The following is a 115,343-nucleotide window of genomic DNA, read 5'->3' on the forward strand; positions in this document are numbered from 1 at the left end:
ACAAAAATTTTGTTGTCTACATTAATGTCCCCGCCGCTGGCGCGCTCCTCATCAGTAAGCGTAGCTCCCAGCGGAATTTTTGCAATTACAGCATTAGCATTACTTTTCATCAGCGTCATGTCGGCCACTAGATACGTCAGGTTCAACCTGTTCGGATTTAAATTACTCATAAATATTAATGGTTTAATGGTTAATTGTTGGTGGTTGATTGTTAATGGTTAATGGTTGATGGTTGATGGTTGGTGGTTGATGGCTCTTGTTTCTTGTCTCCTGATTCATGCCTCCTTCTTATTGCCTACTGCCTATTGCCTACTGCCTATTGCCTCCTTCCTACTTCCTACTGCTTACTGCCTCCTGCTTACTGCTTACTGCCTCCTGCTTATTGCCTACTGCCTACTGCCTACTGCCTACTGCCTACTGCCTTTCAAACTCAATCAATCAAATCAACTTTCACAGTCAGCTCTGACGTTTCCAGTAATTGAGCGGCATCTGGAGGCCAGCTCAGGATGCTCGAAAACCCTGGAGGCACAACGGCAGTAAATTCATAAGTTCCTGCAGGCACAGCCTTGGCAACACTCTTGTTCAAAGAAAACTTTACATCGCCGCTTTCTCCAGGCTGCAGCCCGCCGCCGGGTACAACTAAACTTATCAGTCCCACATTATTAGATTCAAGATCCGGGATTTTGTTTTTGTACGTCGTGGCAAATGCAGTCAGTGGGTGATTTCCCTGATTGGTATACTTCACTATAGTTTCAAAAAAATCGCCGGTCTTTTTTACATTCGGAATTTCTACCGTTGTATTTTCAAATTTGATTGGGTTTTTAACATCTACAATCACCGAGTAAAACTGAATTTTGCCACCTGAATCGCTTTCTGCCTGAAGGCTGAACGTTTTGGGATATTTAAAATCGGTATCCTTTCCAGCTGCAGGATACTCCTCTTTTCCTGTGCCTATAAAGCGATACAGTTTTTCTCCCTTAAAAGTAATGGTTGGAGTAAGATGACTGAAATCAGTCCCAACAGGGACAAAAATAAATATCTGTTTTTTTTCATTATCAATTTTTGCAGCCGCTATATCTTGAGACAGCGCGCTGTTTTTGCTTTTCTCAAATTTAAAAGCACTTATTTCGGGCGTTTCAGATGTATGCGGTGTATCCAGTTCTACTAACACTTTGTAGTGAATCGACTGGGCAGGATTTTTAATAGACGTAATCGTATAAACTACCGGCTGTGTCGAGGAGAAGGTTTTTTTTGTCCCTATTTCCGGCGAGATCTTAAACTTCGTCTGATCAAAGCTCACTTGTTTTAAACTCAGTTCCAATGTCGATCCGCTGGGAATTTTTATAATTATTTCACCGTGCTGAGTCTCTGCATTGTTCTCGATTTTGGGAGGCGTGATGGCTGCCGAAACAGATGCTGCTTCCGTAAAAACGAAATCAGTCAGTAAAGCTTCCTTAATATCAACTGTCTCGGTTTTGGTTTCAGTGCCTTTTGAGTCGTCGCTGCAGCTCAATAAACCAAAAAATAAAATCATGCTAAGGCTGATAGTTTTAATAGAAAAATTCATAATGGCTTTTTTAAAATTGTAGTTTTATTTTTTACAGTTTTCAAAAATAAGAAAATTAGTATTTTATATGAAGTTATTTTTCTTATAATTTTTTGTTAAGTTTTTGTACGAAATTGATTTGCATGAAGTTAAAACCAATTTAAAATCATTGCAGCCTGAGTTGTATTATTTTTTGGAGCAGAAACATTAGGCATTTTTTGGAAAGATGGTTCCCGCTCTGCGCTGCAATCTTTGCGGGCTGAACCCCAGCCCACAAAGGATTTCCACTTCGATCGGGGCTAAAGAGAGACATTTGTTTTTTTTAGTGATTAAACTTCACCCAAGTCTTAATGCTCAATTACATAATCGAGTCCAGTTTGCAATCAGCGGCTATAAAATCATACAATAAAAAAAAGGCTTACTAGCTGTAAAACTAGAAGCCTCTTATGTATTTTGTGCTAAGCAGCATTTAGCAGAAAACCAAAACCATATTAGTTTTTAGCCCTTAATCTGCTTTAGTGAAGTTTTGATTCCTTTGATTAATGATGAACTGAAACCGTGAAGTTCCATTTCGTTCAATCCCGCAATAGTACATCCCTGCGGTGTAGTAACACGGTCAATTAACTGTTCCGGATGTCCTTTTTCCTCAAGAAGCATTTCGGCGGCACCTTTTACCGTCTGCGCCGATATTTCTAAGGCAGTCTTCCAGTCAAACCCAATCTCGATTCCCGCCTGCATAGAAGCACGAATATATCGAAGGGCAAATGCAGTTCCGCTGGCAGCAAGAACAGTCGCTGCGTCCATCAGTTTTTCGTCAATGATCGGAGCTGTTCCTAAACCTTGAAAAAGAGCAACAGTCTGCTGGGCTTTGTCTTTGTTTTTTTCGTTAAATGCAATACACGTAGCCGATGCGCCAAACTGTGCCGCAATATTTGGCATAATACGCACCGCCGTATGGCTCTCCCCTATCTTGTTTTGTAAATTTTCTATAGAAAGCCCGCTTACTGCAGAAGCGATTACTTTGTTTGAAATAGCAGGCAGTATTTCGGCCAGAACAGTATCTACCTGATAAGGTTTTATAGTCAGGATTATAACATCTGCTTCCTGAATATTGCTGGTATTATCAGTAGTGACAGTAATTCCTAATTCTTTCAAATGAGAAATAGGCGCCAGGTTGCGTCTGGTTACCGTTACCTGATTGTCTTTAGTAAATTTTGCTATTCCTATTGCGACAGAAGCGCCAAGGTTTCCTCCGCCTATGATGTGTACTTTCATTCTGATTGGTTTAATGGTGTATGTATATCCTGAAAAAATGGAACCACAAAGTACACGAATTATCCCGAATTTATTATTTTAAAATCTAAATAAATTCGGGATAATTGTTATATTCTAATATAACTCCGTAACTAATACTAAACAAATCTAAATAGCCACAGATTTTCTAAAAAAAAGAATAAAATCTGTGGAAATCTGTGTAATCTGTGGCAAAAAATATACCTGATATTCTTTGCGGACAGTAATATATTTAAAGTATGAGAGCCTTAATATCCTAGTATCAGTCTGGCTATTCCAAAATAAATCATGATACCAAAAACATCATTCGTAGTAGTAATAAAAGGACCTGTTGCTATAGCAGGATCAATTTTTCTTCTATATAAAAACAAGGGTACTAATACTCCTAACGTAGCTGCAAATACTATCACTACAAGCATAGAAATAGAGATGGCAAATCCAACTAAATACTGCTGATACATTAACGAATGGTACAAAAATAAAAACAATGATATGATGGTTCCCGAAATCATCGCAACCGAAAGTTCTTTAGACAAGTATTGTCTGCTGTATTGTTTTAAAGTACCGTTAGCCAAGCCCTGCACCACAATCGCCGATGCCTGAACGCCAATATTTCCCGCTGTCGCCGAAAGCAAGGGTACAAAAATCATTAAAGTAAAATACTGCTGCCCCGTAGTCTGATTCCCTTCCAGAACCTTTGAAGCTATAATTTCAATTACCATTCCTATCAGCAGCCACGGCAGTCTCGCTTTCATTAACTCCAGAACGGTATCACTTGATTCTACGTCATTGGTAATACCCGCTGCCAGCTGGTAATCTTTCTCTGCTTCGTCCTTGATTACGTCTACAATGTCATCGATGGTGATTCGGCCTACTAAACGTCCCAATTCATCTACCACCGGAATGGCTTCCAAATCGTATTTCTGCATGATTCTGGCCACCTCAACATCTTCGGTATCTACATTTACCGAATTCAGTTTTCGGATATACACATCGCTGATATTTGTTCTGGTTGAAGTCGTAAGCAGGTCTTTAAGCGACAATCGGCCTTTTAATCTGTCTTCATCATCAACCACATAAATAGAATGGACTCTGGAAATATTTTCGGCCTGAATACGCATTTCTTTCACACAGGTAAGCACGTTCCAGTTTTCATTAACTTTTACAAGCTCCTTGTGCATGATTCCACCCGCAGTATCTTCCTTATAGCGCAAAAGCTCAACAATATCCTTGGCATGCTCAACATCCTGAAGCTCTGATATTACTTCGGCTTTTTTCTCTTTTGAAAGTTCCCCGATAATATCGGCCGCGTCATTCGTTTCTAATTCGTCAAGCTCCTCGGCAATCTCTTTTGGCGAAAGCCTGCTTAATATATTCTCACGTAAATCGTCTTCTAATTCTAAAAGGATTTCGGCAGTTTTCTCACTATCTAAAACTTTAAAGATATAAGTCGCCTGATCAAAGTCCAGCTCATCTAAAATTTCGGCAATATCAGCATGGTGCATGTCATTCAGTAAAACTTCCAGCTGCTGGTCGTTTTTACTCTGAATGAATTCACCCAATTGCAGTATTAATTCTTTGCTGATTTTAAATTCCTCCATCGGCTTCAATTTTTTGGGTCAATGCAATAAACTCTTTGTAATCTAATTGTTCCGGCCGAAGATTAAAAACGGTATCTTCTCTCAGACTATCGGACAAATTTAAGGTTTTTAAACTGTTTCGCAACGTCTTTCTGCGCTGCTGAAAAGCCGTTTTCACAACAGTAAAAAACAATTTTTCGCCACAAGGAAGGCTATAATCTTCTTTCCTGCGCATACGCATCACCCCCGACTTTACTTTTGGTGGCGGATTGAATACATTTTCGTCTACGGTAAACAAATATTCCGTATCATAGAAAGCCTGTGCCAAAACCGACAGGATTCCGTAAGCTTTTGATCCTTTTTTCTCGCAGATGCGTTCTGCTACTTCTTTCTGGAACATTCCCGCAAATTCAGGAATCTGATTGCGGTATTCCAATGTTTTGAAAACAATCTGCGTCGAAATATTATACGGGAAATTTCCAATTATTGCGAACTGCTTTCCCCCGAAAACTTCATTGATGTCATATTTCAGGAAATCCTTAGAAATGATTCTATCTTTCAGCTTATCATAATGAACGCCCAAATATTCAACTGATTCGGTATCAATTTCGATCACGTAAGTATTGATTGGTTTTTCCAATAAATACTTGGTCAGCACTCCCATTCCAGGACCTATTTCCAGTACATCTTCGTATCCTTCTAAATTCAAGGTATCGGCGATGTCTTTTGCTACGCTTTCATCTTTTAAGAAATGCTGTCCGAGGTGTTTTTTGGCTGTTACTTTTTCCATTTTTTTTCTTTTAGATTTTTCGAATATTAGATTGTTAGACTTTTCGAGTTATCGAACCATCTAAAAATCGAATAATCCATTAATGCTCTGAAATCACTTCTTATTTGATAAAATCATTTACTCAAGATTTGAGTCTTTCAATCCCAATGCTATCAAGTGTTTTTCTATCGAATTCATATCGCAGACACGCCAATTTTCGTTTAAGGCATAATCTCCGCCTGCAAAAGTAACTATAAAATTATTTTTAGTTTTCAAATCCGCAATAGATTCGGTGTTGCCTCTGCTAATTTTTGGATTATTAGATAATTTTATCTCAAAGACAGCCACAATTTCATTGCCCTTTACGATACACAAATCTATTTCTGACCCGCTTTGCGTTCTATAAAAGAAAGGAACACATTGATTATTGAGGCTCGAAATAATTTGTTCTACTACAAATCCTTCCCACGAATTTCCAGCAACTGCATTTGAAATAAGAGCGTCGTAACTGTTTATCTGCAGTAAAGAGTGCAAAATCCCGCTATCCCGAATATAGATTTTAGGGCTCTTGACCATTCGTTTTCCAATATTTACAAAATAAGGTTCCAACCTTCGGATTATAAACGAATGCTCTAAAAAGTCTATGTATTTTTTTACCGAATTACTCGAGATTCCTAACGCATTCCCTAACATTGAATAATTGACTACCGAGCCTTGAATAGAAGCTATCATCCGCAACAATTTACCAATTAAAACAGGCGATGCCGATAAACCGAGCATTCTTAAATCAGTTTCGATATAAGTTTTGATATAAGCCTGCTGCCATTCCTGCCAAAAAAAATCATTAGGAGCCAGTAATGCCTTAGGATAACCTCCTCTAAACCAAAGTACTTCTAGTTTTATTTGAGTGGCTTCGTCAAATCGTATTGGAGTTAATTCTTTATAAACTATTCTTCCTGCTAATGTCTCTGAACTTTGAGATAACAATTCTGGTGATGCTGAACCCAATAATATAAATTGACCAGCCTTATCCTGTTTATCTATTAATGAACGTAGTAAAGGGAAAAGTTTTAAATCTCTTTGCACTTCATCGATAACGATGAGTTTGTCGGCATTTTGAGAAAGAAACCATTGTGCATTAGTATTCAATATCTCAAAATCATCTGTATTTTCTAAATCCAAATACAGTATGGGTTTGTCTATTAAAGGCTGTAAGTTTTTAACGAATGTAGTTTTCCCAACTTGTCTAGAGCCAATTAATCCCACAGATGGAAAAAATTCGAGTAATTTAGGGATTACTGTATTGAGTCTTCTATCTATCATCTCGCGAAATATTATTTTCAAATATACGCGATTAATTTTTAAAAAAGCTAATTAACCTTGTAAATTTGAAATTAAAATTAAAATTTACAAGGTTAATTTATTTTAATGATCTGAAATCACTTGCAATTCGGTTCTAAAAGTCAGCATTTTGTCTCCAAACAATTTTTCGCCTTCTTCTCTTAATTTTGGAGCGTCTTCCAAGTAATATCGATCTAATGTGTCTTTACTGTCTGTTGTGTATTGAACGGAGTAAGTAACTCCTCCCATTTCTTCTTCTACCAAAACACGGACCAAACGAGCCGAAATAAATTTTCCGCAAGCTAGCATTTCTGGAATGTGTTTGTGCTGCATCCAGATCATCCATTTATCGTGAACACTTTCGTGTATGTTTGTGGTAACGTTGTATATTATCATTTTTATTGTTGATTTGTTGATTTGTTAAACTGTTTAATTGGTGATTCGTTTAATCGTTAAATTCTATCAGACAAATAAACAATTAAACGATTGGAACCATTAACAGATTGAATATTAATTTCGTTAACGGTTGTTTTTCGATTAAACAAATAAACGATTAACCGATTAAACCCTCTTATAAATTCGTATCTCCCCGCAATTCCCTAAATTTCCTTCTGGCATCGACAAAATAAATACTGTCCTGATGGCTGAAAATAATTTTCTCATACAAAGCTTTTGCTTTATCAGGCTGCTGTAATTGTTTATTGTAAATCTCTGCCGAGAAATACAAAGCTTCGTCAACATAAATTCCGTCGCTGTGATGCTCTATTATGTCTTGATATTGTGCCAAAGCCAAAGCAGTATCACCCAATTTTTCATACAATCTCCCCAATCGCAATAAAGTAACAGACTCAATTTCCTGCCCTTTAAAACTTTTCAAAATCTGCTGAAACTGAACTACAGCTTCCTGATTTCTATTTTGGTACAAAAGATAATCTCCTTTTGCAAATTGCTTCAAAGCGGTTTGGGTCGAATCGGCAACTGTATTATCATTAATCAGCAGAAAATATTCCAAAGCATCATTGGCAATTAACTGTGTACTCGCCGATTTCAGCTCCTTGAACTGTTTCAAAGCCCATTCAAAATCTGTTTTAAAATAACTTGTTTTGGCCGATTTCAAACTTGCTTCATGCGAAAGAACATTGTTCTGCAAATTTTCCTGAATCTGTGAATAATAAAGCAATGCCTGATTGAACTTTTCTTCCGAAAGCAGAATATCTGCCAATTCCATTTTACACTGAGCCTGATCAAACTGATTCAGCTGCATTTCCATAGCACGTTTTACAATAGCTTTTCCCTCTATGGGGTTTTTCATTATAAAACTCGCAAAATGGGCTTGTTTCAGCTGCAAAGATAAGGTAACCGGAGTTATTCCATATTGCTTTAACAGTGCATTAAACTGCGCATCGATTGCAGCAAAATCTTTTTCCTGCGCTTTTTCCATTCGCATCTGCAGTAAATAACTTTGAGCCCTGACAATCAAATCGACATCAGTAGTGTTTTCTAAAACATAATTCATCACCTCTGTCGCAACTTCCTGATTCCCTTCTTCGATCGCCATCTGCCCTAAACTGAGAATATTCATCAGCGATTCTGGATTGCGTTTGTAAATCGCTTTTTCCTGAATAAAAGCTTTTCCGAATTCCTTCTGCTGCATATAAAACCAGCTCAGAAACTGATTCCAAAAAACATCCTGATTCTTTTGAACTCTAACAATTAAAGATTTTCGAAGGCTCTCATTAAATTTTGAATCTCCGTCTTTAGACATATACCGTGTTAATTGATTTTGAATCATCAATACCGACTGCTGGTTTTCGAATGCTTCTTCTAGAAAATTAGCAATCATTTGGTCTGTATTTCCTAATTGTCCGTACAGCAGTGCCGTTTGATATTTAAAGTCAAGAGTTGGTACCATTTCGCTCGCGGTCACATAGGATTTTAAAGCATATTCGAGCAGTACCTTTTTTTCAAAAGTATTAGCAACACCATACACCTCATTTGGATTTTTCCGAATCCGCTCGATTGCTTCATCATAATATTTTTTGGCCTTAGCATCATTTTTCTGTAACTGAAAATTGTACCCTAATTCGACCAAAAGCGTAGACTGTTTGGACCTTGCCATCCTTTCCTGAATTTCCTTTTCGGCCGGATCAAACTGAAGCAGCTGCTGCATACAGTCAATTTTTCGCTGAAAATAAAAAGGATTCGAAGGCAGACTGTTTGATAAATCCTGATAACTGACTAAGGCTTTCTCAAAATCTCCTTTATCATAATAATATTGCGCCAATTGCTCGTTTTGGGAAAAACAAGCCAATGAAAAAAACAGAGTGATATATAGAAAGATTTTTTTCATTGCATCTTATTCAATTTCAAAATTTAATTAAACCTATAACTTTTACGAAAAAGACAGTCCTTTTTTAGAATTTAACTTCCATATTATTAAAACTATGCCTGCCATAATAAAAGGAATACTCAATAATTGTCCCATATTAATAGGCATTTGATTTTCAAAAGACTCTTGATTTTCTTTAAAATATTCAATACAAAATCTAGCCGTAAACAATAAAATCAGAAAAGCTCCAAAAATCAAACCATTCCCTTTTTGATAGATTTTAGATTGGTATAAAAAATAAACAATCCCAAAAATAAGCAAATAGGAAAACGCTTCATATAATTGTGTTGGATGCCTCGGAATCAGATCATCTTTTTGAAAAATCACTCCCCAGCTTCCATCTGTAGGTTTTCCATAAATTTCAGAATTCATAAAATTTCCAAATCGAATAAAAGCAGCTGCAACTGGTACTGCAATTGCGATTCTGTCCAATTGCCACAATAAATTCACTTTGTACTTTTTACAATACATAATTACAGCAATAAGCACTCCAATTGTTCCGCCGTGACTTGCCAAACCTCGAAATCCGACAAAACTATAGCTGTCACCGATTTTTTTTATTGGTAAAAGAATTTCTATTGGATTTTTAAAAAAATAATCTGGCTCATAGAATAAACAATGTCCCAATCGAGCTCCAAGAACAGTTCCTACTATAATATAAATCAATATTTTATCCAGATTTTCAACTGGAATATTCTCTTTATCATAGATTTTTTTTACGATCTGGTATCCTAAAATTAGCCCCGTAACAAAAAGCAATCCATAATATTTGAGAGGAAAACTATCCGTTATCCAAAAAATTACAGAATCAACATTCCAATTAATTATTCCATTTGCCATAATTCTTCATTTGAAATTATACTCAAAAATCTTTAATAAATACAACTTAAACAAATTAAAACCATTAAGAAATTAAGTCTATAAAGCTTAAAATGCTCCTAAATTTCTTAATGGTTTAAAAAGATTTTATTTATTGAAACTAAAATTAATCTATAATATCAAACCCGCAGTATGGACGCAAAACCTCAGGTATTACGATTCCTTCCGGAGTTTGGTAATTTTCTAAAATTCCGGCCAAAACCCTTGGCAAAGCCAATGAACTTCCATTAAGCGTATGAGCCAATTGGTTTTTACCATCTTTGTCTTTGAAACGCAATTTCAAACGATTCGCCTGAAAAGTTTCAAAATTAGAAACAGAAGATATTTCCAACCAGCGTTCCTGCGCTGTAGAATACACTTCAAAATCATATGTCAAAGCCGATGTGAAACCCATATCTCCTCCGCAAAGGCGCAAAATTCGGAAAGGCAGTTTCAATTCCTGCAGAATATTTTTTACATGTTCTACCATTCCGTCCAAAGCTTCATATGATTTATCTGGGTGTTCTATGCGAACAATTTCTACTTTATCAAATTGATGCAGACGGTTCAAACCGCGAACGTGCGCTCCGTAAGAACCCGCTTCACGACGGAAACAAGGCGTATAGGCCGTTCTCAATATAGGAAACTCATTTTCGCTTACGATTACATCTCTAAAAATATTAGTTACAGGAACCTCAGCCGTTGGAATCAAATATAAATTATCAGCCGCGTCATGATACATCTGCCCTTCTTTGTCTGGTAATTGTCCCGTTCCATAAGCCGAAGCTTCATTCACAAAATGCGGTACCTGTACTTCCTGATAGCCTGCAGCCGTATTTTTATCCAAGAAATAATTGATTAAGGCACGCTGTAAACGAGCACCTTTTCCTTTATAAACTGGAAATCCAGCACCAGTAATTTTATTTCCAAGTTCAAAATCAATGATATCGTATTGTTTTACCAATTCCCAATGTGGCTGCGCAGCTTCATGCAAAACAGGAATATCACCTTCTTCATAAACATTTAAATTATCCTCAGGTGTTTTTCCAACAGGAACAATGTCTGCAGGAAGATTGGGTAATGTATATAATTTCTCTGTCAATTCATTTGCCAAAGCATCTGCGCTTTCTGCCAATGCTTTGCTTTTTTCTTTTAACAGAACTGTTTTTTCTTTAAGAATTCCGGCTTTAGATTTCTCTCCGGCTTTCATCAATTCGCCTATATCTTTGGATAATTTATTAGATTCGGATAAAGTGTTGTCTAACTCTACTTGCGCAGCGCGGCGTTTTTCATCCAGTTGTACCACTTCTTCAACAACGGCTCTGGCATCCATATTTCTTTTGGCCAAAGCGCTGATTACTTTCTCTTGATTCTCTCTAATAAATGCAATTTGTAACATAGTTTGATTTTTATAACTAAATAATGGAAGCAAATTTAAGGAAATGTTTGCTAACAACGAGACAAAGTTTCCCTTGCGCATTTATTTTAATTTTTAATGCTGCATTTTAAAATAAACCCCATTTTTGATGTCCAAGATATAATTCTCGCAAAGGCGCTAAGACGCAAAGGAATCCGATTTTAACTTTACGCCTCAGCGTCTTTGCAAGAGTGAAATAAAACTTAAATTAATAACTTGTGTACGCAATTTGTGGCAATTGATTTTAAAAAGTAAAAAAGTAAACACACTAAAAGTCCATAGTTTTGAACAAATTTTGAAACCGATAAAAGACCATTTTATCAATAGAATGATACTAAATTGAAGCTGTATGCTGGAATTTTAGTATAAAAAAAGACCGTTAAAATATTTTTTTTCTAATTTTACTAAAAACTAGAAATCATGTTATTAAAAAATATCGAAACCGCATTAAATAAACAAATCCGTATAGAGGCCGAATCTTCTCAAATCTATTTATCAATGGCCTGCTGGGCTGAAGTGAATGGCTTGGAAGGAATCGCTCAGTTTATGTACGCTCAATCAGATGAGGAGCGTCTGCACATGCTAAAGCTGATCAAGTATGTAAACGAACGCGGCGGTCATGCTCAAATTACCGATTTGAAAGCTCCAAAAACATCTTACGAAACTTTCAAAGGGATGTTTGAAGAATTATACAAACACGAAGTTTTTGTATCCGACTCGATTAATGAGTTAGTTCATATTACTTTTCAAGAGAAAGATTATGCCACTCATAACTTCCTGCAATGGTATGTAGCCGAGCAGATTGAAGAAGAAGCAACTGCCAAATCAATTTTGGATAAAATCAACCTTATCGGCGACGACAAAGGCGGATTATATCTTTTTGACCGTGACATCCAGCAGGTAGCTGCTGCTAGTGCTGCCACAAATGGAGGCGCTGCTGCCAAATAGTTAAGATACCTCTTAATAAATACTATCCCCAAAATGTACGAACAGCATTTTGGGGATTTTTTTTGCTCTAAAAGTGTTAAATTTTATTTAGAATAGATAAAAACAACATACATTTGCATTGGTTTTAAATTCTTTATACCAAAATTTCAAACAGATTCATAACTATAATTCGCAGTTACCTTGAGCAAGAAAGAAAAAGAAAAGGAGAAAAAGGACAAGAAGAAAAAGGATAAAAAAGAAATCCTCAAAAAACTGAAAGCTCTTGAAGGCTGTAAGTCGACTTGTATGTCAAGCTGTAAAGTACCGTCAAACTGCAAATCCAGCTGTTGTGAAAAATACAAGAAGAGCGAAAAGAAACGCTGTAGCCGCTGTCCAATGTTTGATTTATTAAAAAAATCAGCTTAATATTTAAGTTTGCAGTTTATATAAGCCTAAAAGTTTACTATTAGTATTTCAAAACATCTTTTTCAAAGAACCGTCGTAATAGTTAATTTATAAATAATGCAAAAGAGTTCCGAAGCTTCGGAACTCTTTTTTTATGGATAAAATTCAAACAACTACTAAACTCTGCTAATCCTAAAATATAGCCCAGCATACAATTTGCTTCAATGATATACCGTTTGTAAACCGAAACATATTTCGCTATATTTGAGATAAATCAGAATGTTATGCAGACCAAAATCAAAAAAGTAGAGTTAAGAAATCTTAAAATTGAGGATTACAAAGAATTGAAAAAATCAATGATACAGGCTTATCCCGAAATGGAAAATCCATATTGGAAACAGCCCGACATCGAAAATTTACTTCAATTATTTTCTGAAGGGCAAATAGTGATTTTGGCCGACGGAAAAGTCGTGGGAGCAGCTTTATCCCTGATCGTTGATGAAATTTTGGTAGATAAAAATCCTAATTATGCAAAAATAACAGGGAATTATACATTCTCTACCCACAATCCGCTGGGAGAAATATTGTATGGAATTGACGTTTTTATCCATCCTGACTACAGAGGCCTGCGCCTGGGAAGACGATTGTACGATGCACGAAAAGAGCTATGTGAAAAATTAAATCTAAAAGCAATTGTTTTTGCAGGACGAATTCCGAATTATAAAAAACATGCCGACAAATTAACGCCGAAGAAATACATCGAGAAAGTCAGAAAAAAAGAGCTGCACGACCCTGTTTTAAATTTTCAGCTGAGTAATGATTTTCACGTAATGCGCATCATGAAAAATTATCTCGAAGGAGATACAGATTCCAAAGACTTTGCGGTATTATTGGAATGGAATAATGTCTATTATGACGAAAGCCCCCAATTAATAAACACAACAAAAAGTGTCATACGTCTTGGATTGATTCAATGGCAGATGCGTCCATTAGGGAATTTGGATGCTTTATTTGAGCAGGCCGAATTTTTTATAGATGCCGTTTCGGGTTATAAAAGCGACTTTGCATTGTTTCCCGAATTGTTCATAGCACCACTTATGGCCGATTACAATCATTTATCGGAACCGGAAGCCATTAGAGAACTCGCAAAATACGCAGACCCAATCCGCAAAAAATTTCAGGAATTTGCTATATCGTATAATATCAATATTATTTCGGGAAGCATGCCGTATATTGAAAACGGCAATTTATACAACGTTGGTTTTCTCTGCAAAAGAGATGGAACTTCGGAGATGTATTATAAAATTCATATAACGCCAAACGAAGTACTGCATTGGGGAATGAAAGGCGGTTCGCAATTTAAAACCTTTGATACCGATTGCGGAAAAATTGGAATTATGATTTGCTACGATGTAGAATTCCCCGAACTTTCGAGGCTTTTGGCCGATGAAGAAATGAATATTCTGTTTGTTCCTTTTCTAACCGATACCCAAAGCGGTTATACTCGAGTAAAACATTGTTCGCAAGCGCGTGCCATTGAAAATGAATGTTATGTTGCCATTGCTGGCTGTGTCGGGAATCTTCCGAAAGTAAATAATATGGATATTCAATTTGCGCAAACAGCTGTTTTTACTCCTTCGGATTTTGCTTTTCCAAGCACTGGAATAAAAGCCGAAGCTACTCCAAATACCGAAATGATCCTGATTGTAGATGTGGATTTAAATTTACTAAAAGAACTGCACGAACACGGAAGCGCCCGAATATTAAAAGACCGAAGAACTGATTTGTACGAGATTACAAGACTTGGGAAGAATTAAACAGGTGGCAGTTTTGAGTATTTAGATTTCAGTTTTTTTGTGATTTGTATTCAGGCACTTAGCCATAAATTGTAATAAAAAAAGTGTTCGCAATGCGAACACTTTTTTTATGGACAAAATCAATCAGTATTTTGAACACTGAAACCTACTTCCCCAGCAGCATAATTTCGCTGGCAACCACTTCGGTGATATAGCGTTTCTCACCATTTTTGTCTTCGTAGCTTCTGTGGGTTAGTTTTCCTTCTATTCCAATTTGTTTGCCTTTGCATGTTTACTTCAATTCTAGTCGTTTTTAACTATGAATAAGTAGAGGATTTTGTACAAATTTAAGACTTAGCAGGACACTTTAAAAAACGAAAAAGGAAAAATGAATTTGGCAAATCCGAATATTGGACTTAATTTAGTCCCAAACCAGCTGTAGCGCCAGATAGTAAAACAAACACACAGAAAGACAAATTAAACAGAATAATATTTTAACAAAAAAATTATGCAGGAAGAAGTAAAAAAACATACTCAAAAAATCTACAAAAGTGTGAAAAATTCAGAACACACATTGGGAGAAAAAGTAAAAGAAATCATCGTAGAAATATTCATAATTGTTTTTGCAGTAACACTTTCAATATGGCTGCACAGTTGGAGCGAACATAAACACCAACAAGAAGAAGTAACCGTGTTTCTTAGTAATTTAAAGAATGATTTAAAGAATGACATAAAAAATATCGACATTGAAAAGGAAGCATATCACGATTCAAACATAGGTTATGAAAAAATTTTAGCACTAACTACTCTCCAGCTTGACAGTATTTATAAGTCAAAAAACAAGGTTAATTTTCCAATTTATTCACATGGACAAATAATGAATATTGGTAATTATGAAGGTTTTAAGTCAAGCGGCAAAATTGGCTACATTGAAGACGAAAAATTAAAACAGAAAATTTTAAATTATTACCAAATATACGTACCAGCTGTTAGCGAAGTAGATAAAATGTATAATGGTTTTCTGTTTAAGTGTTTTGACAAAATGATAGAAAATGCAGATAAATCAGAAGAAAAATTATATTCAGACCCAAAATTTAAAAAAACAATCGAACTTCTTGTCAAACTAGGTAAAAATAATATTAGAGTTTATAACGAAAACACAAAACCGCTCGCAATTGAGCTTATTAAAGCAATTGATAAAGAACTTGAAAAATAAAAACGTCATATAACCGCCGTTTGGCAGTATGACGGCATTAGTCTTAATTTAAAGTTTGTACTTTTATAAGAGAATAAAATTCATCCAAGATTTGTGCAGGAATTGGGATTTTTGCCTGCCAATAAAAATAGCTTAGCATATAAAAAAAGTGTTCGCAATTACGAACACTTTTTTATTGCAAAATTCCAAACTGTTTTCTGAAATTTATCAACTACTAATTGACTCCTATCAGCTACTTCCCCAGCAGCATAATTTCGCTGGCAACCACTTCGGTGATATAGCGTTTCTCACCGTTTTTGTCTTCATAGCTTCTGTGGGTTAATTTTCCTTCTATACCAATCTGTTTGCCTTTGGTTACGAATTTCTCGATAATCTCGGCGGTTTTTCCCCAGGCTACTACGGGATGCCATTCAGTTTGTTCTACTCTTTCACCCTTGTCGTTTTTGTAAAAGTCTTTTGTAGCGATCGACAAGTTGGCAACTTTTTTCCCGCTGTCCAATGTTTTGATTATTGGATCATTCCCTGTGTTTCCGATTAACTGTACTCTGTTTTGCATGGCGTGTAAAATTTAAATGTTAGCGTATATAATTTTATTGATATTGTCATTGAAATTTGACATTGCTATTGCATTGTTTCATTTCGACATTGCAAAGATGTGATGACTTGCAAAAGTTATTCGGTTGCTAACTGTTTACTTTCGGTTGTAATTGTTTGTAACCGTTTGTAAATGACTTTTTAGCTGCTAATTCCAAAAAAAAAATCGTTAGTATTTATCATGTTTCTTCAAATGAATAAAATCATGACTTACTAATTAATGTAGTTTGAATTTCTTAACTTTGTAAAATGAAAGACAATAAAACACGAATAGTTTCCGAGTTTAATGATCAGCTAAAACTGAAAGGTTTTAAAGCGTTTCAGATTGAAGATGACAGTGAAGCCACGCGAAACTACAGCAGAAAAGACTTCTTTAAAATCTGCCTGACCACCGGCAAAAGCAGAATTCATTATTCGGACAAAACTTTTGAGCAGGACGGCACTATATTATTCTTTGGCAATCCGCACATTCCCTATTCATGGGAAACGCTGACTACTGAATACATTGGTTATACCTGCCTGTTTTCAGAAGATTTTTTAAAACAGATTGACCGTTCGGAAAGTCTGCACCAATCTGCTTTTTTTAAAATTGACGGAACGCCGGTATTAAAAATTTCCGAAGAACAGCGTTTGTTCCTCAATACCATTTTCCAAAAAATGATAGATGAACAAAAAAGCGACTATGCGTTTAAGGACGAACTAATTCGCAACTACATCAACTTGATCATACACGAAGCGTTGAAGTTACAGCCCTCGGAAAATTACAACCAAAACAAAAATGCATCTTCCAGAATTACTGCTGTTTTCCTCGAATTATTGGAAAGACAATTTCCTGTCGAAACCAGCGAAAACCCGTTACAGTTAAAAACAGCCCAGGACTATGCACAAAATCTGAATGTGCATGTCAACTACTTGAACCGCGTGGTTAAAGAAGTTACCGGAAAGTCCACCACGACCCATATCACTGAAAGGATTGCAGCAGAAGCAAAAGCTTTACTACTGCATACCGATTGGAATATCGCAGAGATAGCCTATGCCCTCGGCTTTGAATACCCTACTTACTTCAATAATTTCTTCAAAAAAATAACAGGCACCAACCCAAAATCAATTCGGGAAGCTATGGTTTGATTTTCTTAATTTTTGGTTTGATAATCTTTAGCCCGGCCGTAATTTCCCGTCATACCTTTGCTTTAGATTATCAAATACAATTATGATGTCAGATACAAACACAACAACAACCTTCAGCGAAAGTGAAAAAGACATTTTCGCAAGAGACCAATCAGGCGAAATTATTTCGCTGAACGACCCCGAATATCCTCAGCTTTTCAAGGTTATTCAAAAAGCCATTCGCACCACAGCTAGACTCAATACATTGGTAACCGATGACCAGCAGGAAATCAACACCGTTTTCAGTGAACTCATCGGCAGGAAAGTCGATGATACTTTTTTCATCATTCCGCCCTTTTACACTGATTTTGGAGAGAACATAACCATTGGCAAAAACGTATTTGTCAATCACGCCTGTACTTTCATGGACCGGGGCGGGATCACCATCGAAGATAACGTACTCATTGGCCCGAAAGTCAATCTTATTACGACCAATCATCCCATCCACCCGTCCGAAAGAAGAGCCACAATATCGCATCCTATCCTCATAAAAAAAGGAGCTTGGATTGGTGTCGGAGCCACGATTCTGCCTGGCGTTACCGTTGGCGAGAACTCAATTGTGGCCGCCGGAGCCGTAGTTTCCAAAGACGTTCCCAACAATGTGATCGTCGGCGGAATTCCTGCCAAAATCATAAAAGAAATTCAACTGGATTATTAATTTTTTGGAGCAGAAATATTTGGCCTTTTCAGCAGGCATTGGTCCCGCTTTTCGCTACAATCTTGCGGGCTGAACCCCAGCCCACAAGGATTTCTACTTCAAACGAAGTTCACTGAACTCCTATGAAAATAAAAGTATAGTGAAGTAATCGGGACTAAAAGACAACATTCTGCTTTTTTGGAAATTATTTAAAAAAATGAAACATAAAATAAAGGCCTTAACAATTGTGCTGTTCACAATCGGAAGCATTGTATTTACAGCCTGTAACACTAAAAATCAAGAAAAAATGAAAACAGAAAATAACGAATCTATTTTTCCAAAAGGAGAAAAATTACCCAGCGACTGGTTCACCGGAAATGCCTTTTTATCGCCATTGGTAAGTCAGGACAAAAACAACAATTTTTCTGCCGGAGCAGTGACTTTTGAACCCAACGCAAGAACAGTTTGGCATACGCACCCAAAAGGTCAGGTCTTGCTTGTCATTGAAGGCGCCGGATTGTATCAGGAAAAAGGAAAAACGGCACAATTTATCAAAAAAGGTGATGTCGTAAACATTCCCGAAAACACCGAACATTGGCACGGAGCAACAGCAGCGACGAAAATGGTGCACATCGCCATCACCAATTTTAAAGATGAAAGACAAGTAACCTGGCTTCAGCCCGTATCGGATGAAGATTTTGCAGAAGCAAACAAAACAGCATCTGAATAATAAAAATCATCAAAACTTACAATCAATGAAAAAGACATTCTTAATTGCAATAATGTTCCTGATGATGATCGGACAATCATTTGCACAAAACAAAAAAACAAAAATAAATTCCAAAGCAATGAATACAACAGAACACTATACTTTTCAGTTAAGCGACAAAGTAACACGAACAGCAGTAACGTTTAAAACCCGCTACGGGATTACACTTTCAGGCGATTTATACCTGCCCAAAAATTCAGAAAACAAACAGTTGCCGGCATTGGCAATAAGCGGTCCTTTTGGTGCGGTAAAAGAACAGTCATCTGGTTTATATGCAAATCAAATGGCTGAAAGAGGTTTTGCTGTAGTAGCATTCGATCCTTCCTATACAGGCGAAAGCGGCGGTGAACCCCGCAATATTTCCTCACCCGATATTAACACCGAAGATTTTAGCGCAGCTGTTGATTTTTTGGGACTTCAAAAAAATGTGGACAGAAATAAAATTGGTATCATCGGAATTTGTGGTTTCGCTGGTTTCGCGTTAAATGCTACCATCGTTGATAAGCGTATCAAAGCAGTTGCCACTACCAGTATGTACGATATGTCGAGAGTACTCGCCAAAGGATATTACGACAAAATGACCGCAGAAGAACGTACAAAAGCGTTCGAAAAAATGAGCCAGCAGCGCTGGATTGATGCCGAAAATGGAACGCCAGCTTTTCCTGAAACGCATTTGCCTGCAAAATTAAACGGTGATGAACCTCAATTTGTAAAAGAGTATTTTGATTATTACAAAACGCCGAGAGGTTACCACGAACGTTCATTAAATTCGAACAAAGGGTGGACAATTACCAATGCAATGTCTTTCATGAACATGCCACTGCTGACATACATCAAAGAAATTTCGCCGCGTCCTATGCTTTTAATTGCAGGTGAAAATGCACACTCCCGTTATTTCAGTGAAGACATCTATAAAATGGCATCCGAGCCAAAGGAACTGATGATAATTCCTAATGCGGTTCACGTAGATTTGTATGATAAAGTTGCCGTGATTCCTTTTGATAAATTAGAAGATTTTTTCAAAAAGAATTTATAAGTATTTGTACAAATAGAATGTTTTAAAAAATTGATTTTTACATACATTACAGAAAAAAAATAAATTAAAATCACAAAAAGCATGGCCTCTTTCAAATTTCTTTGAAAGAGGCCTTTTTTATTTTTTTATCGATTAACATTTTCAGCAAAAAGAATTTCATTGTAGGTAAAATGCAATAGATTTAATCCTTAAGTTTATCCTGCAAAGATTTTTTATTCAAAAACGAAACTAATCTTTCGCTTCAAAAAATAAACTAATTTTGAATATTAAAGCTGAGAAAAATATGAAAAACTGCCTTGAATGCGGCGATCCGATTGTAGGCCGCGAGGACAAGAAATTCTGCAGTGACGGGTGCCGAAATGCGTATAATAATAAAATAAATAAGGACAGCACGAATTATATGCGCAATATCAATAACAAATTGCGCAAAAATTACCGAATTTTGTCAGAGCTAAATGTGGAAGGAAAATCCAAAACAACCCGAGCCAAGCTGATGAGCAAAGGTTTTGATTTTGAATTTTTTACCAACATTTTGAATACCAAGTCGGGAAATACCTACTATTTCCTATATGACCAAGGCTATATGGTTTTGGAAAATGATTACTATATGCTGGTTAAAAAAGATATTTAATACCCCTCAAATAATGAAAAAAAATTACTCTTCGCTTATTGCTGTTGCTCTCATCATTGGGATTTTAGCCTTTTTGTTTGCTTTTTTGACGCCCTCTTGGTCAGAAAATGAAGAAGAAAAAGTAACGGAGTTTTCGACAAGCCGCGCTTTGGAACATATTACTGCAATGACCAAAGAACCTCATTATGTAGGTACTCAAAACCACGAAGTGGTGGCAAATTATATCACCAAAGAGCTGCAAAAACTTGGTCTGGAAACTACGGTTCAGGAAGGTTTTACACTGAGTGACTGGGGAAACTTGGTAAAATCCAAAAATATTATGTGCCGCATTGAGGGAAGTGCAAACAATAGCAAAGCTTTACTGCTGTTATCACATTATGACAGCGCTCCGCATTCCTTTTCGCATGGTGCCAGCGATGATGCATCAGGTGTGGCGACGATTCTGGAAGGAGTCCGCGCTTTTTTGAATGCCAAAACCAAAAATACAAACGACATTATCATTTTATTTACCGATGCTGAGGAATTGGGATTAAATGGCGCAGCACTTTTTGTTACGCAGCATAAATGGGCAAAAGAAGTGGGATTGGTTATCAATTTTGAAGCCCGCGGTTCGGGAGGTCCGAGTTATATGCTGATGGAAACCAACAAAGGAAATGCTGGTTTAGTCAATGAATTTGCCAAAGCAGGTGCAGTATATCCAGTTTCGAATTCGTTGATGTACAGTATTTACAAAATGCTTCCGAATGATACTGACTTAACAGTTTTTAGAGAGCAGGGAAATATACAGGGGTTTAATTTTGCTTTTATAGACGGACATTATAACTATCATACACAGCAGGATGATGTGGAGCATTTGGACAAAAATTCTTTGAAACATCAGGGTTCGTACTTAATGCCTCTGCTAAATCATTTTGCTAATGCTAATCTAAACAATACGATTGCTGCCAAAGATTACGTTTATTTTACGATTCCGTTCACGTTTATCAGTTATCCTTTTGATTGGGTACTGCCAATGACATTTATCGCTGCTGGCTTGCTTATATTATTTGTGTTTATCGGAAAAGTGAAACGTATATTGAAGCTGAAAGATATCATGAAAGGTTTCTTCCCGTTTTTGGGTGCTTTGATAATTACAGGATTAATTACGTATTATGGCTGGCAGGGATTGCTTTTATTGAATCCGCAATACAATGATCTTCTTAATGGATTTACTTATAATGGACAGGATTATATTACTGCCTTTGTATTGCTTAGCATTTCTATCTGTTTTTTCTTTTATCAGATAGCATCTGCTCGAAAAGTCACAATGAATCATTATGTGATTCCGCTTATTTTCTGGATTGTGCTCAATGGTTTCCTAGCCAATAGTCTGCCTGGCGCAGGATTCCTAATTATTCCAGTATTTTTTGGTTTGCTTGCTTTTGCTATTTTTATATTTAGCCAAAGATCAAACTGGATTATAAATCTTATCTGCGGCATTCCAGCATTGCTGATTATTGTTCCATTTATTGAAATGTTTCCAATTGGTTTGGGATTAAAAGTATTATTTGGCAGTGCTATTTTGACTGTTCTGACTTTTGCAATTCTGCTGCCGCTTTTCGGAGATTTCCGTAAAAAAGGAAGCTGGTCATTACTGTTCTTTTTGGCTGCCGTGCTATTTTTTGCGAAAGCGCAATACCAATCTGGATATGAGTCAGGAAAAGCAAAATCGAACAGCTTGATCTATCTTTATAATGCCGATAAAAACAGGGCATACTGGACTACGTATGATACAAATCTGGATTCTTGGACAAAAGGTTATTTGGGTGAAAACCCGAAAAGTGCAAGAACTCTCAATAATCTAAAGCTGTATAGCAAATACAATTCTGAGTTTACTTATGCTGCCGAAACATCTGTAAAAGCAATTGCCAAGCCGACAATCAGTTTTTTAACAGATAGCGTTATAGGTTTCAAACGGTATTTGAAAATAAAAATCACTCCCAACCGCAAAGTACACCGCTATGATATTTTTGCTGCTGAAATTATGAGATTTTTTAATTTCAAAGCTAATGGAGCTACTGCTTTAGGCCAAAAAGGAACGGAACTGGAAAGAAACGGCAAAAAAATCCTTAGCTATTATGTTGTCAATAACGAACCTCTGGTACTGCAGTTTACAATCAACAGAGCTACTGTTCTGGATATGGACGTAATGGAAAGTTCCTTTGATTTAATGACGAATCCATTGTTTGATATGTCTCCAAGACAAGATTGGATGATGCCGACACCTTTTGTCCTGAATGATGCGGTGGTGATTACTCAAAAAATAAAACGAAGCCGAAAAATTGTTGCTCCTGTTGTAAAACCTGTCATAGCAAAACCGGCAGTTGCGGATAGTCTGGCTGTTGCCAAAGACACTCTGCGAATGAAACAAAAGAGTTTTTAACAAACGTCAATAATAATTTATGTCAGATTTTAATTTACAGCCTGAAACATTAGAAGATAATCTAATAAAATTGATACCGCTCCAAGAAAGTGATCTTGAAATGTTGTACAAAGTAGCATCTGACCCAGAAATATGGGAGAATCACCCATCAAAAAACCGGTATAAAAGGGAAGAGTTTCAGTTTTTTTTGGATAGTGCGCTAACATCCAAAAGTGCATTTATAGTTTATGATGTGGAAACAAATGAGTTAATAGGAAGTACTCGTTTTTATGATTTCGATTCCGAAAATTCTAAAATCGCCATTGGTTATACTTTTTTAGCCAAAAAATATTGGGGTAGTGGCCATAACAAAGCGATGAAAAAACTGCTTATTGATTATGCGTTTCAATACGTTAATACAATACTTTTTCATATTGGTGAAACAAATATTATATCTCAAAAAGCTATTGCAAAAATTGGAGCAGCCAAAATAGGTATTGTAGATTTTAACAATAGCGAAGTTCCTTATTTTGAGTATCAAATTCGAAAAGAGGATTGGGTATGAGATGCTTTCTTAGACAGAATATGAACGTTCATTAGAATAACATTTTATTTTCCGAATATAAAAAACTACTTTTGATAATATCAAATGATAGTATCAATGAAGCCTTCTTATGAAATAACCCCGCGAATTCTAAAATTAATAAGTTCCATTTCGGAAAAAATTGGGGAGGTAAATGCTAATTATCTAAGCAAGCAATCCCCACAGCTTCGTAAACAGAATAGGATTAAAACAATCCATTCCTCGCTGCAAATTGAAGGTAACACTCTAACTGAGGAACAAATCACTGCACTGATTGAAAACAAAAGAGTAATTGGCCCAGAAAAAGATGTATTAGAGGTTTTAAATGCAATTAAAGTTTATGAAAAACTAAATGTATATAAATTTTCATCTGAAAAAAGTTTTTTAAAAGCGCATTTAGAATTAATGAATGGCCTGCTTGAAAATGCTGGAAAATACCGAAAACAAAGTGTTGGCATAGTTAAAGGAACAAAAGTAGAACACATTGCTCCTCCGCATGAAAATGTTCCGTATCTAATGAATGATTTGTTTGAGTATCTCAAAGATTCTGATGAATTGGCATTAATTAAAAGTTGTGTGTTTCATTATGAAATGGAATTTATTCACCCCTTTTTAGACGGTAATGGAAGAATGGGAAGATTGTGGCAAACTTTGATTCTAATGGATAAATATCAAGTCTTCGAGTTTTTGCCATTCGAAACATTAATCAGCCAAACTCAAGATGAATATTATAAATCATTAGCATTAAGTGATAAATCTGGAAAATCGACACATTTCATTGAATATATGCTTGGTGTAATTGAGAAATCGTTAGATGGTTTGCTTAACTACAATAATCGAATTTTGAAAGATGTTGATCGATTGGATTACTTTTTAAAACTTGGCAAAAAGGAATTCACAAGAAAAGATTACATGAACATTTTCAAAGATTTGTCTTCAGCAACTGCCAGCAGAGATCTAAAAAAAGGGCTTGAATTGAATTTGTTTGAGAGCATTGGCAATCTTAACAAAACCATATACATCATAAAGTAACTCCATCAACAAGCACACTCAATTTTCAATCCTGTGTTATTTCCTTTAGTTCCTTCGGTTGCGTAGCCGTCAAATTTCCACCATTCGATGCCACCTATTAATTCTTTTACTTTGAAACCCAATTTGGTCATATTCAAAGCGCCTTTGGTCGAAGCATTACAGCCTATTCCATCACAATAAGTTACATACAATATTTCTTTATCTAAATGAGCGGTTGTTTCTGCATTCATTTCGCGGTGTGGAATATTAATCGCGTTTGGAATATGTTCAGCTTCAAATCCAAAAGCTTTTCTGGCATCGAGAGCGATTACTTTTTCACCATTATTTAAGGCGTCAAACAAATCGGATGGATCCATTTCAAATGCCAGTTTGTTTTCGTAGTGTTGTATTTGTGCATTCATTTTTTATATTTTTTGGTTTTTAGTAATACAAAAATAGTTCAAGCGCTATTATGATAAAAACGAAAAGATTTCATGTACTTGATGAATTCTTTTCATGTAAATCCATTTATAAATTTTGTTCCTTTGTTAAAATAATTTCAAAAATGGAAATCAGACATTTAAGATTGATTAAAGCAATCGTCGAAGAAGGGAGTATCACAAAGGCAATAGACAAACTTCATCTGACGCAGTCGGCGCTGAGTCATCAGCTCAAAGAAGCCGAATATCAATTGGGCACCAAAATATTTTTGAGAGCCAATAAAAAAATGGTTCTGACCAAAGCCGGTGAGAAATTATATGAAATTGCCAATGAAATTATCGATAAACTCTCGGAGACAGAACTGCAGATCAAGCAGATGGTTTTTGGCGAAATTGGCGAAATACGAATCAGCACCGAATGTTTTTCCAGTTACCATTGGCTGCCTTCCGTAATTAAGCAGTTTCATGATCTGTATCCAAATATCGAATTAAAAATAGTAACCGAGGCTACCCATTATCCGTTGCAGAAACTATTAGATAATGTAATTGATATTGGGATTGTAAGCGACCAAATCAAAGATGACAAAATAAAATACCTGGAGCTTTTTCAGGATGAAGTCGTAATGGCTGTTTCCGAAGAACATGCTTGGGCCAGCAAAAAATATGTAGTTGCCGAAGATTTTGTCGATGAGCATTTAATCATTCATTCGCTGCCTCTGGAAACTGTTACAATACATCAAATGGTTTTGGCTCCAGCCAGAATAAGCCCGAAAAAAATAACACCTCTGCCACTCACCGAAGCTTCTATCGAAATGGTCAAGGCCAATATGGGCGTCATGTCTATGGCGAAATGGGCACTGCAGCCTTATTTAAAAAACAGTCCGCTTAAAGCAGTGAAAATTGGCAAAAACGGTCTAAAAAGAAAACATTTTATAGCAATTAGAAACGAAAAAGAATATCCGGATTATTTCAACCATTTTATAGGCTTTTTGCAAACCGAAATTAATCTGCAATGGAATATTTAATACGTGATTGTGAACCGAATGATATTTCGGTTTTAATAGATTTGTGCCAAAAACATGCTGCTTATGAACGAGCTTCTTTCAGCCCCATTGGAAAAGAAGAGAAACTTCAAGAAGCTTTGTTTGGCGACCATCCTCAATTATTTTGTTTAGTTGTGGAAGTAAATGAAACAATAGTTGGTTACGCGAGCTTTACTTTTGATTTTTCAACTTGGGACGCAGCAACTTTTATATATATGGATTGTCTGTACCTCGAAGAAGACGCAAGAGGTTTTGGAATTGGAGAAGCTTTAATCGATAAACTAAAACAGATTGCCAAAGATAAAAACTGCATCAATATTCAATGGCAGACTCCTGAATTTAATACAAGAGCTATTAAATTTTACCGACGCATTGGCGGAATTGGAAAAGATAAAGTGCGGTTTTTTCTGAATTTGTAATAATACCTAACAGGTTTTTAAAAACGAGTGTTCGGAAGATATGAATTGGTCTAATTCACTAGGTTTTACGCACAGTTTGTCATTCCGAGGAACGAGGAATCTCCATTAGAAGCTCGACAAAGATTGGGGATTTTGATAGCGGAATTACTTGCGGAGATTCCTCGTTCCTCGGAATGACAAACTTTGTGGTTAATATGATAATCCTTGATTTAAATAAGTAAACATAAAAAAAACAAAATGAAACAAATAAGCATATTAGGCTGTGGCTGGCTGGGTTTGCCTTTGGCGAAAGCCTTGCTACTAAATGGATTTTCGGCAAAAGGTTCAACGACCTCCGAAAGCAAACTTTCCACATTAAAGACATTGGGAATAGATCCTTTTTTGATTTCGCTCGACAGCAAAAATACAAATGGTAAAGTTGATGATTTTCTCTATGGAAGCGAAACTTTAGTGATTGATATTCCGCCCCAATTGAATAGAAAAAATAATGATTCTTCGATTGAAAAAATATTTGTCGAGAAAATAAAAAACCTGATTCCTCATATAGAAAAATCAGATGTGAAAAATGTACTTTTTGTAAGTTCGACTTCTGTTTATGGCGAAGCTAATGGAATAATCACGGAAGAAACTCTTCCAAGACCCGATACTGAAAGCGGCAAACAATTACTTGAAGCTGAAAAGTTACTGCAAAACAACAGCCACTTCAAAACTACTATTCTCCGTTTTGGCGGACTTATCGGCGAGGACCGGAATCCTATAAAATTTTTGGCTGGAAAACAAAATCTGGAAAACCCCGAAACCCCAATCAATTTTATTCATCAGAAGGATTGTATTGGCATTATTCTTAAAATTATTGCGGATGATTCATGGAACGAAATTTACAACGGCGTTTGCCATTTTCATCCCTCAAGAGAAAAATATTATACTCAAAAAGCAGCCGAATTAAAATTACCTTTGCCAGAGTTTGACCATTCCAAAACTTCTACGAAAAAACTCATTTTGAGTGACAAAGTAGTAAACATTTTGGGCTATTCCTTTGTGAAAACCAATTTATAAATTGAAAACGAAAATAAGGTTAGCATATGAAATAACTAATTCATTTTTTGACATTTACCGAAGTAGTCCTGGATTAGTCTTGACAATTCTTCTTTTTTAATTGGTTTCGAAATATGTCCATTGCATCCAGCTTCTATTGTTTTTTCTTTATCGCCTTCAAGTGCAAAAGCTGTTTGGGCTAAAATGATTACGTCTTCGTTGAATTTTCTTATTTTGTTTGTCGCTTCATATCCATTCATCTGAGGCATTTGCATGTCGATCAAAATCAAATCAATATCTGGATTTTTTCGGCAAAGCTGTACGGCTTCTAATCCCGTTTTTGCAATTAGTATTTCTCTACTGAATGAACTTAAAACCTTCATTATTAATATTCTTGATATTTTGTCGTCCTCAGCAATCAGTATTTTTAGTTTTTCTACCTGATAATTTTCTTGCTTTACAGCTGTATTGACTGCAGTAGTATTGTCTTCTTCCAAATGCATTCTGCAGGGAATTGTAAAATAAAATATCGAACCTTTTTCTGGTTCGCTTTCTAACCAAATTTTACCGCCAAGCAATTCCACATAGGCTTTTGCTATAGACAAACCCAGACCAGCGCCCTGCCTTGCCATTTTATCATTAAAATCAGCTTGAATGAAACGTTCAAATATAGCTTGTTGTCTGTCTTTTGAAATTCCTATTCCTGTATCTTTCACAAAGAACTCAATATAATCATCCTTTTTTACGTAACCAAATTCTATAATTCCTTTAAAAGTATACTTGATGGCATTTTTAACAAGATTGATGAGAATAGCGTAAAGTTTTTCCCGGTCTGTCTGAATTATAGTTTCATCCTCATTTAAAGTTTTTTTCAGAAGAAGGAGTATTCCCTTATCCTGAGTTTCAGGCTTAAAAAAAGTCTGAATGTACTGTAGCTGCTCATCAATATTTGTTCCCGAAAAAGCAACATTCATCTGTCCTGCCTCGATTTTTGAGATATCAACAATATCATTGATAATATTGAGCAGACGAGTACCGCTTTTTTCAATAATTTCAATATAATCTTTCTGCTCCTCACTGCTAAGATTGGCTTCTTTCAGCAATTCAGCAAAGCCCATTATTCCATTCATTGGAGTTCTGATTTCATGGCTCATATTCGCCAGAAACGCAGATTTTAATTGGTCGCTTTCTTCTGCTTTTACTTTGGCTTTCTGTAATTCTTTGTTTATCTCTTTTAATTTTTCTTTAGATGAGATTAATTTTTTATAGTGCTTTTTAAGAGAATTATTTATCCGTTCATATTCCTGATTTTTAATTGACAAGTCTAGGCTTAATCGTCCAGCAATACTTTTTGCCCACTGTTTGGTAATGAGTAACGAGTAGGATAATGCAAATAACAGCAGACTTATTATCATTCCGCCTATTGCTATAATTAGTGTTTCGGCCGAAAAGAAGAATGGACTTCTCAATGGCTGCGTGAATACCAAAGTCCATTTTTTATTATTGAACAAAACTGGAAGTGTGCGTGTTCTAATCCTTGTATCGCTGCTGCTTATTCTGTTTTTATGACTATCAAATAATAAACTGTTTTGCGAAATAACAGCATTGTCATAAACCCTCAAACGGATATTTTCATCTCTGTTTAAATTCCAGCTTCCTAAAATACTTTTCATTAAATCATCCATAAGGAAAGGGCTAAAAACCCACCCCAAAATAGCCGACCGCCGTTCTGCAATTGTATTTAATCTTTCACCTTTGTACACAGGGACATAAATTAATGTTCCCGCCTGAACATCCTTTTGAGTCTGCCGCTCCAGTACTACTTTGCCTGATAAAACCGGCATCTTATAATCACGTGCCTGTTCCATCGCTTTGCGTCTAACTGCTTCAGTAAACATATCGAAACCAAGAACACGTGCATTGCCTTCATTAAAAGGCTCAAGATAAATTATAGAAGTGTAAAATGGCCTGTCTCCACTGGGATAAACAGTGTATGTGGAAAACCCTTCGTTTCTAACATCTTGAATATGTTTCTTTAATTGCTGTTTTTTAACAATAGCGGCAAACCCAAAACCCTGAACACCTGTAAAATTTTCATTTATTGTGGAAAATTTATTGAATTGTTCCCACTCTTTTCGAGTAACAAATTCAGAAGCTTCAAAAAAGGAAGAAGCATTAATCAAAAACTGTATATGTAAATTGATCCTGAGGGAAATTTTTGTTTTAGCTTCATTACAAACTGCAACAAACTCTTTTTGGGACTGCAATTCTTCCTCCTGACTAACATAATTTGAAATACCAAAAGTTATTACAAATCCCGTAAATAGAATTCCAAGAGACTTCCAAAAAGGTTTGTATTTTTTTATAGGTAATAAATTTGGCATCTTCATTATTTATTCTGCGATTAAAGTAATTCATGGAAAGGCCTGTTTTTTTTGCCTTTAACTGACTAATTTAAGTTGAAAATTTTCAAAATAAACCATGCCTAAGATTTCAAATAGTCATACAAATTAAGAAAAAAAAAGCAACACCAAAAAATATGTTAAAAATTTATTAATTTAGAAATATAAAAATGCATTTGCTGTAACTCTATAATTTTAAAATCACTGCTTATCATTACGGTAAAGCAGCTGACAGGTAAACATTTATGATCATGATAAACACCTTCCACCTCTCAGCTCTATATAATCTGATATCAAAATAATTTTTACTGAAAAAGATATTTACAAGCACTAATATTGCGTCTAAAAGCATTAATAATCTTACCTTTGCCAGAATTTGATATTCCTATTATTTATACGGAAAAACTCAATTTGAGCGATAAAACTGCAATCATTATGGGCTATTCTTGTATTAAAATCAATTCATAAATTGACATCAAAAATAAAAACAGCAATTAAGGCGAAAGCCAATTTTATTGGATTACCTATTTTGGCTTTATGCTGGGTAAGCTTTTTTTGGGGCACCACTTGGCTGGCTTCCAAAGAAGGTGTTAAGCACATGCCGGGATTACAGCTGGCAGGTATCAGGCAATTTATTGCAGGTTCTCTTTATTTGTGTTATTTCCTGTTTAAGAAAACACCTTGGCCAAAAGGAAAACAATGGAAAAGCATTCTCATCCTCAGCCTTCTCAACTTTGTGTTAAGCAACGGGCTCAGCACTTGGGGCGTAAAATACATCAGCAGCGGATTGGGTGCTATCATTGGTGCGATGGTTCCGGTGTGGATTGTGTTTATCAGTATTTTTAAAGGAGAAAAAATTACCAGATTGACAATTTTGGGAATTTTAATCTGTTTTGGCGGCGTCTGCGTAGTCTTTTATGAACATCTGCTGGATTTTTTACAGCCCGATTTTCAAATTGGCATATTTCTTTCGATAACGGCAACAATTACTTGGGCATTTGGAACTTTATATACCAAGAAAAAAGCCAATAGTTTTAACCCGTATTTTAGTTTAGGACTTCAGATGTTTATTTCCAGCGTTTCACTTTTTGCTTTTATCGGAGCAACAGGAGCAGGCATTCCGCTTTCTGAAATTCCTGCCAATTCATGGTGGTCAATCGCCTATTTGGTTCTTTTTGGGTCGATTCTAACTTTCATTGCATTTATTTATGCATTACAAAAACTCCCAACCGAATTAAGCAGCCTGTACGCATATGTAAACCCGATCGTCGCTGTCGTTTTGGGATCTTTAATTTTCGAAGAACCACTGACGACAGCCGTTATCTTTGGCGGAAGCGTTACTTTAATCGGATTGTATTTGATAAACCACGCTATGCGAAAAAAGAAAAACAGCACTGAACCGATTACCGAAATAAATTAGTTCCTGTTTATGATGAAATAAAACTAGATTATAAACCATGAAAAAATCCCATTAAGTTTTAGTAACCTAATGGGATTTTTTGATATTTAGAATTATTTCTACCAGATCTTAACCCTTTTCGAAGGGTCAACATACATGGTGTCACCAGCCTTAATCGAAAATGCATCATAAAAAGCATCAATGTTTTGTAAAGGCACGTAACCTCTATACATTCCAGGAGAATGCGGGTCTGTTTTTACACGGTTTTTGATAGCTTCATCACGCATTTTGATACGCCAAACGGTTGCCCACGAAATAAAGAAACGTTCTTCTGGTGTGAATCCATCAATTAATTCCGGTCTTCCGTTTTCTTTCAGATACAATTGCAATCCATCATAAGCAGCATTTACTCCGCCTAAATCACCAATGTTTTCACCTAAAGTAAATTTACCGTCGACATGTATTCCCGGTAAAGGCTCTAATGCGCTGTACTGATCAGCAAGAGCGGTTCCTAATGCACTAAATTGTTTTAAATCTTCGGCAGTCCACCAGTCAACAAGATTTCCGTCAGCATTGTAGCGCGCTCCTGAATCGTCAAATCCATGGGATATTTCATGTCCGATAACCGCTCCAATTCCTCCATAATTTACAGCTTCATCAGCTTGATAATTATAAAATGGTGCCTGTAAAATGGCTGCAGGGAAAACAATTTCGTTATATGATGGGTTATAATAAGCATTTACAGTTTGGGGAGACATGTGCCACTCTGTTTTATCAACTGGTTTTGAAAGTTCCTCAACAGCTTTTTGATGATTCCAAAACGAAACATTTTTTGAATTCTCAAAGTAACTGCCTCCTTCAGAAGGAGCTTTTATTACTAGTTTTGAATAATCTTTCCATTTATCCGGATACCCGACTTTTATAGAGATTTTATTTAATTTTTCAATTGCTTTTACTTTTGTTTCCGCAGACATCCAAGTCAAATTGTTAATTCGAACTTCATAAGCCCTGATGATGTTTTTAATCATCTTCTCCGCTTTTGCTTTCGCTTCTGCAGGAAATAATTTTTCAACATATAATTTCCCTAAAGCTTCTCCAATATTTCTATTCACAATCAGCAAAGCTCTTTCTTCAAGAGGTCTTTGTGTAATGGCACCTGTTAATGTTTTTTCATAAAAATCAAAATCAGCAGCATCTATATTCATTGATAATTTGTTGGCTGAATTGTTCAACAGAGTCCATTTCATAAATTCTTTCCAGTCATCCACTTTATTCTCGGTAAAAATAGTCTGCAGCGCTTTCATGTAACGAGGCTGATCTACATTGACAGTACTTAATTTTGAAAATCCAACTCCCGAAAAATAATTTTCCCAATTGATTGCCGGTACCATTTTTTGCAAATCGGCTATGGTCGTGGGATTGTACTGCAGTCTGGAATCTCTTCTTTCAACCCTATCCAATCTAGGTTTTGACATAGAAGTTTCCAAAGCCAAAATTTTTGCAGCGCTCTCACTGGCCTGTTTTGGATTTTCACCTATAAACTGAAGCATTCTGGCAACATGCAGCAGGTATTTTTCTCTTTTTTCTTTAGAATCTTTATCATCAGAAACATAATAATCCCTATCAGGCAAGCCCAGTCTTCCTAAACCAAGACTAACCGTATTTTTATTGCTGTCTTTCTCATCCGCTCCTACTCCTACTCCAAAAAAACCAATGCCGCCAATCGGTTCCATTTCAATCAGTATTTTTTGCAGATCCTCGATATTTTTTATCTTATCGATTTTTGCCAAATATGGTTTCAATGGATTAATTCCCTGCTTATTTCTGGCCACTGTATCAAGGAATGACTTATAAAGATTAATAGCTTTTCCCTGATCAGTATTTGACTTATACTTTGGATTTTTTGAAGATTCTTTCAAAATATCCAGAGCATCTTTATCTGTTTTCTTAACCAGTTCGCTAGAAGATCCCCAAGTTGTTCTATCATTTGGAATTTGGGTTTTTTCTAACCAAGTTCCATTTACAAATTGGTAAAAATTATCATTTGGTTTTACATTTTTGTCCATAAATGTGACATTGATTCCTGGTTCGGCCACTTTTGCAGCTGATTGCGCTTGACTTTGAGATGCCCAAATCAATGCAGGGATCGCAAATAAAACCCTTTTGGTCAATACATTTTTCATTAATAAATTGTTTAGAAGTTGTTACAAACATATTAATAATTTCTCGTTTTGTTATATTTTTAAAAAAATACATAAAATTAAATAATCTGAAAAAGAAACTACTTTTTGTATTTTTGCATCAAATCACAATTATGTCTCCTTTCTTCAAAAAATATAGAACCTATATAGGTATTGTTTTCATTTTTTCTGTCGTTACGTTGTACTTGTTTTATTCGGCGTTAAAGCCAACTAAAACATTACCTATTTTCAATCCGGCCGATGTAAACCCAGAATTAGTAGACTCAACCGTTCAATACGTCAGCAAATACCACACAATCGCTGATTTTTCCTTTACTAATCAAAACGGAAAAACCATTACCCAAAAAGATTATGAAGGAAAAATATATGTAGCCGATTTTTTCTTTACAACCTGTGGTTCAATCTGTCCAAAAATGACAACCAACCTGGTCGATGTGCAAAAAGCAATCAGGAACAATCCAAAAGTTAAGCTGCTTTCACTTTCTGTTTTTCCAGAAACTGATACTGTGCCTGCATTAAAAGAGTATGCAAAAAAATACGGCGTGATTGATGCTAAATGGAATCTAGTTACGGGCGACAAAAAAGAAATCTACACAATGGCTCGAAAATCTTATTTAGCAGTAAAAATGGGCAGACCAGACCAATTATACGATATGGTGCATACAGAAAATTTTGTTTTGGTTGATCAAAAAAAACGCGTCCGCGGATTTTATGACGGCACTAAGAAAGAGGAAATTCAAAGGCTAATTGAAGATATTGATTGGCTTTGCGCCAATGAAAAAAATGAGTAAAACTGATAATAATCAAGTATAGTTATAAATAAAAATGTATTTTTGCAATCTAAATTCAATCTAAATAAGCTTTGCAGACAACGATACATTCTCTCAAAAAAGGCCAAAAAGCCACTATCCTGGATTTTGATATCGATTTAATCCCATTAAAACTTCTGGAAATGGGCTGTTTGCCAGGCAATGACGTTGAATTGCTTCAGGTCGCTCCATTTGGAGATCCTCTGTATTTAGATATAAATGGCTCACATCTTGCCATTCGTATTGAAACTGCCAAACTTATTGAAGTAGAACTCATTAATACTTCAGAAAAATGAGTTTAAAAAACATCAACGTTGCATTAATTGGAAACCCAAATGTTGGGAAAACTTCGGTTTTTAATCAGCTTACTGGTTTAAATCAGCAAGTGGGGAACTACCCTGGAATTACCGTTGAGAAAAAAATGGGTTTTTGTAAACTGCCCAACAATATCAAAGCGAATATTCTTGATTTACCCGGAACCTACAGTCTAAATGCCAGTTCAATTGACGAAAGCGTTGTTATCGAACTCCTGCTTAACAAAAATGACCGTCTCTATCCAGACGTTGCATTAGTCGTTACTGATGTAGAAAATCTAAAACGAAATTTACTTCTTTACACACAGATAAAAGACCTTGAAATTCCAACTATTTTGGTCATTAATATGGCAGATAGAATGGAAACCAAAGGAATCAGCCTAGATATTCTCTATCTTGAGGAACACTTAAAAACCAAAATTGCGTTGATAAGTTCCAGAAAAGGACACGGAATCGAAGAATTGAAAAACCTAATTATCAGTTACAAAACCATTTCGGCTGAACCATGTTTGAATGCTTCAGTAATCGATAAGCCTTATTTTGACAGTCTTCAGCAAGCCTTTCCTAATCAGCTGCTGTATAAATTGTGGCTGGTTATCACGCAGGATGTCAACTTTTTGAATTTAGAGCGAAATGAAATTCGAAGTACGTTTACCAAATCACATTCGGATTTGAAACGCCTGCAGCAAAAAGAAACCATCAAGCGCTATCAGTTCATCAACAATGTTTTAAAAGAAGGCTTAAAAATTGACACTAGTATTGCTAAAGATTACCGAAGTAAACTAGACCGCGTGCTAACCCATAAAGTTTGGGGTTATGCGATTTTCTTCGTGATTTTGTTTGTGATTTTTCAATCAATTTTTGAATGGTCCAAAATTCCAATGGATTTTATCGACAGTACATTTGCATCTTTAAGCTCTATGACGAGCGAACATCTGCCGTCGGGAATGCTGACTAATTTGATTTCGCAAGGGATAATACCGGGAATTGGCGGTATTTTAATATTTATACCTCAGATTGCTTTCTTGTTTCTGTTCATTTCGATACTTGAAGAAAGCGGTTACATGAGCCGTGTAGTTTTTTTGATGGACAAAATCATGCGCCGATTTGGATTATCCGGAAAAAGCGTAGTGCCTTTAATTTCTGGAACTGCCTGTGCTATTCCAGCTATTATGGCCACCCGAAATATCGAAAACTGGAAAGAAAGACTGATTACCATACTCGTAACTCCTTTTACAACCTGCTCTGCACGTCTACCCGTTTATGCCATTATTATTGGCTTGGTAATTCCTGATACTTATGTTTTTGGAATTTTAAATCTTCAGGGATTAACCTTAATGCTTCTATACGTCATCGGTTTTGGAATGGCAATATTTGCTGCTTATATTCTGAATCTTATTTTAAAAGTAAAAGGCAAAACATTTTTCGTTGTAGAAATGCCAAATTACAAACTGCCAATGTTTAAGAATGTTGCCATCAACGTAATTGAAAAAACAAAAGCATTCGTTTCTGGAGCTGGAAAAATAATTTTGGCAATATCCATCATTCTATGGTTTTTGGCTTCTTACGGACCAGGAAAAGAGTTCAAAGATGCTGAAAAAATAGTTTTTGAAAATGCTAAAGAACATCCGCTGTCTTCAACGGAGTTTGAGAATGCTGTGGCTTCTCAAAAACTGGAAAACTCTTATATTGGATTAATGGGAAGAGGTATAGAACCTGTCATTTCTCCATTGGGCTATGACTGGAAAATAGGTATAGCCATTATCAGTTCATTTGCAGCCAGAGAAGTTTTTGTAGGAACCTTGGCAACCATTTACAGTGTTGGCGGAACCGATAATGAGAATACCATAAAAAATAAAATGGCTGATGAAGTAAACCCTGTAACAGGAGAAAAAATATTCAATTTTGCCTCGGGCATTTCCTTATTGATGTTTTATGCTTTTGCGATGCAGTGCGCCAGTACACTTGCCATCACAAAGAAAGAAACCAATTCTTGGAAATGGCCAGCCGGTCAGCTTGTATTTATGAGCACTTTGGCCTATGTAGTCGCATTGATTGCTTTTCAAATCTTAAAATAAAGCATAATGATTCAGGAAATTATAGCCTTTGTTATACTCACTGCTGCAGTTGTCTTTTTGATTCGAAAATTTTTCTTCAAAAAAAAATCGGACAAAAACTGTGGGAACGGTGACTGTGGCTGCAGTTAATCGGTCTTAATTACTAAATATTTCTTCTTTTAAAATACAGCTGTGACCAAGTTTTCACTTTTTCAAAAAAGAAAAAATCAGAAAAAGAGAAAGAGCTAATAACTTAAAAAAACTCTAATTTCTATTTCGAAACGCTTTTCGTTCCGTTTTTTTATATTAAATTTATGTCATTAATATTCAATTCTTTAATGTCTAAATTAAAAAAATCAAACTCCTATGAAAAAAATATTTAGTAGAGGATTAGTTCTATCGGCTGTTTTACTGTCATTAATTTCATGTAAAAAAGAAGAGCCAGCTGTTGTTGCTGCTATTGATACTAATCAGATCAAAGAAGAAATTCAAGCCAAAGAAAATGAATTTGCAGACACATACAATGCCGGCATAATGAAGGATATAGGATATTTTGCAGATGATGCCATTACCTATCCGCAGAATAACCAGCCAGTAACAGGAAAAGAAGCAATCGTTAAATATTTGAAAACCCATATTGATACTATTTCCAAAGGCAAGAAAATTTCATTTACCACTAACGAAGTATTTGTTGCAAAAGACGGAGAACAGGTTGTAGAAATAGGCAGTTATAAAGTAACAGATTCTACAGCTGCAGTAGTAAATTCAGGAAATTATATGACATTGTTTGTCAAAAAAGATGGTAAATATTACAGCTTAAGAGATATGAGTACTTCCGACTTACCAAACTAATAAAATAATTCTATTACGAAAAAGGTTCCCAAAATTGATTTTTGGGAATCTTTTTTTTGGCTTTTTCACAAAAAACAAAACACATTCGCTATATAAAACTGTTTTGTAGGATTCAATATAATATGTAGAGATGCACTGCAGTGCATCTCTACATATTATTACATTTAATTGTGCTGATATTGTTTGTTAATCAAATAGTCCAAAATATTGGAATAAACGAAATCCTTGGCACTATAATAAAACTATTGTATTCATTAATATGCATAAAAAAACCCTGAAGAACATCGTGTCATCAGGGTTATTATATTTTTTCAGAAGAGAAGAAGAACTGCCTAGCGTCTTCTTCCGCCGCCTCCGCCGCCTCTAAAACCGCCTCCGCCGCCACTAGATCGGAATCCGCCTCCGCTTCCACTAAAACTGCTGGAACGATTTGATGCCGATGGTCTTGCCGATGAAGAAGATCTATTCGACGCTGAAGCTCTATTACTAGCATCACGAGTTGAAGCAGAATTTCTGTTAGCATCACGTGTAGAGGCCGAATTTCTATTTCCGTCTCTTGTTGAAGCCGTATTTCTATTACCGTTATTTATATTATTCCTATTCCCGCTGTTTATGTTATTGTGCGAAACCCTATTTGAGGTATTTCGGCTATTATTATTATAGTTGTTAAAACTATTATGATTAACATAGACATTTGTATTGTGATATCCATAACCTCCTCCGTGGTAATGGTAATGATTGTGACGATAAATGCCAACAGCCATCACAGTAGCAAATGCAAAATAAGGCGGGTAATATCCATAATAATATGGAGGATAATAAGGTACATATGCTGGCGAATACACATACTGCACAATTGGAGCTTGTTCAACTACAATTGTAGTCGTTTGAGCTGGCACATTCACAGTTACCGGATTACTGCCTGTATATCCCGGATTAGAAGTAACTCCGGCATTTCCAGATGGACTTGGCTCCACAATATAATCCTTGCCATACAAAGCTTTGTCCCCAACAATCTGCATTGACACCTTTTTGTTTTTGTCTTTTGAAACCAAAATTACAGCTACGTCCTGTGTTTCTTTTTTACTTATAGGATCTCTAAGGATAAATGTATAGTTATCCCCGTCTTTTTTAGTATCAACTTTGATAAAATCAATTTTTTTATCATCGTTTAAGTCCAAATTATTTATTTTATTCTTTTCGTCATTCAATGACTTTTCAAAATCTTCTATAGTCTTAGACTTTTGAAAAAGATCCAAAACTGCATAAAGATCTAGGTTGTCACCTGGCAAACCTAATTCTCCTGTATCACTATTTTGAGAAAAAGCAGTTGTCCCAAACAAGCTCATTACTATTACTAGAAATGATAAAAAACGTACTTTCATAATGTTATAATTTAAATTTGTAATGTAAATATAGCAAACAAAACTTAATAAAATATGTGTTGATTGAATATATATGGTACAAATCAAAATTTGTGCCAAACACTTAAATATTGAATGTCACGTTTTTGACTCCACTAAAACAAAGGCAAAATTCAAATATGAATTTCAGCCAGCTTCTCAGGTAAGTTTGGAATTCGGAAAAGGAGGATTTTAAATCTAAAGCACTTTTACAAACAAATTGCTTGCTATTTTATTCGAAATAACAAGTTCAGTGTCATTGATTTTAATTTTCAATGATAAATCGAAGGTTTCCTTGGCAAGAACTTCAATTTTAGTTCCTAATCCTATCTGCTGCTTGTCGAGGTATTTCAAGAAATCAGAAGAATTGTCCTTTACCCCTACGCATATCCCTGTTTGATTGGACAACAGTTCAGACAACAATTGTTTTTCAATGGCAATGATTCTTCCCTGCGCATCAGGAATTGGGTCGCCGTGGGGATCTTCTGTTGGATTTCCCAAAAAATCATCCAGCTTATTTATGAGTTTTTCGGATTTTATGTGTTCCAATTGTTCAGCAATATCATGAACTTCATCCCAAGAGAAATCCAATTTTTCAACTAAGAAAACTTCCCATAAACGGTGCTTTCTCACAATCATTTTAGCGGCAAGCTTTCCGTTTTCGGTTAATGAAACTCCTTGATATTTTTTATAATTCACCAAATCTTTTTCGGCCAATTTCTTAAGCATATCGGTCACTGACGAAGCTTTAGTTTCCATCATTTCAGCAATAGCATTAGTGCTGACTTCACCATCAAGATTAGCAGTAAGATGGTATATGGATTTTAAATAGTTTTCTTCGGAGAAAGTCATTTTTTTAAAGTTTCTTAGTGACTACGTTTCTAATGCTCTAATTTTAAATATTATAAAAAATCTTAGGAGCTTAAAACTTCAAGCACCTATTTTTTTACAATCAGCAAAGGTATGGAAATCTTGTGTCTCAAACGATCAACTGTAGTTCCAAAAAGCAGATCTTTCATCCCAGTATGACCGTGAGTACCCATAATAAGTATATCAAAACTGCCTTTATTGACCAATTTTGGGATTACTTTATTAGGTCTTCCAAAGCCCAAAACTGTTTTCACATTAAATCCTTTTTCCTGAAACATTGATTTATATTCCAGCAGCAGGGTTTCGTCTACAGTAGTTTCATGATCGTCAATTTGTTTGCCGTACATCATAGCGCCAACTGATTCAACCACGTGAATCAAAGTATAATTAGCATCTTTACCTCCTACTTTGAAGGCATGATTAATAGCATTTTCATCGGCAAATGAAAAATCTACAGTTATTGCAATATTCTTATTATCCTGAACAGCAGCTTCGGTAAACTTTAAATTCATATCATGAGGCGAATGATTTTCAATATTCAGCCTAGCTTTAGAAAAGAAAGGTTTTATAACGATATAAAGCAATAAAATAAGAAAACTAAAAGCTAACGGCACTACAGTCAGCCAAAGAATAATCGAATTTTCGGATGCCTCAAGCCAGCCTTGTATTTCGGAATACACCAATTTGGCATTTAATGAAACAATTATAATAGCTATCAGCCAAGCAGCAACTTGAGTCAATTTTCCAATATGATGTCCTTTCATTTTGGATTTATCACTTACAAAATGAATTAGCGGAATGATAGCAAATCCCAATTGCAAACTCAAAATGACTTGGCTTAACACCAAAAGTTTACCTGTTACGCTTTCGCCATAAATCAATATAACCACCACCGCAGGCACAATCGCAATCAATCGGGTAAGAATACGGCGTACCCAAGGCTGAATTCTTAAATTAAGATAACCTTCCATTACAATCTGTCCGGCCAATGTTCCTGTAACCGTAGAACTTTGTCCAGCCGCTATCAACGCAACCGCAAACAAAATAGGCGCCCATTTTGTCCCCAGTAAAGGCTGCAGAAAACGATACGCATCTTGAATTTCGGCAACTTCATGCATTCCGTTCTTAAAAAATGTAGCAGCTGCTAAAATTAATATAGCTGCATTTACAAAAAACGCAAGATTTAAAGCAATTGTCGAATCAATTAAGTTGTACTTCAGCGCTTGTTTTATTCCCCTATCACTACGGCTGAATTTTCTGGTCTGCACCAATGAAGAATGCAGGTATAAATTATGAGGCATAACGGTAGCACCTATAATTCCAATTGCAATATAAAGCGCCGATTCATTTGGCAATGAAGGAATCAATCCATAAAACACTTTATCTATTTCCGGCTGGGCAAATATCATTTCAAAAATAAAAGACAACCCAATAATCATCACTAATGCAATGATAAATGCTTCCATTTTTCGGATGCCTTTATTAATTAGAAAAAGCAGTAAAAACGTATCCAAAACCGTAATCATAACAGCTTCAATCAGCGGAATCCCAAACAACAAATTAATCCCGATAGCCATTCCCAAAACTTCTGCCAAATCACAGGCTGCAATGGCAATTTCGGCCAGAAAATAAAGAATGTAATTGATAAAAGGAGAATAAGTTTCACGAGAAGCTTGTGCCAAATCACGCTGGGTTACGATTCCGAGGCGTGCGCTTAAACTTTGCAAAAGCAGTGCCATCAAATTACTCATCAGCAAAACCCACAATAAGGAATAACCAAACTGGCTTCCTCCCGCAATATCGGTCGCCCAGTTGCCTGGATCCATATAACCCACACTCACCAAATAAGCCGGACCAAAAAAGGCTAATATTTTTTTTAAAACTGTTTTTTTATTCTGGGTAGACACCGATTGGTGTACTTCTTCGAGAGACTTAGACATTTTTAATCTTTTAATAAACAAATATATAAAAATAACTTTATATCAATGAAATTATTTTTTTAGCTTTGTCTAAAATTTAATTTAACCAAAAATGAAAAATATTTTTTTAATAATCTCTATACTTTCAACACCATTTGCTTATTCCCAAGAAAGCATATCAATCAAAGGTGTGGTAATGCATAAAACTACTGTAATTCCTAAAGCAGTTATTCAAATAATAGGAACTCAATACTCAACAGAAACAGATAATCAGGGCATTTACACCTTCCAAAACATTCCAAAAGGAGATTACAAACTAGAGGTAACAGCCTCCGATTATAAAACACAAAGAAGAAACGCATCCATAAAAACACAAGAACCTATTCAACTGGATTTTCAGCTACAATCGGATGAAAACGAACTTAACGAAGTGGTCGTTTCAGGAACTCTCAAAGCTGTAAAACGTCTCGAAAGTGCCGTTCCTGTTGAAGTATACACTCCAGTTTTCTTCAAAAAAAACCCAACTCCAAGTATATATGAAGCTTTGCAGAATGTAAACGGAGTACGCCCACAGCTCAACTGCGGGGTTTGCAACACAGGTGACATTCACATCAACGGGCTGGAAGGTCCATATACTTCGGTAATGATTGACGGAATGCCAATTGTAAGCAGTTTATCTACCGTTTATGGATTGTCCGGAATTCCAAATTCATTGGTCGAAAGAATCGAAATCGTAAAAGGTCCCGCTTCTTCCCTTTATGGAAGCGAAGCTGTTGGCGGATTAATCAACATTATCACTAAAAATCCAAGCAACGCTCCTATATTTTCTGCCGATGTATTTACAACAACTTGGCTGGAAACAAATGCCGATATAGGTGTGAAATTCAATATTGCAAAAAAAGCAACTTCATTATTGGGATTGAATTATTACAATTACGATCAAACCATTGATAATGACAATGACGGATTTACCGATGTAACAGCACAAAACAGAATTTCAGTATTCAATAAATGGAATTTCTCAAGACCACAAAACCGATTATTTACTATAGCCATTCGCGGAATGTATGAAGACCGCTGGGGAGGCGATGTTCGTTGGGAGAAAAAATACCGTGGCGGAGATGAAATTTACGGCGAAAGCATTTACACCAAACGAGGCGAACTTTTAGGAAGTTATCAATTACCTACAACCGAAAAACTAATGCTGTCTTTTTCGGGAACGATGCACTTTCAAGACAGCCGTTATGGAACCACTTCCTATATTGCGAATCAAAAAATTGGTTTTTTACAGCTGACTTGGGACAAGAAATTAGGGAAAAACGATTTACTCTCTGGAATTGCTTCCCGTTATACTTATTATGATGACAACACCACCGCAACATCCATCTTAAACGAAAACAATCCAGAAAAAACATGGCTTCCAGGGATTTTTCTTCAGGATGAAATCTCTTTCAGCGAAAAACATAAAATCCTATTAGGAATTCGATACGATTACAACTCCATTCATGGCAATATCTTTACACCGAGATTTGCCTATAAATGGAAAATGGACGACAATAATATCCTCCGTTTTAATGCGGGTACAGGATTTAGAGTAGTCAACCTTTTTACCGAAGATCACGCCGCCTTAACAGGATCGCGCGAAGTTATAATTGCCGAAGATCTTGACCCCGAGAAATCAATCAACGCCAACTTGAACTACATCAAAAAAATCTATTTCCCGAACGGTACTTTTCTAGGCATTGAAACTACCGCTTTTTACACTCAATTTAGCAACAAAATTGTATCAGATTATGAATCTGATCCCAATAAGATCATCTATAACAATATCAATGGCTATGCATTGAGTCAGGGAATCAGCTGTAATACGGATATTAATTTCACCAACGGATTAAAATTCATTTTAGGCGCAACTTATATGGATGTTTCCAATGTAGAAAACGGAATCAAAACAAGACCTTATTTAACCGAAAATTTCACGGCAACCTGGAGTGTTTCCTATAAAATCAGCCCAATTGATTTGTCTATTGATTACACCGGAAATGTATACAGCCCAATGAAACTCCCTTTATTGAGCGAAACCGACCCAAGAAGTCCCGACTCCCCTTGGTACAGCATACAAAACATTCAATTCTCTTATACCGGCTGGAAAAACTTTGAATTGTATGCAGGTATCAAAAACCTGCTTAACTTTACTCCAAAACAAAACAATCCATTCCTAATTTCCAGAACCGAAGATCCCTTTGATAAAAATGTACAATACGATCCAAACGGAAAAGTATTGGTAACTCCTGATAACCCCTATGGTTTAACATTCGACACTACTTATGTTTACGGCTCGAATCAAGGAATAAGAGGTTTCTTTGGGTTACGATATAATTTGTTTTAAAGCTATCGATAAACTAATGATTTCTCTGCCACAGATTAAAAAGATTAACATAGATTAAAAACAAGCTAACAATCAAAAAATCCGAGAAAATCTTTTTAATCTGTGGCAAAAAAAATAAGGCGTTGAGCAAACATAGTTAATCATTTAAATGAAAAAAGCAGTTTACATATTATTAATTTTCTTTTGGATAATTCCGACTAGTTTTGCCCAATTGAAAACCTATACTTTCGAAGAAACCGAAAAATTATCTAAGGAAAAGCCCAAACCAATTGTAGTTTTCATTCATACCACTTGGTGCAATTACTGCAAGATGATGGAAAACTCCACTTTCAAAAACCCCGAAATCATTCAGCTTTTAAACTCAAATTTCTATTTCATTTCATTGGATGCCGAAAGCAAAAATGATATTCAGTTCAATAATCATACTTTTAAATTCAAGCCAAAAGGTCCGAATTCTGGAATTCACGAACTCGCCACAGCCTTGGCCGAAATTGATACTCAAGTAGTTTATCCCACGATTACAATTCTACAGACTGAATATTCTATTGTCTTCCAAAGACACTCTTTTTTGAATGCCAAAGAATTACTAGCCGTTTTGGAAAAGACCAAATAATCTCTTTTTCAAAAAAGCTTTTAAAATCAGGACAAAGCATCTTATCAAACTATAACAAAACTTTATATTTCAAATTAAGTTCTTGCAATTAAACTTTGTAACTTTGCAGTTCTAAAAGTTAAACTTAAAATAAAAAATATGTATCCAGAAGAAATGGTAAGACCAATGCAGGCTGAATTAACAACTGCTGGTTTTCAAGATTTACATAGTGCTGATGAAGTTAATAATGCAATTAAATCAGAAGGTACCACATTTGTAGTAGTAAATTCTGTTTGTGGCTGTGCTGCAAGAAATGCGCGTCCAGGAGCAATTATGAGTTTAGAAGGCGCAAAAAAACCAGATCATTTAATCACCGTTTTTGCTGGTGTTGATAAAGATGCTGTAAATGCAGCCAGAGAACACATGTTTCCTTTTCCTCCATCATCTCCAAGCATTGCCTTGTTCAAAAATGGTGAATTGGTTCACATGCTAGAGCGTCACCACATTGAAGGACGTCCTGCAGAAACAATTGCTGAAAATTTAAAAGATGCTTTCAACGAATTTTGCTAAGCATTAAATAAATTATACAATTTTAAAAATCCAGCAAATTGCTGGATTTTTTGTTTCGATTTTGTACCTTAGGACTAATCACCGTTATAAAAAAACACTATCTGGTTACAGTATGGTCACGAAGGTTTTTAACTTCGTCATGTTCAGCTTTTAGTAAATTATATTGCCCTTTAATGAGAGCTACCTGTTCAAGAGTAAGGTCTCCAATATATTTTTCCAATGTATTTTCATAAGTGTGTTTTATTGCATCTTCTCCATATTCACAGGATTCCAGAATAAGAGTCTTATTATTTCCGGTCAGAGCAGCTTTAAAATCCATCCAAGCTCTAAAAAATTTACCGGTAATTCTGGTGCCTTCAATAATTTCTCCGTCTAAACGTTTTACTTCAGCAATTAATTCTGATTTGCATACTTCGCTTGTTTGTTTGAATTTGTTGAACAAAGCTTTTAAACTAGTATCTTCCGTTTCCATAGAAGCGGTTGCATAGCCCTCAATTCGGTCGTTGTTAATTTCGATCAAATTGTTTAATACATCAATTGTTTTATTGGTTTCCATGTTATATTTAGTATTAATGATGAAAATATTTATTTTTATAAAATTCTGAATATTAGCACATTTGTTTTTATATGATTCTTTTTGAATTTTATAATATTTACATTTTCAAATTTAGAGCAGACTAAATTGACCAAAATTTAAATTCTGACTAATGCATAAAAATAGAAAACCACGCAGATTGCGTGGTTTTTTATTTTTATGCATTAGAATATTTACTAATTCCATCCCCCACCTAAAGCTCTGTATAATTGAATAGTGGAACTCAATTGGTTTTGCGTCAATTCAGAAAGACTTAATTCGGCGTCAAATAAAGAACGTTCAATGTCAAGAACTTCCAAGAAAGAAACATAACCATTATAATATCGGGCTTGTGATAATTCTAAATTTTTTCTAGCTGCAACTACCTGTTTATTTCTAGCTGCTAATTCTTCTTTATAAGTTCTCACATTCTGCAATGACTGCTCTACCTCAGCAACAGCAACTATACATGTTTTTTGATAATTTAACTTTGATTCCTCAGCAATTTGACGATAAATCTCTACTCTGCGTCTATTTTTCCCAAAGTTAAAAATAGGACCAGTAACAGAAGCACTTGCATTTTGCAGATAGGAAGACCCATCGAACAGATGATTCAAATCAGAATTGGCAAATCCTGCCAAAGCAGCAATATTAAATGATGGAAAACGCATAGCTTGTGCCACACCAATTCTTTCATTGGCGGCCATATACAATCTCTCAGCCTGATTTACGTCGGGTCTGTTGCGCAGTAAAATAGACGGAATTGACGCTGGCAATTCATTGGATATTTCAAGTTCCATATTGGTTTTGCCACGAGCAATTGGACCCGGGTTTTGACCAAGCAAAATCGAAATAACATTTTCAGTCTGTGTAATTTGTCGCTGAATAGCTGGAATTGTCGCTTCAGCAATTGCTACCTGCTGTTCAATCTGAAGCTTATCCACTTCTGAAACATATCCTGCCATAAACCTTTGATTAATAATCTCAAAGGCTTTTTTTCTGGATTCAAAAGTGTTTTGAGAAATTAACAGTCTGTTGTCAAGATCACGAAGCTGGAAATAGGAAACCGCAATATCACTAACTAAATTAGAAAGGATCACCTTGCGTCCTTCTTCACTGGCAATTAATTCATCTTGAGCAGCTCGGTTTTGATGGCGGATTTTACCCCAAAAATCCAATTCCCATGAAAGATTAGCAGATGCATTTGAAGGTACAAAAGTCTTTTTGTTACTGTTTACAGTTCCATTATAACCAATAGCTGGCAGTAAATCTGCTTTGGTATATCCAAGTTCTGCTCTGGTTCTTTCTATACGAGCCATAGCAATTCTCAGGTCATAATTGTTTTCAAGCCCTTTATGAATTAAGTCTTTCAGAACATCATCATTAAAGAGATCAAACCATTTAATATTAACTACAGAAGCTAAAGTATCGGCATTTGCAGCACTGTTTTGAAAATTAGCCGTATTCTGACCTTCAGGTTTTGCATATTTAGGTCCAACCAAACAGCCTGTCGGGAGTAATGCAAGAGCAAGAATAATAATTACTATTTTTAATTTATTCATCATGTTCCGTAGTATTTGAATCCATATTATTTTCAACTGCTACAACCTCGTTTTTCTTTTTTCCGATATTTTCAATCATCACAAATAAACCAGGTACTATTAACACTCCAAGAACTGTAGCAATCAGCATTCCGCTGAATACCGCCATTCCCATAACTATACGTGCTTGAGAGCCAGCTCCAGTAGCTGTAAGCAAAGGAACAACCCCAAGTATAAAGGCAAAAGCAGTCATTAATATTGGGCGAAAACGAAGTTTGGCTGCCACCATAGCTGATTCGTATAAAGGTTTTCCTTTTTCGTATTCTTCTTTGGCAAATTCTACAATCAAAATAGCATTCTTGGCGACAAGTCCAATCAGCAATACCAGTCCGATTTGTGCGAATACGTTATTCACATAAGCATCATTACCAAATCTTGCCAAGAACAACCCTAAAAATGCGCCAAACACTGCAAAAGGTGCGCCCAGCAATACACTGAATGGTAATTTCCAGCTTTCATACTGTGCGGCAAGAATTAAAAATACGAAAATTAAAGCCATAAGGAATACCGTACCGCCGCCAGGTGAATGTTTTTCCTGATAGGATAAGTTGATATAATCGTAACTCATATCTGCTGGCAGAGTTTCTTTGGCAACCTGTTCTAATGCTTCCAATGCCTGTGCACTACTGTAACCATCATTTGGACTACCTCCTATCTCGGCAGATCTAAATAAATTAAGACGGTTAGTAAAATCCGGTCCTGTAACTTTAGTTGCTGTAACTAAAGTTGAAACAGGCAGCATATCACCATTGTTATTCCTTACATAAATATTATTTAAATTTTCAGGTTTTAATCGATCCACAGCCTCACCTTGCAGGTATACTTTATACTGACGCCCAAAACGGTTAAAGTCATTTACATAACTTCCTCCCAAAAATGCTCCCAATACTTCAGTAACCTTAGAAACTGGAACTCCCAATTTCATCGCTTTTTCATTATCGATATCTAACTTAATCTGCGGCGTGCCTGCGTTGAAAGTTGTATAAATCCTTTTAATTTCGGGACGTTTTTGTGCAGCAGCAATAAAGGCCTGTGTTTGCTGTGCTAAGTATTGTGCCGAATTTCCTCCTCTGTCCTGCAGCATCAAACTAAAACCTGCAGAGGCTCCAAGACCTTGAATCGCTGGAGGCCCAAAAGAAAATGCCGTAGCAGTAGTAATTTGAGTTGCCAGTTTTTTGTTCAGTCTATCAACAAACTGTTTCGCCGTTTCTGTTCTTTCTTCCCAAGGTTTTAAGGAGATAAAAATGAAAGCATTATTAGGCTGATATGAGTTGGTAAGCATACTAAATCCATTAATTGTGGTATAAGACAATATGGATTCCTCTTCTTTCAAAAAGCCATCTACTTTTTTGGAAATTTCATCTGTACGCTGCAACGAAGAAGCTGGCGGCAATGCAATGTTCACCAATACATACCCTTGATCCTCTTCAGGTATAAATCCTGGAGGTATTCCTTTCCCTAAAAATACTACAGCAACTAAAACTACTGCTAGCAAAAGAACAATACGCATTGCTTTTTTAGCAAAAAAAGTGGCTCCTGTTATATATTTATCGGTTACTTTTTCAAAAATACGGTTGAAACCAGTAAAGAACTTAGCTAACCAACCTGTTTGTTCACTAACTGGTTTTGTTGGTTTTAAAAGCATGGCACACAACGCAGGACTTAATGACAAAGCACTAAATGCTGAGAAAGCTACCGAGACGGCAATGGTTATTGCAAACTGCTGGTAAAAACGTCCTGTAATACCAGGTGTCATTGCTACTGGTACAAACACCGCAATCAAGATAAGAGCGATAGCAATTACTGGCCCCGACACTTCTTTCATAGCCTGAATAGTTGCTTCCTTTGGATTTTTTCCATGCTCGATATGATGTATTACGGCTTCAACAACCACAATCGCATCATCCACAACAATACCAATCGCCAATACTAACCCTAATAATGACAAAGTATTAATAGAGAATCCTAACATTGGGAAAACGGCAATCGTTCCAATTAACGAAACTGGTACCGTAATCAATGGAATCAAAGTAGCACGCCAGTTTTGAAGAAAAATAAATACCACAAGAATAACCAGTAATACAGCTTCAAATAAGGTATGTACGATATCATCAACTCCTGCCGTAATAGCAAGTGTTGTATCCAGTGATTCTTGATAAACGAGGTCTTTTGGGAATTTTTCAGACATTTCTTTCATAGCTTTTTTAGCTAATTCAGAAACTTCAAGTGCATTACTTCCAGGCATTTGATATAATGCAATTACGGCACTTGGCGAGCTATTTCTGCGGGCAGTTGAACTGTAGTTTTCGGTACCCAATTCGATTCTTGCAATATCGCTTAATACTACTTCGGCGCCGTCTGATTTACTTTTTACAACAATTTTTGCAAACTCATTTTCAGTCACCAAACGATCTTGTAATGTAACACCATAAGTAAAATCAGTTCCCATTGGAGCAGGCTCAGCGCCAAATTTCCCACCAGGACTAATCATATTCTGCGCATTCAGGGCATTTTTTACATCATCGACTGTAATCCCCAATTTACTCATTACATCTGCCTTTAACCAAATACGCATAGAATAATCACTTCCGCCAAAAAGAGAAACCTCTCCAACCCCTTTTATACGGGCTAATTGATCTACAATATTGATACTTGCATAATTATTTAAAAATTTAGCATCGTATTTTGGATTGGTAGATGTTACCGTAAATAACATCATCGGGAATGACAATGATTTTTTTACCACTACCCCTTGCTGTTTTACACTTGAAGGCATAAAAGGCGCAGATTGATTCTGCCTGTTTTGGGTAAGCATATTGGCATTATCCAAATTTGTTCCTACGTCAAAAGTTACCTCGATAGTACAAGCTCCATCTGAAGTATTTGTCGATTTTATGTAAAGCATCTGCTCTACTCCATTTACCTTCTGCTCAATTGGAGTAGCTACGGCCTGCTCCACATTTAAGGCATTTGCTCCTGTAAAACTAGTTGTGATTTTTACAACGGGCGGATTGATATCTGGATATTGTGATATTGGCGTCTTTTGCAATGCAAGCAATCCGAGTATCACAATTATGATACTAAGCACCATTGCTACAATTGGTCTTCTAACAAAAAATTCTCCCATAAAATGATGTATCTAATTTATTATTTAGCGCCTGACTAATTTTCTGTTTTACCAGGAGTCCATTCTGTTATTTTTGGAGTAATAACACTTCCTGCTTTTAATAATGAAGTGCCTCCAAAAGCGACCTTATCATTGGCAGTTAATCCATCCGTAACGATATAAGAATCTTTATAGGCCGGTCCTACCTGAATAATTTTCATATCTACTTTATTATTGTTATCCACAACATAAACCTGAAAAACACCTTGCATTTCAATTACTGAGCGCTGCGGTATAATTATTGAATTTTTGCGGACATCCGTAACAACTTTTGCTTTTACAAATTGACCGGGACGAAGTAATCTGTCTGGATTTGCAAATGCTGCTTCAAAAGTCACCGCACCAGTTGTCGGGTCTATTTGTCTGTCGGCAAAACTGATTTTTCCAGTTTCAGGATAAACAGAACCATCTGACAAAAGCAATGAAACTGATTTTCCAGCTCCAACCAAAGAGGAATTTTTCTTGCTGATTTCTCTAAAAATACGAAGAAACTCCTGCTCACTCATCGTAAAACGAACTCTTACATCACCTAAATCTGAAATTGTATTTAAAACAGAAACAGCGCCTGGTCTCACATAATCCCCTACTCTAACTTTGGATATTCCAATCAATCCAGAAATTGGGGCTGTAATTCTGCAGTAACCTAATTCAATTCGTGCGTTTTCTAAATTAGCTTTGGTTGCTTTTAACGAAGCTTGAGAAGCGTTATAGGCCGATTTGGCTGCAATAAGTTCTCTTTGGCTGACAGCATTCATTTTGGCTAACGGCACCATCATATCATAATCTGATTTGGTTTTTGCCATTCTTGCTTCTATTTCAGCTAACTTTCCTTCGGCCTCATTCAATTTGGCTTGATAAGGTAGTGGATCAATAGTATATAATAATGTTCCTTTGGTAACTATTTCTCCTTCTCTAAAATTAAGACTCTCAATAACACCGTCAACTCTAGGATTTATCTGAATATCTGATTGACCAAAAGTTTGCCCAGTAAATTCAGACTCAAGTTTAACATCTTGCTGTGCCACTTTTACCACTGCAATTTCTAAAGGTTTAGCCTCTGGGGCTGCTTCCTTTTTACAAGAAATAAATAAAGTTGAAAAAGCTATAGCAAAAAATAATATCTTATTCTTTTTAAATCCATTCATAAAAATTGTTGTTAAAATTAATAGAACCAAAAATACTGTAAAAACCTTAAAATTTAAAAACTAAATTACAAAAAGACTGTGAATTACTCTTAAATAATTACAAAAAAATATTTTTTATATTAGCTATTAAGCAGAAACATTGAAAAATCGATGCTTTTGTAAATTTTTACCGTCATTATTGAAAAATACTGACATAGTTTAAAAGAAACATATTCTAAAAAACTCTTCGTCAAACCATTATCAAGCATGCAAAAAAATATCGCAGATTAAATCTACACTATGGACAAATCGTATTTAATATTAAAAATAATACCTGTAATCATTTTTTCACTAAATTAGTTCATTAATAATTCATTAAATTTTTGATACTAAAAAAAGATTCTTTGCTTTTTTACAGACAAATAACAGCCTTTTTCACTAACATTAAATTTCGGGATTATGTCAAAATCGAATAAAAAAGAACAAAATGACTTTGAAGAAAAACTAATAGATTTAAGTACTTTAAGCAAAAAAGAATTAGTTCAGAGAGCCAAAAAATTCTCAAAACAATATTGTGTTGGCGATGGAAAGGGATTTAAGCTAAAGGACTATGAAACTAAAGCCAGTTTCAATCTGGGTGAAGAAGGAAAACCTTTGGTAAAGCAAACTTTAGAAATAGGTGTTGAAGCTTTGGCTGCACTTCAGGATATATTATATGCACAGGACAAATGGTCGGTACTGCTTATTTTTCAGGCGATGGATGCTGCGGGCAAAGACGGAGCGATTAAACATGTTATGTCGGGTGTGAATCCTCAGGGATGTCAGGTTTTTTCTTTTAAGGCTCCCAGTTCTGAGGATTTAGATCATGACTTTTTATGGCGCTGTCAAAAGCATCTGCCAGAGCGTGGCCGTATTGGTATTTTTAACCGCTCTTATTATGAAGAACTTTTGGTCGTTAGGGTACATGAACAGATTTTAAAAAGCCAAAAACTTCCAGAAAAGCTGTTTACCAAAGACATTTGGGAAGATCGGTTTGAAGATATTCGCAACTTTGAAAAATACTTGAATAGAAATGGAACTATCGTAATTAAATTTTTCCTTAATGTTTCTAAGAAAGAACAGAAAGAACGTTTCATCGAACGTGTAGACAACCCCGACAAAAACTGGAAATTTAGTGCCGCTGATGCCAAAGAGCGCGGTTACTGGAATGATTATATGCACGCTTATGAAGAATTAATAAAAAACACCTCAACCAAAAAATCGCCTTGGTATGTAATTCCAGCCGACAACAAATCCTATGCCCGTATCGCTGTTGCATCGGCAATTATCACGGCATTGGAAGAACTTGATTTGGAATATCCAAAAGTAAGTCAGGCAAAAATAGATGAATTACAAGCTGTCAAGCAAGCTTTGCTAAATGAGGAAGACTAATTTTTTAGCTCATAGTGAATAATTTAAATTATGATTTCTAGACTATTTCCAGTCATAAACTGGATTAAGGAATACAAAATAAAAGACTTAAAAAGCGACTTCATAGCTGGAATTACGCTCGCAGCTTATGGAATTCCTGTATCGATGGCTTATGCTACTCTTGCAGGACTGCCTCCGCAATACGGAATTTACGGTTATCTTATTGGCGGTATCTTTTACGCTTTATTGGGAAGCAGTAAGCAATTGGCAATTGGTCCTACATCGGCAATTTCATTATTGATTGGAACTACGATAGCCATTATGGCAAACGGCGATGTACAGCGCTGGGCAGATATTGCCTCGCTAACCGCCTTACTGTTTTCGGTCTTAGCCATCGCTGCCTATTTCCTGCGATTGAGCGGTATTATCAATTTTATCAGCGAAACAGTTTTGGTTGGTTTCAAGGCGGGAGCTGCCATAACCATTGGACTGACGCAATTGCCCAAACTCTTTGGTATAAAAGGCGGTGGCGAAAACTTTCTGGATCGTATTATTACTCTTTTTCAGCAAATTACAGACACTAATGTCACTGTTTTTCTTTTTGGGGTTACTGCGATTATCATTTTAATTGCCGGCGAAAAAATACTTCCCGGAAAACCAATTGCCATTTTGGTTGTAATTGCTTCCATTATACTCATCTCAACAACATCTTTAACAGATCATGGCTTTTCAACTGTTGGGGTAATTCCAACAGGGTTGCCAGAATTTCATTTGCCAACATTGCGAATGAAGGATGTAGATGGTGTACTGCCACTCGCATTGGCTTGCTTTCTACTGTCTTATATCGAAAGTGTCTCGGCAGCTAGAACATTGGCACAAAAAAATGGATACACCATTGATTCCCGCCAAGAATTACTGGCACTAGGAGTAGCTAATGCCGCTGTAGCTTTTGGACAAGGCTACCCAGTAGCTGGCGGATTATCGCAATCTGCCGTAAATGACAGTGCAGGAGCAAAAACAACAATATCCTTAGTATTTGCATCAGCTGCGATTGCCTTTTGTTTATTGTTCTTAACTGGATTTCTTCAAAATCTGCCAACTGTGATTCTGGCTTCTATAGTATTAGTGGCAATTCGAGGGCTTTTTGACTTGGATGAAATCAAACACCTCTATAAAATAAACAAGCAGGAATTTTATATAGCAATGATTGCACTTGTTGGCGTTCTCATTTGGGGAATACTTACTGGAGTTTTATTGGCTGCCATAATCACTTTGATATTGCTGATAAAAGCAACCTCAACTCCAAATGTCGCATTTTTAGGCAGAATACCACACACCAAACGCTATACAGACATGAAACGTCATGCCGATAACGAAATCATTCAAGGAGTATTAATTGTCAGAATAGAATCTTCCATATTTTATTTCAATACCGAATACATCAAAGAGCAGATATGGGAAAAAATTAACAGCGAATCCGATTTAGTCAAAGCAGTAATACTAGACCTCAATTCCTCTCCACGCATTGATATTGCCGGAGCGCGATTCCTAAAACAATTATTTATTGATTTAAAATCAAAGAATATTTCTCTAAAAGTTGCCGAAGCCCGCTCCGAGGTTCGAGACACTTTGCGCGCTGAAGGGCTCGAAGAGCTTTTGGGACACATCAGCAGAGGTGTTTCTGTAGATGATTTGGTGGTGAGTGCAATTCAAAAATAAATATTCAACACAATAAATTCGTAAAAATGAAAGTAACCACACTTTTTCTTTTGATAATAACTTTAATTTCTTGCAATTCAAAATCAAATAAATATGATGAATTAATACTTGGAGATTGGATAGAAGTCCTTGAAAAAGTACAAACACAAAGAAATGAAAATGGTATAAAACTTCCCCCTAAATTAAATCGTAATACAGTCCTAGGCTATTCATTTGCCAAAAAAGGAATCGTTGAAAATAAACTTGGCTATTTTGACAGAAGCAGAAAAGATAAAGATGGAAGAACTAAAACTAAATTTTTAGGAACGACAACAAAATACAAAATTGAAAACGACAGTTTAAAGACCTATAATCTTATTGACAAAAAATGGTTTAATGCTAAAATCTTAAAACTCACTAAAGACACATTAATTTTAGAATATAAAGACAAATCAAAAGATAAATTTATCAGGAAAAAATACAAAACTGATAACATTAAATCTTTTGATAAAATAATTATCTCGACTTCAGGTTGTTACGGATTTTGCCCTGTAAGAGATATTATTATTTCCAAATCGGGTGAAATATTTTATTACGGTAAAATGTATGTTGACAAAAAAGGTTTTTTTAAATCAAAAATTAGCACAAAAGATTTTTTAAAAATTGAAAATGACTTTAAAAAAGCAAATTACATGAATCTTAAAGATGAATATATTGCAAGTCATACTGATGATATGACAATCACTGTAACATTTGTCAAGAATGACCAAATATTAAAAACTATAACTGATTACGGAAACGAATCGCCTACAGAATTAAAGTGGGCTGTATTGCCAACACTATTTCTTGATCAACAAATTAAATTAGAACAAATAAACAATTCAAAGGTATATATGGATTTTGGGTATTGCAATTTCATCGATGGAAATCAATTGATTGAACTAACTAAATCTGAATGTTTTTATCTGAAAATCTTATTGCTAAGTTGTAGAGAAGTTAAAAAAGATTTTAAATCAAAATACATAATCCATTATTGGGAAAATGAGACCGAAAAGAAAATGAAAACTGATGGACAATATTTTAAATTTGAGATTGAAAAAGGAAAGTTCATTATTTTAGATTTGGGATATAATTTTTTAGACAAAAATAATCTGTTAAAAAGGATAAGAAAAAAAAATGAATACGACTTTTAAAATTTGAAATAATTGAAAAAAAGAAAAATGTTGTCTAGCCCCGATTGAAACGAAAATCTTATAAGCCGGATTTGGTTTTATAAGATTGTAATGAAAAATGAGAGGAATCTTCCTGCTAACTAGTCAAGAATCTGCTATTCATTTGAATACTTCGGCTAAAAGCAATACTTTTGCATCATTAGAATCTCTTTATAAAATATTTGATTTTGACACTAGTCGCTTGACTTTTGTTTGTTCGGTATATCATTGCGATACACACGAATCCAATAATTATACAATCAATTTTATAAAGAATAAAGATGAAAAAAATAAAAATAGCCGTTATTGGCGGTACCGGAAAATCAGGAAAATACCTTGTACAACAATTAATAAATCAGGGTTTTCAAATAAAATTACTTCTTAGAAATCCGGATAATTTTCAAATCAACAACAATAAGGTCGAAATCATTGAAGGGAATGTAGTCAATTATGATGACATTTATAATTTGGTCGAAGGCTGTGAGGCGGTAATTAGTACTTTGGGATTAGGAATTCCTGCGAACGAACCTACCATTTTCAGTCAGTCTACTATTAATGTTCTAAAAGCCATGAATGAATTCAAAATCCAGCGTTACATTGTGATAACAGGGTTAAATGTGGATACACCTTTTGATAACAAAAGCGAGAAAACAGCATTTGGAACGGAATGGATGAAGAAAAATTTTCCTGTTTCAACCGCTGATAAACAATCTGAATATGAAATGTTGGTTAAAAGTGAGGTTGATTGGACGTTAGTCCGTCTTCCAATGATTGAACAAACTGATGAAACTAATCAAATCAGCATTAATTTGCAGGATTGTCCAGGCGAAAAAATAAGTGCAATCAATTTGGCAAACTTTCTAATTGAGCAGCTTTCGGATGATCCGTTTGTCAGGAAATCTCCATTTATAGCGAATAGCTAATATAAAATTAAGGGCAAGTCTTTTTCCGGACTTGCCCTTTGTTCTTTAAAATGGTTATGTTTTTTCTAAAAAAGCAGATTGTTGAATTTTAGCCCCGATAGTAGTGGAAATCCTTGTGGGCTGGAGTTCAGCCCGCAAGATTGTAACGGATAGCGGGAGGAATCTTCCTGAAAATGCACAATGTTCTTGCTCCTAAAAATTAATATTATTCGCTTTTAAAAGCTGATAAATTATAATATTCCGCTAAATCGCATTTGAAAATCGCAAAAGTTCACTAATTTTGCGCCCGATTTCGAACTTATTATTACGAAATCGACACATATTTTCTAAACTTAAACTGTTTATAGCATGCAACTGTACAACACCTTAAGCGCAGAAGAAAGAGCCATCCTAATTGATGATGCCGGTAAACAACGACTTACGTTGTCTTTCTATGCGTATGCCAAAATTCAAGATCCTAAACAATTTCGCGACGATTTATTTGTAGCCTGGAACGCACTCGATGCTTTGGGCCGAATTTATGTTGCCAACGAAGGTATAAATGCTCAAATGAGTATTCCTGCCGAAAATCTGGAGGCTTTTAGGGCAACTCTGGAAGTTTATGATTTTATGAAAGGCATTCGTTTGAATGAAGCGGTGGAGCACGATGATCATTCATTTTTGAAATTGACAATCAAAGTGCGCCATAAAATTGTGGCCGATGGTTTGAACGACGATACTTTTGATGTTACCAATATTGGCGTTCACCTGAAAGCCAAAGAATTCAATGAAATACTTGACGATCCCAACACCATAGTGGTGGATTTTAGAAATCACTACGAAAGCGAAGTGGGGCATTTTAAAGGCGCAATTACTCCCGATGTGGAAACTTTCAGAGAGAGTTTGCCAATTATCAACGAACAGCTTCAAAACCATAAAGAAGATAAAAACCTAGTGATGTATTGTACCGGAGGTATTCGTTGCGAAAAAGCAAGTGCTTATTTCAAACACCAAGGTTTTAAAAATGTTTTTCAACTGGAAGGCGGGATTATTAATTACGCCAAACAACTTGAGGCCGAAGGTTTGGAAAGCAAATTCATTGGTAAAAACTTTGTATTTGACAACCGTCTTGGCGAAAGAATTACCGATGATATTATTTCGCAATGCCACCAATGCGGAAAACCTTGCGACAATCATACTAATTGTGAAAATGACGGATGCCATTTGTTGTTTATCCAATGTGATGAATGCAAAAGTGCAATGGAAAACTGCTGCTCTACTGAATGTCTTGATATAATCCACATGCCTTTGGTAGATCAGGTGCGATTGAGAACCGGACAACAAGTTGGAAACAAAGTCTTCAGAAAAGGAAAATCTGAAAATTTGAAATTCAAACATTCAGGCGAACTGCCAAATACTTCTTTGGCAACTAGCGACAAACCAAGCGATATTCGTCAAAAAATAAAAGTTAAGAAAGTACTTCTTGGAAAAGCGGAACATTATTATGTGAAAGCACAAGTTGGGCAATTTACGGTTGAGAATCACGAAGTAAATTGCGGAGATAAAATTTTAATTTCAGGGCCAACTACTGGTAATCAGGAATTGGTTTTGGATAAAATGATCGTTGATGGTGCTGAAATTGCTATTGCAAAGATTGGAGATAAAGTTACTTTTGAAGTTCCTTTTAGAATTAGATTGTCAGATAAAATATATAAAATTTTAGAATAGTTTATCATGGCAACAACAAACAAAATAGAACTTATGGCTCCCGCTGGGAACTTTGAGTCGCTTCAGGCTGGATTGGACAATGGTGCTGATTCTGTTTATTTCGGAGTAGAGCAATTGAATATGCGCGCGCGTGCCACGGTAAATTTCACAATGGATGATTTGCCGGAAATCGCACGCCGTTGCGAAGCCAAAAACGTCAGAAGTTATTTGACGCTGAATACTATTATTTACGATCATGATTTATCGGTTGTAAAAACCTTATTGAACAAAGCCAAAGAAGCCAATATCACAGCAGTAATTGCCTCCGACCAAGCTGTAATTGCCATGGCGAGGGGAATAGGAATGGAAGTCCATATTTCGACCCAGTTGAATATTACTAACATCGAAACCATTAGATTCTACAGTCTTTTTGCCGATACGATGGTTTTGAGTCGTGAATTGAGTTTGCGCCAAGTAAAAAAAATCACGGAACAAATCGAGAAGGAACAAATCAAAGGGCCAAACGGTAAATTAGTAGAAATAGAAATCTTTGGTCACGGCGCTTTGTGTATGGCTGTTTCAGGAAAATGCTATTTGAGTCTGCATTCGCATAACTCATCGGCAAACCGAGGTGCGTGCAAACAAAATTGCCGTAAAAAATACACCGTTATTGATCAGGAAACCGGTTTCGAAATCGAGTTGGATAACGAATACATGATGTCTCCAAAAGATTTATGTACGCTGGATTTTCTGGATCAGGTTATGGATTCGGGTATTCAAGTTTTGAAGATTGAAGGCAGAGGCCGAGCTCCTGAATATGTGGCTACCGTAATTAAAACCTACCGTGAAGCGATTGACAGCTATTATGAAGGTACTTTTACCAAAGAAAAAATTACTGTTTGGATGGAAGCATTGAACACCGTTTACAACCGTGGTTTTTGGTCGGGTTATTATCTCGGACAGGAATTGGGCGAATGGAGCGATGTTTCCGGATCTGTCGCGACACAAAAGAAAGTGTATGTGGGGAAAGGAACTCATTTTTTTCCAAAAGCCGAAATTGGTCAATTCAAAATTGAAGCTTACGACATTAAAGTCGGTGATAAAATATTGGTAACTGGACCAAGTACTGGAGCTCAGGAAATGGTTATCGAAGAAATGTTTGTGAACGATACTACAGCAGACAAAGCCACCAAAGGAGACGACTGTACTTTGAAACTTCCTTTCAGAATCCGTATGTCCGACAAATTATACAAAATAGTCGAAGCCTAATGGTTATTGTAACACTGCAAAGAGACAAATGCATTGGGTGCAACTATTGTGTGGAAATGGCACCGGTTCAATTTCAAATGTCCAAAAAAGACGGAAAATCGGTGCTGATTAAAAGCGTAAACGCCAAAGGTTTTTTTACTTTGAAATCGCCTGATCACACCATAGCTGAAAGTTGCGAACTAGCTGCAAAGTCTTGTCCTGTGAAAATTATTTCAGTGAAAGAGACTTAGAATTATATTAAAATAAACCCTTTCAAAAAAATTTCTGAAAGGGTTTTATGATTTAAAGAGCTCACTGAGTAACCTGTTTCCTCCTTTTATTTCTTTGTTTCAATAGTAACTTTTCCAAGTTTACCATTAAAATGAGCAGATACGCCATAATCGGCAACCGATGTTCCATCGTCAGTTCCTATATCGGCAAGATCATCTACAGAGAATATTCCTGGCTGGGTTTTATCTAATCTGCCTTCTGCTGTTTTGTTTCCATCAACTGTAATAGTTGCAGCACCGCCTTTTCCTAAACCGCCGCCATCATATTTAAAATCATATACAATAGTATGTTTTCCAGGTGCCAAAGCTTGGCTTGATGAAACATTAAAGGACTTCAGACCAAGGTAATTATAGGTAAATACAGGTCTGCCATCTTTTAGATAAAAAGAAAAACCGCCAAATTTTCCGCCCTGGCAAACGATTACACCATTTGCATTTTCTTTAACTTCTACCTCACTTGTTATAGTATAGGATGTATTTCGTGTATTTATAAAAACATCAATTCCCATTCCCTTCATTCCTTCACCGTAGGTAACCTTAGTTCTTTCTCCCATCAGGTCTGGACGCCCAACTGACTTGGCATCAGTTCTTTCAAATAAGCGATCATCAATTGGAAGTACGTGATATTTTTCTGCCTCAGCCATAAATAGAGCCTGAAGTTCTTTTAGTTTTGCAGGATTTTGTGTCGCTAAATTTTTGCTTAATGTAAAATCCGCATTTGAGTCATACAAATCCCAAGTATCCTCTAGTAATGTAGCTGTTGGTTTTTGCTTCCAAGCCGGTCTGTGAATCGTTCTTGCATACCAGCCATTACTGTAAATAGCTCTGTTACCAAACATTTCGAAGTATTGGGTTGTGTGGCGTTCTTTTGCTTTAGCATCATCAAAACTATATAGCATACTTGTTCCTTCAATAGGATCCTGCTGGATTCCATTTACCATTTTTGGTGCAGGAATTTTACAAGCTTCAAATATTGTTGGTGCAATATCGATAACATGTGCAAACTGTGTACGTACTTCTCCTTTTGCCTTAATGCCAGCCGGCCATCTAATTACCATGCCATTACGGGTTCCCCCAAAATCGGAAGCTACCTGTTTAGTATATGAAAAAGGGGCATCCATTGCCACAGCCCATCCCGCAGCAAAGTGTGGATAAGTATTTGGCCCTCCCCATTCGTCAATGTGTTTCAACTGATCCTCAACCGTTTCAGGAACCTGATTAAAATAAGTCATTTCATTAAATAAACCATTCATAGTTCCTTCGGCACTGGCTCCGTTATCCCCTGCCACATAAATAAACACGGTGTTGTCCATTACCCCAAGATCATCAATTGCATCATAAAGACGGCCTATTTCATGATCTGTATGTTCTCCAAAACCTGCATACGTTTCCATCTGACGGGCAAATAATTTTTTCTCATCTGCAGAAAGTTTTCCCCAATCTTTTATATCAGTTGGTTTAGGTCCCAATTGTGCATTCTGAGGTACAAGTCCTAATCGTTTTTGACGCTCCAATGTTTCCTGTCTAAGCTTATCCCATCCCTGATCGAATTTACCTTTATACTTATCGATGTATTCCTTTGGCGCATGGTGCGGTGCATGTGTTGCACCTGTAGCAAAATAAATCATAAAAGGCTTATCCGGAGTTAGTGCTTTTTGAAAACGTACCCAGCTGATAGCCTGATTGGTCATGTCGGTTGTGAAATGATAATTGGGATCTTTAGGAAGTTCTACTTGAGTTGTTCCGTCGTAAACAAGCGGCGCCCATTGATTAGTCTCTCCGCCAATAAAACCATAAAATTTATCAAACCCAGAATGAGTTGGCCAGCGATCTAATGAACCTGAAACCGAAATTTCCCACGGCGGAGTTTCATGATACTTCCCAAAAGCTGCTGTACTGTAGCCGTTTTGTCTCAGCACTTCAGCCATTGGTGTTATAGATTGTGGTCTGATACCGTTATTACCAGGAAAAGCAGTAGCAGTTTCCATAATAGATCCTGCATTATTACTATGATGATTGTAACCCGTTAATAATGCAACACGTGTAGGAGAACAAAGTGATGTAGTATGAAAACGGTTATAACTAATTCCCTCAGTACCTAACTTATCCAGAACAGGCATATTAATAGGTCCTCCAAAACGGCTTGAAGCTCCAAAACCCATATCGTCAATTAAAACGACAACAACATTGGGAGAGCCTTTCGGGGCAGTAACTTCCCAGCGTGCTGGAGCTTTTGCATTTCTGGCATCCAATTCTTTGTAGGTTTCACGTTCAGGCTGTTTGATTGGGAGTGAATTTCTATCGAGCTGGTCCTGCGCGGTTACTGTCATTGACAGTATGCTAAAACTAGTTAATAATAGAATTGGAGGGATTTTCAATTTTCGCATGGTTTTCAATTAAATTAATATTAAGTGCATTTTAAGAACGATTATAATTCAACTTGTAAATAAATTAAATATAAATTTATAAAAAAATATACAAAAAGACTGTAATTGCACCATTATCAATAAATTAAAATAGTACGAATATGTTAATTGATTAAAATATTTGCAATATTAAAAACGCAAAGTCTCTTGAAACTTGCTTTACTACAGCAGCAAATGACTTCTTTATATACCATCACATTTTTAATTTGCCATAATTCATTGATTCCTTGCTGCTTTTATATCTTCTGGTACGATCTAAAAAAACTATCTTTAATTATCAAAAATCAAAATACTGTTCTTAACTTAACACCATCAATCTTTAGAATAATTTTTTTGAATTTTGCTACTATTTGAATTTAGTAAACAACATCCTTTTATGCAGCGTAAGTACATTTTCCTTGTTATTTTTATTCTTCTTTCATTCGCTGCATTCAGATTTTTTATAGTAGACGGCTGTTCTTCCAAAGAAGAAAAATACAGCGTAATATCTAATGATAACAAAACCTATGCAGGCGACCAGTCCTGCAAAGAATGCCATAAAGGCGAGCACAAGGAATGGACAAAATCCCATCATTTTATGTCCATGTTACCGCCGTCGGAAAAAACAGTAAAGGGAAATTTTGACAACATCACTCATACCGCCGATGGAGTTACCAGCAGATTCTTTAAAAAAGGAAATAAATATTTTATAAATACAGAGGGTGAGGATGGCAAAAATCATGATTACGAAGTAAAATATACTTTCGGTTTTACTCCTTTGCAGCAATATCTAGTTGAATTTCCTGGCGGGAGATTGCAGGTTCCAAGGGTGAGCTGGGACAGTAAACAAAAAAAATGGTTTAACCAATATTCAAAACAGATTGTATCTTCACACGATTGGCTGCATTGGACTGGAAACTCCCAAAACTGGAATACAATGTGTGCTTCCTGCCACTCGACCAATCTTCAGAAAAATTACAATGACAAGACAGACACTTACAAAACTAGTTATAGTATTATGAATGTAAGCTGTGAGAGCTGTCATGGAGCGGGAAAACAACACAACGATTACATTCGTAGTGAAGATTATAAAGACGGTAATAAAACAAAGGGAAGTTTCTTAAAATTGATTAAAAACGGAAAACAGCTTGAACAAATAAATACTTGTGCTCCTTGTCATGCCCGAGCATCGGAAATTAGTAATAATCATATTCGCAGCAATGAAATTATGGACAATTATATTCCACAAATTCCAGATAACGAATATTTTTTTGCTGATGGCCAAATTAATGATGAAGATTATATCTACACCTCTTTTCTGCAAAGCAAAATGTTTAGCAAAGGAGTAAAATGCAGTCATTGTCATAATCCGCATTCCACCAAACTAAAAAAAATTGACAATCAAACCTGTCTGCAATGTCATAATCCGCAAAAATACAATGTATCCGCCCATACGTTTCATCCCGTGGGAAGCCAGTCTTCACTATGTGTAAGCTGCCACATGCCTGGAAAAATTTATATGGGTAATGATTTAAGACACGACCACAGTTTTAGAGTGCCAAGACCTGACTTATCTGTAACTTACGGAACTCCAAATGCCTGCAATAACTGTCATCAAGACAAATCAAACAAGTATCTAGCGGAAGCAATCGTTAAATGGTATGGGCCAAAAAGGAAATACCATTTTGCAGATGATCTTATACCAGGAAGCTTATTAAATGCTGAAAGTGAAGTCCATCTCAAAAAACTGATTGAGGATAAACAGACTCCAAACATAATCAAGGCAACTGCTGCTTTTTATCTTGGGAACATTCAAACAGTGACCAGTTTAAACACTTTACTGCATTGCCTTCACAGTAAAGATGCGCAGGTAAGATACAGATCCCTGCATAGTCTAGCTAATTTTCAGACAGCGGACTGGATTCAGGCAGTGGGACCTTTGCTTTCCGACAAGGTGAGAGCCGTACGAATAGCAGCAACTGATTTATATATTACTATTTCACCGAATCAAATACCAGATCAGTACAAGGAAGCTTTTAATTCAGCCCACAAAGAGCTAAAAAATTATTTACAGTACCAAACCGATTTTTCTGTTGGAAACATAATGTTTGCCGACTACTATTTAAAATTGCAGGATTACTCCAATGCCGAAAAATATTACAAAAAAGGATTGAAAAAAGACAATCTGATGAATTATGCGCATTTAAACCTGTCTAAAGTTTATAACCTGCAGGGCAAAAATGACGCTGCTCTTCAAACATTGCAAAATGCACTCAAAAACGATTCTAAAAACGAACAGATTTATTACAGCATGGCACTGCTTTACAATGAAATGAATAATATACCCGAAGCAGAAAAATCATTTGCAAAAGCAATAGCTTTGAAATCTCAAAATCCAAGAATTTATTATAATTACAGTTTACTTTTAATTCAAAACAAAAAATTCGGGCAGGCCGAAACTGTTTTAAACAAAGGAATCAATATAAATCCATCGGCATCCGAACTCTATTATGCGCTGACATTCCTCTACATACAGACTAACAATATTATTAACGCACAGAAAGCTGCACAGCAATTGAAACTATTGGATCCAAACAATCCTCAATATCAGGAAATATTTAAAAACGTGGGTATCTCTCAATAAAATTTATGCTTTCTTAAAAAATCAATATGAAATCCCTTTTTTAATTAAAATACAAATTATGGGATTTCCTTTAGTATAATTTTATGATTTTTTGAAGAATACAGCCCTTGTAACATAAACCAAAAAAATACTATCTTTACCCATTAAACGTTTTAAGAACTTAAATTGCGTTAATCGCAATACTACATATATAATTATGGCATGTACAAGTTGTTCAACTTCAGATGGTGGCGCACCAAAGGGTTGTAAAAATAATGGAACTTGCGGCACCGACAGCTGCAATAAATTAACGGTATTTGACTGGCTTTCGAACATGAGTTTGCCTAATGGAGAAGCTCCTTTTGACTGTGTCGAAGTCCGTTTTAAAAATGGGAGAAAAGAATTTTACCGCAATACTGAGAATTTAACATTGAGCATAGGTGACATTGTAGCAACTGTTGCTTCTCCAGGCCACGACATAGGAATTGTAACTCTTACAGGAGAATTGGTAAAAATTCAAATGAAGAAAAAAGGGGTAAATCCTTCCAGTAATGAAGTTCCAAAAGTTTATAGAAAAGCTTCTCAAAAAGATATCGATATTTGGACAGCAGCCCGAAACAAAGAGGAGCCCATGAAGGTACGTGCTCGTGAATTGGCCATTGCCCAAAAATTGGAAATGAAAATTTCTGATATTGAATTTCAAGGAGATGGATCAAAAGCTACTTTCTATTATACAGCCAATGATAGGGTCGATTTTAGGCTTTTAATCAAAGATTTTGCGAAGGAATTCAGTACAAGAGTTGAGATGAAACAAGTAGGTTTTCGTCAGGAAGCCGCTCGTTTAGGCGGAATCGGTTCTTGTGGACGTGAATTATGCTGTTCTACTTGGCTGACTGATTTTAGAAGTGTAAACACGTCGGCTGCACGTTACCAGCAATTGTCTCTAAATCCGCAAAAACTAGCCGGTCAATGCGGAAAATTGAAGTGCTGCTTGAATTACGAACTGGACACTTATATGGATGCCTTAAAGGATTTTCCCGAGTTTGAAACCAAATTGGTTACCGAAAAAGGAGATGCTATTTGTCAAAAACAAGATATTTTTAAAGGATTAATGTGGTTTGCATACACTAATAATTTTGCAAATTGGCATATTCTGAAAATTGATCAGGTAAAAGAAATTATTGCTGAGAACAAACTGAAAAATAAAGTTTCTTCGTTAGAAGACTATGCTATAGAAGTTATTGCAGAGCCTGAACAAAATTTCAATAATGCTATGGGGCAGGAAAGCTTAACCCGTTTTGATCAGCCAAAAAGAAAGAAAAAGCCAGCCAAAAAACCTAGACCTGCCGGCGAAAAAGCTATTGTACCAAACAATCCAAACAGACAGCCGGCTATTCAAAGAAATTCGGCTCCAAACACTCCAAATGCAAATAACGCTAACAAAGAACTTCCGGTAAAAGAAAACCCGAATTCGAATAACGCCAGCAAAAACCGCAATAAAAACAAAAACCGCAATAAAAATAATAACAATCGCCCGCCTTCAGCAGAGAATAAACCAGAAGCGCCTAGAAAACCAATAATTATTAAAAAAAATGAGAATAAAGAATAGTCTTTTACTGTTTTTTGCAGCAGTACTCCTTTTTTCGTGTGATAAAAAAAGAGTTTTTGATGAATACAAATCTGTGGGAAGCGCTTGGAACAAAGACAGTATAGTTACTTTTGACCTGCCTGTTTTGGATTCGACAAAGAGATACAATTTATTTGTTAATTTGAGGGACAATAATAATTATAAATACAGTAATTTGTTTCTAATTGTATCAATGGAAAGTCCAAATGGCTATACTAAAGTAGACACTTTGGAATACCAGATGGCTGCACCCGACGGAACATTGTTAGGAGATGGTTTTACAGATATTAAAGAAAGTAAACTCATTTACAAAGAAAATGTCCGCTTTAGAGGAAACTACAAAGTACATATTAAACAAGCGGTGCGAGAAAACGGAAAAGTGCCCGGAGTAGCTTTTTTAGAAGGAATTACCGAAGTTGGTTTTAGAATAGAAAATAAAGAATAGAACACGATTATGGCTATCAAAAAAAATAACCCTCAGACAAAAAACATCAACAAAGATGTAAAATATTATTCCAGAAAATTTTGGAAAATTTACTTCTACGGACTGGGAATTATTGCTTTATTCTTCCTGTTTGCTTCATGGGGTCTTTTTGGATCTATGCCTTCGTTTGAAGATTTAGAAAATCCAGATTCAAATTTAGCCACCGAAATTATCTCATCTGATGGAGTAGTTTTAGGTAAATATTTTAAACAAAATCGTTCTCAATTAAAATATTCGGATTTACCAAAAAACTTGGTACAAGCATTGGTAGCTACCGAAGATGCCCGTTTTTATGAGCATTCGGGTATTGACGGAAGAGGAACATTAAGAGCTATTGCAAGTTTAGGAACAAGCGGCGGTGCAAGTACTCTGACCCAGCAGTTAGCCAAGCAGTTATTTCATGGAGAAGGGTCAAAATTTTTACCTTTCCGTATTGTACAGAAAATGAAAGAATGGATCATTGCCATTCGATTGGAAAGGCAATACACCAAAAACGAAATTATTGCCATGTACTGTAATGTGTATGATTTTGGTAATTATTCTGTAGGTGTAAGTTCTGCCTCAAAAACTTATTTTTCTAAAGAACCAAAAGACCTTACTATAGACGAATCAGCTATTTTGGTTGGAATGTTTAAAAACTCAGGACTTTATAATCCTGTAAAAAATCCAGTTGGTGTTAAAAACAGAAGAAATGTAGTTCTTCATCAAATGGAAAAAGCACATATTATCTCTGAGGAGCAAAAACAGCAGCTGCAAAGCTTGCCTATCACACTGCACTTCAAATTAGAAAGCCATAGAGAAGGTACTGCTACTTATTTTAGAGAATACCTTCGTGAATACATGAAAAAATGGACGGAAGAAAATAAAAAACCTGATGGTTCAGACTATGATATTTACAAAGACGGTCTAAAAATTTACACTACAATTGACTCAAGAATGCAGGCTTACGCCGAAGAAGCTGTTTCGGCACACATGGCTAATATGCAGGAAGAGTTTTTTATTCAGTCCAAAACTAACAAAAATGCACCTTTTGTAAATATTTCTGAAGCAGAAACGGATCGCATCATAAATCAAGCCATGAAATCATCTCACAGATGGGCTGTTCTAAAAGATCAGGACAAAAGTGATGATGAAATCATCAAAACCTTTAGCGAAAAAACAAAAATGACGGTTTTTACCTGGAAAGGCGAAAGAGACACCATCATGACTCCTATGGATTCCATCCGCTATTACAAACACTTTTTACAGGCTGGAGTAATGTCTATGGAACCGCAAACTGGTAATATCAAAGTTTGGGTTGGAGGTATTAACTACAAATATTTCCAGTATGATCACGTAGGACAAGGAGCCAGACAGGTAGGTTCAACATTCAAGCCTTTTGTATATGCAACTGCAATCGAGCAATTGAATATGTCTCCTTGTGATTCTATCCTAGATGGACCGTTCATAATCCGCAAAGGACGCCACCACGTTACCGAAGACTGGGAACCAAGAAACTCCGATAACAATTACCGAGGAATGGTTACTCTAAAACAGGCATTGGCATACTCTATAAATACTGTATCGGCAAAATTAATAGACAAAGTCAGCCCAGAAGCTGTAATTGATCTGACTCATAAATTAGGCGTAAAATCAGAAATCGTTACACAGCCTTCTATCGCTTTAGGAGCAGTAGAGATAACTGTTGAAGATATGGTTGCAGCCTTCAGTACATTTGCCAATCAAGGAGTTTATACCAAACCACAGTTTTTATCCAAAATCGAAAACAAAAGCGGGGAAGTAATCTATGAGCCAATCCCTGAATCTCATGATGTATTAAATAAAGACATCGCATTTGCCATCATTAAACTATTAGAAGGAGTAACCGAAAGTGGTTCTGGAGCAAGATTGCGTACGCAAGGCGGAGGAAACGGCGACAAACGCTGGACTGGTTACCCATATATGTTTAAAAACCCAATTGCAGGAAAAACAGGAACTTCACAAAATCAGTCCGATGGTTGGTTTATGGGAATGGTACCAAACCTTGTAACAGGCGTTTGGGTTGGCTGCGAAGACCGTTCGGCACATTTCAAAAGTCTTACCTACGGACAGGGAGCAGCAATGGCATTACCTATTTGGGGTTATTTCATGAACAAATGCTACAAGGACGAAAACTTAAAAATTTCCAAAGAATCTTTTGAAAGACCTGCTAATCTATCGATCAAAGTTGATTGTTACGTTCCAAGACCAACGGTAGTTAAAGATTCTACAGCAACGCCGGAACAAGATACAGAAGAGTTCTCATTATAAATAAAGCCACAATCCTAATCATTAGGGCTTGACACCACTAGAAAAAGGAGCCAGATATAGCAAAATGCTTATTCGGCTCCTTTTTCTATTGCTGTCGGACTATCCGTGCTGCTTCGGCAGCTTACTTCAAATGAAATTCACTGAACACCAATGAAAATAAATATACTGTGAAGTAATCCTTCAAGCGGAAAAAAAACCAGAAATCAGAAGCTGGAAAACTTAAGAAATATGATTATTTTACTACATTTGATTCATAAATCTATTTTTATAAATTAATCACGAAATCGATATAGTAATAAACTTTATTATGATTAACAAAAAAGTAAAAAGCGTAGAAGAAGCGCTTCAGGGGATCGAAAACGGAATGACTTTAATGCTTGGAGGTTTTGGACTTTGCGGCATACCGGAAAACTCCATTGCCGAATTGGTTCAAAAAGAAACCAGAGACTTAACCTGCATCTCCAATAATGCCGGAGTAGACGATTTTGGACTAGGACTGCTTCTGCAGAAAAAACAAATCAAAAAAATGATTTCTTCCTATGTGGGTGAAAATGCAGAATTTGAACGCCAGATGCTTTCGGGTGAACTTGAAGTAGATCTTATTCCGCAGGGAACTTTGGCAGAAAGATGCCGCGCCGCCCAAGCGGGAATTCCTGCTTTTTTTACACCCGCAGGTTATGGCACCGAAGTTGCCGAAGGAAAAGAAGTCCGTGAGTTTAATGGTAAAATGCATATTATGGAACATGCCTTCAAAGCTGACTTTGCTATTATAAAAGCATGGAAAGGCGATACCGCTGGAAATCTCATCTTTAAGGGAACTGCGAGAAACTTTAATCCTGCAATGGCAGGTGCTGCAAAAATCACCGTTGCCGAAGTTGAAGAATTAGTCGAAGCTGGAACATTAGACCCAAATCAAATTCATATTCCCGGAATTTTAGTGCAGCGTATTTTTCAAGGCGAGAAATATGAAAAAAGGATTGAGCAGCGAACAGTAAGAATTAGATAATTAGAAAATAAGGGAATTAGATAATATAGCAAGACATTATCTAATTTTTTAATTAACAAATTGACACATTAACAAATGGCATTAGATAAAATAGGAATTGCAAAACGAATTGCACAGGAATTGAAAGACCGTTATTTCGTGAATCTTGGAATAGGAATTCCGACTTTGGTGGCAAATTATATCCCGAAAGGAATTGATGTCGAATTTCAAAGCGAAAATGGTGTCCTAGGCATGGGACCGTTCCCTTTTGAAGGTGATGAAGATGCTGATATCATTAACGCAGGAAAACAAACGATTACCACCTTGCCTGGAGCTTCTTTTTTTGACTCCGCAACCAGTTTCGGCATGATTCGCGGGCAGCATGTGGATTTAACCATTTTAGGGGCAATGGAAGTTTCAGAGAACGGAGATATTGCCAACTGGAAAATACCTGGAAAAATGGTCAAAGGAATGGGTGGCGCTATGGACTTAGTGGCTTCGGCAGAAAATATCATTGTAGCCATGATGCATGTTAACAAAGCAGGAGAATCCAAGATATTAAAAAAATGTACCCTGCCGCTAACAGGTGTGGGATGTGTAAAAAAAGTTGTAACCGAATTGGCGGTTTTAGAAATCACACCACAAGGTTTTAAACTATTGGAACGTGCCCCCGGAGTTTCAGTCGAGCATATCGTCTCGTCTACCGAAGCCAGCTTGATTGTAGAAGGCGATATTCCAGAAATGATAATTAATTAACATTTAGAGCGAAGAAATAATTCTTACAAGTCTTTTTCTTGGGCTGTATTCATGAAACGAACAGCGAAGTATAACTGCCTGAAATAGTAATCATATTTTATCTGGAATTAACATAGAATTTGTAATATTTTTAAATTTTTATTTATATTTGCTGGAAACAAACAAAACAACAAATTATGAAAAATTACAGATTATTATTAATAGCACTTTTATTTTCAGCTGGTATGATGGCTCAGGATAGAGGATCGGTAGTAGGTAATATTTATGGAAGCTACACGTTTTCAAACAACGTTAACTTTGATTATGGACATTTGGATATTGGAGATGGTCTAACGTATGGAGGAGGATTCGAATTTTTCCCGCAAAAATCAACTTCTGTAGAGCTTAAATATTTAAGACTTGATACATCTATGGATATTGACGTACCAAATGGTATAGCAGGATACCCAGATAAAAAAGGTGATGGAGCTTTTAATTATATTTTAATTGGAGGAAATCATTACTTTGACAGCGGAAACAATGCGGTTCCTTATTTAGGAGGAGGACTTGGTATGGCAATTACTGAAGGACCTTATGGAGGAAGCGATACTAACTTTGCATGGGAACTAAAAGGCGGTGTAAAAATCAAAACTGCTTCTATTGTTTCTATCAGTCTACAGGCTAATCTTATATCAACTTGGGCAGCAGCCGGTACAGATACTTACTGGGGATATTGGGGACCTGTAGCAGTACAGGATTATGCTGTTTCTTATCAGTTTGGTTTAGGAGCTGTTTTCGGTTTCAACTTTCATTAATCGATAAAAAATATTTAAATAGAAAAGCAGCTCAATCGAGCTGCTTTTCTATTTTGATAGGTCACAAGGTTATTATACTTTCTGATTGCTCGCTGCAACGACTAACAGCTTGCTCTTAATAATTTGTACTTATTTCGTATTTACATCGATTTCGTTAGTAATTTCACATTATTTTTAGAATTTTCAAATTTAATACTTATTTAAAAGTTATATCTTTGTTTTTCTTTCAAAAAACAATTAAAAAAAAGAACCATGAAGACTTTAAATAATTTTGATTTTAATAATAAAAAGGCAATAATAAGAGTTGATTTTAATGTTCCTTTAGACGAAAACTTCAATGTAACAGATACAACACGTATCGAAGCAGCGAAACCAACTATTGACTATATTTTATCTAACGGAGGAAGTGTTATTTTGATGTCTCACCTTGGAAGACCAAAAGGAGCTCAAGATAAATACTCTTTAAAACATATCTTAAATACTACTTCTGAAATTTTAGGAGTTCCTGTTCAGTTTGCTTCAAACTGTGTTGGGGCAGAAGCTCAGGAAGCTGCCAAAAACTTGAAACCAGGTCAAGTATTATTATTAGAAAATTTACGTTTTCATGACGAAGAAGAAGCTGGAGATGTAGCTTTCGCTAAAGAATTGGCTTCATTGGGTGATATCTATGTAAATGACGCTTTCGGAACAGCACACAGAGCACACGCTTCGACTACCATTATTGCTCAGTTTTTTGCAGATAACAAATGTTTTGGAACTTTATTAGCTAAAGAAATCGAGAGTTTAAATAAAGTTTTGAAAAACAGTGAAAAACCAGTTACTGCTGTACTTGGAGGATCTAAAGTTTCTTCTAAAATTACAGTTATCGAAAACATTCTTGACAAAGTAGATCACATGATCATTGGTGGCGGAATGACCTTTACGTTTATTAAAGCTCAGGGCGGAAATATAGGTGATTCAATCTGCGAACTTGATAAACTTGATTTAGCATTGGAAATTTTAAGATTAGCCAAAGAAAAAGGAGTTCAGATTCATATTCCTGTTGATGTAGTTGCGGCTAACGACTTTTCAAATACTGCAGATACTCAAGTTGTTGATGTAAGAGAAATTCCTGATGGATGGCAGGGTCTTGATGCAGGTCCAAAATCATTGGCAAACTTTGAAAAAGTAATTTTAGAATCAAAAACTATTCTTTGGAACGGACCATTAGGTGTTTTTGAAATGGAAACATTCTCTAAAGGAACCATCGCTCTTGGAGACTACATTGCCGCTGCAACTGCAAATGGTGCTTTTTCTCTTGTAGGAGGAGGAGATTCAGTTGCTGCTGTAAAACAATTCGGCTTTGAAGAAAAAATGAGTTATGTTTCTACTGGCGGCGGCGCTATGTTAGAAATGCTGGAAGGTAAAATTTTACCGGGAATTGCCGCTATATTAGATTAATTACTTTTACAATAGTATTAATTCTAACTTTTTAATTTTAAAATAATTAGTTTATATTTCTTACCTCAAGCTGTTAAAAAAGCAGCTTGAGGTTTTTTTTTGCATATATTAAACTATTTATCAATATATTGCGTTATAAAAATAATTTAAGCGCCTATTTTCTTTTTCTATTTAATTTCACTACCATATAAAAACACTTTTTAGAAAGCTCCATTAAATTTAAGATTATTCGACCGTTTTTAAAGTTAATATTATTTTCTAAAATTGCTGATTTTGTTTTATTTTGAAATTAATTACTCACAAATCATAAAAATTTAGGTTAAATGTCGATTTTTTATGTATATTTAACACTTTATATTGTTTCAAATTAGAAAATAGATTCTAAGTTTGCACAAATTTACTAGTAACCGTTTGAATAATAGCAAATTAAATCACTGTTATGATAATAAAAAATACCACACTTTCATTTTTCTTACTATTTACTGCTTTTGCATTTTCACAGAATACTATAGAAAATTCAGGAATAGAAACGATTCAAAAACCAGCTAGCTTTTTAGACTCTATTAAAGGTTCTTTTGTAAAATATGATCATACTGTAAAAAGTGATAGTTTATGGATGAATCAAATAGGTACATCTTTAGACATTTACAACAATTTAGCTGCCGAAATTAACACTGTAAATATTGACAAGGATATCGATGCTGAGCTGCCTACATCATTATTAAAAGAAAGGCTTGCCAAGATGGATTCAAAGTCACCTTTTAACATAGAATACAATCAGGGCCTAGAAAACTTAATTAAGTCATTCCTCAAAAATAGAAAGAAAGCTTTCGCCAGCCAGATGGCAGTTGCAGAATATTATTTCCCAATTTTCGAAGAAGCATTAGCCAAACAAAACATTCCATTAGAAATTAAATATTTAGCTGTAGTAGAATCAGCTTTAAATCCAAAGGCAATATCAAGAGTGGGCGCTACCGGTTTGTGGCAATTTATGTATAATACCGGCAAACAGTATAACTTAAATATTGATTCTTATGTGGATGAACGTTCAGATCCATTAAAAGCATCAGCCGCTGCGGCTCAGTACATGACAAATATGTTTACTATTTTCAATGATTGGAATTTAGTTTTAGCATCTTATAATTCAGGGCCAGGAAATGTAAATAAGGCAATCCGCCGTTCTGGAGGCCAGCAAAATTTTTGGGACATCAAAAAACATTTACCTTTAGAAACTCAAGGCTACGTTCCTGCTTTCCTTGCTACAATGTACATTTATGAATACCATAAAGAACATGGTATTATTCCTAAAAAAGCTTTGGTTAGACATTTTGCAACCGACACTGTTATGGTAAAAAAAGAAATGTCTTTTGCTCAGATTTCCAATTTATTAGACATTCCAGTTGAGCAGTTGGAGGCTTTAAATCCTTCTTACAAGCGAAATGTAATTCCTTGCTATAGCGATAAAAATCATTATTTGACTCTTCCGTCATGCAAAGTGGGCGTTTTCACTTCCAATGAAGATAAAATATATGCGTATGTTGCTTATGAAAAAGAAAAAAACAATCAAAATAAAAGAACAGTTTTCAAAAAAGATTCTACTGTTATAGCTTCGAATAGCAGAGTGAAATATTACAAAGTAAAACGTGGCGATAATTTAAGTGAAATTGCCAAGAATAACAATGTGGCAGTTTCCGATTTAAAAAAATGGAATCACATTAAAGGGAATGCCGTTGCATCTGGAAAATCTTTAAAAATTATCATTGAAAAAAATGCTGATACTGGTGCAGCATTCGTTTCAAACCAAGAGAAAAGCAAAACTATTATTGTAAAAGACAATACTAGTGTAGCAGCAGCAGAATCTAAAAATACCATTGACAAAAAAGACACATTGGTTGCAAATACTGCAAACACCTATATTGTTCAAAAAGGAGATAACCTCAACACCATCGCCAAAAAGAACAACACTACTGTTGCCGAAATTAAAGAATGGAACCATTTAACCTCTAACAATTTAAAATTAGGAGCTGCATTACAGGTAAGCAGTCCAGCTGTTGAAACCGAAACGCAGGAAGCTGTTGCTGTAGTTGTCCCAGAGTTGAAAAACATACATTATGAAGTTAAAAAGGGTGACAATCTAGGAAGTATTTCGAAAAAATTTGGTTCATCTATTGCTGATCTAAAAAACTGGAATAATTTACACTCTAATAATTTAGCTGTTGGAAATGTACTTACTGTTGCTAAAAATGAAGTGGCAATTAATACCAATAATGCTACTGTAGATTCATTCAAGAAAAAAGAACTAGGTACTTCTGCCAAAAATATGGATGCTAATTATTTAGTTCAAAAGGGGGATTCATTGTTTAGTATTTCAAAAAAATACCCTGGCGTTACAGTATCTGACTTGAAAAAATGGAATAATATCACTGGCGATGATTTGACACCAGGCATGGATTTAAAAATAAAAGGATAAAAATTCGTTTTTAAATTTCATATTAATGTTCAAGAAAATTGTCTTTGCTTCCACCCTTCTGATGGTTTTAAATTCTTGTGCTGTTCAGGAAAAATTTTCAAAAAATGATTGGTATGCTTTTACCAAAACAAGTAAACAAAGAATTAATTCTTCCGATGTATATGAGTTTACCGATGGAATGATTCGAATGCATGGTGATAACATTGGTTATTTGATGACCAATAAAAGCTATAAAAACTTTGAACTGGCTTTAGAATTTCGATGGAATGTCGAAGAAAAATACAACAAGGGCAAGGCAAAGAAAAATAGTGGCGTGATGTACAACATACCAACTGATTCCCCTGACAATATCTGGCCAAAAGGAATTCAATTTCAAATAAAGGAAGATACTACTGGTGACTTTATTTTCTTGGATAATATAACTGCATTAGTAAACGGAAAATTAGTCGAAGCGGGAGCAAGTGTCACTTCGCCTAAATTTAGTGCCAATGAAAATCCTTACGGAGAATGGAATCAGGTTTTGATTCGTTCATTCAACGGAAAAATCACTCAATACTTGAATGGAAAATTGGTAAACGAGTGTACCGAAGCTTCTTCAAGAGAAGGTAAAATTTCCTTAAATTATGAAGGTTCTCCAATTGATTTCAGAAATATTCAGCTAAAAAGCATTTCTAAAGAATAAAACTAAAATTTTTCAAAAGGCTTTTTTTATTTTTGATGATAAATTGTCAATTCAATGTATAAAAGCCTTTTTCTATATCTTTCCTTTTTATCGATTTTGTTTTTTTCATGCAAAAAGCAAGACGACGATGGTTTGCCAAGAAATTCGACTGGCAAGATCAATACTATTTCGGTAGTAATTGATGATCAGTTGTGGAATGGTATTATCGGCGACAGCATCCGAAATAAATTTGCCAGCCCTGTTGAAGGATTGTCCAAAGAAGAGCCTCAGTTTGATATCAACCAATATCCAATTAACGTAATGGAGGGCTTTGTTACCAAAAGCAGAACCATTATTGTTGTAAAGCAGGGCACTGATAATAATTTCAAAATTAAGAAAGATGAATACGCAGCTCCTCAAAATGTAATCCACATCACAGGAAAAACGCTTTCGGACTTATCCAATATTATCGAAAAAAGAGCTCCGCAAATTATAAAAATCATTAAAGAAGGCGAAATTAAAGCACACCAGCTCCTCTTAAATGATTCTTTAGTTGACCCTGAAACCATTGAAAAACAATGTCATCTGAGTTTAAAAATCCCTAAAAAATATTCTTATTCTTTAAAAAATAAAAGTTTTGTGTGGTTAAAACAAGAATTCCCAAGCGGAAGCACCAGCTTACTGCTTACACAGCTGCCACTTAATACGATCAGCTCGGAAGATAATGTTTTGGAAAAAGTTATAAAAGTTCACGATTCGATAGGAGCTCTATATATCAGAGGCAAAGAACCCAAGTCTAGTCTGTACATTGACAAATCATATCCTCTTTACCTATCCCAAATTACTCTTGACGGAAAGCCTGCTTATGAAACAAAAGGAACATGGCGGCTAAAAGACAGTTTTATGTTTGGAGCTTTTATAAATTATATGATTATAGACGCTAAAAACAACCGGATTGTTTATCTGGAAGGTTTTTGCTATGTTCCTTCGAGAGAGAGACGCAATTACATGCATGAACTGGAATCGATTATTAAAGGTGTCAAAATAAATTGATTCTCATCAGTTTTAGAAATTATAAATTAAATAAATTTAGCCATGTCCATAAAATGGAAAATAAAGCCTTTTGAGGCATTAACTGTAACCGAATTATATGATATACTCCAATTGCGAAGCAGGATCTTTGTAGTGGAGCAAAACTGCGTTTATTTGGATATCGACGGCAAAGACAAACTAGCGTTACATCTTTTCGGTATCTATGATAATAAAATTGTCGCACACGCCCGACTTTTCAAAGCCGGAATTACTTTTGATAATGCATCAATCGGAAGAGTGGTGGTAGATCCGGATTACAGAGACCGAAAATGGGGACATGATTTGATGCAAAATGCAATTGCAGGTATTCTAGAACACTTTGGCGAAAGCCAAATCACCATTGGCGCACAATTATACCTCAAGAAATTCTACGAAAGTCAAGGTTTTGTGCAGTCAAGCGAAATGTATCTCGAAGATGATATTCCGCATATCGAAATGATTAAGAATTAACTAGATCATTTTTAATTTCATCCCGCAACCATGACTTTCGACCTAAAACCAATTGACGATGCAATAGTAATGACCTTGCCCGAGAGACAGTACAAATTTGTATTGATCTTTTGTAAGTCTGGGAAAATAAAAATTGATATTGACAATCAGCTTTATGAAATTACCGATGGTCATTTTTTGACCATTACGCCCAAACAATATTATCAGTTTATAGAAATCAATGATTGTGTAGGCAGTATTTTGGAGTTTACGTATGACTTCTTTTGTAAAGATGAAAAATCAGTCGAACTCATTTACCACAACGGTTTATACTGCCATTTCGGATTAAATGAACTCATTCGGATTCCGAATGAAAATAGTTTAAGCAGGATTTCAGATTATTACGATTCATTAAAAAGCGAATTAGAAAATAAACCATTTGAATACGAAACCAGCTTACATTCTATCCTGAAATTATTAATTATCGAAGTAAGCCGATGCAAAATAGCCCAACAGCAAAGACCACTTTACAAACCCGATGCCTTGTTTTTGCAGTTTTTAAATTTGATAAGAGATAGCTTTGAGAAACGCCTTACCGTAAAGGAATATGCTCAATTACTGCATATTTCTGAACAAAAGCTGAATGAACTTACCAAGAAAAATACCAAGGAAACCACGCAACAGCTGATAAATGACTTAATAATTCTGGAAGCCAAGCGATTATTCAATTACGAAAACTTAAATGTAAAACAAGTTGCCTACAAATTAGGATTTGATGACAGTCATTATTTTTCAAGGTTTTTCAAAAAACAAACTGACACTCGTGCAAAAGATCATTTGCGTTCCCTTTTGACCGAATAGCAAAGTCCACCATTTTTAAAGTTTTGTCCATTTTTTGGCGAAAGCCATCCTCATAGTTTTGTATTGTAATTTAAACAAAAGAAAAATGCAAACACAAAGAATTGACATCAACAAGGTAACGCCAAGTGCTTACCAATCACTTATTCAGCTTGACAAATACGTCAACGAAACGAATTTGCCAAAAACATTATATCACCTAATCAAAGTACGAGCTTCGCTAATCAATGGCTGTGCGTTATGTATACAGTCACACAGCAATGATGCGCTTGCGGGTGGCGAAAGTTCCAAACGATTGCTGGCTTTGAATGCTTGGGCAGATTCGCCTTATTTCACTAATGAAGAAAGAGCCGTTCTAGCCTTGACGGATGAAACTACTTTGATTTCGCATCTCGGAGTTTCAAACGAAACTTTCGATAAAGCAATTGAGGTTTTGGGCGAAGAAAAAGTTTCACACGCAATTATGGCCATTGCCTGTATCAACGCTTGGAACAGAATAGGAAGAGCCACATTATTAATTCCGGAATAATAAAATGATCGAAATCAAGACTGCAATTACAGACAAAGATATAGCTTCCTGCTGGGAGGCTATGTCTATTTTGCGCCCTATGCTGAAAGAAAATGAATTTGTACAGCAAATTAAGGAAATGCAAAAAGAAGGATACACACTTCTATATCTTGAAGATAATGACAAAACCGTGGCCATAGCGGGCTACCGTTTTTGGACGATGCTCTATTGTGGTAATATGTTGTACATAGATGATCTTTCAACTGTCGAAAATAGCAGGGGCAAAGGATATGCATCCGCCTTGCTGAACCATATTTATGATATTGCCAGACAGCAAAAATGCGAATCGGTACAATTGGACAGCGGACACGTGAGAACCGTGGCACACAAACTCTATTTCAAGGAAAATTTTACAATTAGTGCTTTTCACTTTAATAAACAGCTATGAAATCGCCATTAAAAACCTGTTTGTTGAAAACAAACACCAATCTTTAAAGCGATACCATATATGACCTTTAACAAATAAATTTTACATATATGAAACAAGAAAAAATATTCGAATGGTTTTTGAGAATTTCGTTAAGTGCCGGATTTTTATCGGCAGTCGCAGACCGTTTTGGGCTGTGGAATAAAGAAGTTTCCGCTTGGGGCAATTGGGAAGCATTTGCAAAATACACCAATACGTTATTGCCCTTTTTGACATACAATCTAGCTTCCATAATTGGCGGAATAGCCACTTTTCTGGAAATCGTTTTTGCAATTGCGTTGCTAACGACTTTCAAAAGCCAGTTGATAGCCAAATGTAGTGGCTTTTTATTACTTGGTTTTGCCTTATCTATGACAATCGCCATAAATTGCAAAGCACCGCTGGATTATTCGGTTTTTACGGCTTCAGCAGGAGCATTTGTGTTAAGTGTCCTTGTAAAAAATAACTCGGTAAAGAGTATTGCATAATTTTTTGGAGCAGAAATTTTGCATTTTATAACAAGTTCAGTCCCGCTCTTTGTCGCAATCTCTTGTACTGAACCCCAGTACAAGAGGATTTTCACTACGATCGGGGCTAAGGATGAAAATTTGTTTTCCATAATGATCTACAGTAGAATTAGAGTATTTGTATTTAAAAAAGTTATCCAAGTATTCTATCAGCTTTAATAATTCGTGTAATTAAAAAACACATTGTAATTCGTGATTCATTAGTGAATTCGTGGCGGAATCGAATGTAGGATGATTGAAAGACTTTTTTTGTAATTTTACGGAAACGCTATCATATCAAAACTAGCAATTACTTGCATAATAGCTAAATAGCGATAATGAAAAATACGAATCTAAATAAATAATCTAAAAAGAATGGGAACTAAAAAAGAGCTGTTACAAGAAAAAAGTAGCGAATTACTTCAGATATTAAAAACCCGTTTTGAAAAACATTTGGACCGACACAAAGGTCTTGAATGGGAAAACATACAAGCAAAACTAGAAGCCAATCCTGAAAAATTATGGTCCCTTAATGAAATGGAAACAACTGGCGGAGAACCAGATGTTGTTGGTTACGACAATAAAAGTGACGAATATATTTTCGTCGATTGTTCAATAGAAAGCCCAGCCGGAAGAAGAAGTTACTGCTACGACCGTGAAGCTCTTGACAAAAGAAAAGAAAACAAACCCAAAGACACCGTTATCGACGCTGCATCAGCAATGGGAATTGAACTTTTATCCGAAGAACAATACCGAAATCTCCAAAAACTAGGAAAGTTTGACAATAAAACATCCAGCTGGATTGTAACACCAGCTGCTATTAGAAAACTTGGCGGTGCTCTCTTCTGCGATTTTAGATACGGAACAGTGTTCGTATATCACAATGGCGCGGATTCTTACTACGCGGCTCGAGGATTTAGAGGTTCGCTAAGAGTTTAGATTTTCAAAATCGAGTTATATTCCGCTGTTGCGTTCAGTATAGTTACTGCCCTTTTAATTTCAGGATTGTTTTTGATGTAATAATCATAAAGACCTTCCTGATATTGATAGCGTTTGATGATTTCATCCAGTAGTAACCCCTTTATTTCCTTCTGATTTTTGTCCAACAAAGCATTCTCCGATTTTTGAAGTGCAGTAAGAAGCTGTTGATATTCCAGTGTAATAGCTTCATCCAGTTTCTCTTTTTTGGCAGCTGCCAAAGTATTTTTTAACGCAATTTCGGTTTCGGTATCAAAATTGAATTTCTGTGCTTTTAGATATTGCTTGAAATCAGCATAATCAGCATCAGTGATTACGGGGATTTTAGTTCCTAAATTTGGATTTTTGTAATAATATTTGGTTGCATAATCAAAAATACCGTCGTTTTTTAATAAGGCATTGGCAATTGGACTTGTTTTGGTTTCTTCCATTTCGATATCTGGCAAAATTCCGCCACCATCATAAACAGTTCTTCCTTTTTTAGTTTTAAAAGCGTTATAGTTTTTGGCATCAGTTCGGGTTGCGACACCATTTTTATCTTTATGCGCATAATCCAGCGCCTGAATACATCTGCCGGAAGGCGTGTAATAGCGTGAAATAGTGACTTTCAGCTGAGTGCCATATGTAAGTTCAACTGGTCTTTGTACCAATCCTTTTCCAAAACTACGGCTTCCCAAAACTACTGCTCGGTCCAAATCCTGTAACGCTCCCGAAACAATCTCGGAGGCAGAAGCACTTCGGCCGTTTACTAAAATCACCAATGGAATTGTGGTATCCACAGGTTCTTGTGATGTTTTGTAGGTGTTGTTGTGTTTCTCTATTTTGGATTTGGTGGTTACAATAACTTCATTTCTAGGAACAAAAAGATTGCAGATGTTTACAGCCTCGTTCAATAACCCGCCAGGATTCCCTCTTAAGTCCAAAACGATTCTTTCGGCACCTTGTCTTTTTAATTGTTCCAATGCCTCTCTGGTTTCAGAAGAAGCCTTTCTATTAAAGTGTGCCAATACAATATAACCCGTTTTGTCATCAATTTTGGCAAAATAAGGAACCGATTTAATTTCGACTTCATCCAATACAATTACAGCCGAATATGGTTTGCCTTGACGAATGTATTTAACGTCAATTTTTGTGTTTTTGGATCCTTTAAAAAGCTGTGAAGCATCGTCCTTGAAGTCGGCCAAAGGAGTATCACCAATCTGAATGATTTCGTCCCCAGCTTTTAAACCCGCTTTGTCGGCTGGGAAATTTTTGTACGGTTCTTTTAGAATCAGTTTGTCGTTTTCGCGAGTGATTAAGGCACCAATTCCAGTATATTCGCCAGTATTATTGATTTTAAACTTAAGTACTTCCTGCTCATTAAAATATACCGTATATGGATCAAGAGAACTCAACATTCCTTTGACAGCGTTGTTCATCAGCTCGGCGGGAGTTGTTTCATCAACATAATTTTTGTTCAATTCTTTGAACAGCGTTGTGAAAATTTCCAATTGTTTGGCAATCTCAAAATAGTCGTCTTTGAAACTTACCCCCACAAACAAAAATGCGGATGCAACAACTGGAATAATAAATTTTTTTTGGAAAAGGGTACACATGATTATATGTTTTTTTTCTTGAATCGTTTTCTTATAAAATAAAATAGTGCAACTGCTAAAATAATAAAAGGCCAAATTTCCAGTAACCACAAAAAGAAGCTTGAAATGCCATAAAAACCAGATTTAATTGCGTTCCAAATTTTAGCTCCATAAGAAATGGTAACACCGCTTTCTTCGGCAATTGTTTTATAGAATTCTATTGTGACAGTGCTCAGGGAAACTTGGCTTTGCATGTATCTCAATTGCCCTTCTTTTGCCTCTATTTCTTCTCTGATAGCCGAAAGCTGGGCTTCAATCGCCAGCATTTCGGACATTTTGTTTGCTTTTGCTAAAAGTTCAAGATACCTGTTTTCAAGTTTCTTTTTGGCTTTCAATCGGGCATCAATATCAATATATTCTTCCGTTACATCTTGTGAATTAATTTCTTTATTGTCAAAATAGTCCACTCCATTGGAAATGTCTTTTATAAAAGAATCAAAATTCTCGCTCGGAATGCGAACCGTTATTCGTCTGTAAACGGAAGCATATTCTTTTCCCTGACTATCGTTCTGTATAAAGGCTTTTCCTTTTTTTACAGCACTTTTTATCTGCTCATAGGTAGTTTCTAAATTATCTGTTTCAAATCTAAGATTACCAGTTCTGATTATCTTTTTCTCAATGACTTTATCATTTTCATTTGATGATTCAGAATAAGCTTCTGAATTGACAGACTTTGCTTTTGCTGGCAAATTTACAGCCATTACTTTTAAATCTTCAGAAACTTCCGCATCAGCTTTTTTACAGCTTAATGCAACAAAAAGTAAAAGAGCAATTATTAATTTTGATTTCATAGGAGCATAATTTATTTTAAAAATACAAAATTAATTTAGATTACAACTAAGCGGTAGAATTGCTCTATGAAATGGATATTTATTTGGATTGTTCTTCTTCTTTTTTTATCTGCAATGCAAATTTCTCAAACAACTGTACCGTTTTGATATTAATTTCTTCAAAAGTCAAACGGTCTTTGCATTGGTAAAAAAGCATAAAAGAATAAGGCTGATCCAAATTATCAAGAAGTAGATGTTTGTTAAGTCGGTAAGTTTCGCGAAGTACTCTTTTGAAATAATTACGGTCGACGGCCTTTTTGAAATATTTTTTAGAAACCGAAACGCCTATTTTTATTTTTTCGCCTTCGCCAAAAGTTCCCGTATTATAAACCAACCGCAATGGATATTTAGCTACCGATTTTCCTTCGGTAAACAATAAACCGATGGTAATTTTGCTTTTGAGTTTTTCGTTTTTAGGATAAGTGAAGTTCATTTTATAAAAAAGACGCTGTAATATTTGGACAAAGGTACAATTAAACGCTAGATGACATAATTGTTCCAGTTTAAAATTGAGTAATAGAAAGAGATTTATTATTTTTGAGTATAACTTTTTAGCAATGAAAAAGATTTTATTATACCTCATAACCTCAATATACTATTTGGTTTATTTTGTAGTGATGTGTGTGATGCAGCCCGTAGAATGGTTTGCTTTCAAGGTTTTTGGAAATGCTGGACTACAGACAGTCTTTAATTTTATAGCATTTATTAGTTTAAAATTTAATCATATTTTAGGAACACGATTTTCTTTTGAAAATATAGATTTTATTCCAAAAAATGTTCCAGTTATATTTGTCGCCAATCATCAAAGTTTATTAGACACCGCTGGAATTATTTGGTATCTGCGAAAGTTTAATTGTCTTTTTGTCACCAAAAAAGAACTGGCAAAAGGAATTCCGAGTGTTTCTTATTTTCTGCGCAATGCTAAATATGTACTTATTGACAGAAGCAATCCAAAGCAGGCTATTCCGCAGATAAAATCGCTGGCAGAATATATTGAAAAAGAAAACTATTCAGCTGTTATTTTCCCCGAAGGAACCCGAAGCAAAGATGGAGTTCCAAAAGAATTTGCCGAGAGCGGTCTTAAAATTTTATGCAAATATGCTCCATCAGCTTACGTCGTTCCCATAAGTATTAATGATTCATGGAAAGTATATCGATACGGTTATTTTCCGTTAAGTTTTGGAAACCATATTAGATTTACCGTTCACAAATCATTCAAAGTAAGTGATTTTTCATTTGAAGAAATTATGAAAAAAACACAAAATGAGATTGTCCAAGGCATAAAACTTTAATAGAAACCGCACTAATATCTTCAGCTTTACAACACTGGAGAATGAAAATCCCGCAGTTTTGGGAAATGGCTGTAAATAAAGTATAATTTATTACTTTTGCACTAAATTTAATAGTATGCAGAAGTTAATTTCGTATCCCTTATCTTTTATTGTTTTAATATTGGTATTGTTGACTTTATCAGTGTTTCACCCAATTCAATGGATCTGTTTGAACGTTTTTGGATATCAGGCACATAAAAAAAGCGTTGATTATCTCAATTTTGTGCTGCTAAAAATCGTTATATTATTAGGAACGACTTTTAAATTTGAAAATCGTGAAAGCATTCCAAAAGGCGTGCCTATTATTTTTGTAGCAAATCATCAGAGTTTATATGATATAATTATGTCAATTTGGTATTTGAGAAGATTTCATCCCAAATTTGTCAGCAAAAAAGAATTAGCAAAAGGAATTCCAAGTGTTTCCTATAATCTGAGACATGGCGGATCAGTAGTTATAGACAGGAAAAACCCAAAACAAGCAATACCAGAGATCAAAAAGATTTCTGAATATATAGAAAAACATACCCGCTCAGCAGTCATTTTTCCAGAAGGAACCCGCAGTAAAGACGGTAAGCCAAAGGAGTTTGCAGAAACAGGTTTGAAAATATTATGCAAAAATGCGCCATCGGCATATATAGTTCCCATAAGCATCAATAATTCATGGAAACTCGTAAAATATGGAACTTTTCCCTATGGTTTAGGAAATCGTATTACCTTTGTAGTCCACGAAGCATTTGCAGTAAAAGATTTTGAATTTAAAGAAATTATGCAAAAAACCGAGTCGGCTATTGTAAACGGAATAAAAATTTAATAATTAATATATAATGTCTATAAAAAACATTCGTCTGGAAGTAATGCAGTTTCTAGAAAACAAGGTTGATAGTTTTGTGGATCAATACTTGATACCTGTAGAGAAAATTTGGCAGCCTTCTGACTTTTTGCCTAATTCTGAAGGTGATAATTTCCTCGAAGAAGTAAAAGAACTTAGAGAAATTTCCAAAGATCTTCCTTATGATTTTTGGGTTGCCATGGTTGGGGATATGATCACCGAAGAAGCTCTGCCAACCTACGAAAACTGGCTGATGGAAGTAGAAGGTGTCGATAATGAAGGAAGAAACGGCTGGTCAAAATGGGTTCGTGAATGGACTGGTGAAGAGAACCGCCACGGAGACTTATTGAATAAATACTTGTACTTGTCAGGCCGTGTGAACATGCGCGAAGTCGAAATGACTACTCAGCACTTAATCAACGATGGTTTTGATATTGGAACCGGAAGAGACCCTTACAAAAACTTCGTTTATACGAGTTTTCAAGAGTTAGCAACCTATATTTCTCATAACCGTGTGTCGCAATTGGCCAAAAGTTACGGAGACAAGAAATTATCCAAAATGTGCAAAATGATTGCTGGAGACGAAATGCGTCACCACCATGCGTATAGCCATTTTGTTACCGAAATTTTCAATGTTGATCCAAGCGAAATGATGCTGGCTTTTCAATACATGATGAAGCAAAAAATCGTGATGCCTGCTCATTTCCTGAGAGAATCCGGAGAAAAAATCAGTTCTGCCTTTGTACATTTTTCTGATTCGGCACAACGAATTGGAGTTTATACTGCAAATGATTATGTTGACATCATGCAGAAATTAATTGAAAAGTGGGAAATTGACAAAATTGGCAGTTTAACAGATGAAGCTGAAAAAGCCCGTGATTACTTAATGAAATTACCTGCAAGAATGGCCAAAGTTTCTGAAAGACTGACAATTCCAACAGAATCATTTCAATTTAAATGGGTAGAACCGGCAAGATTGTAGATTTAAGATTGCAGAACTGAGATTTTAGATTTAAAATTGAGATTGCAATTGATTTTTGATATTAAAACTAACATTGCTGATTTTTGAGGTTCATACTTTAAAAATCAGCTTTTTTTTATAAATGCAGATAGCGATGAGTAATCAGGATTTAATAAATAAAACGATTCTTTTTGTAAAAGAAAAATTAGAAAATGCCGAAGGAGGACACGATTGGTTTCACATTCAGAGAGTGTACAAAAATGCACTGTTAATTGCCAGCGGAGAGACCTGCAATGAAACCATAGTCAAACTTGGTGCCTTGCTTCACGATATAGCCGACAGTAAATTTCATGACGGTGATGAAACTGTTGGTCCAAAAATTGCAAGAAAGTTTTTGGAAAGTGAAAATGTTTCAGAAGATATCATCACTCATGTTATCCAAATCATCGATAACATCTCTTTTAAGGGCGGAAATAACAAAAAGACCTTCTCGTCTATTGAATTGGATATCGTTCAGGATGCGGATCGTTTGGACGCTATAGGTGCCATTGGAATTGCCAGAGCTTTCAACTACGGCGGATTTAAGAACAGAGCTATGCATAATCCTCAAATTTCCCCTAATTTGAGCATGACCAAAGAAGAATACAAAAACAGTCAGGCACCAACAATTAATCATTTTTATGAAAAGTTATTATTGCTAAAAGACAAAATGAATACCCAAACGGGTAAAGAAATTGCCCAAAAAAGGCACGAGTACATGCAGGGATTTTTGTCGCAATTTTACGCAGAATGGGACGGGGAGCTGTAGATTTTAGAATGCAGATTTCAGATGTTAGATTTCAGAATTTTAAAACCAAATAATTATGTCAGATAACAATTTAAAATGTTCCGAAGCCCAAATGCGGATTCGGAAACCGGCTTCCGAAGTTTTTCAAGCATTTATTGATCCCGAAGTGACTAAATATTTTTGGTTTACCAAAGGAAGCGACAAACTGGAAGTGGGCAAAACTGTAACTTGGGAATGGGAAATGTATAATTTTTCGACTCAGGTAGTAGCCAAAGAAATTGTAGAAAATCAAAAAATTACCGTTGACTGGTTTACCTCTGAAATGCCTACAACTATTGAATTTTCCTTTCAGTCATTAAGCGATGATACCACGTATGTATCAATCAAGCATTACGGATTTGAAGAAACAGGAGAACAGCTTCTACTGGCTATAAAAAATTCAACCGAAGGTTTTGCCTTTGTTCTCTCAGGATTGAAAGCATATTTGGAACACAACATCAACCTTAATCTTATCATAGACAAATTCCCGAAAGAACTTATGTGAAAGAATTCAGTCAGCAGTAATCAGTGTTCAGTTTGCCAATTTTACTGAAGACTGGAATCTAAATTCTGCCGTCTGCCAACTGAACACTGAATATTATTAAAGTCCTTTCTCTTTCATTTCTAAAATCACATCCGAAGCGTTCTTAAAAGTAGGCGCTTGTTCTGTAATAGTTCCGGCACGTTTTTTATTCAGTTTGAAGGTGATGTCATTCTCTGTGGTGAATAGTAATGCCGTTAAAAAGGGATTATTCATATACGGAGCCAATATAAAAAAAGCTTCTTCAAGTGAATGAAAACTTTCAATTTCTTCGGTTTTGTAGCGCGCAATAATTGAAAGTTTAAACTCGTCATTTTCCAATAAAACGGGACGTACATAGATATTCTTCAAATCGGTATCACCAATGGTTTTGGCCAAGGTTAATTTTGCGTAGGTTTTATCAGCAATACTTTCTTTTACTTTTTCCCAAAATTCGGCAAATACAGGCTGGAAGGACATAATTTTTTATTTTTTAATATTTAATTTGATGTATTTCGATTAAACCTAACAGGTTTTTAAAAACACAAGTATTCGGAGAATCGTAAAACTTGTTGAACAACATATTATCCTCAAAGTATGTCATTCCGACGAAGGAGGAATCTCCGTAAGTAATCCGCAATCAAAATCTCAATCTTTGTCGAGCTTCTGACGAAGATTCCTCCTTCGTCGGAATGACAATATTACGCAAAAAAATGTTTATTGACTGATTCACCTTTTCTGAATACTGCCAAATTTTTAATTATTTTCCTTTAAAAACCGGCTTTCTTTTCTCCAAAAACGCTTTTGTTCCTTCATTGAAATCCTCAGTTCCAAAACAGCGCCCGAAGTTTTTAATCTCTGTTTCATAACCATTTTTGCCTTCAGCAAAATTAGCATTGACAGCTTTTATCGCTCTGCCGATAGCAAAAGGAGAATTATTCATGATTTTTTTCGCAATAGAAGTGGCAAAATCAATCAATTCAGCTTGAGGAACTACGTGATTTACTAATCCGTATTGTTTGGCTTCATCGGCAGTAATCATTCCGGCAGTCATTATCATTTCCAGAGCACGTCCTTTGCCAACTAACTGCGGTAAACGCTGTGTTCCGCCATAACCTGGAATAACGCCCAGAGAAACTTCTGGAAGCCCCATTTTAGCATTGTCCGAAGCTACTCTGATATGACAGGCCATTGCTAATTCTAATCCGCCTCCCAATGCAAATCCATTGACAGCAGCAATGACAGGAGTTTTTAAATTTTCTATATAATTAAAAAGCAGTTCTTGCCCCTGAAAAGCCAGCTGTGCTCCTTCTTCGATAGTGAAATGCGCAAATTCCGAAATATCGGCGCCGGCAACAAATGCTTTATCACCACTTCCGGTGAGTATAATAACTTGAATTTCCTTGTTTTTCCCCAATACTTTGATGGCTTTATGCAAGTCATTTATAGTTGCTATATTGAGCGCATTTAATTTGGCAGGCCTATTGATTACAACAGTTGCAATACCGTTTTCGATTGTGATTGAAAGATTTTCGTAGTTCATTTTTTTGTAGTTAAGAGTTTATGATGGGCAGGGTTACCGTAAAAATGGTACCTCTTCCGTATTTAGTTTCAAATGTTATTGTTCCGCTGTAGTTTTCGATGATGTTTTTTATAATTCCGAGACCAAGACCCATTCCGCTGTTTTTGGTAGTGAATTTGGGTTCAAAAATATTGTCGATATGTTCTGGATTTATGCCTGTTCCGTTATCTTTTATAACAATCACAACCTGATTGTTTTCTTTTTTAATGGTGACCAATATCATTTTGGTTTCCTGATCACAAGGAATGGCCTGAATAGCATTTTTAACCAAATTTGTAATGATTCGGATGAGTTGTGTCCGGTCAATTTTTGAAATAATCTCTTTTTCAGAACATTCAAAAACAATGTAGTCTTCATGGAAAATATCCAAGGTCAGCTCTACCACTTCGACCACATTCAGCAGTTCGTTTTGCTGTGCAGGCATAGACGCAAAATCCGAAAAGGCAGATGCTACGGAGCTCATCGTGTCAATCTGCTGGATTAACGATTCGGAAAAATCATTAAGTTTCTGTCTGATGTTTGGTTCTTCCGGATTGAATTTTCGCTGAAAGCTTTGAATTGTAAGGCGCATTGGCGTAAGCGGATTCTTGATTTCATGAGCCACTTGCTTTGCCATTTCTCTCCAAGCCAAATCCCGTTCATTTTGAGCGAGTACAATAGCGTTTCTTTCAAGTTCTTCGGTCATTCTATTGTAGGCAATCAACAGCATATTGATTTCTTTAATCTTTGCCGAAAACGGAATCTTTTCATTCTTCTGATTCAAGCTTGTTTCTCTTAATTTTTCGGCAAAATCATAAATCGGTTTGGTGATAAATGAAGACAGTATGTAGGCCAATCCAAATGCGATTGCAATCATGAGTGAATAAACCTGTACCAGACGGATCAAAAAGCTGTTTAATTCTTTTTCATAATAACCATCATCTGGAATATTTGGTAATTTTAAAATCGCAATAGGCTTGAACTTCTTGTTTTTTATCAAACTATAGGACGATCTGTACTTGATCCCGTTAATGGTTTTGACTTCAAGAAATCTTTTGTCAATTGAGGAATTAACCAAGCGAAGAATAAATTTAGAGACAGTCGGCGTATATTTTTCTACCGAAAATGATTCTTTGGATGATTTAATCAGGTTTCCGTTTAGGGAATAAATCTGTATTTCGGCATTTTGAATATCTGATATTTCGTGGATTTTGTCCTTGAAAATTATCTTGATATTGTCATCAGTCAGCGGGTAGTCTGTTGTAGAAAGCATGTAGTCAATATGCTTTTTTACATACATTTCCATGCCTTCAATTCGCCTTTGATTGTACTTTTTGGCGACATTTTTATACTGAATAATCGAAATGGATATGAGTAAAAGAGAGGTAGCAATGATTAGTATAACCATTGAAATGAAGATTCTAAAACGTAATGAAATTAACGGAATCTTATATGCTTTAGACATGACTACGATTTGTTTTTCTCTCTAATTTTTTTGTAAAATTTAAAACCAAGCATTATTGTAATCGAGAATATAAAAATTCCAATTACACCGTAAATCCAGTTTACCGCATTTTTTAAAATGACCAAAAACACTACTGCAAATAATATGATAGTGGCTATTTCATTCCATAAACGCATAAAATTTGTCGTGTATTTGACTTCATCCCTTTGTAATTGACTGAAAATCTGCTGGCATTTTAAATGATATAAATATAGCACAAAAACAAAGCCAAGTTTTACATGCATCCAAGGCATCTGCAACCAAGCATTTCCCATTGGGGTAAAAAACAGCATCCAAAAAGCAAAAATACTAGCCAAAACAGCACTTGGCCAAGTAATAATGTACCATAATCGGTAGCTCATTATTTTATACTGTTTCTGCAGAATTTCTTTTTCTGGCGAAGGTTTATCGGCAGCTTCTATTTGGTACACAAACAATCGGACGATATAAAATAAACCTGCAAACCAAGTAATTACAAAGATGAGGTGCAGGGATTTTAGGTAGTTATATATTTCCATTAGATTTATGATTTTAGATTAACGAATTTTTGATTTCAAATTTTGATAACTCGTATATTAGATTAACTATTTAGCTTTATTATAAATGCTTCGCCTGTTCGCTATCGCTCGGGTCAAAAATCGTTAATCCGCATTCTTCATTCTTAAATCTTTGCACTCCACTCATTAATCCAATTCCCAACGGTTTCACACCATTCGTCATCATCGTTCAAGCAAGGAATCGCCAAGAAATTTTCACCGCCTTTTGCTTCAAAATCTTCTTTGGCACGCATTGCGATTTCTTCAAGAGTTTCAAGACAATCTGAAACAAAAGCTGGAGTTACAACAGCAAGGTTTTTAATCCCTTTTTCGGGCATTTTGTCAATTTCGATATCGGTATAAGGCTCTAACCATTTGTCTCCCGCCAATCTTGACTGAAAAGTCAGACTGTATTTGTCTTCGGGAAGGTTTAGCAATTTAACTACTTGTCTAGTAGTTTCGTAACATTGATGGCGGTAGCAAAAATCATGAGCTGGCGATGGCGTGCTACAGCATGAACCGTCAATCTTACAATGGGATTTGGTCACGTCAGTTTTGCGGATATGACGTTCTGGAATTCCATGATACGAAAACAATAAATGATCGTATTCAAAACCGGATAAATGCTTCTGAATTGAATCGGCTAAGTTTTTAATGTAATCAGGTTTGTTGTAAAAAGCAGGAACATCCGTGAATTTCATGTTTGGAAATTTCTTCTTGCGGATTTCTTCGGCTTTAACCAAAATAGTTAACGTCGAAGCCATCGCATATTGCGGATACAATGGAAAAAGCAAAACCTCATCCACTCCTTTGTTGTGTAACTCCTGTAGTCCTTTTTCAATATTCATCGAGCCGTAACGCATTGCCAAAGCAACAGGAACATCCACTAAAGGCTGTACTTTTTTATGCATTCTTTCAGAAAGTACCACTAACGGAGAACCTTCGTCCCACCAAATTTTTTGATAAGCATGAGCCGATTCTTCCGGACGTTTTCTTAAAATGATTCCGCGAACCAGCAGGGCACGCAGTAAATACGGAACGTCAATCACGTATTTATCCATTAAAAATTCGTCTAAATAAGGTTTTACATCTTTTGTCTGCGGACTTTCTGGAGAACCTAAATTTACTAATAATACGCCTTTCATGTGTGAGTTAGATTTTTGCCAAAAATATAGAAAGCTACTTCTTGGAAATATGATAAATGTTATTTTTTTGTTATGATTTGATGCTTAAAATCGATTGTTTTACACATTCGAATTAATCGACATCAGATATTTCTTTGGTGTGGTTGCAAATTTCTTCTTGAACGCGGCGATGAAATGACTTCCGGTGCTGTAACCAATTTTCAGTCCCACTTCGTTAACATTATAAGAACCGCTGTCGAGCAATTGACGTGCATAATCCATTTTGTAATCAAAAAGATAGCCATAAACGGTGTCGCCATAAATTTGCTTGAAACCCATTTTGAGTTTCTTTAACGTAAGACCTATTTCGTCTGCCAATTCCTGTAAACTTGGTGGTTCGGCCATATTTCCGATGATGATTTCTTTTGCCTTTTTGATTTTATAGACATTTTCTTCGTCAATCAAAAACGGACATTGTTCTGCATTCGGGTCTTCAGAACGGTTAAAATACAAACTCAATAGTTCGTATCCTTTGCCTTTGTAATATAAATTTTTGATCGAAGGATTCAGATTATAATGAAACAACTGACTCAAAACAATTGCCATCGAAGGACTGATATCTCCCTCTTTATAATATTTTTTGTCTTTGTTTTCTTCGCTCAAAAAAGGAATATGACCAGCATCATTCGAAAATAAGCGATGAAATTTTTGAATCGAAATTAAAATGGAGATTACCCAAGTATTAGGCGCCAATTCCAGATTAAGCGGTAATTCCTTTTGCGGATTGTAGAACAGGTACGACTTCTCTTCATTCAAATCCAACACATAACTCCCTTGATTGAAGTTAAATTTGGTTTTTCCCTTTAATCCAAAATGAAACTGAATCAACCCACTACTAACTTCATGCTGTGCATGAAAAGAAACATCAGAATCATTTTGAAAACGAAGTAGGGTAAAATCCTCTTCAATTGTTATAATATCTTGTGAACTCATAACGATATTTTTTATGTAAAAAAATGACTTTTTCCGAAAACTTTTATTTAGAATCACTCTAAATAAAATTCAAGATAACCCTTGATAACACTGCAAAAATAGCAGTTTTTCTTAAAAAACAACGGATTAAATTCAAAAAAGCATACAGCGACACAAAAAGAACTTTTAGCGTTATTTTTATAGAAACGATAGTAATAGTTTTGTAATACTTTATATGAAAGTGAATATATGGAAAATCATAACGTTTCGAAGCATCAGTTTTTTTACTCCATTGGATTGAGCTACAAAAAAGCCGATGCAGAAACAAGAGGTAAATTTAGCCTTGATACTTTAGCAAAAACACGTTTGTTGGAACAGGCAAAAAACGAAGGAATCCAGAGTTTGTTCGTGACTTCAACCTGTAATAGAACCGAAATTTACGGTCACGCCGAACACCCTTATCAGTTAATCAAATTACTTTGTGAGAACAGCAACGGAACCGTTGAGGATTTTCAAAAAGTGGCTTATGTCTATAAAAGTCAGGAAGCTATTCAGCATTTATTTCGCGTAGGAACTGGTTTGGATAGTCAGATTTTGGGTGATTTTGAAATCATCAGCCAGATTCGAAATGGTTTTGCCGAAGCCAGAGCAATGGGTTTAGCCAACGCTTTTTTGGAAAGATTGGTAAATGCCGTGATTCAGTCCAGTAAAAAGATTAAAAATGAAACCGAAATCAGTTCAGGTGCTACTTCAGTGTCATTTGCTTCGGTTCAATATATTATCAAGAACGTTCCAGACATTGGAAACAAGAATATTTTACTTTTCGGAACAGGGAAAATCGGAAGAAATACCTGCGAGAATTTAGTAAAACATACCAAAAACGAGCACATCACTTTAATCAACAGAACCAAAGACAAAGCCGAAAAATTGGCTGGAAAACTGAATCTGATTGTTAAGGATTACTCCGAATTACATATCGAACTGCAGAAAGCCGATGTTGTAGTTGTTGCAACAGGCGCTCAAAATCCTACGATTGACAAAGCGATTCTGAACTTGAAAAAACCGTTACTGATTCTGGATTTATCTATTCCGAAAAACGTAAACGAAAACGTCAAAGACCTTGAAGGAGTGACTTTAATTCATATGGATCATTTGTCACAGATGACTGACGAAACTCTTGAAAACAGAAAAGCCCATATCCCCGCAGCTGAGGCTATTATTGAAGAAATAAAGGAGGAATTTGTCGCTTGGACAAAGATTAGAAAGTTTGCGCCAACCATTAACGCCTTGAAAGAGAAGCTGAACACAATTAAAAATTCGGAATTGGACTTTCAAAGTAAAAAAATCTCCAACTTCAACGAAGAGCAAGCCGAAATCATCAGCTCTAGAATCATCCAAAAAATCACAACCCATTTTGCAAATCATCTTAAAAATGAAGACACTATGGTAGACGAGAGCATCGATTGGATCGAAAAAGTTTTTCAATTAGAAACTGTTACAAAATAGTTTAACCATTTAATTAAAAATATTGAACCATTAAGATATTAAGAAAATTAAGTTTTGTATTTATAAAAGCAGGCTTAATAACCTTAAATATCTTAATGGTAAAAAATAAAAAATTGAACCATTAAGATATTAAGAAAAATTAAGTTTGATGGTTAAAAAATAGAATCATTAAAGTTATAACGAAATTAAAGGTTTGTATGTAAACAGTGCCTTAATTAACTTAATATCTTAATGGTAAAAAAATAAAAAAAAGTTCTATGACAAAAAAAGAGGTTACGCAATTAGCTTATGAAATTACAGGTTTTGCTATAAAAGTGCATAAAGCTTTAGGACCTGGACTTTTGGAAAGCATTTATGAGCAATGCCTTAAATATGAATTAGAACAAAACGGATACGATGTAAAACAGCAATTAGTTGTTAAAATAGATTATTATGACCTTGAATTAGAATCTGATTTAAGAATTGATTTACTTGTGAATGATTGCGTAGTTGTTGAATTAAAAGCGATAGAAAACCTTTTACCAATTCACGAAGCACAATTACTTACATATATGAAATTATTACAAAGACCTCAGGGATTATTAATTAATTTTAATACTTTAAACATAACAAAATCAATGAAACCGCTTGTAAATGATTATTTTGCAAGATTAATTGACTAAACGTTACTATAAAAGAAATTGAACCATTAAGATATTAAGGAAATTAAGTTAACGTTTTAAAACTTAATTGACTTACATTCATCACAAAGCTTAATGTCCCTTAATATCTTAATGGTAAAAAAAATAAAAATGGCAGAAAAAACAATACGTATTGGAACCCGTGACAGCGAACTAGCGTTATGGCAAGCCCACACGGTACAAAAAAAACTAAACGATTTAGGTTATAAAACCGAAATTATTGCCGTAAAATCGGAAGGAGATATTATTCTTGACAAGCCACTTTACGAGCTTGGAATCACCGGAATTTTTACCAAAACATTAGACATTGCGATGATCAACGGTCAAGTTGACATTGCGGTACATTCAATGAAAGATGTTCCAACGGCTCTGCCAATTGGAATTGTTCAATCAGCAGTTTTGGAAAGAGCCAATACTTTGGATATTCTGGTTCACAAAGGAAATCTTGATTTTCTGGAAACTAGCGGAACTATTGCTACAGGAAGTTTACGCCGTCAGGCAATGTGGCTCAACAAATATCCCAATCATACTGTAGTCGATTTACGCGGAAACGTGAATACCCGAATGCAGAAACTTAAAGATAACGACTGGAACGGAGCTGTTTTTGCAGCTGCTGGGTTGGAAAGAATCAACTTAAAACCAACAGATTTTATCGATTTGGATTGGATGATTCCCGCGCCTGCACAAGGTGCAATGGTTGTTGTGGCTATGGCAAATGACAGTTTTGTTCTAGATGCCGTTTCTCAATTAAATGATGTCGAAACAGAGGTTTGTACTCATATCGAAAGACAATTTCTAAAAATTCTCGAAGGAGGCTGTACGGCGCCTATTGGGGCTTTGGCAACTTACTCTGAAGTTGAAGATACTTTTACTTTCAAAGGAATTTTGCTGTCTATTGATGGAAAACAGAAGTTGGAAATCGAAAAAACAGTAGATGTCAGCGAATGGAAAAAATTAGGTTTCAATTGTGCTAAAGAAATATTAGATAATGGTGGCGCTGAATTGATGGCCACTATTAAAGCAACTTTGAAGAAATAATTCGGCTTCCAAATCATGAAAATACTCTCTACCAAAATACTTGCCGATTATCAAAAAAAGCCTCTGATTGACGCAGGTTTTGAGTTAATTGAAAATGATTTCATCAGTACTAAAACCAAATCATTTGATTTAAAAAACATAAACGAAAGCCTGATTTTTAGCAGTCAAAATGCCGTTGAAAGTATTTTACAGCATCCTGATTTAGAAAAATTAAAAACCAAAAAAGTGTATTGCGTTGGTTTGAAAACCAAAAACTTACTTGCTGATAATGGTTTTGAAGTTGTTGCTTATACTGGTTACGCTTCAGATTTAGCTGAAATCATTACTTTGATTTACAAATCAGAAAGCTTTACTTTTTTTAGCGGAAACCTTCGAAGAGACACTTTGCCAGAGGCATTAAAAGAAGCTGAAATCACTTTTAATGAAATTGAAGTTTATGAAACGACATTAACCCCTCATAAAATAAAAATTCCGGTTGATGCCATTCTGTTTTTCAGTCCTTCAGGAATTGAAAGTTATCTAAAAGAGAATAACATTAAAAAAGAAATGTGCTTTTGCATTGGGGAAACCACAGCATCAGCATTAGGAAATAAAACAAAAAACATCATCATCGCTGATCAACCTACAGTGGAAAATGTGATTGAAGATGTAATCGAAGAATACAAATAGCAATACGCTTTAGGCAATAAGCCATAAGTTAGAATTATAGACAAACAAAATGCTTAAAGCCTAATGCTTAAAGCCTAACGCAAGGAAACAATGATTAAGAACGACCTATTTTTAAAAGCACTAAAAGGAGAAACAGTACAACGCCCACCAGTTTGGATGATGCGTCAAGCGGGAAGATATTTACCGGAATTTAGAGCTTTGCGTGATAAATATGATTTTTTCACCCGTTGTGAAACTCCAGAATTAGCTGCCGAAATCACCGTTCAGCCGATTCGCCGTATTGCGCCGGATGCTGCTATTTTATTTTCGGATATTTTGGTTGTGCCAAGAGCAATGGGAATCCACGTAGAATTGAAAGACAATTTGGGACCGATTATTCCAAATCCAATCCGTACGATGGAACAGGTAAATCAGGTTTTTGTTCCAGATGTAAACGAAACTTTAGGCTATGTTTTTGATGCAGTTAAACTGACCAAAGAAATGCTGAATGATGAGGTGCCATTAATTGGTTTCGCAGGTTCACCTTGGACAATTTTCTGCTACGCTGTTGAAGGAAAAGGTTCTAAAAGTTTTGATACTGCCAAAGGATTATGTTTTTCAAACCCAGTAGCAGCGCATACTTTGTTACAAAAAATCACCGATACAACTATTTTATATTTAAAGGAAAAAGTAAAATCGGGTGTAAACGCCGTTCAGATTTTCGATTCTTGGGGAGGAATGCTTTCTCCTGTGGATTATCAGGAGTTCTCATGGAAATACATCAACCAAATCGTTGAAGCTTTAGAAGAGGTTACTCCAGTTATTGTTTTCGGAAAAGGATGTTGGTTTGCTTTGAATGATATGGGGAAAAGTAAAGCTTCTGCACTTGGAGTAGACTGGACTTGTTCGGCCAGAAATGCCCGTTATTTATCAGGTGGCAATATTACTTTACAAGGGAATTTTGATCCGTCAAGATTGCTTTCTCCAATTCCAACCATCAAGAAAATGGTTCATGAAATGATCGACGAATTCGGAAAAGACAAATACATCGTAAACCTTGGCCACGGAATTTTACCAAATATTCCTGTGGATCACGCCAAAGCGTTTATTGATGCGGTGAAGGAATACGGACAATAGTATATCGTTTTCATCTCAGTTTTTAGTTTTAGATACAAATGAAAACTGAGATGAAAACTCAATTATAGATGAAAGAAGAAAAAATCATTTTTGAAAATAAAGAGCAAATAAATCCTAATTTTATTGGGTTGAATGTTTTCTTATTACTTTTATTTATTTGTTGGTGGTACAATGTTATTGGTGGTTTAGTTTTTCATCAATATTTTTTATCAGGAGAAAAACAAATGGCTGAAATATCTTTATATACGGTAGGTTCATTCGTCATTCCGTTATTGTACACTTTTTATATTTTAGGTTATATTGATTTCTGTAAAATAAAAAAGCAAACTTTATATTTTAAATTAATAGGAATTGCATGGTTTCCAAGTTTGATTCTTTTTGCATGGATTGCATATAATTTATACGATATTTCAACACAAGACCACCGTATATATTTCGAATAAAACAGTTTTAATTAAGAATAGGAAATGCTAAACAAAGGCTTAAGAGACCAGGAAAGTATCCGCATTGACAACGTGCTCAAGAAGCTGATGTCATTGGTTTATGTGCCTAAGTTTTGGAATTTGGAAGATCTTCTTTATTTGGAAAACGAATTAAAAGACTTGGCGATGAATGTCGAAAGTCTCCAGCAATTCACAGAAGAGGAATTAATTTTCCACTTGCAAAGCCTCCATTTGGATTGGAGTCAGTTGGAATTATTTGGTGATTTTTTGGTGTCATTTTCGAAAGAAAGTCAGTTTGATTTTTCACAAAAAGCCATTGCTATTTATAATTATATCCAACAGGAAAGCAAGACTTTTTCGTTTGGGATTTTAAATAAAATAGCATCATTAAAATAAAATGAATCAATCAAATATTACAGTTTTCTATTCTTGGCAAAGTGATCTTTCAAAAGATACAAATCAACATGGAATAAAACTTTCTATAAAATCTGCTATTCCATTAATTGAAACAGATTTTGAAAATATTGATATAGTTATTGATGAAGCAACAAGAAACGTATCTGGAAGTCCAGATATTACTAAAGAAATATTTAGAAAAATTTCTAATTCAGATATATTTATTTGCGATTTAACGCCAATAGGTGAAAGCTTAGATAAAAAAAAGAAGCTTTCAAATCCAAATGTTTTAATCGAATTAGGTTATGCTATTGCTGAACTTGGTTGGGAAAGAATTATTCTTTTATTTAATACCAACTATGGAAAAATTCCTGACGATCTTCCATTCGATGTAGCAAAACATAGAACAACAACATTTAAAATTATTGACAAATCAGACAAAAGTGGGAAAAATGAACTTACAGGTGTTTTAACTAAAGCGATTAAATTAATTATCCGAAATTCTCCTTTAAAACCTCATCAAGAAAAAAATGTTACTCCTGATGAGAAAAAACGAAATTTAGATATTGATAATTTAAAGAAAATATTAAGTTCAATCCATATTCCAACTTTTGACAGCTTTTTAGAAGACGCTCCTGAGCTATTAATATATAATCAACTGCATTATTTCGAAGGATTTAAAGCTGTTTTGAACAGTAATCTTTTTTATTTGTATGATCAAATATTGTTGGAAAAAATAAAAACGGTTTTTACTCTGTTAAATAAATCATTGTCTTATGGACAGCATTATATTTTTTTAAACAATGCAAAAACATCGAAATTTGTATTGCCTGCTTTTGATCAAAATGATTATGATGAAGCTATGGAAGACTATAGAATGTTAATTGAAAATATTAATCAATTGAAAGTAAATTTTAAAGATTTGATATCTTATATAAGAGAAAATTACATAGAAATTGATTTGAAAGAGACTAGTAAAATTGCATTTGAAGACTATTTAAGTTACCAATCAGAATATGAAAAATAAATTCTATCAATATATACAAAACCTTCAAGACCAAATCGTAGCAGGTTTAGAAGCTGTAGACGGTCAAGCCAAATTTAAAGAAGATCTTTGGGATCGTCCAGAAGGCGGAGGAGGAAGAACACGAGTAATCGAAAACGGAAAAGTTTTTGAAAAAGGAGGTGTGAACATTTCTGCCGTTCATGGAAAATTGCCTGAAACCATGTGTCAACTATTCAATGTAGGGGAAGCTGACTTTTTTGCCTGTGGACTGAGTCTGGTTTTGCATCCAAAAAGCCCAATGGTACCAACGGTTCATGCGAACTGGCGCTATTTCGAAATGTATGATGACAATGGAAATGTGATTCAGCAGTGGTTTGGCGGTGGACAGGATTTAACACCGTATTATCTGTTTGAAGAAGATGCAACTCATTTTCATCAGACCTGTAAAACCGCTTGCGACAAACACAATCCAGAGTTTTACCCAAAATATAAAAAGCAATGTGATACTTATTTTTGGAATGCACACCGCAACGAAGCCCGCGGAATTGGCGGTTTGTTCTTCGATTATTGCAAAGCAACGGAGCAAATGTCAATGGAAAATTGGTTTAACTTTGTAAGTGAAGTTGGAAATAGTTTTCTTCAAGCTTATGTTCCAATAGTTGAAAAAAGAAAAAATTTACCGTACACAACAGAACAAAAAACTTGGCAGGAAATCCGTCGCGGTCGTTATGTCGAATTCAATTTGGTTCACGACAAAGGCACTTTATTCGGCTTAAAAACCAACGGAAGAATCGAAAGTATCCTGATGAGTTTACCGCCACACGTGCAGTGGGTGTACGACCATCATCCAGAAGCAGGAAGCGACGAAGAAAAGTTATTAAAAGTATTAGAAAAACCAGTTGATTGGGTTTAGATTTAAGAATGAAGATTGCTACGCCAGTTCGCCTTGCAGGCTCGGGTAACGTTTTTGATTTAAGATGTAAATCCAAAAGCACAAATAATTTTCTTCAATCTACGATAAATCTAAAATCAGAAATCAACAATCTAAAATCATAAATCATATGTTCCCATTACACAGAGGCAGAAGATTACGAGTAAACGAATCCATCCGCTCATTAGTCCGCGAAACCATATTAAGTCCATCCGATTTTATGTTTCCAATGTTCATCGCAGAAGGCGAAAACATAAAAGTTGCCATTCCATCAATGCCTGGAATCTTTCGTCGTTCGATCGATTTAACCGTTGAAGAAGTCAAAGAATTATTTGCTTTGGGCATTCGTGCGGTAAATATCTACGTGAAAGTAAGCGAAGATTTAAAAGACAATACAGGAAAAGAAGCCTGGAACAAGTACGGATTAATGCAACAGGCAATTCGTGCAATAAAAACGGCCTGTCCCGAGATGATTGTAATGCCCGATGTGGCGTTAGATCCCTATTCCATTTATGGTCATGACGGAATCATTGCTAATGGTGATGTAGAAAATGATTCAACCAATGATGCTTTAGTAAAAATGGCCGTTTCCCACGCTGAGGCAGGAGCCGATTTTGTCGCTCCATCCGATATGATGGACGGTCGTGTGTTACGCTTGCGCGAAGGATTAGACAAGTCAGGTTTCCACAACGTGGGAATCATGAGTTATTCTGCGAAGTACGCATCTGCGTTTTACGGACCTTTTCGCGATGCTTTGGACAGTGCGCCAAGAGAAGCGGATGTTGTTATTCCAAAAGATAAGAAAACCTACCAAATGGACTATGCCAACCGCATCGAAGCAGTCAAAGAAGCGCTTTGGGATGTTGAAGAAGGTGCCGATATGGTAATGGTTAAACCTGGAATTGCTTATTTGGATATCGTTCGCGAAGTAAAAAATGCAGTGAATGTTCCTGTAACGGTTTTTCACGTATCGGGTGAATACGCAATGATTAAAGCCGCTGCCGAAAGAGGCTGGCTGGATAACGACAAAATCATGATGGAGCAGTTAATGTGTATCAAAAGAGCAGGAGCCAGTTTGATTTCGACCTATTTTGCCAAAGAAGCTGCCGTAATCCTGAATCAAAAATAATAGTTATATGAAAAAACTAGCATTAATAGCCATAGTCCTTCTTGCGTTTTCCTGCAAAAAAGAAAGCGAAGAACCTTTTGGAAAACCTGCCGCAACTGCAACAGAAGTTCAAACTCCAGAAGCATTAGGAAAAGAAATTTTCGAAGGTAAAGGAAACTGTGTTGCTTGTCACCAAGTAGATCAAAAAGTGATTGGGCCAAGCATTAAGGAAATTGCCAAAATTTACAAAGACAAAAATGGCAATATGGTTAACTTTCTTAAAGGCGAAAGCGAAGCCATCGTTGATCCGGCACAATTTCCGGTGATGCAGGCGAATTTGGCAATTACAAAAACCTTTACAGAAGATGAATTAAAGGCGGTAGAAGCTTATATCAATTCGAATCTAAAATAATAATTTTCAGGAGCTGATCCAGCTGTCCACTATATCTCTAGTGGCGAACCCCGCCACCAGAGGATGCCGTTTCCATCTGGGCTAGTGAATACCAAAATAAACAAAAACCATCTTTGAAAATGAGATGGTTTTTGCTTTTTGACTATTTAGTCATTTAGTATTTAAAAACCTACTTAATCCCTCCAAAAGCCCCAAAACACGCATTTTTATGCAATATTTCAACACTCGAAAAGCCAACTTTCTTCATTAAATCCAATTGGTATGTCATTGATCTTGGAGTATCTTCTATCTCAATATAATCAAAGACTTTTTGCTGGTATTCCACACCTCCGTGCTGCCTCAAATAATTACCATACCTTTCCCAAACCATTTGGTTTACTCCTTCATGATCCTGAACAAGCAAATCCGAAATCATCAAACAGCCGCCAGCCGATAAACTGTCATACAATTTTTGAAAAACAAACTCCCAATCGGAGTCTTCTCTTAAATGATGCAAAACGGCTCCCGCCAATATAATATCAAAATGATTTTTTGGCAATTCTATATCACGGATATCACCCTGTATAGTTTCTACTTTGCCAGTTGTAGCGTCCGAAACACGTTCATGAGCCTTGTCTAACATATTTTGGCTTAAATCGATTAAAACAGCGTTCAAATTGGGTACTTTCGAAAGCATTTTCAAAGTATAATTCCCTGCTCCGCATCCGATGTCCAAAACATTTACTGCTTTTGGCTTTATCGCTTTTGCTGCAGAAGTTAAAAGTTCCAATGATATTTGAGCGTCCATTGTTGCCACTTGACCTGTTTCTAAATTTGCAAAACGTTCAACATCATTGTCAAAACGTTCCTTGATTTCTGTAACTGTTGATTTTTTCATAGCTGTAAATTTTATTTTTTGCGTCCCACAAATCGTATTACCGATCCTTTTCCATTGTGGAACAACCCTTCGTTAAGTTCAATTTCTATTTCTGTCAATTCTTCAAAATCATAATTTGGAAAATCAGATTGTATTTCGGCAATCGAAAAAAGCGATTCAATATCTTTTGGACCACCAACTTTCTGATCTTTTTGAACATACTCAAGATGTTTTTTGCTGAAAGCTTCAAAAATTACAACACCGCCTTTTCGCAGATATTTGTCTAAAAACCGGTGATATTGCGATTTAACATCCGCAGGGAAATGAGCATAAATAAGCGCGATGGCATCAAATTGATCTGTTTTGTAATTTATTGTTTCTAATTCACCGACTTCATAATCAATATTTACATTATTAAGATCTGCCAGCTGTAATGCTTTCCTTTTTCCCTCCGAACTTATATCAAATGCAAAAACGTTCCAGCCCATTTTGGCCGCATAAACGGCATTGCGCCCTTCTCCTTCTGCAGGAAAAAGAATAGTACCTGCTTTTAGTTTATTTAGTTCTCTTTTGAGGTACTTATTAGGCTCTTCTCCATAAGCAAATTGTTCGCTGCTATATCTTTCGTTCCATCGGTCTTTCCAAAAATCTTCCATGGCTCTTTTAATTTTGTTTTACAAACCTATAATTTTTATATATGACTTAAAAATACTTATTTTGTCAATAATCAATACTTAATAAGTATATATGGAATTGCGTCATATCAAATATTTCTTAAAACTAGCCGATGAACTCAGCTTTGTCCGCGCTGCCGAAAAACTATTTATTTCACAGCCGCCATTAAGCCGTCAGATCAAAGAATTGGAAACCGAAATCGGTGCGCAGCTCTTTGAGCGCAATAACAAACGGGTCATTCTCACCGAAGCAGGGAAATTCTACGAAAAAGAAATGCGGGAAGTATTGAAAAACATTGAACGCATCAACATCAAAACCAAAAAAATAAGCGAAAATCAAAGCGGTGAATTTAGGATTGCCTATGTGAGTTCTACTTTTTCGGGAGATATTTCAAAGCTTTTGCAGTTTTTAACTGAGAAATACCCTTTTGTCAACTTTCGGCTTTATGAAGTGCCAACTGTCAAACAGATTGCTGCTTTGGAAGAAGGAAAAATTGACTTAGGAATCATTCGAGCTCCGCTGTATTCATCAAAAATTGATTCTCAGTTATGGTTCAAAGACAGTTTTTCTATTGTATTTAACCGCAATAAATATAGTATTACTACTGAAGAAGAACTCGAAAAGCTGAAAGAAGCGACTTTTGTGTTTTTTAATAAAGATTATGCGCCTTACTTTTATGACGTTTTGCTGCAGATTTGTGCTCAATATGGTTTTGAACCAAAAGTGGTGCATGAATCCAATAATATTTCTTCAATTATCCAATTAGTCAAAAATGGTTTGGGCATTTCGATTGTGCCCACTGCAATTATGAAAAATTATAATTATCCTGAATTGGAATATGTTGAAATCAAAAGAAGATTTCTTTTTACCCATATTTTATTGGCTACGCCAAAAGGAAACCAATCAGAAATTGCTCAGACGGCCATTGAATTTCTGAAAAAAGATACCAGCAATTTATAAAGTCTGTGCTCATTTAAATAAACTTTCTGTACTTTGCAGTTCAATTTCGGCACCATGGAAACAGTTTATATCAAAACACCTTTAGGAATTACAACGATAATCGGCGATGAGAACGGAATCGCCGTAATTTCTGTTTCGAATGAAGGAGAGATTTCAAAGGAAATTCCTGAAATTTTGCAGAATGCAGTTTCCCAGCTTACCGATTATTTCGAAGGGAAAAGAACCAGTTTCGATTTTAAGCTGAATCCAAAAGGAACAGACTTTCAGCAGAAAGTATGGAAAGAATTACTTGAAATACCTTATGGCAAAACACTAAGCTATATGGATTTATCTAAAAAGTTAGGTGATATAAAAGCTATCCGTGCTGTGGCTTCCGCCAATGGGAAAAACCCGCTTTGGATTGTTGTTCCTTGCCACCGAGTTATCGGAACGGATGGCTCACTTACAGGTTATGCTGGCGGATTATGGAGAAAAAAATGGCTTTTGGAGCACGAAAATCCAACGACACAGCAAAGCTTATTTTAGCAAAACAAACACGAATTGCACGAATTTTCACTAATTTAGATTTGTAAAATTGACTAAATTTCGAATTTCAAAAGTTTGTGAAATTCTATTCAAGTTTACTATTCGTGCTAATTCGTGAAATTCGTGTTTAAATAAATTAAAATGATCGAAAAAATAAACCTCAACAATATACTTTTCCTTGACATCGAAACCGTTCCGGAAACTGCCGATTACAGCTCATTGGATGATGAAATGAAAACACTTTGGGAACTCAAAACGCAATACCAGCGAAAAGACGACTTTACTCCCGAAGAATTCTATGACCGTGCCGGAATTTGGGCCGAGTTTGGAAAAATCATCTGTATTTCGGTTGGTTTTTTTGTTGTTAAGGGTGATATTCGGAATTTCAGAGTAACTTCGTTTTTTGGAGAAGAACCAAAACTTCTAAAAGACTTCAATAATCTGCTGAATAATCATTTCAACGGACCACAGCATATTTTGTGCGGTCATAATGCCAAGGAATTTGATATACCATTCTTAGCACGCCGAATGATTATCAATCAGATTCCAATTCCCGACAAGCTGAATTTATTTGGCAAAAAACCTTGGGAGATTCCGCATTTAGATACGTTAGAATTGTGGAAATTTGGCGATTATAAGCATTATACTTCTTTAAAACTAATGTGTAAAGTCCTTGGAATTCCTTCTCCAAAAGGCGATATCGACGGCAGTCAGGTTGGACATGTTTTTTATGTAGAAAAAGACATTGACCGAATAGTCACTTACTGCGAAAAAGACACAATTGCAGTCGCACAAATATTTCTCCGCCTTAGAAGAGAAGATTTATTGATTGAAGAGGAAATTATTCACGTGTAATTTTTGTTTCAAATGACACATCAGGAAATTGCAAATTATCGGCTTGCTTCTCAAAATCTTTTAAAGACAAATTCTAAATCGCCTCAGGAAATAGTACAACATTTAGGCGCTGTACAGGCACAGGATTATGCCATGGCAAAATGGGCTGTTGGTTCACGAGGCGGTGCAACTGAAAAAGAAGTTGAAGAAGCGGTTAATTCAGGCAAAATTATACGAACTCATATTCTTCGTCCGACGTGGCATTTTGTTTCTGCAGATGACATTTACTGGATGCTGGATATTTCAGGACCAAAGGTTAAGTCTCTTTTTGCATCAATGGCCAGACAGCACGGCTATGATGAAAGGAAACTCAATCAGGTTAATTCGGACATCGAAAAACTTCTTTCTGGAAATAATCATTTAACGCGGGACGAAATCATGCAGGAGCTTAACATCAAAAAGTCTTCCGGTGACTTATCACCAGTTATTGTTATGATGAATGCAGAACTGGATGGTTTGGTTTGCAATGGTAAAATGAAAGGCAAAAAAATCACCTATGCCCTGCTTGAAGAACGGGTTCCAAAATCCAAAACAACTCTGACCAAAGAAGAGGCGTTAGCTAAATTAGCGAAGCGGTATTTTGAAAGCCATGGACCGGCAACTTTGCTCGATTTTTCGTGGTGGTCGGGCTTTTCGCCAACTTCGGCTAAGCGGGCGATTAATTTAATTGAATCAGAACTGAATTCGTTTGGAATAGATAATCAGAAATATTGGTTTGGGACGGATGTTTCAGAGGTGGATAACCTTCGCGGAAGCGTACATTTTTTGCCCGCTTTTGATGAAATTTTAATTTCGTATAAAAATCGGGAGGCATCTATTTTATTAGAACATCAAACTAAAGCTTTTACAAATAATGGCATTTTCAAACCCATTATTGTTGAAAACGGAAAAGTCATTGGAGCATGGAAACGAACCTTCAAAAAAGATCATGTAAAAATCGAAACTCAGTTTTTTTCTTCTATTGATAAAAGTAAAAAAAGCATTCTTTTTGAAGCGATCAAACCTTTTGAAGATTATCTGGAAACCAAAATTATTATAGAGTAATCACTTTTATTTTTAGACCCAATTGCAATATACTTTAGTAAGTAATTGTATTTTAATTATTTGCAGAAATAATTATTTTTGACTGAATAGTCAGTCTTAAAATAATCGTGATATTGATCGACAATATTTCATGAGAATGAAATAGTTTAGGAGAAAGGATTTAGCATTTTCGGTATTTTGAACGATATTGCAATTACAATTGATTTATTACATTTACAAAAAATATAAGTTATGGTATTAAGTAGATTCTGGTTAGTTATTTTTATTTCATCGATTGTCTTTGTTGTTGTCAGTTTGTTTACTGCCAATACGTATACCATAGATTATGTTTTGAACGGAAAAAAAGACGATCCTGTTCTGATTTCTGAAAAATATATTGAACAGGTTCCTGCTTTTATCAAAGACAGTATCAAGAAATCGGAGGATCAGACGATGATTATTAATCGTGATACGCTGAATGCTGATACTACTTACGTTTATAAAAACAAAACCGTAAAAATTTTCAGCGGTGTTCAAAAATCAGATGGTTTACTGCCAACATGTAAGAGTACTTTACTTGATTTGATTCTGCCGCTTATTGCATATCTGGCCTTCTTCTGCGGACTGATGGAACTTTTAATCATTTCCGGCGCTTCTGGGAAACTGGCAAAATTATTGAGTCCGGTGTTTGTAAAAGTATTTCCAAGTATACCAAAAGATCATCCGTCTATTTCCTATATGACTTTGAATTTTGCTGCTAATTTTCTAGGATTAGACTCTGCAGCCACGCCTTTTGGATTAAAAGCGATGGAAAGTCTGCAGGAAATAAATCCCGAAAAAGACCGTGCGAGTGATGCCCAGATTATGTTTATGTGCCTGCACGCTTCGGGATTGACATTGATTGCAACTTCAATTATTGGCTACCGCGCTGCTGCAAATGCAACAAACCCTGCCGATGTTATGCTGCCATGCATTATCACTTCGTTTATAGGTACGATTGCCGCTTTCCTTATCGTTGGAATCAAACAGAAAATTAATTTCAAAAGCGCTTCTTTGGTTGTAGTACTAATGGGATTAATCGCTGCAATTGTAGGTTTGTTAATGTATGTAAACCACTTGGATTTAATTGGTAAAAACTACTTTACCTCTAATCTTTCGGCATTGATATTAGTTGGGATTATTGCCTTTACTTTGGTATTTTCATTTATAAAAGAGAAGAAATTTACAGAAGCCAAAACCACCGTTTTTGAAGCTTTTGTTTCAGGAGCGAACAATGGAATCAAAACCGGAGTTACTATTTTTCCTTATGTTTTAGGAATGTTAGTAGCGATTTCGCTTTTTAGAAACAGCGGTTTGTTTGAAATTATCAGTAACTGGATTGCTTTTGCTTTTTCGAATATGGGCGTAAGTAAAGAAATTACCGATGCTTTACCCGTAGCTTTGCTTAGACCGTTTAGTTCTGCGGGATCAAGAGGATTTTTGATCGATTCCATGAACACTTTTGGCGCCGATTCCATGACAGGGAGACTAAGCAGTATTTTTCAGTGCAGTGCTGAGAGTACTTTTTATGTGATTGCGGTTTACTTCGGATCTGTGAATATCAAAAATACCCGTTACGCTTTGGGAACTATGCTTTTAGTGGATGTGATTTGTGTGATTACGGCAATTTTTGTGGCTAGCTGGTTTTTTTAAATTATTTATATATGAGAAATGTTTTAATATTTATTTCGTTATTTTTTTTAAACACTATTTTTTCACAGAACACACCCGTATTAACTAATGTTAATAATGGAAAATTATATCATAATGAAAACGGAGAAAAAATATTTTTAGCTACTGAAGTTGATGTGAAAGCAGAATATAAAGGTGGTATTAATGGTTTAGCAAAAGAAGTTGGGAAAAAATTTAATGTCCCCGATTTTAACGACAAAAAAATACATAAAATCTATTTAAGCTTTATTGTGGAAACTGATGGTAGTATAAGTGATATTATTGGCATTACTGCGGATGAAGAAAAATTAATAACGGAAGGTATTAGAGTTTTTAAATTATTACCAAACAAATGGATTCCTGCTCAAAAAGATGGAAAATCAGTTAGGATGCAGTACGTTTTTCCAATAAGTCTTTCAAGTAGCTAGTGATTTACCTGTGAATGACAGATTACCGATGTTTTTTATTGGCTTTTGGTACTTTTAGTTTTGCTCAAACCAAGTCAAAATTGACTAAGAAAGAGAGTAAAGTAAAGACACCCTCGACGGAAAATTCGATGCCAGTATCTTGATTGTCAATAACAAAGGTTTTCTACCGATTCCTTTATCATTTTTAGCCACAAATGGAATCGATAAAAAGCATAATATTTATTTTTAAAAAAATTAAAAGCGAAAATAAAAGTCTTCAAATAATTATAACAATAATTTTTAGGAGTTTTAATTTATTTTTCATTCTTTTGACCGCTTTACAAATCATTAAATAATTTACAAAATGTCAAAATACACAAAATACATCGCCATCGGCTTACTTATCTTATTCTTAGTTACTAGTTTATTAGCTTAATTTTTTTAAAAAACCCCATACATTCTACTATGAAATATTCGATTTTAGCTCTCGCAGCTGTTCTTTTTATGTCTTGTAATGATAAGAAAAAAGAAGAAACTATAACACCAGAAACTACTACTAATGCTGTTTCTAATAATGAAGCAGAAATTAAAAAATACATTGCAGACAATCATTTAAATGCAAAACGCTCTGAATCGGGTCTGTATTATGTGATTGAAGAAGCAGGAACAGGAAAACAGCCAACAGCCGATTCTGAAGTTACTGTTGCATACAAAGGTTATTTTACCAATAAAGCAGTCTTTGATCAAAGTGATGAGAAAGGTATTTCCTTTCCTTTACGGAATGTAGTTCCAGGCTGGACAGAAGGAATTCAGTATTTCAAGGAAGGCGGTAAAGGAATTTTATTGATTCCTTCCGATTTAGGATACGGTCCAGAAACACAAGGGCCAATTCCTGGCGGATCAGTTTTGATTTTTGATATCAAATTAAATGCGGTTAAGTAATCCAAAAAAATAAAAACAAGCTACATGACCTAATTGGAAGTGTAGCTTTTTTAGTTTTTAAATCTTTGTAATAATTTAAGACAATTTTTAAAATCATCATTAATAATAAAATTTTAAAATCTATATATGAAATATTCATTCCTTGCCATTTTAGCGATTTTCTTCTTGTCCTGCAACAATGATCCTGAAGAGAAAAAAGATTATAGTGCTCAGAATGAAGCTGAAATACAAGCTTACGTTGCCGAAAATCATTTAGATGCAAAAAGAACAAGCTCTGGCTTATATTATGTAATAAATGAAGCAGGCACAGGAAAACAGCCCACAGCAGCTTCAAATGTGACAGTGTCCTACAAAGGTTATTATACCAACAAAAAAGCTTTAGATCAAAGTACTGATGCTGGAGTTACTTTTAATTTACAACAAGTTATAAAAGGCTGGACTGAAGGAATTCCTTTCTTTAAGGAAGGCGGCAGCGGTATACTGCTGATTCCAGCTCATTTGGCTTATGGTAGTGATGATTATAAAGGTGTTCCAGCAGGTTCTGTATTAATTTTTGAAATTAAACTGCTTGCGGTCGAACATAGTGCTATAAATGATGCCGCAATTGTAAAATATATTGCAGACAATAACCTAAATGCAACAAAAACAGCTTCTGGTCTTTATTATGTAATTGATGAGGAGGGAACAGGTAAACAGCCTGCATCAACTGCAAATGTCACAGTTGCTTACAAAGGCTACTATACAAACAAAACTCTTTTTGATCAAGGCAGTACTACGGGAGTTTCATTTAATCTGCAGGGAGTTATAAAAGGATGGACAGAAGGAATTCCGTATTTTAAAGAAGGCGGCAGCGGTAAACTCCTAGTACCTTCTGCTTTGGGTTATGGAAGCTACGATTATAGAGGCATTCCAGGCGGATCTGTTTTGATTTTTGATGTTAAGCTAATTTCAGTTAATTAATAAATCCATGAAAACACATCGCATTATTATCTTATTGCTTTTGATATTAGGGCAACAGGCACAATCGCAGCAAACAGAATTATGGAACAATAAAAAATGTGCCGTTGTGCTTACGTATGATGATGCACTCAATGTAAATTTGGACATTGTAATTCCAGCTCTAGATTCATTGGGTCTTAAAGGAACATTTTATTTAATTGGAGAATCCCCTGCAGTAAGCAAAAGAATTCCAGAATGGAGAACAACAGCTCAGAAGGGTCATGAATTAGGTAATCATTCCTTAATGCATCCGTGTGATGCTACTTTCCCAGGGAGATCTTGGGTTGGTCCTGATAAAGCTCTGGATAAATACACAGTATCAAGAGCTGTAAACGAGATCAGAGTTACCAATACCCTTTTACAGGCCATTGACGGTAAAACAGAACGAACTTTTGCATTTCCATGCGGAGACACTAAAATTGGATCGGTTAATTTCTATGATGATTTAAAAAATGATTTTGTTGGAGCGCGAGGCGTACAGCAAAACTTTCAGCATATAAAAGATGTTAATCTAAATGATATCAATTGTTTTTATATCGATGGTCATTCTGGAGAGTATATGATTGATTTGGTTAAAAAAGCAATTGAATCTCATACTTTACTGGTGTTTTTATTTCATGGCGTCGGCGGAGAACATGCTATCAATGTTTCGGCTAAGGCACATAAAGAATTACTGCAGTTTATGAAGCTGCATGAAAAGCAAATCTGGAATGCTCCGATGGTCGATGTTGCCAAGTTTATCAAGAAAAATCAAAAGTCTTAATTTGGTTTAGTTTATCCAGATTCATAAATGATATTAAAGCCTCGCATTATGTGAGGCTTTTTGATTTTAGAATAATAACAAAGAAGCAAAATCTTTCTCTTTAGCCCTGATCGAAGTGGAAATCCTTTTTGTTTTTTCTTTAAAAACAAAAAGATTGAAACGCAGAGCAGGACACATATAACCAAAAATGCCCAATTTTTCTGCTACTGAAATACATTTTAAACCTCAAATTTTTAATAATTTCTTCAAGGAACGTGATATAAATCAGTTATGATTCTTTGAACAATTCTTATATTTGGCAATCTTTAAAAAAAAACAAACTATGGACTTTATATATCAGGATCCTTATCCTATTTTAAAAGACGACACACAATACCGCAAAATCACTTCTGATTTTGTTAAAGTTGAACAATTAGGAGAACGTGAAATTCTTACGGTTGATCCGAAAGGATTGGAATTATTGGCTCAGGAAGCATTGAAAGATGTTTCATTTATGCTTCGTACTTCGCATTTGGAGAAATTAAAAGCGATTCTTGATGACCCAGAAGCGACAGACAACGACCGTTTTGTGGCTTATAATTTATTGCAGAATGCGGTTGTAGCCATCGACGGCGAATTACCTTCATGCCAGGACACCGGAACAGCCATTGTAATGGCCAAAAAAGGCGAAAATGTATATACGGGAGCCGATGATGCTGAATGGCTTTCTAAAGGGATTTTTAACACGTATCAGGAGAGAAATCTCCGTTATTCTCAGATTGTTCCTATCACAATGTTTGAAGAGAAAAATTCGGGATCGAATCTTCCAGCGCAGATTGATATTTATGCTAAAAAAGGAGCTTCGTATGAGTTTTTGTTTTTGGCAAAAGGAGGAGGATCGGCCAATAAAACGTATTTGTACCAGCAGACAAAATCATTATTGAACGAGAAATCACTTGATGCTTTTATTCGTGCCAAAATAATGGATTTGGGAACTTCGGCTTGTCCGCCATATCACTTGGCTTTAGTGATTGGGGGAACTTCTGCGGAATCGAATTTAGCTGCAGTGAAAAAAGCATCTGCAGGTTATTTTGATAATTTGCCAACTTCAGGAAATATGGCTGGTCAGGCTTTCCGTGATTTGGAATGGGAAAAAAGAGTACAGTTAATCTGTCAGCAAAGTGCTATCGGAGCACAGTTTGGCGGAAAATATTTTACACATGACGTTCGTGTGATCCGTCTGCCTCGCCACGCTGCTTCTTGTCCGGTTGGATTGGGAGTTTCTTGTTCTGCCGATAGAAATATCAAAGGTAAAATTACCAAAGAAGGTATTTTTGTAGAGCAATTGGAGGTAAATCCAAAACGTTTACTGCCAGAAACACCACCGCATTTGGAAGAAGCTGTTGAAATTGATTTGAATCAGCCAATGGCAGAGATTCTTAAAAAACTATCACAATACCCGATAAAAACCCGTTTGAAATTAAACGGAACTTTGATTGTTGCCCGTGATATTGCTCACGCAAAAATCAAAGAATTACTAGATGCAGGAAAACCAATGCCGGAATACTTCAAAAATCACCCAGTCTATTATGCAGGCCCAGCAAAAACACCGGAAGGAATGGCTTCGGGAAGTTTTGGACCAACAACTGCGGGACGTATGGATGTGTATGTAGAAGAGTTCCAAAAGAACGGCGGAAGCATGGTTATGCTTGCCAAAGGAAACAGAACGAAAGACGTGATGAATGCCTGCAAAACCTACGGCGGATTCTATTTGGGTTCTATCGGAGGGCCGGCAGCGATCTTAGCCAAAGAAAACATTCTTTCGGTAGAAGTTGTTGATTTCGAAGAATTAGGAATGGAAGCTGTTCGTAAAATCACTATCAAAGATTTTCCTGCTTTTATTATCACTGATGATAAAGGAAATGATTTCTTTTCGAATCTGTAATTTGGTTTAACCGCAAAGAACGCAAAGTTTTACACAAGGTTAACAAAGATATTTTACCGCAAATTCGCAAATTATAAAATCCTTTTTGGGTTTAAAATTTGCGAATTTGCGGTTTTATTTTTTTTACAGATTGATCACAAAAGTTATACTGAAAAAGACCGTCAGGCGTGGCGGTCTTTTCTATTTCAAATCCAAACTACTTTTGTACATTTGATTTAGAACACTTTAAAATCAAAAATGACAACAGACATTATCGAACTAAACAACTTTATTGTACTGATTGAACAGTCAGACACCAAAAAGACTTTTGTACAGAAATGTGAAATAGACGGAGATGCTGTTGGTTTTGC

107 protein-coding genes and 1 pseudogene (1 of these 108 running past the window's edge) are annotated in these 115,343 nt (G+C 35.6%); 75 read left to right on the forward strand and 33 right to left on the reverse strand.

Going from position 1 to position 115,343, the window contains the following annotated elements:
- Nucleotides 1–430: 430 nt before the first annotated feature.
- The 9 genes from C8P67_RS19070 to serS form a co-directional block, all read right to left on the reverse strand.
- Entirely contained in the window at nucleotides 431–1,567 is a 1,137-nt protein-coding gene (locus C8P67_RS19070; protein WP_147298261.1) for a hypothetical protein, read from the reverse strand.
- Between the two features lie 477 nt (nucleotides 1,568–2,044).
- Nucleotides 2,045–2,821 (reverse strand): pyrroline-5-carboxylate reductase, encoded by a 777-nt coding sequence (gene proC, locus C8P67_RS19075; RefSeq protein ID WP_115814784.1) that lies wholly within the window; start codon nucleotides 2,819–2,821, stop codon nucleotides 2,045–2,047.
- Nucleotides 2,822–3,087: 266 nt separating this feature from the next.
- The gene (gene mgtE / locus C8P67_RS19080; protein WP_115814785.1) at nucleotides 3,088–4,440 is read right to left on the reverse strand and encodes a magnesium transporter; all 1,353 of its coding nucleotides are present in this window, start codon (nucleotides 4,438–4,440) and stop codon (nucleotides 3,088–3,090) included.
- Entirely contained in the window at nucleotides 4,427–5,209 is a 783-nt protein-coding gene (gene rsmA / locus C8P67_RS19085) for a 16S rRNA (adenine(1518)-N(6)/adenine(1519)-N(6))-dimethyltransferase RsmA (protein WP_115814786.1), read from the reverse strand. Before rsmA ends, mgtE begins: the two co-directional genes overlap by 14 nt.
- A 117-nt stretch (nucleotides 5,210–5,326) precedes the next feature.
- Nucleotides 5,327–6,511, reverse strand: coding sequence for an ATP-binding protein (locus C8P67_RS19090; RefSeq protein WP_115814787.1), 1,185 nt, complete (start codon nucleotides 6,509–6,511; stop codon nucleotides 5,327–5,329).
- A 102-nt stretch (nucleotides 6,512–6,613) separates the two neighbouring features.
- Nucleotides 6,614–6,925: a DUF4286 family protein gene (locus C8P67_RS19095; protein WP_115814788.1), complete on the reverse strand. Its 312-nt coding sequence runs from the start codon at nucleotides 6,923–6,925 to the stop codon at nucleotides 6,614–6,616.
- A gap of 175 nt (nucleotides 6,926–7,100) precedes the next feature.
- Entirely contained in the window at nucleotides 7,101–8,879 is a 1,779-nt protein-coding gene (locus tag C8P67_RS19100; RefSeq protein WP_115814789.1) for a tetratricopeptide repeat protein, read from the reverse strand.
- Nucleotides 8,880–8,921: 42 nt separating this feature from the next.
- Nucleotides 8,922–9,758, reverse strand: a complete 837-nt coding sequence (lgt, locus tag C8P67_RS19105; RefSeq protein ID WP_115814790.1) for a prolipoprotein diacylglyceryl transferase — start codon at nucleotides 9,756–9,758, stop codon at nucleotides 8,922–8,924.
- Nucleotides 9,759–9,903: 145 nt separating this feature from the next.
- On the reverse strand, nucleotides 9,904–11,175 hold the full coding sequence (gene serS, locus C8P67_RS19110) for a serine--tRNA ligase (protein ID WP_115814791.1): 1,272 nt from the start codon (nucleotides 11,173–11,175) through the stop codon (nucleotides 9,904–9,906).
- Between the two features lie 438 nt (nucleotides 11,176–11,613).
- On the opposite strand from serS, the gene C8P67_RS19115 reads away from it, so the two are divergent.
- Nucleotides 11,614–12,141, forward strand: coding sequence for a ferritin (locus tag C8P67_RS19115; RefSeq protein WP_115814792.1), 528 nt, complete (start codon nucleotides 11,614–11,616; stop codon nucleotides 12,139–12,141).
- A 668-nt stretch (nucleotides 12,142–12,809) separates the two neighbouring features.
- Nucleotides 12,810–14,342 carry a bifunctional GNAT family N-acetyltransferase/carbon-nitrogen hydrolase family protein gene (locus C8P67_RS19125; protein ID WP_115814794.1) on the forward strand — a complete coding sequence of 511 codons (1,533 nt, stop codon included), beginning with the start codon at nucleotides 12,810–12,812 and terminating at the stop codon, nucleotides 14,340–14,342.
- Between the two features lie 145 nt (nucleotides 14,343–14,487).
- On the opposite strand, the pseudogene C8P67_RS19130 reads toward C8P67_RS19125, so the two are convergent.
- Nucleotides 14,488–14,607: pseudogene (locus C8P67_RS19130) on the reverse strand (single-stranded DNA-binding protein); the annotation flags it as partial.
- Nucleotides 14,608–14,829: 222 nt separating this feature from the next.
- On the opposite strand from C8P67_RS19130, the gene C8P67_RS19135 reads away from it, so the two are divergent.
- Nucleotides 14,830–15,537: a DUF6090 family protein gene (locus C8P67_RS19135; protein WP_115814795.1), complete on the forward strand. Its 708-nt coding sequence runs from the start codon at nucleotides 14,830–14,832 to the stop codon at nucleotides 15,535–15,537.
- Between the two features lie 232 nt (nucleotides 15,538–15,769).
- On the opposite strand, the gene C8P67_RS19140 is transcribed toward C8P67_RS19135, so the two are convergent.
- A complete protein-coding gene (locus C8P67_RS19140; protein WP_115814796.1) occupies nucleotides 15,770–16,093 on the reverse strand; it encodes a single-stranded DNA-binding protein in 324 nt (107 codons plus the stop codon).
- 287 nt (nucleotides 16,094–16,380) lie between these two features.
- On the opposite strand from C8P67_RS19140, the gene C8P67_RS19145 reads away from it, so the two are divergent.
- From C8P67_RS19145 to C8P67_RS19180, 8 genes are all read left to right on the forward strand, one after another.
- Complete coding sequence (locus C8P67_RS19145; protein ID WP_115814797.1) at nucleotides 16,381–17,259, forward strand: helix-turn-helix domain-containing protein; 879 nt, start codon at nucleotides 16,381–16,383, stop codon at nucleotides 17,257–17,259.
- 85 nt (nucleotides 17,260–17,344) lie between these two features.
- Nucleotides 17,345–17,956 (forward strand): sugar O-acetyltransferase, encoded by a 612-nt coding sequence (locus C8P67_RS19150; protein ID WP_211319935.1) that lies wholly within the window; start codon nucleotides 17,345–17,347, stop codon nucleotides 17,954–17,956.
- Between the two features lie 196 nt (nucleotides 17,957–18,152).
- Nucleotides 18,153–18,665 (forward strand): (R)-mandelonitrile lyase, encoded by a 513-nt coding sequence (locus C8P67_RS19155; protein WP_245980518.1) that lies wholly within the window; start codon nucleotides 18,153–18,155, stop codon nucleotides 18,663–18,665.
- A gap of 25 nt (nucleotides 18,666–18,690) precedes the next feature.
- Nucleotides 18,691–19,740 (forward strand): alpha/beta hydrolase, encoded by a 1,050-nt coding sequence (locus C8P67_RS19160; RefSeq protein ID WP_115814799.1) that lies wholly within the window; start codon nucleotides 18,691–18,693, stop codon nucleotides 19,738–19,740.
- Nucleotides 19,741–20,023: 283 nt separating this feature from the next.
- Nucleotides 20,024–20,371 carry a DUF2116 family Zn-ribbon domain-containing protein gene (locus C8P67_RS19165; protein ID WP_115814800.1) on the forward strand — a complete coding sequence of 116 codons (348 nt, stop codon included), beginning with the start codon at nucleotides 20,024–20,026 and terminating at the stop codon, nucleotides 20,369–20,371.
- A gap of 13 nt (nucleotides 20,372–20,384) precedes the next feature.
- On the forward strand, nucleotides 20,385–22,793 hold the full coding sequence (locus tag C8P67_RS19170; protein WP_115814893.1) for a M20/M25/M40 family metallo-hydrolase: 2,409 nt from the start codon (nucleotides 20,385–20,387) through the stop codon (nucleotides 22,791–22,793).
- 19 nt (nucleotides 22,794–22,812) lie between these two features.
- Nucleotides 22,813–23,337 (forward strand): GNAT family N-acetyltransferase, encoded by a 525-nt coding sequence (locus tag C8P67_RS19175; protein ID WP_115814801.1) that lies wholly within the window; start codon nucleotides 22,813–22,815, stop codon nucleotides 23,335–23,337.
- A 96-nt stretch (nucleotides 23,338–23,433) separates the two neighbouring features.
- Nucleotides 23,434–24,387 (forward strand): Fic family protein, encoded by a 954-nt coding sequence (locus C8P67_RS19180; RefSeq protein WP_115814802.1) that lies wholly within the window; start codon nucleotides 23,434–23,436, stop codon nucleotides 24,385–24,387.
- A gap of 5 nt (nucleotides 24,388–24,392) precedes the next feature.
- Here the strand turns inward: C8P67_RS19180 and C8P67_RS19185 are convergent, their stop codons facing one another.
- Nucleotides 24,393–24,788, reverse strand: a complete 396-nt coding sequence (locus C8P67_RS19185; protein WP_115814803.1) for a rhodanese-like domain-containing protein — start codon at nucleotides 24,786–24,788, stop codon at nucleotides 24,393–24,395.
- A 143-nt stretch (nucleotides 24,789–24,931) separates the two neighbouring features.
- On the opposite strand from C8P67_RS19185, the gene C8P67_RS19190 reads away from it, so the two are divergent.
- The 3 genes from C8P67_RS19190 (at nucleotide 24,932) to C8P67_RS19200 (ending at nucleotide 27,324) form a co-directional block, all read left to right on the forward strand.
- Complete coding sequence (locus tag C8P67_RS19190) at nucleotides 24,932–25,831, forward strand: LysR family transcriptional regulator (RefSeq protein WP_115814894.1); 900 nt, start codon at nucleotides 24,932–24,934, stop codon at nucleotides 25,829–25,831.
- A complete protein-coding gene (locus C8P67_RS19195) occupies nucleotides 25,819–26,268 on the forward strand; it encodes a GNAT family N-acetyltransferase (RefSeq protein ID WP_115814804.1) in 450 nt (149 codons plus the stop codon). The genes C8P67_RS19190 and C8P67_RS19195 overlap by 13 nt, the downstream gene beginning before the upstream one ends.
- Before the next feature lie 237 nt (nucleotides 26,269–26,505).
- Nucleotides 26,506–27,324, forward strand: coding sequence for an NAD(P)H-binding protein (locus C8P67_RS19200; protein ID WP_115814805.1), 819 nt, complete (start codon nucleotides 26,506–26,508; stop codon nucleotides 27,322–27,324).
- 35 nt (nucleotides 27,325–27,359) lie between these two features.
- Here C8P67_RS19200 and C8P67_RS19205 read toward each other — a convergent pair whose 3' ends face one another.
- The gene (locus C8P67_RS19205) at nucleotides 27,360–29,687 is read right to left on the reverse strand and encodes a CHASE domain-containing protein (RefSeq protein ID WP_211319936.1); all 2,328 of its coding nucleotides are present in this window, start codon (nucleotides 29,685–29,687) and stop codon (nucleotides 27,360–27,362) included.
- 487 nt (nucleotides 29,688–30,174) lie between these two features.
- Between C8P67_RS19205 and C8P67_RS19210 the strand changes: the two genes are divergently transcribed.
- Nucleotides 30,175–31,125 carry a DMT family transporter gene (locus C8P67_RS19210; protein WP_115814806.1) on the forward strand — a complete coding sequence of 317 codons (951 nt, stop codon included), beginning with the start codon at nucleotides 30,175–30,177 and terminating at the stop codon, nucleotides 31,123–31,125.
- Between the two features lie 98 nt (nucleotides 31,126–31,223).
- Here the strand turns inward: C8P67_RS19210 and C8P67_RS19215 are convergent, their stop codons facing one another.
- Nucleotides 31,224–33,287 carry a M13 family metallopeptidase gene (locus tag C8P67_RS19215; RefSeq protein ID WP_115814807.1) on the reverse strand — a complete coding sequence of 688 codons (2,064 nt, stop codon included), beginning with the start codon at nucleotides 33,285–33,287 and terminating at the stop codon, nucleotides 31,224–31,226.
- 131 nt (nucleotides 33,288–33,418) lie between these two features.
- Here C8P67_RS19215 and C8P67_RS19220 point away from each other — a divergent pair, with 131 nt between their 5' ends.
- The 5 genes from C8P67_RS19220 (at nucleotide 33,419) to C8P67_RS19240 (ending at nucleotide 37,337) form a co-directional block, all read left to right on the forward strand.
- Nucleotides 33,419–34,096 (forward strand): SCO family protein, encoded by a 678-nt coding sequence (locus C8P67_RS19220; protein WP_115814896.1) that lies wholly within the window; start codon nucleotides 33,419–33,421, stop codon nucleotides 34,094–34,096.
- Nucleotides 34,097–34,167: 71 nt separating this feature from the next.
- Nucleotides 34,168–34,410 (forward strand): FeoA family protein, encoded by a 243-nt coding sequence (locus tag C8P67_RS19225; protein ID WP_115814808.1) that lies wholly within the window; start codon nucleotides 34,168–34,170, stop codon nucleotides 34,408–34,410.
- Nucleotides 34,407–36,506, forward strand: a complete 2,100-nt coding sequence (gene feoB, locus C8P67_RS19230; protein ID WP_115814809.1) for a ferrous iron transport protein B — start codon at nucleotides 34,407–34,409, stop codon at nucleotides 36,504–36,506. Before C8P67_RS19225 ends, feoB begins: the two co-directional genes overlap by 4 nt.
- 6 nt (nucleotides 36,507–36,512) lie before the next feature.
- Nucleotides 36,513–36,635, forward strand: a complete 123-nt coding sequence (locus tag C8P67_RS19235) for a FeoB-associated Cys-rich membrane protein (RefSeq protein ID WP_115814810.1) — start codon at nucleotides 36,513–36,515, stop codon at nucleotides 36,633–36,635.
- A gap of 216 nt (nucleotides 36,636–36,851) precedes the next feature.
- The gene (locus C8P67_RS19240) at nucleotides 36,852–37,337 is read left to right on the forward strand and encodes a YybH family protein (RefSeq protein WP_115814811.1); all 486 of its coding nucleotides are present in this window, start codon (nucleotides 36,852–36,854) and stop codon (nucleotides 37,335–37,337) included.
- A 332-nt stretch (nucleotides 37,338–37,669) separates the two neighbouring features.
- Here C8P67_RS19240 and C8P67_RS19245 read toward each other — a convergent pair whose 3' ends face one another.
- Nucleotides 37,670–38,722, reverse strand: coding sequence for a hypothetical protein (locus tag C8P67_RS19245; protein WP_115814812.1), 1,053 nt, complete (start codon nucleotides 38,720–38,722; stop codon nucleotides 37,670–37,672).
- Between the two features lie 73 nt (nucleotides 38,723–38,795).
- Between C8P67_RS19245 and C8P67_RS22210 the strand changes: the two genes are divergently transcribed.
- On the forward strand, nucleotides 38,796–38,936 hold the full coding sequence (locus C8P67_RS22210) for a hypothetical protein (protein WP_170141496.1): 141 nt from the start codon (nucleotides 38,796–38,798) through the stop codon (nucleotides 38,934–38,936).
- Between the two features lie 2 nt (nucleotides 38,937–38,938).
- On the opposite strand, the gene C8P67_RS19250 is transcribed toward C8P67_RS22210, so the two are convergent.
- Nucleotides 38,939–39,592, reverse strand: coding sequence for a metal-dependent transcriptional regulator (locus C8P67_RS19250; RefSeq protein ID WP_115814813.1), 654 nt, complete (start codon nucleotides 39,590–39,592; stop codon nucleotides 38,939–38,941).
- 86 nt (nucleotides 39,593–39,678) lie between these two features.
- Nucleotides 39,679–41,550 carry an Nramp family divalent metal transporter gene (locus C8P67_RS19255; protein WP_115814814.1) on the reverse strand — a complete coding sequence of 624 codons (1,872 nt, stop codon included), beginning with the start codon at nucleotides 41,548–41,550 and terminating at the stop codon, nucleotides 39,679–39,681.
- Between the two features lie 91 nt (nucleotides 41,551–41,641).
- On the opposite strand from C8P67_RS19255, the gene C8P67_RS19260 reads away from it, so the two are divergent.
- From C8P67_RS19260 to C8P67_RS19270, 3 genes are all read left to right on the forward strand, one after another.
- The gene (locus C8P67_RS19260) at nucleotides 41,642–43,918 is read left to right on the forward strand and encodes a TonB-dependent receptor (protein ID WP_115814815.1); all 2,277 of its coding nucleotides are present in this window, start codon (nucleotides 41,642–41,644) and stop codon (nucleotides 43,916–43,918) included.
- Nucleotides 43,919–44,066: 148 nt separating this feature from the next.
- A complete protein-coding gene (locus tag C8P67_RS19265; protein ID WP_115814816.1) occupies nucleotides 44,067–44,531 on the forward strand; it encodes a thioredoxin family protein in 465 nt (154 codons plus the stop codon).
- 138 nt (nucleotides 44,532–44,669) lie between these two features.
- Nucleotides 44,670–45,080, forward strand: a complete 411-nt coding sequence (locus tag C8P67_RS19270; RefSeq protein WP_115814817.1) for a BrxA/BrxB family bacilliredoxin — start codon at nucleotides 44,670–44,672, stop codon at nucleotides 45,078–45,080.
- 97 nt (nucleotides 45,081–45,177) lie between these two features.
- Here C8P67_RS19270 and C8P67_RS19275 read toward each other — a convergent pair whose 3' ends face one another.
- The 4 genes from C8P67_RS19275 to C8P67_RS19290 all read right to left on the reverse strand — a co-directional run bounded on the left by C8P67_RS19275 (nucleotide 45,178) and on the right by C8P67_RS19290 (nucleotide 51,566).
- Nucleotides 45,178–45,636, reverse strand: coding sequence for a PA2169 family four-helix-bundle protein (locus C8P67_RS19275; RefSeq protein WP_115814818.1), 459 nt, complete (start codon nucleotides 45,634–45,636; stop codon nucleotides 45,178–45,180).
- 215 nt (nucleotides 45,637–45,851) lie between these two features.
- Entirely contained in the window at nucleotides 45,852–47,219 is a 1,368-nt protein-coding gene (locus C8P67_RS19280; RefSeq protein WP_245980519.1) for an efflux transporter outer membrane subunit, read from the reverse strand.
- On the reverse strand, nucleotides 47,209–50,382 hold the full coding sequence (locus C8P67_RS19285) for an efflux RND transporter permease subunit (protein ID WP_115814820.1): 3,174 nt from the start codon (nucleotides 50,380–50,382) through the stop codon (nucleotides 47,209–47,211). Before C8P67_RS19285 ends, C8P67_RS19280 begins: the two co-directional genes overlap by 11 nt.
- 35 nt (nucleotides 50,383–50,417) lie before the next feature.
- Nucleotides 50,418–51,566, reverse strand: coding sequence for an efflux RND transporter periplasmic adaptor subunit (locus tag C8P67_RS19290; protein ID WP_115814821.1), 1,149 nt, complete (start codon nucleotides 51,564–51,566; stop codon nucleotides 50,418–50,420).
- Between the two features lie 438 nt (nucleotides 51,567–52,004).
- Between C8P67_RS19290 and C8P67_RS19295 the strand changes: the two genes are divergently transcribed.
- The 7 genes from C8P67_RS19295 (at nucleotide 52,005) to C8P67_RS19325 (ending at nucleotide 59,972) form a co-directional block, all read left to right on the forward strand.
- On the forward strand, nucleotides 52,005–52,976 hold the full coding sequence (locus C8P67_RS19295) for a polyphosphate kinase 2 family protein (protein WP_115814822.1): 972 nt from the start codon (nucleotides 52,005–52,007) through the stop codon (nucleotides 52,974–52,976).
- A 30-nt stretch (nucleotides 52,977–53,006) separates the two neighbouring features.
- A complete protein-coding gene (locus C8P67_RS19300; RefSeq protein ID WP_115814823.1) occupies nucleotides 53,007–54,674 on the forward strand; it encodes a SulP family inorganic anion transporter in 1,668 nt (555 codons plus the stop codon).
- A gap of 26 nt (nucleotides 54,675–54,700) precedes the next feature.
- Nucleotides 54,701–55,846, forward strand: a complete 1,146-nt coding sequence (locus tag C8P67_RS19305; protein ID WP_115814824.1) for a DUF6438 domain-containing protein — start codon at nucleotides 54,701–54,703, stop codon at nucleotides 55,844–55,846.
- A gap of 299 nt (nucleotides 55,847–56,145) precedes the next feature.
- Nucleotides 56,146–56,787, forward strand: a complete 642-nt coding sequence (locus tag C8P67_RS19310; protein ID WP_115814825.1) for an NAD(P)-dependent oxidoreductase — start codon at nucleotides 56,146–56,148, stop codon at nucleotides 56,785–56,787.
- A 348-nt stretch (nucleotides 56,788–57,135) separates the two neighbouring features.
- On the forward strand, nucleotides 57,136–58,494 hold the full coding sequence (gene trhO / locus C8P67_RS19315) for an oxygen-dependent tRNA uridine(34) hydroxylase TrhO (protein ID WP_115814826.1): 1,359 nt from the start codon (nucleotides 57,136–57,138) through the stop codon (nucleotides 58,492–58,494).
- Between the two features lie 6 nt (nucleotides 58,495–58,500).
- Nucleotides 58,501–59,742: a peptidase U32 family protein gene (locus C8P67_RS19320; RefSeq protein ID WP_115814827.1), complete on the forward strand. Its 1,242-nt coding sequence runs from the start codon at nucleotides 58,501–58,503 to the stop codon at nucleotides 59,740–59,742.
- Nucleotides 59,742–59,972 (forward strand): ferredoxin, encoded by a 231-nt coding sequence (locus C8P67_RS19325; protein WP_115814828.1) that lies wholly within the window; start codon nucleotides 59,742–59,744, stop codon nucleotides 59,970–59,972. Before C8P67_RS19320 ends, C8P67_RS19325 begins: the two co-directional genes overlap by 1 nt.
- An 86-nt stretch (nucleotides 59,973–60,058) precedes the next feature.
- On the opposite strand, the gene C8P67_RS19330 is transcribed toward C8P67_RS19325, so the two are convergent.
- Entirely contained in the window at nucleotides 60,059–62,398 is a 2,340-nt protein-coding gene (locus C8P67_RS19330) for an arylsulfatase (RefSeq protein ID WP_115814829.1), read from the reverse strand.
- A gap of 415 nt (nucleotides 62,399–62,813) precedes the next feature.
- Here C8P67_RS19330 and C8P67_RS19335 point away from each other — a divergent pair, with 415 nt between their 5' ends.
- The 17 genes from C8P67_RS19335 to C8P67_RS19415 all read left to right on the forward strand — a co-directional run bounded on the left by C8P67_RS19335 (nucleotide 62,814) and on the right by C8P67_RS19415 (nucleotide 81,343).
- Entirely contained in the window at nucleotides 62,814–65,060 is a 2,247-nt protein-coding gene (locus C8P67_RS19335) for a tetratricopeptide repeat protein (RefSeq protein ID WP_211319937.1), read from the forward strand.
- 196 nt (nucleotides 65,061–65,256) lie between these two features.
- Nucleotides 65,257–66,648, forward strand: a complete 1,392-nt coding sequence (locus tag C8P67_RS19340; RefSeq protein WP_115814830.1) for a PSP1 domain-containing protein — start codon at nucleotides 65,257–65,259, stop codon at nucleotides 66,646–66,648.
- On the forward strand, nucleotides 66,632–67,111 hold the full coding sequence (locus tag C8P67_RS19345; RefSeq protein ID WP_115814831.1) for a gliding motility lipoprotein GldH: 480 nt from the start codon (nucleotides 66,632–66,634) through the stop codon (nucleotides 67,109–67,111). The genes C8P67_RS19340 and C8P67_RS19345 overlap by 17 nt, the downstream gene beginning before the upstream one ends.
- 9 nt (nucleotides 67,112–67,120) lie before the next feature.
- A complete protein-coding gene (locus C8P67_RS19350) occupies nucleotides 67,121–69,439 on the forward strand; it encodes a penicillin-binding protein 1A (protein WP_115814832.1) in 2,319 nt (772 codons plus the stop codon).
- A gap of 307 nt (nucleotides 69,440–69,746) precedes the next feature.
- Nucleotides 69,747–70,445 (forward strand): CoA transferase subunit A, encoded by a 699-nt coding sequence (locus tag C8P67_RS19355; protein ID WP_115814833.1) that lies wholly within the window; start codon nucleotides 69,747–69,749, stop codon nucleotides 70,443–70,445.
- Nucleotides 70,446–70,520: 75 nt separating this feature from the next.
- Nucleotides 70,521–71,180 (forward strand): CoA transferase subunit B, encoded by a 660-nt coding sequence (locus C8P67_RS19360; protein ID WP_115814834.1) that lies wholly within the window; start codon nucleotides 70,521–70,523, stop codon nucleotides 71,178–71,180.
- 176 nt (nucleotides 71,181–71,356) lie between these two features.
- A complete protein-coding gene (locus C8P67_RS19365; RefSeq protein WP_115814835.1) occupies nucleotides 71,357–71,974 on the forward strand; it encodes an outer membrane beta-barrel protein in 618 nt (205 codons plus the stop codon).
- Nucleotides 71,975–72,226: 252 nt separating this feature from the next.
- Nucleotides 72,227–73,414 carry a phosphoglycerate kinase gene (locus tag C8P67_RS19370; protein ID WP_115814836.1) on the forward strand — a complete coding sequence of 396 codons (1,188 nt, stop codon included), beginning with the start codon at nucleotides 72,227–72,229 and terminating at the stop codon, nucleotides 73,412–73,414.
- 439 nt (nucleotides 73,415–73,853) lie between these two features.
- Nucleotides 73,854–75,884, forward strand: a complete 2,031-nt coding sequence (locus C8P67_RS19375; protein WP_115814837.1) for a LysM peptidoglycan-binding domain-containing protein — start codon at nucleotides 73,854–73,856, stop codon at nucleotides 75,882–75,884.
- Between the two features lie 25 nt (nucleotides 75,885–75,909).
- Nucleotides 75,910–76,566 carry a 3-keto-disaccharide hydrolase gene (locus C8P67_RS19380; protein WP_115814838.1) on the forward strand — a complete coding sequence of 219 codons (657 nt, stop codon included), beginning with the start codon at nucleotides 75,910–75,912 and terminating at the stop codon, nucleotides 76,564–76,566.
- Nucleotides 76,567–76,620: 54 nt separating this feature from the next.
- Nucleotides 76,621–77,598: a DUF4837 family protein gene (locus C8P67_RS19385; RefSeq protein ID WP_115814839.1), complete on the forward strand. Its 978-nt coding sequence runs from the start codon at nucleotides 76,621–76,623 to the stop codon at nucleotides 77,596–77,598.
- A 42-nt stretch (nucleotides 77,599–77,640) separates the two neighbouring features.
- Nucleotides 77,641–78,087: a GNAT family N-acetyltransferase gene (locus C8P67_RS19390; RefSeq protein ID WP_115814840.1), complete on the forward strand. Its 447-nt coding sequence runs from the start codon at nucleotides 77,641–77,643 to the stop codon at nucleotides 78,085–78,087.
- 30 nt (nucleotides 78,088–78,117) lie between these two features.
- Entirely contained in the window at nucleotides 78,118–78,927 is an 810-nt protein-coding gene (locus C8P67_RS19395; protein ID WP_115814841.1) for a helix-turn-helix domain-containing protein, read from the forward strand.
- Between the two features lie 85 nt (nucleotides 78,928–79,012).
- Entirely contained in the window at nucleotides 79,013–79,453 is a 441-nt protein-coding gene (locus C8P67_RS19400; protein ID WP_115814842.1) for a carboxymuconolactone decarboxylase family protein, read from the forward strand.
- Between the two features lie 4 nt (nucleotides 79,454–79,457).
- Complete coding sequence (locus C8P67_RS19405) at nucleotides 79,458–79,880, forward strand: GNAT family N-acetyltransferase (protein ID WP_115814843.1); 423 nt, start codon at nucleotides 79,458–79,460, stop codon at nucleotides 79,878–79,880.
- Between the two features lie 89 nt (nucleotides 79,881–79,969).
- Nucleotides 79,970–80,386 carry a DoxX family protein gene (locus C8P67_RS19410; protein WP_115814844.1) on the forward strand — a complete coding sequence of 139 codons (417 nt, stop codon included), beginning with the start codon at nucleotides 79,970–79,972 and terminating at the stop codon, nucleotides 80,384–80,386.
- A 393-nt stretch (nucleotides 80,387–80,779) separates the two neighbouring features.
- Nucleotides 80,780–81,343 carry a DUF4256 domain-containing protein gene (locus tag C8P67_RS19415; protein WP_115814845.1) on the forward strand — a complete coding sequence of 188 codons (564 nt, stop codon included), beginning with the start codon at nucleotides 80,780–80,782 and terminating at the stop codon, nucleotides 81,341–81,343.
- On the opposite strand, the gene C8P67_RS19420 is transcribed toward C8P67_RS19415, so the two are convergent.
- From C8P67_RS19420 to C8P67_RS19430, 3 genes are all read right to left on the reverse strand, one after another.
- Nucleotides 81,340–82,977 carry a S41 family peptidase gene (locus C8P67_RS19420; protein WP_115814846.1) on the reverse strand — a complete coding sequence of 546 codons (1,638 nt, stop codon included), beginning with the start codon at nucleotides 82,975–82,977 and terminating at the stop codon, nucleotides 81,340–81,342. The genes C8P67_RS19415 and C8P67_RS19420 overlap by 4 nt on opposite strands.
- Before the next feature lie 2 nt (nucleotides 82,978–82,979).
- Nucleotides 82,980–83,807, reverse strand: coding sequence for a DUF4349 domain-containing protein (locus C8P67_RS19425; protein WP_115814847.1), 828 nt, complete (start codon nucleotides 83,805–83,807; stop codon nucleotides 82,980–82,982).
- Nucleotides 83,808–83,886: 79 nt separating this feature from the next.
- Nucleotides 83,887–84,279, reverse strand: a complete 393-nt coding sequence (locus tag C8P67_RS19430) for a ribonuclease P protein component (RefSeq protein WP_115814848.1) — start codon at nucleotides 84,277–84,279, stop codon at nucleotides 83,887–83,889.
- A gap of 124 nt (nucleotides 84,280–84,403) precedes the next feature.
- Between C8P67_RS19430 and C8P67_RS19435 the strand changes: the two genes are divergently transcribed.
- The 5 genes from C8P67_RS19435 to C8P67_RS19455 all read left to right on the forward strand — a co-directional run bounded on the left by C8P67_RS19435 (nucleotide 84,404) and on the right by C8P67_RS19455 (nucleotide 88,298).
- Nucleotides 84,404–85,138, forward strand: coding sequence for a lysophospholipid acyltransferase family protein (locus tag C8P67_RS19435; RefSeq protein WP_115814849.1), 735 nt, complete (start codon nucleotides 84,404–84,406; stop codon nucleotides 85,136–85,138).
- Between the two features lie 115 nt (nucleotides 85,139–85,253).
- Nucleotides 85,254–85,988 (forward strand): lysophospholipid acyltransferase family protein, encoded by a 735-nt coding sequence (locus tag C8P67_RS19440; RefSeq protein WP_115814850.1) that lies wholly within the window; start codon nucleotides 85,254–85,256, stop codon nucleotides 85,986–85,988.
- Between the two features lie 13 nt (nucleotides 85,989–86,001).
- Nucleotides 86,002–86,988, forward strand: coding sequence for an acyl-ACP desaturase (locus C8P67_RS19445; RefSeq protein ID WP_115814851.1), 987 nt, complete (start codon nucleotides 86,002–86,004; stop codon nucleotides 86,986–86,988).
- Nucleotides 86,989–87,121: 133 nt separating this feature from the next.
- Nucleotides 87,122–87,775 (forward strand): HD domain-containing protein, encoded by a 654-nt coding sequence (locus C8P67_RS19450; RefSeq protein WP_115814898.1) that lies wholly within the window; start codon nucleotides 87,122–87,124, stop codon nucleotides 87,773–87,775.
- Nucleotides 87,776–87,830: 55 nt separating this feature from the next.
- Nucleotides 87,831–88,298: an SRPBCC family protein gene (locus tag C8P67_RS19455; protein WP_115814852.1), complete on the forward strand. Its 468-nt coding sequence runs from the start codon at nucleotides 87,831–87,833 to the stop codon at nucleotides 88,296–88,298.
- Between the two features lie 96 nt (nucleotides 88,299–88,394).
- Here the strand turns inward: C8P67_RS19455 and C8P67_RS19460 are convergent, their stop codons facing one another.
- The 6 genes from C8P67_RS19460 to C8P67_RS19485 all read right to left on the reverse strand — a co-directional run bounded on the left by C8P67_RS19460 (nucleotide 88,395) and on the right by C8P67_RS19485 (nucleotide 94,031).
- A complete protein-coding gene (locus C8P67_RS19460) occupies nucleotides 88,395–88,793 on the reverse strand; it encodes a hypothetical protein (protein WP_115814853.1) in 399 nt (132 codons plus the stop codon).
- Nucleotides 88,794–89,073: 280 nt separating this feature from the next.
- Nucleotides 89,074–89,856, reverse strand: a complete 783-nt coding sequence (locus C8P67_RS19465; protein ID WP_115814854.1) for an enoyl-CoA hydratase/isomerase family protein — start codon at nucleotides 89,854–89,856, stop codon at nucleotides 89,074–89,076.
- A 10-nt stretch (nucleotides 89,857–89,866) separates the two neighbouring features.
- Complete coding sequence (locus C8P67_RS19470) at nucleotides 89,867–91,339, reverse strand: sensor histidine kinase (RefSeq protein ID WP_449403987.1); 1,473 nt, start codon at nucleotides 91,337–91,339, stop codon at nucleotides 89,867–89,869.
- A 2-nt stretch (nucleotides 91,340–91,341) separates the two neighbouring features.
- A complete protein-coding gene (locus C8P67_RS19475) occupies nucleotides 91,342–91,896 on the reverse strand; it encodes a CopD family protein (RefSeq protein ID WP_115814855.1) in 555 nt (184 codons plus the stop codon).
- Between the two features lie 143 nt (nucleotides 91,897–92,039).
- On the reverse strand, nucleotides 92,040–93,059 hold the full coding sequence (hemH, locus tag C8P67_RS19480) for a ferrochelatase (protein WP_115814856.1): 1,020 nt from the start codon (nucleotides 93,057–93,059) through the stop codon (nucleotides 92,040–92,042).
- A gap of 99 nt (nucleotides 93,060–93,158) precedes the next feature.
- Nucleotides 93,159–94,031, reverse strand: a complete 873-nt coding sequence (locus tag C8P67_RS19485) for an AraC family transcriptional regulator (protein ID WP_115814857.1) — start codon at nucleotides 94,029–94,031, stop codon at nucleotides 93,159–93,161.
- A 228-nt stretch (nucleotides 94,032–94,259) separates the two neighbouring features.
- Between C8P67_RS19485 and hemA the strand changes: the two genes are divergently transcribed.
- The 11 genes from hemA to C8P67_RS19540 all read left to right on the forward strand — a co-directional run bounded on the left by hemA (nucleotide 94,260) and on the right by C8P67_RS19540 (nucleotide 103,315).
- Nucleotides 94,260–95,516, forward strand: coding sequence for a glutamyl-tRNA reductase (gene hemA, locus C8P67_RS19490; protein WP_115814858.1), 1,257 nt, complete (start codon nucleotides 94,260–94,262; stop codon nucleotides 95,514–95,516).
- A 257-nt stretch (nucleotides 95,517–95,773) separates the two neighbouring features.
- Complete coding sequence (locus tag C8P67_RS19495) at nucleotides 95,774–96,178, forward strand: GxxExxY protein (protein ID WP_115814859.1); 405 nt, start codon at nucleotides 95,774–95,776, stop codon at nucleotides 96,176–96,178.
- A 129-nt stretch (nucleotides 96,179–96,307) separates the two neighbouring features.
- The gene (gene hemC, locus C8P67_RS19500) at nucleotides 96,308–97,234 is read left to right on the forward strand and encodes a hydroxymethylbilane synthase (RefSeq protein WP_115814900.1); all 927 of its coding nucleotides are present in this window, start codon (nucleotides 96,308–96,310) and stop codon (nucleotides 97,232–97,234) included.
- 15 nt (nucleotides 97,235–97,249) lie between these two features.
- Nucleotides 97,250–97,903 carry a uroporphyrinogen-III synthase gene (locus C8P67_RS19505; protein WP_115814860.1) on the forward strand — a complete coding sequence of 218 codons (654 nt, stop codon included), beginning with the start codon at nucleotides 97,250–97,252 and terminating at the stop codon, nucleotides 97,901–97,903.
- A 90-nt stretch (nucleotides 97,904–97,993) separates the two neighbouring features.
- Entirely contained in the window at nucleotides 97,994–99,019 is a 1,026-nt protein-coding gene (hemE, locus tag C8P67_RS19510) for a uroporphyrinogen decarboxylase (RefSeq protein WP_115814861.1), read from the forward strand.
- Nucleotides 99,020–99,087: 68 nt separating this feature from the next.
- Nucleotides 99,088–99,462, forward strand: coding sequence for a hypothetical protein (locus C8P67_RS19515; protein ID WP_115814862.1), 375 nt, complete (start codon nucleotides 99,088–99,090; stop codon nucleotides 99,460–99,462).
- Between the two features lie 24 nt (nucleotides 99,463–99,486).
- Nucleotides 99,487–99,858: a hypothetical protein gene (locus C8P67_RS19520; protein ID WP_115814863.1), complete on the forward strand. Its 372-nt coding sequence runs from the start codon at nucleotides 99,487–99,489 to the stop codon at nucleotides 99,856–99,858.
- 1 nt (nucleotide 99,859) lies between these two features.
- Entirely contained in the window at nucleotides 99,860–100,885 is a 1,026-nt protein-coding gene (locus C8P67_RS19525; protein WP_115814864.1) for a TIR domain-containing protein, read from the forward strand.
- Nucleotides 100,875–101,777, forward strand: a complete 903-nt coding sequence (gene hemF / locus C8P67_RS19530) for an oxygen-dependent coproporphyrinogen oxidase (protein ID WP_115814865.1) — start codon at nucleotides 100,875–100,877, stop codon at nucleotides 101,775–101,777. The genes C8P67_RS19525 and hemF overlap by 11 nt, the downstream gene beginning before the upstream one ends.
- Before the next feature lie 148 nt (nucleotides 101,778–101,925).
- Nucleotides 101,926–102,924 (forward strand): porphobilinogen synthase, encoded by a 999-nt coding sequence (gene hemB, locus C8P67_RS19535; protein WP_115814866.1) that lies wholly within the window; start codon nucleotides 101,926–101,928, stop codon nucleotides 102,922–102,924.
- A 7-nt stretch (nucleotides 102,925–102,931) separates the two neighbouring features.
- On the forward strand, nucleotides 102,932–103,315 hold the full coding sequence (locus C8P67_RS19540) for a c-type cytochrome (protein WP_115814867.1): 384 nt from the start codon (nucleotides 102,932–102,934) through the stop codon (nucleotides 103,313–103,315).
- A gap of 169 nt (nucleotides 103,316–103,484) precedes the next feature.
- Here the strand turns inward: C8P67_RS19540 and C8P67_RS19545 are convergent, their stop codons facing one another.
- Nucleotides 103,485–104,192 (reverse strand): class I SAM-dependent methyltransferase, encoded by a 708-nt coding sequence (locus C8P67_RS19545; RefSeq protein ID WP_115814868.1) that lies wholly within the window; start codon nucleotides 104,190–104,192, stop codon nucleotides 103,485–103,487.
- 11 nt (nucleotides 104,193–104,203) lie between these two features.
- Nucleotides 104,204–104,827, reverse strand: a complete 624-nt coding sequence (locus C8P67_RS19550) for a class I SAM-dependent methyltransferase (protein WP_115814869.1) — start codon at nucleotides 104,825–104,827, stop codon at nucleotides 104,204–104,206.
- A 91-nt stretch (nucleotides 104,828–104,918) separates the two neighbouring features.
- On the opposite strand from C8P67_RS19550, the gene C8P67_RS19555 reads away from it, so the two are divergent.
- The 11 genes from C8P67_RS19555 to C8P67_RS19605 form a co-directional block, all read left to right on the forward strand.
- Nucleotides 104,919–105,806: a LysR family transcriptional regulator gene (locus C8P67_RS19555; protein WP_115814870.1), complete on the forward strand. Its 888-nt coding sequence runs from the start codon at nucleotides 104,919–104,921 to the stop codon at nucleotides 105,804–105,806.
- A 54-nt stretch (nucleotides 105,807–105,860) separates the two neighbouring features.
- On the forward strand, nucleotides 105,861–106,331 hold the full coding sequence (locus C8P67_RS19560; protein ID WP_115814871.1) for a methylated-DNA--[protein]-cysteine S-methyltransferase: 471 nt from the start codon (nucleotides 105,861–105,863) through the stop codon (nucleotides 106,329–106,331).
- Between the two features lie 141 nt (nucleotides 106,332–106,472).
- Nucleotides 106,473–107,186: a 3'-5' exonuclease gene (locus tag C8P67_RS19565; RefSeq protein WP_115814872.1), complete on the forward strand. Its 714-nt coding sequence runs from the start codon at nucleotides 106,473–106,475 to the stop codon at nucleotides 107,184–107,186.
- 12 nt (nucleotides 107,187–107,198) lie between these two features.
- A complete protein-coding gene (locus C8P67_RS19570; RefSeq protein WP_115814873.1) occupies nucleotides 107,199–108,269 on the forward strand; it encodes a winged helix DNA-binding domain-containing protein in 1,071 nt (356 codons plus the stop codon).
- 231 nt (nucleotides 108,270–108,500) lie between these two features.
- The gene (locus tag C8P67_RS19575) at nucleotides 108,501–109,940 is read left to right on the forward strand and encodes a nucleoside recognition domain-containing protein (RefSeq protein WP_115814874.1); all 1,440 of its coding nucleotides are present in this window, start codon (nucleotides 108,501–108,503) and stop codon (nucleotides 109,938–109,940) included.
- Nucleotides 109,941–109,951: 11 nt separating this feature from the next.
- Entirely contained in the window at nucleotides 109,952–110,386 is a 435-nt protein-coding gene (locus C8P67_RS19580; RefSeq protein WP_115814875.1) for a hypothetical protein, read from the forward strand.
- 444 nt (nucleotides 110,387–110,830) lie between these two features.
- On the forward strand, nucleotides 110,831–111,307 hold the full coding sequence (locus C8P67_RS19585; protein WP_115814876.1) for an FKBP-type peptidyl-prolyl cis-trans isomerase: 477 nt from the start codon (nucleotides 110,831–110,833) through the stop codon (nucleotides 111,305–111,307).
- 126 nt (nucleotides 111,308–111,433) lie between these two features.
- Nucleotides 111,434–112,267: an FKBP-type peptidyl-prolyl cis-trans isomerase gene (locus C8P67_RS22455; protein ID WP_115814877.1), complete on the forward strand. Its 834-nt coding sequence runs from the start codon at nucleotides 111,434–111,436 to the stop codon at nucleotides 112,265–112,267.
- 7 nt (nucleotides 112,268–112,274) lie between these two features.
- Nucleotides 112,275–113,069, forward strand: a complete 795-nt coding sequence (locus tag C8P67_RS19595; RefSeq protein ID WP_115814878.1) for a polysaccharide deacetylase family protein — start codon at nucleotides 112,275–112,277, stop codon at nucleotides 113,067–113,069.
- A 322-nt stretch (nucleotides 113,070–113,391) separates the two neighbouring features.
- The gene (locus C8P67_RS19600; RefSeq protein ID WP_115814901.1) at nucleotides 113,392–114,993 is read left to right on the forward strand and encodes a fumarate hydratase; all 1,602 of its coding nucleotides are present in this window, start codon (nucleotides 113,392–113,394) and stop codon (nucleotides 114,991–114,993) included.
- 237 nt (nucleotides 114,994–115,230) lie between these two features.
- Nucleotides 115,231–115,343, forward strand: the 5' end (the start) of a protein-coding gene (locus tag C8P67_RS19605) for a helix-turn-helix domain-containing protein (RefSeq protein WP_115814879.1). The gene runs 766 nt beyond the window's last position; the window shows 113 of its 879 coding nt (coding positions 1–113); its start codon is at nucleotides 115,231–115,233; its stop codon lies off the right edge, out of view.

It is taken from the genome of Flavobacterium aquicola, from assembly GCF_003385115.1.
Lineage (GTDB): Bacteria > Bacteroidota > Bacteroidia > Flavobacteriales > Flavobacteriaceae > Flavobacterium > Flavobacterium aquicola.

What these genes read in the sequence shown, in the direction of transcription:
- trhO (WP_115814826.1), top strand. Translation starts at nt 57,136, where the DNA reads ATGCAACTGTACAACACCTTAAGCGCAGAAGAAAGAGCCATCCTAATT.
- C8P67_RS19155 (WP_245980518.1), top strand. Translation starts at nt 18,153, where the DNA reads ATGAAACATAAAATAAAGGCCTTAACAATTGTGCTGTTCACAATCGGA.
- C8P67_RS19525 (WP_115814864.1), top strand. Translation starts at nt 99,860, where the DNA reads ATGAATCAATCAAATATTACAGTTTTCTATTCTTGGCAAAGTGATCTT.
- C8P67_RS19295 (WP_115814822.1), top strand. Translation starts at nt 52,005, where the DNA reads ATGTCAAAATCGAATAAAAAAGAACAAAATGACTTTGAAGAAAAACTA.
- C8P67_RS19305 (WP_115814824.1), top strand. Translation starts at nt 54,701, where the DNA reads ATGAAAGTAACCACACTTTTTCTTTTGATAATAACTTTAATTTCTTGC.
- C8P67_RS19470 (WP_449403987.1), bottom strand. Translation starts at nt 91,339, where the DNA reads ATGTCTAAAGCATATAAGATTCCGTTAATTTCATTACGTTTTAGAATC.
- C8P67_RS19550 (WP_115814869.1), bottom strand. Translation starts at nt 104,827, where the DNA reads ATGGAAGATTTTTGGAAAGACCGATGGAACGAAAGATATAGCAGCGAA.
- hemF (WP_115814865.1), top strand. Translation starts at nt 100,875, where the DNA reads ATGAAAAATAAATTCTATCAATATATACAAAACCTTCAAGACCAAATC.
- C8P67_RS19460 (WP_115814853.1), bottom strand. Translation starts at nt 88,793, where the DNA reads ATGTCCTTCCAGCCTGTATTTGCCGAATTTTGGGAAAAAGTAAAAGAA.
- C8P67_RS19265 (WP_115814816.1), top strand. Translation starts at nt 44,067, where the DNA reads ATGAAAAAAGCAGTTTACATATTATTAATTTTCTTTTGGATAATTCCG.
- C8P67_RS19135 (WP_115814795.1), top strand. Translation starts at nt 14,830, where the DNA reads ATGCAGGAAGAAGTAAAAAAACATACTCAAAAAATCTACAAAAGTGTG.
- C8P67_RS19335 (WP_211319937.1), top strand. Translation starts at nt 62,814, where the DNA reads ATGCAGCGTAAGTACATTTTCCTTGTTATTTTTATTCTTCTTTCATTC.
- C8P67_RS22455 (WP_115814877.1), top strand. Translation starts at nt 111,434, where the DNA reads ATGAAATATTCATTCCTTGCCATTTTAGCGATTTTCTTCTTGTCCTGC.
- C8P67_RS19595 (WP_115814878.1), top strand. Translation starts at nt 112,275, where the DNA reads ATGAAAACACATCGCATTATTATCTTATTGCTTTTGATATTAGGGCAA.
- C8P67_RS19095 (WP_115814788.1), bottom strand. Translation starts at nt 6,925, where the DNA reads ATGATAATATACAACGTTACCACAAACATACACGAAAGTGTTCACGAT.
- C8P67_RS19150 (WP_211319935.1), top strand. Translation starts at nt 17,345, where the DNA reads ATGTCAGATACAAACACAACAACAACCTTCAGCGAAAGTGAAAAAGAC.
- C8P67_RS19175 (WP_115814801.1), top strand. Translation starts at nt 22,813, where the DNA reads ATGTCAGATTTTAATTTACAGCCTGAAACATTAGAAGATAATCTAATA.
- C8P67_RS19475 (WP_115814855.1), bottom strand. Translation starts at nt 91,896, where the DNA reads ATGGAAATATATAACTACCTAAAATCCCTGCACCTCATCTTTGTAATT.
- C8P67_RS19245 (WP_115814812.1), bottom strand. Translation starts at nt 38,722, where the DNA reads ATGAAAGTACGTTTTTTATCATTTCTAGTAATAGTAATGAGCTTGTTT.
- C8P67_RS19220 (WP_115814896.1), top strand. Translation starts at nt 33,419, where the DNA reads ATGTCTCCTTTCTTCAAAAAATATAGAACCTATATAGGTATTGTTTTC.
- C8P67_RS19195 (WP_115814804.1), top strand. Translation starts at nt 25,819, where the DNA reads ATGGAATATTTAATACGTGATTGTGAACCGAATGATATTTCGGTTTTA.
- C8P67_RS19100 (WP_115814789.1), bottom strand. Translation starts at nt 8,879, where the DNA reads ATGAAAAAAATCTTTCTATATATCACTCTGTTTTTTTCATTGGCTTGT.
- hemB (WP_115814866.1), top strand. Translation starts at nt 101,926, where the DNA reads ATGTTCCCATTACACAGAGGCAGAAGATTACGAGTAAACGAATCCATC.
- lgt (WP_115814790.1), bottom strand. Translation starts at nt 9,758, where the DNA reads ATGGCAAATGGAATAATTAATTGGAATGTTGATTCTGTAATTTTTTGG.
- C8P67_RS19260 (WP_115814815.1), top strand. Translation starts at nt 41,642, where the DNA reads ATGAAAAATATTTTTTTAATAATCTCTATACTTTCAACACCATTTGCT.
- C8P67_RS19235 (WP_115814810.1), top strand. Translation starts at nt 36,513, where the DNA reads ATGATTCAGGAAATTATAGCCTTTGTTATACTCACTGCTGCAGTTGTC.
- C8P67_RS19325 (WP_115814828.1), top strand. Translation starts at nt 59,742, where the DNA reads ATGGTTATTGTAACACTGCAAAGAGACAAATGCATTGGGTGCAACTAT.
- C8P67_RS19255 (WP_115814814.1), bottom strand. Translation starts at nt 41,550, where the DNA reads ATGTCTAAGTCTCTCGAAGAAGTACACCAATCGGTGTCTACCCAGAAT.
- C8P67_RS19370 (WP_115814836.1), top strand. Translation starts at nt 72,227, where the DNA reads ATGAAGACTTTAAATAATTTTGATTTTAATAATAAAAAGGCAATAATA.
- C8P67_RS19565 (WP_115814872.1), top strand. Translation starts at nt 106,473, where the DNA reads ATGATCGAAAAAATAAACCTCAACAATATACTTTTCCTTGACATCGAA.
- C8P67_RS19495 (WP_115814859.1), top strand. Translation starts at nt 95,774, where the DNA reads ATGACAAAAAAAGAGGTTACGCAATTAGCTTATGAAATTACAGGTTTT.
- C8P67_RS22210 (WP_170141496.1), top strand. Translation starts at nt 38,796, where the DNA reads ATGGTACAAATCAAAATTTGTGCCAAACACTTAAATATTGAATGTCAC.
- C8P67_RS19360 (WP_115814834.1), top strand. Translation starts at nt 70,521, where the DNA reads ATGGCATTAGATAAAATAGGAATTGCAAAACGAATTGCACAGGAATTG.
- C8P67_RS19585 (WP_115814876.1), top strand. Translation starts at nt 110,831, where the DNA reads ATGAAATATTCGATTTTAGCTCTCGCAGCTGTTCTTTTTATGTCTTGT.
- C8P67_RS19215 (WP_115814807.1), bottom strand. Translation starts at nt 33,287, where the DNA reads ATGAAAAATGTATTGACCAAAAGGGTTTTATTTGCGATCCCTGCATTG.
- C8P67_RS19310 (WP_115814825.1), top strand. Translation starts at nt 56,146, where the DNA reads ATGAAAAAAATAAAAATAGCCGTTATTGGCGGTACCGGAAAATCAGGA.
- C8P67_RS19270 (WP_115814817.1), top strand. Translation starts at nt 44,670, where the DNA reads ATGTATCCAGAAGAAATGGTAAGACCAATGCAGGCTGAATTAACAACT.
- hemH (WP_115814856.1), bottom strand. Translation starts at nt 93,059, where the DNA reads ATGAAAGGCGTATTATTAGTAAATTTAGGTTCTCCAGAAAGTCCGCAG.
- C8P67_RS19445 (WP_115814851.1), top strand. Translation starts at nt 86,002, where the DNA reads ATGTCTATAAAAAACATTCGTCTGGAAGTAATGCAGTTTCTAGAAAAC.
- C8P67_RS19340 (WP_115814830.1), top strand. Translation starts at nt 65,257, where the DNA reads ATGGCATGTACAAGTTGTTCAACTTCAGATGGTGGCGCACCAAAGGGT.
- C8P67_RS19600 (WP_115814901.1), top strand. Translation starts at nt 113,392, where the DNA reads ATGGACTTTATATATCAGGATCCTTATCCTATTTTAAAAGACGACACA.
- hemC (WP_115814900.1), top strand. Translation starts at nt 96,308, where the DNA reads ATGGCAGAAAAAACAATACGTATTGGAACCCGTGACAGCGAACTAGCG.
- C8P67_RS19345 (WP_115814831.1), top strand. Translation starts at nt 66,632, where the DNA reads ATGAGAATAAAGAATAGTCTTTTACTGTTTTTTGCAGCAGTACTCCTT.
- C8P67_RS19505 (WP_115814860.1), top strand. Translation starts at nt 97,250, where the DNA reads ATGAAAATACTCTCTACCAAAATACTTGCCGATTATCAAAAAAAGCCT.
- C8P67_RS19570 (WP_115814873.1), top strand. Translation starts at nt 107,199, where the DNA reads ATGACACATCAGGAAATTGCAAATTATCGGCTTGCTTCTCAAAATCTT.
- C8P67_RS19185 (WP_115814803.1), bottom strand. Translation starts at nt 24,788, where the DNA reads ATGAATGCACAAATACAACACTACGAAAACAAACTGGCATTTGAAATG.
- C8P67_RS19280 (WP_245980519.1), bottom strand. Translation starts at nt 47,219, where the DNA reads ATGATGAATAAATTAAAAATAGTAATTATTATTCTTGCTCTTGCATTA.
- C8P67_RS19430 (WP_115814848.1), bottom strand. Translation starts at nt 84,279, where the DNA reads ATGAACTTCACTTATCCTAAAAACGAAAAACTCAAAAGCAAAATTACC.
- C8P67_RS19090 (WP_115814787.1), bottom strand. Translation starts at nt 6,511, where the DNA reads ATGATAGATAGAAGACTCAATACAGTAATCCCTAAATTACTCGAATTT.
- C8P67_RS19395 (WP_115814841.1), top strand. Translation starts at nt 78,118, where the DNA reads ATGACTTTCGACCTAAAACCAATTGACGATGCAATAGTAATGACCTTG.
- C8P67_RS19240 (WP_115814811.1), top strand. Translation starts at nt 36,852, where the DNA reads ATGAAAAAAATATTTAGTAGAGGATTAGTTCTATCGGCTGTTTTACTG.
- C8P67_RS19515 (WP_115814862.1), top strand. Translation starts at nt 99,088, where the DNA reads ATGAAAGAAGAAAAAATCATTTTTGAAAATAAAGAGCAAATAAATCCT.
- hemA (WP_115814858.1), top strand. Translation starts at nt 94,260, where the DNA reads ATGGAAAATCATAACGTTTCGAAGCATCAGTTTTTTTACTCCATTGGA.
- C8P67_RS19355 (WP_115814833.1), top strand. Translation starts at nt 69,747, where the DNA reads ATGATTAACAAAAAAGTAAAAAGCGTAGAAGAAGCGCTTCAGGGGATC.
- hemE (WP_115814861.1), top strand. Translation starts at nt 97,994, where the DNA reads ATGATTAAGAACGACCTATTTTTAAAAGCACTAAAAGGAGAAACAGTA.
- C8P67_RS19440 (WP_115814850.1), top strand. Translation starts at nt 85,254, where the DNA reads ATGCAGAAGTTAATTTCGTATCCCTTATCTTTTATTGTTTTAATATTG.
- C8P67_RS19165 (WP_115814800.1), top strand. Translation starts at nt 20,024, where the DNA reads ATGAAAAACTGCCTTGAATGCGGCGATCCGATTGTAGGCCGCGAGGAC.
- C8P67_RS19160 (WP_115814799.1), top strand. Translation starts at nt 18,691, where the DNA reads ATGAAAAAGACATTCTTAATTGCAATAATGTTCCTGATGATGATCGGA.
- C8P67_RS19415 (WP_115814845.1), top strand. Translation starts at nt 80,780, where the DNA reads ATGGGAACTAAAAAAGAGCTGTTACAAGAAAAAAGTAGCGAATTACTT.
- C8P67_RS19180 (WP_115814802.1), top strand. Translation starts at nt 23,434, where the DNA reads ATGAAGCCTTCTTATGAAATAACCCCGCGAATTCTAAAATTAATAAGT.
- proC (WP_115814784.1), bottom strand. Translation starts at nt 2,821, where the DNA reads ATGAAAGTACACATCATAGGCGGAGGAAACCTTGGCGCTTCTGTCGCA.
- C8P67_RS19350 (WP_115814832.1), top strand. Translation starts at nt 67,121, where the DNA reads ATGGCTATCAAAAAAAATAACCCTCAGACAAAAAACATCAACAAAGAT.
- C8P67_RS19285 (WP_115814820.1), bottom strand. Translation starts at nt 50,382, where the DNA reads ATGGGAGAATTTTTTGTTAGAAGACCAATTGTAGCAATGGTGCTTAGT.
- C8P67_RS19420 (WP_115814846.1), bottom strand. Translation starts at nt 82,977, where the DNA reads ATGTGTACCCTTTTCCAAAAAAAATTTATTATTCCAGTTGTTGCATCC.
- C8P67_RS19375 (WP_115814837.1), top strand. Translation starts at nt 73,854, where the DNA reads ATGATAATAAAAAATACCACACTTTCATTTTTCTTACTATTTACTGCT.
- C8P67_RS19575 (WP_115814874.1), top strand. Translation starts at nt 108,501, where the DNA reads ATGGTATTAAGTAGATTCTGGTTAGTTATTTTTATTTCATCGATTGTC.
- C8P67_RS19205 (WP_211319936.1), bottom strand. Translation starts at nt 29,687, where the DNA reads ATGCCAAATTTATTACCTATAAAAAAATACAAACCTTTTTGGAAGTCT.
- mgtE (WP_115814785.1), bottom strand. Translation starts at nt 4,440, where the DNA reads ATGGAGGAATTTAAAATCAGCAAAGAATTAATACTGCAATTGGGTGAA.
- C8P67_RS19455 (WP_115814852.1), top strand. Translation starts at nt 87,831, where the DNA reads ATGTCAGATAACAATTTAAAATGTTCCGAAGCCCAAATGCGGATTCGG.
- serS (WP_115814791.1), bottom strand. Translation starts at nt 11,175, where the DNA reads ATGTTACAAATTGCATTTATTAGAGAGAATCAAGAGAAAGTAATCAGC.
- C8P67_RS19275 (WP_115814818.1), bottom strand. Translation starts at nt 45,636, where the DNA reads ATGGAAACCAATAAAACAATTGATGTATTAAACAATTTGATCGAAATT.
- C8P67_RS19405 (WP_115814843.1), top strand. Translation starts at nt 79,458, where the DNA reads ATGATCGAAATCAAGACTGCAATTACAGACAAAGATATAGCTTCCTGC.
- C8P67_RS19540 (WP_115814867.1), top strand. Translation starts at nt 102,932, where the DNA reads ATGAAAAAACTAGCATTAATAGCCATAGTCCTTCTTGCGTTTTCCTGC.
- C8P67_RS19485 (WP_115814857.1), bottom strand. Translation starts at nt 94,031, where the DNA reads ATGAGTTCACAAGATATTATAACAATTGAAGAGGATTTTACCCTACTT.
- C8P67_RS19200 (WP_115814805.1), top strand. Translation starts at nt 26,506, where the DNA reads ATGAAACAAATAAGCATATTAGGCTGTGGCTGGCTGGGTTTGCCTTTG.
- C8P67_RS19435 (WP_115814849.1), top strand. Translation starts at nt 84,404, where the DNA reads ATGAAAAAGATTTTATTATACCTCATAACCTCAATATACTATTTGGTT.
- C8P67_RS19300 (WP_115814823.1), top strand. Translation starts at nt 53,007, where the DNA reads ATGATTTCTAGACTATTTCCAGTCATAAACTGGATTAAGGAATACAAA.
- C8P67_RS19380 (WP_115814838.1), top strand. Translation starts at nt 75,910, where the DNA reads ATGTTCAAGAAAATTGTCTTTGCTTCCACCCTTCTGATGGTTTTAAAT.
- C8P67_RS19390 (WP_115814840.1), top strand. Translation starts at nt 77,641, where the DNA reads ATGTCCATAAAATGGAAAATAAAGCCTTTTGAGGCATTAACTGTAACC.
- C8P67_RS19290 (WP_115814821.1), bottom strand. Translation starts at nt 51,566, where the DNA reads ATGAATGGATTTAAAAAGAATAAGATATTATTTTTTGCTATAGCTTTT.
- C8P67_RS19365 (WP_115814835.1), top strand. Translation starts at nt 71,357, where the DNA reads ATGAAAAATTACAGATTATTATTAATAGCACTTTTATTTTCAGCTGGT.
- C8P67_RS19580 (WP_115814875.1), top strand. Translation starts at nt 109,952, where the DNA reads ATGAGAAATGTTTTAATATTTATTTCGTTATTTTTTTTAAACACTATT.
- C8P67_RS19465 (WP_115814854.1), bottom strand. Translation starts at nt 89,856, where the DNA reads ATGAACTACGAAAATCTTTCAATCACAATCGAAAACGGTATTGCAACT.
- C8P67_RS19190 (WP_115814894.1), top strand. Translation starts at nt 24,932, where the DNA reads ATGGAAATCAGACATTTAAGATTGATTAAAGCAATCGTCGAAGAAGGG.
- C8P67_RS19425 (WP_115814847.1), bottom strand. Translation starts at nt 83,807, where the DNA reads ATGAAATCAAAATTAATAATTGCTCTTTTACTTTTTGTTGCATTAAGC.
- C8P67_RS19330 (WP_115814829.1), bottom strand. Translation starts at nt 62,398, where the DNA reads ATGCGAAAATTGAAAATCCCTCCAATTCTATTATTAACTAGTTTTAGC.
- C8P67_RS19385 (WP_115814839.1), top strand. Translation starts at nt 76,621, where the DNA reads ATGTATAAAAGCCTTTTTCTATATCTTTCCTTTTTATCGATTTTGTTT.
- C8P67_RS19115 (WP_115814792.1), top strand. Translation starts at nt 11,614, where the DNA reads ATGTTATTAAAAAATATCGAAACCGCATTAAATAAACAAATCCGTATA.
- C8P67_RS19450 (WP_115814898.1), top strand. Translation starts at nt 87,122, where the DNA reads ATGAGTAATCAGGATTTAATAAATAAAACGATTCTTTTTGTAAAAGAA.
- C8P67_RS19140 (WP_115814796.1), bottom strand. Translation starts at nt 16,093, where the DNA reads ATGCAAAACAGAGTACAGTTAATCGGAAACACAGGGAATGATCCAATA.
- C8P67_RS19145 (WP_115814797.1), top strand. Translation starts at nt 16,381, where the DNA reads ATGAAAGACAATAAAACACGAATAGTTTCCGAGTTTAATGATCAGCTA.
- rsmA (WP_115814786.1), bottom strand. Translation starts at nt 5,209, where the DNA reads ATGGAAAAAGTAACAGCCAAAAAACACCTCGGACAGCATTTCTTAAAA.
- C8P67_RS19070 (WP_147298261.1), bottom strand. Translation starts at nt 1,567, where the DNA reads ATGAATTTTTCTATTAAAACTATCAGCCTTAGCATGATTTTATTTTTT.
- C8P67_RS19400 (WP_115814842.1), top strand. Translation starts at nt 79,013, where the DNA reads ATGCAAACACAAAGAATTGACATCAACAAGGTAACGCCAAGTGCTTAC.
- C8P67_RS19125 (WP_115814794.1), top strand. Translation starts at nt 12,810, where the DNA reads ATGCAGACCAAAATCAAAAAAGTAGAGTTAAGAAATCTTAAAATTGAG.
- feoB (WP_115814809.1), top strand. Translation starts at nt 34,407, where the DNA reads ATGAGTTTAAAAAACATCAACGTTGCATTAATTGGAAACCCAAATGTT.
- C8P67_RS19170 (WP_115814893.1), top strand. Translation starts at nt 20,385, where the DNA reads ATGAAAAAAAATTACTCTTCGCTTATTGCTGTTGCTCTCATCATTGGG.
- C8P67_RS19520 (WP_115814863.1), top strand. Translation starts at nt 99,487, where the DNA reads ATGCTAAACAAAGGCTTAAGAGACCAGGAAAGTATCCGCATTGACAAC.
- C8P67_RS19560 (WP_115814871.1), top strand. Translation starts at nt 105,861, where the DNA reads ATGGAAACAGTTTATATCAAAACACCTTTAGGAATTACAACGATAATC.
- C8P67_RS19545 (WP_115814868.1), bottom strand. Translation starts at nt 104,192, where the DNA reads ATGAAAAAATCAACAGTTACAGAAATCAAGGAACGTTTTGACAATGAT.
- C8P67_RS19410 (WP_115814844.1), top strand. Translation starts at nt 79,970, where the DNA reads ATGAAACAAGAAAAAATATTCGAATGGTTTTTGAGAATTTCGTTAAGT.
- C8P67_RS19320 (WP_115814827.1), top strand. Translation starts at nt 58,501, where the DNA reads ATGGCAACAACAAACAAAATAGAACTTATGGCTCCCGCTGGGAACTTT.
- C8P67_RS19250 (WP_115814813.1), bottom strand. Translation starts at nt 39,592, where the DNA reads ATGACTTTCTCCGAAGAAAACTATTTAAAATCCATATACCATCTTACT.
- C8P67_RS19555 (WP_115814870.1), top strand. Translation starts at nt 104,919, where the DNA reads ATGGAATTGCGTCATATCAAATATTTCTTAAAACTAGCCGATGAACTC.